Source organism: Roseovarius sp. MBR-154 (assembly GCF_053628595.1).
Genome location: NZ_JBRJGR010000012.1, coordinates 1 through 110,158, shown reverse-complemented (window position 1 = coordinate 110,158; position 110,158 = coordinate 1). Strand labels below are relative to the sequence as shown.

The 110,158-nt window shown below is 65.0% G+C and carries 110 protein-coding genes, 2 tRNA genes and 1 riboswitch; of the genes, 57 read left to right on the top strand and 55 right to left on the bottom strand.

Features of this window, described 5'->3' with window-relative positions:
- Positions 1–251 precede the first annotated feature (251 nt).
- The 7 genes from ACSSV4_RS15105 to ACSSV4_RS15075 all read right to left on the bottom strand — a co-directional run bounded on the left by ACSSV4_RS15105 (position 252) and on the right by ACSSV4_RS15075 (position 6,121).
- Positions 252–1,136 (bottom strand): substrate-binding domain-containing protein, encoded by an 885-nt coding sequence (locus ACSSV4_RS15105; protein WP_454275962.1) that lies wholly within the window; start codon positions 1,134–1,136, stop codon positions 252–254.
- A 49-nt stretch (positions 1,137–1,185) separates the two neighbouring features.
- Positions 1,186–2,070, bottom strand: a complete 885-nt coding sequence (locus tag ACSSV4_RS15100) for an MBL fold metallo-hydrolase (RefSeq protein WP_454275961.1) — start codon at positions 2,068–2,070, stop codon at positions 1,186–1,188.
- Entirely contained in the window at positions 2,067–2,501 is a 435-nt protein-coding gene (locus ACSSV4_RS15095) for a DUF6691 family protein (RefSeq protein WP_454275960.1), read from the bottom strand. The genes ACSSV4_RS15100 and ACSSV4_RS15095 overlap by 4 nt, the downstream gene beginning before the upstream one ends.
- A gap of 3 nt (positions 2,502–2,504) precedes the next feature.
- Entirely contained in the window at positions 2,505–2,945 is a 441-nt protein-coding gene (locus ACSSV4_RS15090) for a YeeE/YedE family protein (RefSeq protein ID WP_454275959.1), read from the bottom strand.
- 138 nt (positions 2,946–3,083) lie between these two features.
- The gene (locus tag ACSSV4_RS15085) at positions 3,084–4,574 is read right to left on the bottom strand and encodes a tripartite tricarboxylate transporter permease (RefSeq protein WP_454275958.1); all 1,491 of its coding nucleotides are present in this window, start codon (positions 4,572–4,574) and stop codon (positions 3,084–3,086) included.
- Positions 4,571–5,062, bottom strand: a complete 492-nt coding sequence (locus tag ACSSV4_RS15080) for a tripartite tricarboxylate transporter TctB family protein (RefSeq protein ID WP_454275957.1) — start codon at positions 5,060–5,062, stop codon at positions 4,571–4,573. The genes ACSSV4_RS15085 and ACSSV4_RS15080 overlap by 4 nt, the downstream gene beginning before the upstream one ends.
- 81 nt (positions 5,063–5,143) lie before the next feature.
- Entirely contained in the window at positions 5,144–6,121 is a 978-nt protein-coding gene (locus ACSSV4_RS15075) for a Bug family tripartite tricarboxylate transporter substrate binding protein (protein WP_454275956.1), read from the bottom strand.
- Positions 6,122–6,271: 150 nt separating this feature from the next.
- Here ACSSV4_RS15075 and ACSSV4_RS15070 point away from each other — a divergent pair, with 150 nt between their 5' ends.
- Both ACSSV4_RS15070 and ACSSV4_RS15065 read left to right on the top strand, forming a co-directional pair.
- The gene (locus ACSSV4_RS15070) at positions 6,272–7,180 is read left to right on the top strand and encodes a LysR family transcriptional regulator (RefSeq protein WP_454275955.1); all 909 of its coding nucleotides are present in this window, start codon (positions 6,272–6,274) and stop codon (positions 7,178–7,180) included.
- The gene (locus tag ACSSV4_RS15065; RefSeq protein WP_454275954.1) at positions 7,177–7,920 is read left to right on the top strand and encodes a sulfite exporter TauE/SafE family protein; all 744 of its coding nucleotides are present in this window, start codon (positions 7,177–7,179) and stop codon (positions 7,918–7,920) included. Before ACSSV4_RS15070 ends, ACSSV4_RS15065 begins: the two co-directional genes overlap by 4 nt.
- Positions 7,921–7,927: 7 nt before the next feature.
- On the opposite strand, the gene ACSSV4_RS15060 is transcribed toward ACSSV4_RS15065, so the two are convergent.
- The 3 genes from ACSSV4_RS15060 to ACSSV4_RS15050 all read right to left on the bottom strand — a co-directional run bounded on the left by ACSSV4_RS15060 (position 7,928) and on the right by ACSSV4_RS15050 (position 13,406).
- On the bottom strand, positions 7,928–9,556 hold the full coding sequence (locus tag ACSSV4_RS15060) for an AMP-binding protein (protein WP_454275953.1): 1,629 nt from the start codon (positions 9,554–9,556) through the stop codon (positions 7,928–7,930).
- A gap of 87 nt (positions 9,557–9,643) precedes the next feature.
- Positions 9,644–11,158 carry an Asp-tRNA(Asn)/Glu-tRNA(Gln) amidotransferase subunit GatB gene (gatB, locus tag ACSSV4_RS15055; protein WP_454275952.1) on the bottom strand — a complete coding sequence of 505 codons (1,515 nt, stop codon included), beginning with the start codon at positions 11,156–11,158 and terminating at the stop codon, positions 9,644–9,646.
- Between the two features lie 76 nt (positions 11,159–11,234).
- Positions 11,235–13,406, bottom strand: a complete 2,172-nt coding sequence (locus ACSSV4_RS15050; protein ID WP_454275951.1) for a hypothetical protein — start codon at positions 13,404–13,406, stop codon at positions 11,235–11,237.
- A 148-nt stretch (positions 13,407–13,554) separates the two neighbouring features.
- Here ACSSV4_RS15050 and ACSSV4_RS15045 point away from each other — a divergent pair, with 148 nt between their 5' ends.
- Together ACSSV4_RS15045 and ACSSV4_RS15040 are read left to right on the top strand one after the other, a co-directional pair.
- Positions 13,555–14,241 carry a thiamine diphosphokinase gene (locus ACSSV4_RS15045; protein WP_454275950.1) on the top strand — a complete coding sequence of 229 codons (687 nt, stop codon included), beginning with the start codon at positions 13,555–13,557 and terminating at the stop codon, positions 14,239–14,241.
- Positions 14,238–15,872 carry a hypothetical protein gene (locus ACSSV4_RS15040; protein WP_454275949.1) on the top strand — a complete coding sequence of 545 codons (1,635 nt, stop codon included), beginning with the start codon at positions 14,238–14,240 and terminating at the stop codon, positions 15,870–15,872. Before ACSSV4_RS15045 ends, ACSSV4_RS15040 begins: the two co-directional genes overlap by 4 nt.
- A gap of 100 nt (positions 15,873–15,972) precedes the next feature.
- Here ACSSV4_RS15040 and ACSSV4_RS15035 read toward each other — a convergent pair whose 3' ends face one another.
- On the bottom strand, positions 15,973–16,590 hold the full coding sequence (locus ACSSV4_RS15035; protein WP_454275948.1) for a TetR/AcrR family transcriptional regulator: 618 nt from the start codon (positions 16,588–16,590) through the stop codon (positions 15,973–15,975).
- Between the two features lie 202 nt (positions 16,591–16,792).
- Between ACSSV4_RS15035 and ACSSV4_RS15030 the strand changes: the two genes are divergently transcribed.
- Positions 16,793–17,908 (top strand): efflux RND transporter periplasmic adaptor subunit, encoded by a 1,116-nt coding sequence (locus tag ACSSV4_RS15030; protein ID WP_454275947.1) that lies wholly within the window; start codon positions 16,793–16,795, stop codon positions 17,906–17,908.
- Positions 17,909–17,928: 20 nt separating this feature from the next.
- Positions 17,929–21,033 (top strand): efflux RND transporter permease subunit, encoded by a 3,105-nt coding sequence (locus tag ACSSV4_RS15025; protein WP_454275946.1) that lies wholly within the window; start codon positions 17,929–17,931, stop codon positions 21,031–21,033.
- A 2-nt stretch (positions 21,034–21,035) separates the two neighbouring features.
- Here the strand turns inward: ACSSV4_RS15025 and panC are convergent, their stop codons facing one another.
- Both panC and panB read right to left on the bottom strand, forming a co-directional pair.
- Positions 21,036–21,881, bottom strand: a complete 846-nt coding sequence (panC, locus tag ACSSV4_RS15020; RefSeq protein WP_454275945.1) for a pantoate--beta-alanine ligase — start codon at positions 21,879–21,881, stop codon at positions 21,036–21,038.
- Positions 21,878–22,705: a 3-methyl-2-oxobutanoate hydroxymethyltransferase gene (gene panB, locus ACSSV4_RS15015; protein ID WP_454275944.1), complete on the bottom strand. Its 828-nt coding sequence runs from the start codon at positions 22,703–22,705 to the stop codon at positions 21,878–21,880. The genes panC and panB overlap by 4 nt, the downstream gene beginning before the upstream one ends.
- Before the next feature lie 194 nt (positions 22,706–22,899).
- Between panB and ACSSV4_RS15010 the strand changes: the two genes are divergently transcribed.
- Positions 22,900–25,407: a GcvT family protein gene (locus tag ACSSV4_RS15010; protein WP_454275943.1), complete on the top strand. Its 2,508-nt coding sequence runs from the start codon at positions 22,900–22,902 to the stop codon at positions 25,405–25,407.
- A gap of 30 nt (positions 25,408–25,437) precedes the next feature.
- Here the strand turns inward: ACSSV4_RS15010 and ACSSV4_RS15005 are convergent, their stop codons facing one another.
- From ACSSV4_RS15005 to ACSSV4_RS14985, 5 genes are all read right to left on the bottom strand, one after another.
- The gene (locus ACSSV4_RS15005; protein WP_454275942.1) at positions 25,438–26,178 is read right to left on the bottom strand and encodes a glycoside hydrolase family 25 protein; all 741 of its coding nucleotides are present in this window, start codon (positions 26,176–26,178) and stop codon (positions 25,438–25,440) included.
- A 77-nt stretch (positions 26,179–26,255) separates the two neighbouring features.
- The gene (locus tag ACSSV4_RS15000) at positions 26,256–26,597 is read right to left on the bottom strand and encodes a carboxymuconolactone decarboxylase family protein (RefSeq protein ID WP_454275941.1); all 342 of its coding nucleotides are present in this window, start codon (positions 26,595–26,597) and stop codon (positions 26,256–26,258) included.
- A 70-nt stretch (positions 26,598–26,667) separates the two neighbouring features.
- Positions 26,668–27,327, bottom strand: a complete 660-nt coding sequence (locus ACSSV4_RS14995) for a DUF938 domain-containing protein (RefSeq protein WP_454275940.1) — start codon at positions 27,325–27,327, stop codon at positions 26,668–26,670.
- Positions 27,324–28,262 carry an aldo/keto reductase gene (locus ACSSV4_RS14990; RefSeq protein ID WP_454275939.1) on the bottom strand — a complete coding sequence of 313 codons (939 nt, stop codon included), beginning with the start codon at positions 28,260–28,262 and terminating at the stop codon, positions 27,324–27,326. The genes ACSSV4_RS14995 and ACSSV4_RS14990 overlap by 4 nt, the downstream gene beginning before the upstream one ends.
- Before the next feature lie 495 nt (positions 28,263–28,757).
- Positions 28,758–28,970, bottom strand: a complete 213-nt coding sequence (locus ACSSV4_RS14985; protein ID WP_454275938.1) for a DUF1858 domain-containing protein — start codon at positions 28,968–28,970, stop codon at positions 28,758–28,760.
- 121 nt (positions 28,971–29,091) lie between these two features.
- On the opposite strand from ACSSV4_RS14985, the gene ACSSV4_RS14980 reads away from it, so the two are divergent.
- From ACSSV4_RS14980 to ACSSV4_RS14955, 6 genes are read left to right on the top strand one after another with little or no spacing between them, the layout of a single operon-like run.
- Positions 29,092–29,544, top strand: coding sequence for a c-type cytochrome (locus ACSSV4_RS14980; RefSeq protein ID WP_454275937.1), 453 nt, complete (start codon positions 29,092–29,094; stop codon positions 29,542–29,544).
- 12 nt (positions 29,545–29,556) lie between these two features.
- Entirely contained in the window at positions 29,557–30,906 is a 1,350-nt protein-coding gene (locus ACSSV4_RS14975) for a cbb3-type cytochrome c oxidase subunit I (protein WP_454275936.1), read from the top strand.
- Between the two features lie 3 nt (positions 30,907–30,909).
- Positions 30,910–31,704 (top strand): AAA family ATPase, encoded by a 795-nt coding sequence (locus ACSSV4_RS14970; protein ID WP_454275935.1) that lies wholly within the window; start codon positions 30,910–30,912, stop codon positions 31,702–31,704.
- 5 nt (positions 31,705–31,709) lie between these two features.
- Positions 31,710–33,596 carry a VWA domain-containing protein gene (locus ACSSV4_RS14965; protein ID WP_454275934.1) on the top strand — a complete coding sequence of 629 codons (1,887 nt, stop codon included), beginning with the start codon at positions 31,710–31,712 and terminating at the stop codon, positions 33,594–33,596.
- A 1-nt stretch (position 33,597) separates the two neighbouring features.
- Positions 33,598–33,774 carry a protein NnrT gene (locus ACSSV4_RS14960; RefSeq protein WP_454275933.1) on the top strand — a complete coding sequence of 59 codons (177 nt, stop codon included), beginning with the start codon at positions 33,598–33,600 and terminating at the stop codon, positions 33,772–33,774.
- Positions 33,771–34,019 carry an NnrT protein gene (locus tag ACSSV4_RS14955; protein ID WP_454275932.1) on the top strand — a complete coding sequence of 83 codons (249 nt, stop codon included), beginning with the start codon at positions 33,771–33,773 and terminating at the stop codon, positions 34,017–34,019. Before ACSSV4_RS14960 ends, ACSSV4_RS14955 begins: the two co-directional genes overlap by 4 nt.
- Before the next feature lie 51 nt (positions 34,020–34,070).
- On the opposite strand, the gene ACSSV4_RS14950 is transcribed toward ACSSV4_RS14955, so the two are convergent.
- From ACSSV4_RS14950 to ACSSV4_RS14940, 3 genes are read right to left on the bottom strand one after another with little or no spacing between them, the layout of a single operon-like run.
- Complete coding sequence (locus ACSSV4_RS14950; protein ID WP_454275931.1) at positions 34,071–34,865, bottom strand: metal ABC transporter permease; 795 nt, start codon at positions 34,863–34,865, stop codon at positions 34,071–34,073.
- Complete coding sequence (locus tag ACSSV4_RS14945) at positions 34,865–35,641, bottom strand: ATP-binding cassette domain-containing protein (RefSeq protein WP_454275930.1); 777 nt, start codon at positions 35,639–35,641, stop codon at positions 34,865–34,867. The genes ACSSV4_RS14950 and ACSSV4_RS14945 overlap by 1 nt, the downstream gene beginning before the upstream one ends.
- Entirely contained in the window at positions 35,638–36,156 is a 519-nt protein-coding gene (locus tag ACSSV4_RS14940) for a transcriptional repressor (protein ID WP_454275929.1), read from the bottom strand. The genes ACSSV4_RS14945 and ACSSV4_RS14940 overlap by 4 nt, the downstream gene beginning before the upstream one ends.
- Positions 36,157–36,212: 56 nt before the next feature.
- Here ACSSV4_RS14940 and ACSSV4_RS14935 point away from each other — a divergent pair, with 56 nt between their 5' ends.
- A complete protein-coding gene (locus ACSSV4_RS14935) occupies positions 36,213–37,247 on the top strand; it encodes a zinc ABC transporter substrate-binding protein (RefSeq protein WP_454275928.1) in 1,035 nt (344 codons plus the stop codon).
- A 130-nt stretch (positions 37,248–37,377) separates the two neighbouring features.
- Here ACSSV4_RS14935 and ACSSV4_RS14930 read toward each other — a convergent pair whose 3' ends face one another.
- Positions 37,378–37,698, bottom strand: a complete 321-nt coding sequence (locus ACSSV4_RS14930; RefSeq protein WP_454275927.1) for a hypothetical protein — start codon at positions 37,696–37,698, stop codon at positions 37,378–37,380.
- A 10-nt stretch (positions 37,699–37,708) separates the two neighbouring features.
- Between ACSSV4_RS14930 and ACSSV4_RS14925 the strand changes: the two genes are divergently transcribed.
- From ACSSV4_RS14925 to ACSSV4_RS14905, 5 genes are read left to right on the top strand one after another with little or no spacing between them, the layout of a single operon-like run.
- The gene (locus ACSSV4_RS14925; protein WP_454275926.1) at positions 37,709–38,743 is read left to right on the top strand and encodes a BMP family protein; all 1,035 of its coding nucleotides are present in this window, start codon (positions 37,709–37,711) and stop codon (positions 38,741–38,743) included.
- A complete protein-coding gene (locus tag ACSSV4_RS14920; protein WP_454275925.1) occupies positions 38,744–40,291 on the top strand; it encodes an ABC transporter ATP-binding protein in 1,548 nt (515 codons plus the stop codon).
- On the top strand, positions 40,281–41,330 hold the full coding sequence (locus tag ACSSV4_RS14915) for an ABC transporter permease (protein ID WP_454275924.1): 1,050 nt from the start codon (positions 40,281–40,283) through the stop codon (positions 41,328–41,330). Before ACSSV4_RS14920 ends, ACSSV4_RS14915 begins: the two co-directional genes overlap by 11 nt.
- A gap of 3 nt (positions 41,331–41,333) precedes the next feature.
- Entirely contained in the window at positions 41,334–42,278 is a 945-nt protein-coding gene (locus ACSSV4_RS14910) for an ABC transporter permease (protein ID WP_454275923.1), read from the top strand.
- Positions 42,278–43,558: an amidohydrolase family protein gene (locus ACSSV4_RS14905; protein WP_454275922.1), complete on the top strand. Its 1,281-nt coding sequence runs from the start codon at positions 42,278–42,280 to the stop codon at positions 43,556–43,558. Before ACSSV4_RS14910 ends, ACSSV4_RS14905 begins: the two co-directional genes overlap by 1 nt.
- A 116-nt stretch (positions 43,559–43,674) precedes the next feature.
- Here ACSSV4_RS14905 and ACSSV4_RS14900 read toward each other — a convergent pair whose 3' ends face one another.
- From ACSSV4_RS14900 to prfA, 6 genes are all read right to left on the bottom strand, one after another.
- A complete protein-coding gene (locus ACSSV4_RS14900; protein ID WP_454275921.1) occupies positions 43,675–45,141 on the bottom strand; it encodes a carboxypeptidase M32 in 1,467 nt (488 codons plus the stop codon).
- A complete protein-coding gene (ctaA, locus tag ACSSV4_RS14895; RefSeq protein WP_454275920.1) occupies positions 45,138–46,286 on the bottom strand; it encodes a heme A synthase in 1,149 nt (382 codons plus the stop codon). Before ctaA ends, ACSSV4_RS14900 begins: the two co-directional genes overlap by 4 nt.
- A gap of 55 nt (positions 46,287–46,341) precedes the next feature.
- The gene (locus ACSSV4_RS14890; RefSeq protein ID WP_454275919.1) at positions 46,342–47,085 is read right to left on the bottom strand and encodes an RNA methyltransferase; all 744 of its coding nucleotides are present in this window, start codon (positions 47,083–47,085) and stop codon (positions 46,342–46,344) included.
- A 166-nt stretch (positions 47,086–47,251) separates the two neighbouring features.
- Positions 47,252–47,869 carry a DUF4167 domain-containing protein gene (locus ACSSV4_RS14885; RefSeq protein ID WP_454275918.1) on the bottom strand — a complete coding sequence of 206 codons (618 nt, stop codon included), beginning with the start codon at positions 47,867–47,869 and terminating at the stop codon, positions 47,252–47,254.
- Positions 47,870–48,099: 230 nt separating this feature from the next.
- On the bottom strand, positions 48,100–48,945 hold the full coding sequence (gene prmC / locus ACSSV4_RS14880; RefSeq protein WP_454275917.1) for a peptide chain release factor N(5)-glutamine methyltransferase: 846 nt from the start codon (positions 48,943–48,945) through the stop codon (positions 48,100–48,102).
- On the bottom strand, positions 48,942–49,988 hold the full coding sequence (prfA, locus tag ACSSV4_RS14875) for a peptide chain release factor 1 (RefSeq protein WP_454275916.1): 1,047 nt from the start codon (positions 49,986–49,988) through the stop codon (positions 48,942–48,944). The genes prmC and prfA overlap by 4 nt, the downstream gene beginning before the upstream one ends.
- A gap of 66 nt (positions 49,989–50,054) precedes the next feature.
- Between prfA and ACSSV4_RS14870 the strand changes: the two genes are divergently transcribed.
- On the top strand, positions 50,055–50,339 hold the full coding sequence (locus ACSSV4_RS14870) for a hypothetical protein (RefSeq protein ID WP_454275915.1): 285 nt from the start codon (positions 50,055–50,057) through the stop codon (positions 50,337–50,339).
- Here ACSSV4_RS14870 and ACSSV4_RS14865 read toward each other — a convergent pair.
- Genes ACSSV4_RS14865 through ACSSV4_RS14855 form a run of 3 tightly spaced genes read right to left on the bottom strand, consistent with a single transcriptional unit; the run spans position 50,274 to position 51,598 of the window.
- A complete protein-coding gene (locus ACSSV4_RS14865; RefSeq protein ID WP_454275914.1) occupies positions 50,274–50,675 on the bottom strand; it encodes a DUF1499 domain-containing protein in 402 nt (133 codons plus the stop codon). The genes ACSSV4_RS14870 and ACSSV4_RS14865 overlap by 66 nt on opposite strands.
- A gap of 30 nt (positions 50,676–50,705) precedes the next feature.
- Positions 50,706–51,101, bottom strand: a complete 396-nt coding sequence (locus ACSSV4_RS14860; protein WP_454275913.1) for a cell division protein ZapA — start codon at positions 51,099–51,101, stop codon at positions 50,706–50,708.
- The gene (locus ACSSV4_RS14855; RefSeq protein WP_454275912.1) at positions 51,101–51,598 is read right to left on the bottom strand and encodes a hypothetical protein; all 498 of its coding nucleotides are present in this window, start codon (positions 51,596–51,598) and stop codon (positions 51,101–51,103) included. The genes ACSSV4_RS14860 and ACSSV4_RS14855 overlap by 1 nt, the downstream gene beginning before the upstream one ends.
- A 214-nt stretch (positions 51,599–51,812) precedes the next feature.
- Between ACSSV4_RS14855 and tkt the strand changes: the two genes are divergently transcribed.
- The 11 genes from tkt (at position 51,813) to ACSSV4_RS14800 (ending at position 62,975) form a co-directional block, all read left to right on the top strand.
- Positions 51,813–53,828, top strand: a complete 2,016-nt coding sequence (tkt, locus tag ACSSV4_RS14850) for a transketolase (protein ID WP_454275911.1) — start codon at positions 51,813–51,815, stop codon at positions 53,826–53,828.
- 325 nt (positions 53,829–54,153) lie between these two features.
- Positions 54,154–54,966, top strand: a complete 813-nt coding sequence (locus ACSSV4_RS14845; RefSeq protein ID WP_454275910.1) for a hypothetical protein — start codon at positions 54,154–54,156, stop codon at positions 54,964–54,966.
- Positions 54,967–55,213: 247 nt separating this feature from the next.
- A riboswitch (cobalamin riboswitch) is annotated at positions 55,214–55,422 on the top strand.
- A 136-nt stretch (positions 55,423–55,558) separates the two neighbouring features.
- Positions 55,559–57,382 carry a TonB-dependent receptor plug domain-containing protein gene (locus tag ACSSV4_RS14840; RefSeq protein WP_454275909.1) on the top strand — a complete coding sequence of 608 codons (1,824 nt, stop codon included), beginning with the start codon at positions 55,559–55,561 and terminating at the stop codon, positions 57,380–57,382.
- Between the two features lie 16 nt (positions 57,383–57,398).
- Positions 57,399–58,223, top strand: coding sequence for an ABC transporter substrate-binding protein (locus tag ACSSV4_RS14835; RefSeq protein ID WP_454275908.1), 825 nt, complete (start codon positions 57,399–57,401; stop codon positions 58,221–58,223).
- Complete coding sequence (locus ACSSV4_RS14830; protein ID WP_454275907.1) at positions 58,220–59,203, top strand: FecCD family ABC transporter permease; 984 nt, start codon at positions 58,220–58,222, stop codon at positions 59,201–59,203. Before ACSSV4_RS14835 ends, ACSSV4_RS14830 begins: the two co-directional genes overlap by 4 nt.
- Positions 59,200–59,958, top strand: coding sequence for an ABC transporter ATP-binding protein (locus ACSSV4_RS14825; protein WP_454275906.1), 759 nt, complete (start codon positions 59,200–59,202; stop codon positions 59,956–59,958). Before ACSSV4_RS14830 ends, ACSSV4_RS14825 begins: the two co-directional genes overlap by 4 nt.
- The gene (locus ACSSV4_RS14820; protein WP_454275905.1) at positions 59,955–60,611 is read left to right on the top strand and encodes an adenosylcobinamide amidohydrolase; all 657 of its coding nucleotides are present in this window, start codon (positions 59,955–59,957) and stop codon (positions 60,609–60,611) included. The genes ACSSV4_RS14825 and ACSSV4_RS14820 overlap by 4 nt, the downstream gene beginning before the upstream one ends.
- Positions 60,604–61,242, top strand: a complete 639-nt coding sequence (locus ACSSV4_RS14815) for a MotA/TolQ/ExbB proton channel family protein (protein ID WP_454275904.1) — start codon at positions 60,604–60,606, stop codon at positions 61,240–61,242. Before ACSSV4_RS14820 ends, ACSSV4_RS14815 begins: the two co-directional genes overlap by 8 nt.
- On the top strand, positions 61,239–61,619 hold the full coding sequence (locus ACSSV4_RS14810) for an ExbD/TolR family protein (RefSeq protein WP_454275903.1): 381 nt from the start codon (positions 61,239–61,241) through the stop codon (positions 61,617–61,619). The genes ACSSV4_RS14815 and ACSSV4_RS14810 overlap by 4 nt, the downstream gene beginning before the upstream one ends.
- 4 nt (positions 61,620–61,623) lie before the next feature.
- A complete protein-coding gene (locus tag ACSSV4_RS14805) occupies positions 61,624–62,007 on the top strand; it encodes an ExbD/TolR family protein (protein ID WP_454275902.1) in 384 nt (127 codons plus the stop codon).
- Positions 62,004–62,975 carry a TonB family protein gene (locus ACSSV4_RS14800; protein ID WP_454275901.1) on the top strand — a complete coding sequence of 324 codons (972 nt, stop codon included), beginning with the start codon at positions 62,004–62,006 and terminating at the stop codon, positions 62,973–62,975. The genes ACSSV4_RS14805 and ACSSV4_RS14800 overlap by 4 nt, the downstream gene beginning before the upstream one ends.
- Positions 62,976–63,017: 42 nt before the next feature.
- Here ACSSV4_RS14800 and ACSSV4_RS14795 read toward each other — a convergent pair.
- From ACSSV4_RS14795 to ACSSV4_RS14785, 3 genes are all read right to left on the bottom strand, one after another.
- Positions 63,018–63,103 (bottom strand) — tRNA-Leu (locus ACSSV4_RS14795).
- A 67-nt stretch (positions 63,104–63,170) separates the two neighbouring features.
- On the bottom strand, positions 63,171–63,719 hold the full coding sequence (locus ACSSV4_RS14790; RefSeq protein WP_454275900.1) for a tetratricopeptide repeat protein: 549 nt from the start codon (positions 63,717–63,719) through the stop codon (positions 63,171–63,173).
- A gap of 31 nt (positions 63,720–63,750) precedes the next feature.
- Positions 63,751–64,230 carry an Lrp/AsnC family transcriptional regulator gene (locus ACSSV4_RS14785; RefSeq protein WP_454275899.1) on the bottom strand — a complete coding sequence of 160 codons (480 nt, stop codon included), beginning with the start codon at positions 64,228–64,230 and terminating at the stop codon, positions 63,751–63,753.
- A gap of 105 nt (positions 64,231–64,335) precedes the next feature.
- Between ACSSV4_RS14785 and putA the strand changes: the two genes are divergently transcribed.
- Positions 64,336–67,767 (top strand): bifunctional proline dehydrogenase/L-glutamate gamma-semialdehyde dehydrogenase PutA, encoded by a 3,432-nt coding sequence (putA, locus tag ACSSV4_RS14780; protein WP_454275898.1) that lies wholly within the window; start codon positions 64,336–64,338, stop codon positions 67,765–67,767.
- 297 nt (positions 67,768–68,064) lie between these two features.
- Here the strand turns inward: putA and ACSSV4_RS14775 are convergent, their stop codons facing one another.
- From ACSSV4_RS14775 to ACSSV4_RS14765, 3 genes are all read right to left on the bottom strand, one after another.
- Complete coding sequence (locus ACSSV4_RS14775; protein WP_454275897.1) at positions 68,065–69,996, bottom strand: cation:proton antiporter domain-containing protein; 1,932 nt, start codon at positions 69,994–69,996, stop codon at positions 68,065–68,067.
- A 39-nt stretch (positions 69,997–70,035) separates the two neighbouring features.
- Positions 70,036–72,507, bottom strand: a complete 2,472-nt coding sequence (locus ACSSV4_RS14770; protein ID WP_454275896.1) for a hypothetical protein — start codon at positions 72,505–72,507, stop codon at positions 70,036–70,038.
- 331 nt (positions 72,508–72,838) lie between these two features.
- Positions 72,839–74,119 (bottom strand): O-acetylhomoserine aminocarboxypropyltransferase/cysteine synthase family protein, encoded by a 1,281-nt coding sequence (locus ACSSV4_RS14765; RefSeq protein ID WP_454275895.1) that lies wholly within the window; start codon positions 74,117–74,119, stop codon positions 72,839–72,841.
- A gap of 84 nt (positions 74,120–74,203) precedes the next feature.
- Between ACSSV4_RS14765 and ACSSV4_RS14760 the strand changes: the two genes are divergently transcribed.
- Positions 74,204–74,617 carry a VOC family protein gene (locus tag ACSSV4_RS14760; protein WP_454275966.1) on the top strand — a complete coding sequence of 138 codons (414 nt, stop codon included), beginning with the start codon at positions 74,204–74,206 and terminating at the stop codon, positions 74,615–74,617.
- A gap of 84 nt (positions 74,618–74,701) precedes the next feature.
- Here the strand turns inward: ACSSV4_RS14760 and ACSSV4_RS14755 are convergent, their stop codons facing one another.
- The 3 genes from ACSSV4_RS14755 to ACSSV4_RS14745 all read right to left on the bottom strand — a co-directional run bounded on the left by ACSSV4_RS14755 (position 74,702) and on the right by ACSSV4_RS14745 (position 76,820).
- On the bottom strand, positions 74,702–75,706 hold the full coding sequence (locus tag ACSSV4_RS14755) for a hypothetical protein (protein ID WP_454275894.1): 1,005 nt from the start codon (positions 75,704–75,706) through the stop codon (positions 74,702–74,704).
- A gap of 15 nt (positions 75,707–75,721) precedes the next feature.
- Positions 75,722–76,603, bottom strand: a complete 882-nt coding sequence (locus ACSSV4_RS14750; RefSeq protein ID WP_454275893.1) for an O-methyltransferase — start codon at positions 76,601–76,603, stop codon at positions 75,722–75,724.
- Between the two features lie 133 nt (positions 76,604–76,736).
- Positions 76,737–76,820, bottom strand: a tRNA-Tyr gene (locus ACSSV4_RS14745).
- A 158-nt stretch (positions 76,821–76,978) separates the two neighbouring features.
- Between ACSSV4_RS14745 and rlmB the strand changes: the two genes are divergently transcribed.
- Positions 76,979–77,755 (top strand): 23S rRNA (guanosine(2251)-2'-O)-methyltransferase RlmB, encoded by a 777-nt coding sequence (rlmB, locus tag ACSSV4_RS14740; protein WP_454275892.1) that lies wholly within the window; start codon positions 76,979–76,981, stop codon positions 77,753–77,755.
- On the opposite strand, the gene ACSSV4_RS14735 is transcribed toward rlmB, so the two are convergent.
- Positions 77,737–78,630 carry a hypothetical protein gene (locus ACSSV4_RS14735; RefSeq protein WP_454275891.1) on the bottom strand — a complete coding sequence of 298 codons (894 nt, stop codon included), beginning with the start codon at positions 78,628–78,630 and terminating at the stop codon, positions 77,737–77,739. The two genes, rlmB and ACSSV4_RS14735, sit on opposite strands and share 19 nt — an antisense overlap.
- Positions 78,631–78,744: 114 nt before the next feature.
- On the opposite strand from ACSSV4_RS14735, the gene ACSSV4_RS14730 reads away from it, so the two are divergent.
- The 3 genes from ACSSV4_RS14730 (at position 78,745) to ACSSV4_RS14720 (ending at position 81,214) form a co-directional block, all read left to right on the top strand.
- Positions 78,745–79,044 carry a hypothetical protein gene (locus ACSSV4_RS14730; protein ID WP_454275890.1) on the top strand — a complete coding sequence of 100 codons (300 nt, stop codon included), beginning with the start codon at positions 78,745–78,747 and terminating at the stop codon, positions 79,042–79,044.
- Positions 79,045–79,246: 202 nt separating this feature from the next.
- Positions 79,247–79,720 (top strand): CoA-binding protein, encoded by a 474-nt coding sequence (locus ACSSV4_RS14725; protein WP_454275889.1) that lies wholly within the window; start codon positions 79,247–79,249, stop codon positions 79,718–79,720.
- An 81-nt stretch (positions 79,721–79,801) separates the two neighbouring features.
- Positions 79,802–81,214 (top strand): FAD-binding oxidoreductase, encoded by a 1,413-nt coding sequence (locus ACSSV4_RS14720; protein WP_454275888.1) that lies wholly within the window; start codon positions 79,802–79,804, stop codon positions 81,212–81,214.
- 15 nt (positions 81,215–81,229) lie between these two features.
- Here the strand turns inward: ACSSV4_RS14720 and hemF are convergent, their stop codons facing one another.
- The 5 genes from hemF to ACSSV4_RS14695 all read right to left on the bottom strand — a co-directional run bounded on the left by hemF (position 81,230) and on the right by ACSSV4_RS14695 (position 85,281).
- Positions 81,230–82,120 (bottom strand): oxygen-dependent coproporphyrinogen oxidase, encoded by an 891-nt coding sequence (gene hemF, locus ACSSV4_RS14715; protein ID WP_454275887.1) that lies wholly within the window; start codon positions 82,118–82,120, stop codon positions 81,230–81,232.
- A gap of 27 nt (positions 82,121–82,147) precedes the next feature.
- Positions 82,148–82,948 carry an SDR family NAD(P)-dependent oxidoreductase gene (locus tag ACSSV4_RS14710; protein ID WP_454275886.1) on the bottom strand — a complete coding sequence of 267 codons (801 nt, stop codon included), beginning with the start codon at positions 82,946–82,948 and terminating at the stop codon, positions 82,148–82,150.
- Between the two features lie 43 nt (positions 82,949–82,991).
- Positions 82,992–83,981, bottom strand: coding sequence for a methyltransferase (locus ACSSV4_RS14705; protein WP_454275885.1), 990 nt, complete (start codon positions 83,979–83,981; stop codon positions 82,992–82,994).
- A 1-nt stretch (position 83,982) separates the two neighbouring features.
- On the bottom strand, positions 83,983–84,309 hold the full coding sequence (clpS, locus tag ACSSV4_RS14700) for an ATP-dependent Clp protease adapter ClpS (RefSeq protein WP_454275965.1): 327 nt from the start codon (positions 84,307–84,309) through the stop codon (positions 83,983–83,985).
- 144 nt (positions 84,310–84,453) lie between these two features.
- The gene (locus ACSSV4_RS14695; protein ID WP_454275884.1) at positions 84,454–85,281 is read right to left on the bottom strand and encodes an IclR family transcriptional regulator; all 828 of its coding nucleotides are present in this window, start codon (positions 85,279–85,281) and stop codon (positions 84,454–84,456) included.
- A 203-nt stretch (positions 85,282–85,484) separates the two neighbouring features.
- Between ACSSV4_RS14695 and bhcA the strand changes: the two genes are divergently transcribed.
- The 8 genes from bhcA to ACSSV4_RS14655 all read left to right on the top strand — a co-directional run bounded on the left by bhcA (position 85,485) and on the right by ACSSV4_RS14655 (position 94,155).
- Positions 85,485–86,678, top strand: coding sequence for an L-aspartate--glyoxylate aminotransferase BhcA (bhcA, locus tag ACSSV4_RS14690; RefSeq protein WP_454275883.1), 1,194 nt, complete (start codon positions 85,485–85,487; stop codon positions 86,676–86,678).
- A gap of 11 nt (positions 86,679–86,689) precedes the next feature.
- Positions 86,690–87,658: a beta-hydroxyaspartate dehydratase BhcB gene (bhcB, locus tag ACSSV4_RS14685; protein ID WP_454275882.1), complete on the top strand. Its 969-nt coding sequence runs from the start codon at positions 86,690–86,692 to the stop codon at positions 87,656–87,658.
- A 46-nt stretch (positions 87,659–87,704) separates the two neighbouring features.
- Positions 87,705–88,868 (top strand): 3-hydroxy-D-aspartate aldolase BhcC, encoded by a 1,164-nt coding sequence (gene bhcC / locus ACSSV4_RS14680; RefSeq protein ID WP_454275881.1) that lies wholly within the window; start codon positions 87,705–87,707, stop codon positions 88,866–88,868.
- Positions 88,869–88,879: 11 nt separating this feature from the next.
- The gene (bhcD, locus tag ACSSV4_RS14675) at positions 88,880–89,872 is read left to right on the top strand and encodes an iminosuccinate reductase BhcD (RefSeq protein WP_454275964.1); all 993 of its coding nucleotides are present in this window, start codon (positions 88,880–88,882) and stop codon (positions 89,870–89,872) included.
- 142 nt (positions 89,873–90,014) lie between these two features.
- Complete coding sequence (gene ugpB, locus ACSSV4_RS14670; RefSeq protein WP_454275880.1) at positions 90,015–91,322, top strand: sn-glycerol-3-phosphate ABC transporter substrate-binding protein UgpB; 1,308 nt, start codon at positions 90,015–90,017, stop codon at positions 91,320–91,322.
- Positions 91,323–91,361: 39 nt separating this feature from the next.
- A complete protein-coding gene (gene ugpA, locus ACSSV4_RS14665) occupies positions 91,362–92,243 on the top strand; it encodes a sn-glycerol-3-phosphate ABC transporter permease UgpA (RefSeq protein ID WP_454275879.1) in 882 nt (293 codons plus the stop codon).
- A gap of 20 nt (positions 92,244–92,263) precedes the next feature.
- Entirely contained in the window at positions 92,264–93,100 is an 837-nt protein-coding gene (ugpE, locus tag ACSSV4_RS14660) for a sn-glycerol-3-phosphate ABC transporter permease UgpE (protein WP_454275963.1), read from the top strand.
- 5 nt (positions 93,101–93,105) lie between these two features.
- Positions 93,106–94,155, top strand: a complete 1,050-nt coding sequence (locus ACSSV4_RS14655) for an ABC transporter ATP-binding protein (protein ID WP_454275878.1) — start codon at positions 93,106–93,108, stop codon at positions 94,153–94,155.
- An 8-nt stretch (positions 94,156–94,163) separates the two neighbouring features.
- Here the strand turns inward: ACSSV4_RS14655 and map are convergent, their stop codons facing one another.
- Both map and sfsA read right to left on the bottom strand, forming a co-directional pair.
- Complete coding sequence (map, locus tag ACSSV4_RS14650) at positions 94,164–94,985, bottom strand: type I methionyl aminopeptidase (RefSeq protein ID WP_454275877.1); 822 nt, start codon at positions 94,983–94,985, stop codon at positions 94,164–94,166.
- A gap of 60 nt (positions 94,986–95,045) precedes the next feature.
- A complete protein-coding gene (gene sfsA, locus ACSSV4_RS14645; RefSeq protein WP_454275876.1) occupies positions 95,046–95,747 on the bottom strand; it encodes a DNA/RNA nuclease SfsA in 702 nt (233 codons plus the stop codon).
- Positions 95,748–95,792: 45 nt separating this feature from the next.
- Here sfsA and ACSSV4_RS14640 point away from each other — a divergent pair, with 45 nt between their 5' ends.
- The 6 genes from ACSSV4_RS14640 to ACSSV4_RS14615 all read left to right on the top strand — a co-directional run bounded on the left by ACSSV4_RS14640 (position 95,793) and on the right by ACSSV4_RS14615 (position 99,965).
- Positions 95,793–96,515, top strand: a complete 723-nt coding sequence (locus tag ACSSV4_RS14640) for a competence/damage-inducible protein A (protein WP_454275875.1) — start codon at positions 95,793–95,795, stop codon at positions 96,513–96,515.
- Positions 96,512–97,231: a GNAT family N-acetyltransferase gene (locus ACSSV4_RS14635; RefSeq protein ID WP_454275874.1), complete on the top strand. Its 720-nt coding sequence runs from the start codon at positions 96,512–96,514 to the stop codon at positions 97,229–97,231. The genes ACSSV4_RS14640 and ACSSV4_RS14635 overlap by 4 nt, the downstream gene beginning before the upstream one ends.
- Before the next feature lie 3 nt (positions 97,232–97,234).
- Entirely contained in the window at positions 97,235–97,807 is a 573-nt protein-coding gene (locus ACSSV4_RS14630; RefSeq protein WP_454275873.1) for a peroxidase-related enzyme, read from the top strand.
- Positions 97,804–98,733, top strand: a complete 930-nt coding sequence (locus ACSSV4_RS14625; RefSeq protein WP_454275872.1) for an OmpA family protein — start codon at positions 97,804–97,806, stop codon at positions 98,731–98,733. Before ACSSV4_RS14630 ends, ACSSV4_RS14625 begins: the two co-directional genes overlap by 4 nt.
- A gap of 117 nt (positions 98,734–98,850) precedes the next feature.
- The gene (locus tag ACSSV4_RS14620; RefSeq protein ID WP_454275871.1) at positions 98,851–99,597 is read left to right on the top strand and encodes a rhomboid family intramembrane serine protease; all 747 of its coding nucleotides are present in this window, start codon (positions 98,851–98,853) and stop codon (positions 99,595–99,597) included.
- A complete protein-coding gene (locus tag ACSSV4_RS14615; protein ID WP_454275870.1) occupies positions 99,594–99,965 on the top strand; it encodes a GFA family protein in 372 nt (123 codons plus the stop codon). The genes ACSSV4_RS14620 and ACSSV4_RS14615 overlap by 4 nt, the downstream gene beginning before the upstream one ends.
- Positions 99,966–99,974: 9 nt before the next feature.
- On the opposite strand, the gene ACSSV4_RS14610 is transcribed toward ACSSV4_RS14615, so the two are convergent.
- The gene (locus ACSSV4_RS14610; RefSeq protein ID WP_454275869.1) at positions 99,975–101,198 is read right to left on the bottom strand and encodes an MFS transporter; all 1,224 of its coding nucleotides are present in this window, start codon (positions 101,196–101,198) and stop codon (positions 99,975–99,977) included.
- 481 nt (positions 101,199–101,679) lie between these two features.
- On the opposite strand from ACSSV4_RS14610, the gene ACSSV4_RS14605 reads away from it, so the two are divergent.
- A complete protein-coding gene (locus ACSSV4_RS14605) occupies positions 101,680–102,789 on the top strand; it encodes a sugar-transfer associated ATP-grasp domain-containing protein (protein ID WP_454275868.1) in 1,110 nt (369 codons plus the stop codon).
- Between the two features lie 418 nt (positions 102,790–103,207).
- Here the strand turns inward: ACSSV4_RS14605 and ACSSV4_RS14600 are convergent, their stop codons facing one another.
- The 4 genes from ACSSV4_RS14600 to ACSSV4_RS14585 form a co-directional block, all read right to left on the bottom strand.
- Positions 103,208–103,765: a YceI family protein gene (locus ACSSV4_RS14600; protein WP_454275867.1), complete on the bottom strand. Its 558-nt coding sequence runs from the start codon at positions 103,763–103,765 to the stop codon at positions 103,208–103,210.
- Positions 103,766–103,801: 36 nt separating this feature from the next.
- Positions 103,802–104,410, bottom strand: coding sequence for an ImuA family protein (locus tag ACSSV4_RS14595; RefSeq protein WP_454275866.1), 609 nt, complete (start codon positions 104,408–104,410; stop codon positions 103,802–103,804).
- 62 nt (positions 104,411–104,472) lie between these two features.
- Positions 104,473–104,874, bottom strand: a complete 402-nt coding sequence (locus tag ACSSV4_RS14590) for a hypothetical protein (protein ID WP_454275865.1) — start codon at positions 104,872–104,874, stop codon at positions 104,473–104,475.
- A gap of 8 nt (positions 104,875–104,882) precedes the next feature.
- Positions 104,883–106,085, bottom strand: a complete 1,203-nt coding sequence (locus ACSSV4_RS14585) for a pyridoxal phosphate-dependent aminotransferase (protein ID WP_454275864.1) — start codon at positions 106,083–106,085, stop codon at positions 104,883–104,885.
- An 85-nt stretch (positions 106,086–106,170) separates the two neighbouring features.
- Between ACSSV4_RS14585 and ACSSV4_RS14580 the strand changes: the two genes are divergently transcribed.
- The 3 genes from ACSSV4_RS14580 to ACSSV4_RS14570 all read left to right on the top strand — a co-directional run bounded on the left by ACSSV4_RS14580 (position 106,171) and on the right by ACSSV4_RS14570 (position 107,423).
- Positions 106,171–106,572 (top strand): helix-turn-helix domain-containing protein, encoded by a 402-nt coding sequence (locus ACSSV4_RS14580; protein ID WP_454275863.1) that lies wholly within the window; start codon positions 106,171–106,173, stop codon positions 106,570–106,572.
- A 34-nt stretch (positions 106,573–106,606) separates the two neighbouring features.
- Positions 106,607–106,831, top strand: a complete 225-nt coding sequence (locus ACSSV4_RS14575; RefSeq protein ID WP_454275862.1) for a succinate dehydrogenase assembly factor 2 — start codon at positions 106,607–106,609, stop codon at positions 106,829–106,831.
- Between the two features lie 91 nt (positions 106,832–106,922).
- Positions 106,923–107,423, top strand: coding sequence for a MarR family winged helix-turn-helix transcriptional regulator (locus tag ACSSV4_RS14570; protein WP_454275861.1), 501 nt, complete (start codon positions 106,923–106,925; stop codon positions 107,421–107,423).
- On the opposite strand, the gene ACSSV4_RS14565 is transcribed toward ACSSV4_RS14570, so the two are convergent.
- Entirely contained in the window at positions 107,417–108,073 is a 657-nt protein-coding gene (locus ACSSV4_RS14565) for a DUF1194 domain-containing protein (protein WP_454275860.1), read from the bottom strand. The two genes, ACSSV4_RS14570 and ACSSV4_RS14565, sit on opposite strands and share 7 nt — an antisense overlap.
- Positions 108,074–108,087: 14 nt before the next feature.
- Entirely contained in the window at positions 108,088–108,516 is a 429-nt protein-coding gene (locus tag ACSSV4_RS14560) for a VOC family protein (RefSeq protein ID WP_454275859.1), read from the bottom strand.
- Between the two features lie 183 nt (positions 108,517–108,699).
- Between ACSSV4_RS14560 and thyX the strand changes: the two genes are divergently transcribed.
- Both thyX and ACSSV4_RS14550 read left to right on the top strand, forming a co-directional pair.
- Positions 108,700–109,608 (top strand): FAD-dependent thymidylate synthase, encoded by a 909-nt coding sequence (gene thyX, locus ACSSV4_RS14555; RefSeq protein WP_454275858.1) that lies wholly within the window; start codon positions 108,700–108,702, stop codon positions 109,606–109,608.
- A 3-nt stretch (positions 109,609–109,611) separates the two neighbouring features.
- Positions 109,612–110,097, top strand: a complete 486-nt coding sequence (locus tag ACSSV4_RS14550) for an AbiJ-NTD4 domain-containing protein (RefSeq protein ID WP_454275857.1) — start codon at positions 109,612–109,614, stop codon at positions 110,095–110,097.
- Positions 110,098–110,158: the final 61 nt, after the last annotated feature.

The following is a 110,158-nucleotide window of genomic DNA, read 5'->3' as shown; positions in this document are numbered from 1 at the left end:
ATTGGCTGAGAAAAGACAAAACCCAACCCGATCAGCAGGTGCAAAGAGTAGCTTAATTTACGCCAGATCCTGTCCAACCGATGGGGAGTAGCTCAGTGTAAGACCACCCGCGCTGAAAAGAAGATTGATTCTCAATAATTTCCATAAATCAATCATTCGACAATACCTTGCATAGAGTCGACCCTGTTGTTGATTGATATTGCATTGGTGCGTTTGATACATAAGGCCGCTTGCAAGGGCCTTCCCCGGCCTCACGGCGACAGCCAGCGCACCTGCCCCATCGGGGCCAGATCATAGCCGCCAAGCGCCGCGGCCTTGGCCACCATCGCGTCGGATCGCATGAAGGCGAGAAGGCGCTGCACCGGGTCGGTGAAATAGATCCGCCGGTCGATCAGCACATCAAAGCGTTCCTGCAACAGCGGCCGAAAGGTGAGGCGGAACTGACGCGCCATGGATTCGATGCCGAGCGTCGCCTCGGCCTCGCCCGCCGCCACCGCCGCCGCCGCGTCGCTTTCGGTATGGGCGGGGCTGGTGGGCGTGAGGATATCGCCGGGGGCAAGCCCCGCCTCCCGCATCAGGCGATCGAAAAGCGCCGTGGTTCCGGCCCCCTCCTGCCGCAGGATCACCCGCCGCCCGCGCAAATCGCCGAAATCGCGCACCATGTCCGCCACTGCCGGGGCCAGTATCAGGCCACGCTCCCGCGCCGCCCAGCCGATCAGCACCGCGTCGCGCAATCCCGCTGCCTCAAGTGTGGCGATGTTCCAGCCGTCGGCGTCAGGGATGTGCAGCCCGGCAAGGCCCGCGCGGCCCTCGGCGAATACCGCCAGACCGTCGCAGCTGCCATTCCACAGGGTCGCGAGCCCGGCCCCACTTTCACGCAGCGCCCAGTCGAGCAGCGGATCGTGCGAGCCGGTCACAAGGTCGGGGCGCGTGGCGGGGTGCAACGCGCCCTCGCCTTCGATCCAGGCGGTGAGTTCGCCTTGCGGAAAGAGCAGCTTGCCAGTGATCTTGCGATGCGGAATCTCGCCTGTCGCCACCATGTCATAAACCTTGCGCTCGCGCACGCGCAGCAGGTCGGCAACTTCCTTGGTGGTCAGATAGGCAGGGTCCATCGGCTCTCCGGATCTCTGGGGCATTGCCTTTTTCCTAGCCCATCCTGATCCGGAAATCAGCAGGAAAGCGCGCTCAGAGCCGGTTGACCGGCAGTTTCAGCATCGGGTTGCCATCGGCGTCGCGCGGCACCTCTCCGGCGCGCATGTTGACCTGAAGCGACGGCAGGATCAGGCGCGGCATGGCCAGTTGCGCATCGCGCTCGGTACGGAACTTGACAAAGTCTTCGCGGGACTTTCCGCCGCCCACATGAATGTTGTTCGCCTTTTCCTCGGCCACCGTGGTCTCCCACGCGATATCGCGGCCACCCGGCCCGTAATCATGGCACATGAAGAGGCGCATGGCATTGGGCAGGCCAAGCACCTTCTGGATGCTGTCGTAAAGCTCACCCGCATCACCGCCCGGGAAATCGGCGCGGGCCGAGCCCCCATCGGGCATGAAAAGCGTATCGCCCACAAACGCCGCGTCGCCCATCACATGCACCATGCAGGCAGGCGTATGGCCCGGCGTGTGCATCGCAAAGCAGGTCATCCCGCCCACCGTGTAGGTATCGCCCTCGGTGAACAGCCGGTCGAACTGGCTGCCATCGCGCTGAAACTCGGTGCCTTCGTTGAAGATCTTGCCGAACACGTCCTGAACGACCATGATCCTTTCGCCGATGCCGACCTTGCCGCCGAGACGCTCCTGGATATAGGGAGCCGCCGACAGATGATCCGCATGCACATGGGTCTCGATGATCCATTCGAGGCTCAGGCCCTCGCGCTCGATATACGAAATCATCGCGTCGGCATGATCATAGGTGATCCGCCCCGCCGCCATATCGATATCCATCACGCTATCGACCACGGCACAGGCATCAGAGCCCGGATCCTTTACCACGTAACTGATCGTATTGGTCCCGTCATCGAAGAATGCCTCGACCTGCGGATGCAGCTTCATGTTCACCGGGTAGTCGCTCATGCCGTGGACCTCCGTTCCGCCTGTTTCGCCTGAATTAGGCGCGCTACCCAAAGCCCAGCGAGAAGCGCCGCGACAAAGCCCGCGACCTCGACCTTGCCAGTGCCGAGCGCGGGCACGGCGGCCCCCGGGCAGAACCCGGCAATGCCCCAGCCGATGCCGAACACTGCCGCGCCGCCGATCAGCCGCGCGTCGATATCGCGCGACGTGGGCAGTTGGAATCTCTCTTCGATCACCGGCTTATCACGCCGCAGCACGAAACGATAGCCGATGAAGGTGGTCACCAGCGCACCGCCCATCACGAAGATCAGGCTCGGATCCCATGTTCCGGCGATGTCGAAGAAGTTGAGCACCTTGGCCGGGTTGATCATGCCGGAAATGGCGATCCCAACGCCAAAGATCAGGCCCACCACGAATGCAGACATGAAACGCATGGCTCAGACCCCCAACACATGGCGAATGACATAGACGGTGATCCCGCAGGCAATCATGAACGTGATGGTCGCGATCATCGACCGGGGCGAGAGCCGCGCATTGCCGCACACCCCGTGCCCCGAGGTGCAACCCGAACCATAGGTCACGCCGATACCCACGATGAACCCGCCGATCAGGATCATCGGCCAGCTCACGGGTACATCGACGGCGGGCATCTGCCCGCTCACCGCCAGCACCAGCAAGGGCCCGGCGATCATCCCCGCGACCATCGCCGCGCGCCAACCCCTGTCGCCCGGCGTCGAGCCAGTCACCAGCCCCGAGAGGATGCCCGTGGCCCCCATCACCCGGCCTTGCAGGAACATCAGCAATACTGCGGACAATCCAATTAGCACGCCCCCCGCCAGTGACATGAGCGGTGTGAACTCCGTCTCGAACCCTGTCATTTTCCGTCGTCCCTCATCCGCCATGAAAGCGCCTGACGGCGCCTCACCACATATTCATGACTGAATATATGAAAGAGGCGTTGTTTTTTACAGTCCTAATCCCGCGTCCACAGAAATGTGACCGGGCCCGCGCGCAACCTAGTCCTTGGATTGTGCCGCGCGCAGGGTGCCACGGGTGATCGCCACGATACTGATCACCGTCAGCGCCCAGAAGAACCAGGTGATCGGCCCGCGCAGCAGGATCTCGGGACTGCCGCCTGACATCAGCATGGATTGGCGGAAATTATCCTCGAGCAGCGGCCCGAGGATGAAGGCGATGAGGAAGGGCGCGGCCGGGATGTGATAGCGTGACATCACGAAGCCGACCCAGCCCATAACGAACATCACGCCCACGTCGAAGATGTTGTTGTTGACCGCGAACACCCCGTAGATGCACAGCACCAGCACCATCGGCATCAGAATTCGCTTGGGAATATCCGCCACCGGACGGAAGCCGCGAATCGCCAGCCCGCCGATGATGAACAAGATGCCCGAGGACAGGATGAGACCGATGAAAAGGCCATAGATGATGTCCACGTTCATCACGAACATCATCGGCCCCGGTTGCAGCCCGTGCACCATGAAGGCCCCGATGATGATCGCGGTGATCACGTCGCCCGGCACGCCAAGCGCCAAGAGCGGGATGAGCGTCGCGCCGGCCACGCCGTTGTTGCCCGCCTCCGACGCCGCGACACCCTCGATCTCGCCCTTGCCGAAATTCGCCTTGTTGGGCGATTTGCGCCGCGCCTCGGAATAGCTCAGGAACGCCGCCGGGGCCGCGCCGATACCGGGGATGGAGCCGAGAAAGACCCCGATGAAACTGCCCCGGATGATCGAGCGGAAACAGCGTTTGTACTCCGCGAAGGTAACCCATTTGCTGCCCAGATTCTGCACCTTGCCCATGTGACCGGTGGGGTGCCAGACCATGTTGATCACCTCGGGGATGGCAAAGAGGCCGATCAGCACGGCGATGAAATTGAGGCCCCCCATCAGGTTCGGATCGCCGAAGGTGAAGCGGTTGGTGCCATAGACCAGATCGAGCCCGATAGTGGCGAGCAAAAGCCCCAGCAGCGCCGACAGCGCCCCGCGCAGCAGGCTCTCGCCCGAGACGCCTGCGATGATCGTCAGGGAAAAGAGGATGAGTGCGAAGAATTCCGGCGGGCCGAAGCTCAGGGCAAAAGACGCAAGGAACCCCGCAAAGAAGATCAGCGCAAGGTTCGAGACGAAATCCGCCGTGCAGGACGCCCAGAGCGCCATGCCGAGTGCGCGCCCCGCCTCACCGCGTGCCGCCATTGGATGCCCGTCGAGGATCGTGGCAGAAGAGGCAGGCGTGCCCGGCGTCTTGATCAGGATCGCCGGGATCGAGCCTCCGAAAATGCCGCCCTTGTAGACGCCCAGCAGCAGCAGGATGCCATTGATCGGCGCCATCGGAAAGGTAAAGGGCAGCGCCAATGCCACCGCCATCGTCGCCGAAATACCGGGGATCGCGCCACCGACCACGCCGATCACGATGCCGATGACCAGCGACAGGAATGCCTCCCAATTGCCGACGAGGGCCAGCCCCGCCATCACACTGTCAATGAGGCTCATGGCAGTCTTACCAGTTCACCCTGCGGAATTGCGACGCTCGCCACATGCGCGAAGAAGGCGTAGAGCACGAGGGGCACCACGATTGCGCAAATGAAGGCCGTCGCCGGGTGGCGCGTCTTGACGAGAAAGGCAAGGGCCACGAAGGCCAGCATCGAGCTCCAGACCATGCCGAGCGCGGGCATCACCCAGAAGGTCGCCACCATCAGCACCGCCATAGCCGCCAGGCGCAGCATGCCCTTTCGGGGATCATCGATCGGGTCATTGACCGGGTCGCCGCCGCCCATCCCTTGCCGCCCCGTCAGCACCAGCGCGAGCCCCACCAGCCCGGTCAGCCCGCCGAGAATGTAAGGCCAGAACAGCGGTGACAGCACGATGTTGCGCACATTGCTGGGCGACGATACCCAGTTCGGAATGGCGTAGAGAATGAGAAAGAGGGCTGCGAAAATAGCCCCGATGCCTAGCTGCATCTGCATTGCCCGATGGCTCAAACCTGACCCTCCCCCATCAGATGACGGCTGATATTGCCCGGGCGCATGTCAGCCGCGCCCGGGACGTTTGTCAATCGGGCCTCAGCCTTCGATCCGCATGCCCAGCTTGTCGACCAGCGCACGGAAGGTGTTGTATTGAGTCTCGATGAACTCATTCGCCTCTTCCGGGCTCATCACCTCAATGACCGACCCGCGCGAGGTCATCTGCTCGACGAATTTCTCGTTTCCGGCGGCGACGCTCATCCACTCGCCCCATTTGTCGGCCACCTCGTCGGGCAGGTCATCGGGCCCGGCAATGCCGGTCCAACCCACCAACTGGCGCAGTTCAGGTTTGCCAAGGCTGTTGGCGGACGGCGCATCAAAGCCCGGTACCGGCTCGTCCGTGGTCACCATCAGCGGCTTGAGCTGTCCGTTGGCAACGAAGCTCGCCAGCGCCGAAGTATTGGTGCACAAAAACGTCGCCGTGCCGTTGAGCACCGCCGTTGCCGCAGCACCGCCGCCCTTTTGCGGGATATGCGTGGCCTTTTCCAGCGGGTCCTTGACGCCGAATTCATCGAGCACGAACACCGCCGCCAGATGCAGCATCGAGCCCACACCCGACGAGCTATAACTGGTGCCCTCGCTCTCGGTCAGGCTGACCAGATCCTCCATGCTCTCGATACCGGAATCGGGCCGCACGGCACAGGCCACCGGGTTGATCTCGTAGACCGTGACAAAGCGGAAATCGTCGAGCGTATAGGGCAGCGTCGCCTTCATCGCCGGGTTGACGGTATGCGACCCGACGCGCGCGAACAGCATCGTATAGCCATCGGGCTTGGCGTTCTGCACCGCGACCGAGCCGGTTGCCCCGCCCGCGCCGGTGATGTTCGACATGACCAGCGTGCCGCCCACGGCCTTGCCCAATGGCTCGGCAATGGTGCGCGCAGAGATGTCCGTCGCGCCCCCGGCACCATAGGGAATGACCATGTTGATCGGGCGTTCGGGATATTCGGCCAGCGCGGGTGCCGCTGCAACCCCCAGACCCATGGCGCACAGCGCGCCCAGATGTCTCAGTTTCATTTTGTCCTCCTCCTCTGTCGTGGCGTGGCGACGCGGGTCGTGATCGCGCATTGCACCGCCTGCCGGTTCAGGTGTAACTTTAAGGCAACCTTAATATAAGCAATATTCCGTTACAGCTTGCGTTAGACAAGCTTACGGTAAAGGCAGATCATGTCAATCCGACGCCTCCGCACCCTGATCGCCGTGGACGAGCACAAGACCTTCAGCGCCGCCGCTGACGCGGTATTCGTGACCCATGCCGCCGTCAGCCAGCAGATGCGCAGCCTCGAGGAGGAATGGGGCGTCGCGCTCTTCGACCGGTCGCGTCGCACCCCCGAACTCACCCCGGCCGGGCGGGCCTTTGTCGCCCACGCCCGCGACATCGTGCGCGCCTATGACGGGATTGTGCCGTCGGTTCTGGGCGATGAGGGGTTTCAGGGCGAGATCTCGCTCGGCGCGGTGCCGATGACCCTCACGGGCCTCACGCCGCTCTCGGTCAGGCTGCTGAAGCAGAGCTTTCCCGACCTGCATGTGCGCATCGTGCCCGGCATGACGACCGGGCTGATCGCCGAGGTCGAGCGTGGCGCGATCGACTGCGCGGTGCTGTCGCGGCAAGGCCCGCTGCCGCCTGAGATAGACCATGCCGACATCGCCCGCGAACCGATGGAGTTGCTGGCCCCCGAGGACACCACCGGCGACGACGTGCGCGCCCTTCTGGCGCAACATCCCTTCATCCGCTTCAGCCGGGATGCGGTGGTGGGCGGGCTGATCGACGGCTGGCTGCGCGAGCAGTCCATCGCCGTCAACGTGACGATGGAATTGCAGGGTCTGGAGGCGATTTCCAGCATGGTTCTGGCGGGGCTTGGCGTGTCGATCGTGCCCGCGCGCTGCGTGCGCGGGGCAAGCCCCCTGCCCCTGCGTCGCCTGCCCCTGCCCGAAGGAGCACCGGTGCGGCAACTGACGCTTGCGCATCGCCGCGACAATCCCCGCATCCGGGTCATTCAGGAGATCCACACCGCCCTGCTGGGCGCGGTCGGGATCGGGGCCTTCAAGCCGGCTGTGGCAGGCACCCCCGCATGACGCCCGAGACCGCGCTTTACGTCGCCGCAGGCGCGCTTGCGGGCGGGCTGATCAACGGGATGGCAGGCTTTGGCACCGCGCTTTTCGCGCTCGGGTTTTTCCTCAATGTCATGCCCCCGGTGCAGGCGGTGGCGGTGGTCGTCGTGCTTTCGGTCTTCACGGGCGTGCAGGGGCTATGGGTCGTCCGCCATGCCATCGGCGCAAACAAGCGGCGGCTGGCAAGGTTCCTCCTGCCGGGCATCGCAGGCATCCCCCTCGGTGTGCTGATCCTGTCGGTGCTCGACGCGCGTAGCCTGAAACTGGTGATCGCCGGGCTTCTCATCCTCTATGGCGGTTATTTCAGCCTGCGCGCCCAACTTCCCCGCTTTGAACGCCCGACCCCGATCTGGGACATGATCGTGGGCTTCTCGGGCGGGGTGCTAGGCGGGGCGGCCTCGCTCTCGGGCGCGCTGCCGATGATGTGGTGCGCCCTGCGCCCCTGGGCCAAATCCGAGACGCGCGCGGTGCTGCAACCGTTCAACGTCACGGTTCTCACCCTCACGGCAGCCGCGCTCGCGCTCAAGGGAGCCTATACCCGCGAGACGCTGATCTACCTCGCGCTTGCCCTGCCGCTCTCGGGTGTGGCCGCGCAGATCGGCATCGCGATTTTCAAGCGCCTGCACGACGCCGCCTTCCGGCGGTTGCTGATCGCGATAACGCTTGTTTCGGGCTTGGTCCTGCTGCTGCGCGAGTTGGCGTGACGCGGCCTCACAGACCTCGCGCGATCTGGCGCAACTCGAACTTCTGGATCTTGCCGGTCGCGGTCTTGGGCAATTCCTGAAACACCACCGATTTCGGCGTCTTGAATCCGGCCAGACGCTCGCGGGCAAAGGCGATGAGGTCAGCCTCTTCCGCCGTCGCGCCATCCTTCAACTCGACGAACGCGCAGGGCACCTCGCCCCATTTCTCGTCCGGCCGCGCCACCACGGCACAGAGCAGCACCGCCGAGTGCCGCATCAGCACCCCCTCCACCTCGACCGAGGAAATATTCTCGCCGCCCGAGATGATGATGTCCTTGGCCCGGTCGGCGATCTGCAGATAGCCGTCGGGATGCTGCACGGCGATGTCGCCGGAATGGAAATAGCCCCCCTCGAATGCCTCCTGCGTGGCCTTGGGGTTCTTGAGATACCCCTTCATCACCGAATTGCCCCGGATCATGATCTCGCCCTGCGCATTCCCGTCCATTGGGGTCTGCTGCATGGTCTCGGGGTCCATCGCGGTGATGTCCTCCATCATCGGCATCAGGACACCGGTGCGCGCCTTGATCGCATAGCGGTCGTCGTCATCCAGATCGTTCCAGCCCTCCTGCCACAGGCATTCGGTGACATGGCCATAGGTCTCGGTCAGCCCGTAAACCTGCGTTACCTGAAAGCCCAGGGGCTCGATCGCCGCCAGTGTTGCGGCGGGGGGCGGGGCCCCGGCGGTAAAGACATCGACGATATGCTCGAACGCCCGCCGGTCCTCGCCCTTGGCGTTGACGATGGTGTTGAGCACGATGGGCGCGGCCCCGAAATGGGTGACGCCCTCATCGGCGATGGCGTCATAGATCGCCTTGGCGGTGATGTCGCGACAGCACACGGTGGTGCCGCCCAGCACAGGCATCATCCAGACGTGGTTCCAGTTGTTGCAATGAAAGAGCGGCACGATGGTCAGATACCGCGGATAGCGCCGCATGTCCCAACTCACGACGGTGCCCATGGTCATGAGGTACGCGCCGCGATGGTGATAGACCACGCCCTTGGGCCGCCCCGTGGTGCCCGAGGTATAGTTGAGCGCGAGGCTCTCCCATTCGTCCTGCGGCATGATCCACTCGAACTCCGGGTCGCCGGTGGCCAGCAATTCCTCGTATTCCATGTAATGCCCGTGGCCATGCACGCCCGCCTGATCGTCGGCCACCTCGATGATGCCGGGGGCGGGGCGTTCCATCAGTTCGGTGGCCTGCATGAGCGTAGGCAGGAACTGCGGATCGCAGAGCACCAGCCGCGCCTCGCCGTGATCGAGGATATAGGCGATGGTGTCCGCCTCGAGCCGGGTGTTGATCGCGTTGAGCACCGCCCCCGCCGCCGGCACGCCGAAATGCGCCTCGCAATGGGCGGGGATGTTGGGCAGCAGCGTGGCCACCACGTCGCCCGGCTCGATCCCGAGACCCACCAGCGCCGAGGCCAGACGTGAGACCCGCGCGTGATATTCGGAATAGGTCTTGCGGAACCCGTGATAGACCAGCGCCTCGCGATCCGGAAAGAGATGCGCCGCGCGCCGCAGATGCGACAACGGCGTCAGCGCCACGAAATTCGCGGCGCAACGCTCCAGCCCGGTCTCGTCCTTCATCCAGCCCATCGAACCCTCCCTGATTCTCCCTCGCGGGTCCGGGGAGATTAGGCAAGTTCAGGGCGCTTTCAAATGGGGAAGATCGGGCGGGGGCCGTTACAGCCCCAGCTTGGCCGTCACGATCTCGTTCACCGCCTTGGGGTTGGCCTTGCCGCCGGTGGCCTTCATCACCTGCCCCACGAACCAGCCCGCCAGCTTGGGATTTCCTCTCGCCTTTTCCACCTGCGCGGGGTTGGCGGCGATGATCTCGTCGACGGCCTGCTCAATCGCGCCCGTGTCTGTCACCTGCTTCATACCGCGTTCCTCGACGATGGTCTCGGGGTCGCCGCCTTCGGTATAGACGATCTCGAAAAGGTCCTTGGCGATCTTGCCGGAAATGGCGTCGGACTTGATCAGCCGCACGATGGCGGCCAGTTGCGCCGGGCTGACCGGGCTGTCCTCGATGGAATGGTCTTCTTTCTTCAACCGTCCAAACAGTTCGTTGATCACCCAGTTCGCCACCAGCTTGCCGTCGCCCGCGCCCGCCGCGACCTGCTCGAAATAGCCGGCATTGGCGAGGTCGGCGGTCAGCACGCTCGCGTCATATTCCGACAGGCCGAATTCCAGAACAAAACGGGCCTTCTTGGCATCGGGCAGTTCGGGCAGGTTGGCCGCGATATCGTCGACCCAGGCCTGCTCAATTTCCAGCGGCAGCAGGTCGGGGTCGGGGAAATAGCGGTAATCATGCGCCTCTTCCTTGGACCGCATGGAGCGGGTTTCGTTCTTGTCCGGGTCATAGAGGCGGGTTTCCTGCACCACCTCGCCGCCGGATTCGAGGATCGCAATTTGACGGCGTGCCTCGTAATCAATCGCCATCTGGATGAAGCGCATGGAGTTCATGTTCTTTATCTCGCAGCGTGTGCCGAGATGCGCGAAATCCTGTGTCTCCTGGTACTTCTCATACTGCCCCGGACGGCAGACCGACACGTTGACGTCGGCGCGCAGGTTGCCGTTCTGCATGTTGCCGTCGCAGGTGCCCAAGTAACGCAGGATCTGGCGCAGCTTGGTGACATAGGCGGCGGCCTCTTCAGGGCCGCGAATGTCGGGGCGGCTGACGATCTCCATCAGGCAGACGCCGGTGCGGTTCAGGTCCACGAAGGACATCGCCGGGTCCATGTCGTGGATGCTCTTGCCCGCGTCCTGTTCCATGTGGATGCGCTCGATCCGCACCAGTCGTGCGATGCCCGGTTCCATGTCGACGAGGATCTCGCCCTCGCCAACCAGCGGATGATAAAGCTGGCTGATCTGGTAGCCCTGCGGCAGGTCGGGATAGAAATAGTTCTTGCGGTCAAACGCCGACCAGAGGTTGATCTGCGCCTTCAGCCCCAGCCCCGTGCGCACCGCCTGCTCGACGCAAAACTCGTTGATGACGGGCAGCATGCCGGGCATGGCGGCGTCGACAAAGGCGACGTTGGAATTGGGTTCCGCCCCGAATTGGGTGGAGGCCCCGGAGAACAGCTTGGCCTTGGAGGCCACCTGCGCGTGCACCTCCATCCCGATGACGAGTTCCCAGTCGTGTTTCGCCCCGGCGATGACCTTGGGTTTCGGGGTCTCGTAGGTGAGATCCAGCATCGCGCCGCTCCATGCTCTGACTTCGCCCACGTTCTACGCGGCGCCGGTCACGGGGGCAAGGGGATAGGCGCGGATCTCAGCCCGCCTGCCGGTTGTTCCGGGCGCGGAACTCGGTTTCCTCGGTGATGGCGAACCGCCCGCCTGACAGCTTTTGCAGCTTGCCGTCGCGCAACAGCTTGCCAAAGGAGCGCAGCCCGTCCTCGCGCGAGAAGCGGTCCTGCTCGATCTCCTTGAGCTTGCCCATCAGCATCGGGCGCGAGAATTGCGGCCGCCCCTCGACATCGGCGAGATAGGCGGCAGCGGCTTCAAGCAGGTCGGGCAGCGCGCTCGCTCCCACTTTCTCGGCAAAGGCCGTGAACCCGCCCTCGCGCGCGGTCTCGGCCCCGGTCTGGATATCGGCGGCGGAGACCCGGCGCGGCCGGATTGGCCCCCGATCGGTATCCACCCGCTGCTCGGCCACCAGCTTGAGCGGCGCGGGACGGGCCTCGACCGGGCGCGCGCTGCGCGCCTCCGAAGGCGGCAGCACCTGCGGCCGACGCGGGCGTACCACATCGGCGAGGTCGGCGCGATACGGTGTCTCGTCGACATCGGGCTTGAGCTCGGATCCGGCGGCCTTTTCGGCGCGAGTCGCCTCGAGCGCGGCACGCAGGTGCTGGATCGTGTTGCGTCGCTGGCTGGAGGCGGGGGCCTCGAGTTGACTGTCGGTTTCGTCGAAGATGCGCGACAGATCGCCCTCGGCCTCGGCACGGGCAAGCTTGCGGCGGCCTGCGGGCGTATGATCGGCGGGCTCTGCCACCCGCAAGCCGGGCTCCTCGCTCTGGGGCAGAGACACCTCTGCCGTCTCCGGCTCACCCTCCTCCGGCTCGTCCTCGAGCGCGGCCTCCGGGTCGAATTCTGCCTCGAGCTCGGCGAGTTCGCGCTGCAACTCGGCCTCTTCCTCGGGGCTGAGTGCGGACTCGTCGTCGAACATGTTCTCGCTGAGGTCGCGTTCGGCCTCACCCGTGTCGGTATCGTCTTCGAAGAGCCCCTGTTCGAGCATCTCGTCAAGCGCCTCGCGCTTGACCTTGAGCACGCGTGCACTCGGGAGCTCGGGCGTCTCGTCCTCATAGAGGCTCTCGGGCGCGTCGTTTTCAGAGCCCGCGTCGCGCAGCGTCGCACCACCCGTCAGCGGCTCGTCCTCGATCACCGCATCTTGTCCCGGTGCGGTTTCATCCGTGGTGACAATGTCATCGGCTTCTGCAACCGCGTCGCCCTCGGCCGCTTCGGCTTCGGCAACTTCGGGTCCGTCGGCGTCGGCAACCGTGTCATCCTCGACCTCGTCCACGCCGATTGCGTCGTGATCCCTGGCAGCCGCTCCGTCCTCGGCGCCCATCACGGGCGGGCTCTCGGGCGCCTCATCTTGCATCGCGTCGTCTTTGTCGGTTTCCTGCGGCGCGGGCTCCACTGGGGATTCTGGCTCCGCCCTGTCATCGGCCAGAAGTGCGGCCAGCGTATCCTCGAACGCATCCTGCTGCGCGGCCTCGGGTTCCGAATGCGCGGCAAGATCGGCGGGTGTGGCGATCTCTTCTTCGGTGACCTCGTCCTCATACACGTCCGGCCAGAACGCGGTCTCGTCGGAGTCCGAGTGCACGAAGTCCTGCGCATGCTCGTCTTCGCTGTACTGGTCCGTAACAGAGGGCGCATCGCCGCTCACGACCGAGCGGATCAAATGCAGCTTGGCCGCGAAACTGTCAGGATCGGCGGCCAGCGGCGCCCGGCGCTCAGGCTGCGGAACCTCCTGCCACTCGGGCTCGGCGGCCTTGGCGGGCTCCGCGACCGGTTCGGGCGCATAATTCGTCGCGGCCATGGCCACTTCCGATGCGGTATCGGCAAGATCGGCATCTGGCGCGTCCTGCGTCGTGGTCTCGGGCTGCGGTGCGGCAAGCGCCGTGGGCGCAGCCTTTTCCTGAGGCGGCGCGGCATCTTCGGTCGCGGCCTCGCCGCTGCGCGGCGCGTTGTCAGCCCGCAGGACGATGCGGCCCTGCTGTTCGCTGGCCTCGACCCGGCGCGAAATCTCGCGTTCGGCGATGCGGGCCAGCATCTCTGCATCCGGCGTTGGCGGCTCTGCCCCGAAATAGCGGTCGTCTGCGGCCAGATCGCGGAAATATTCCGCGATCGCTTTCATCGTATCGAATGAATCATCAAAGCCTTCCAGCGTACACGAAAAGGTGCCGTAGGAGACCGTCAGAATTTTGCTTGAACCAACCATATTTAAAGCTCGCTTTGCTTGCCTGCAAAGACAGTGTTTACCATGACCGCCAAGACCAAAGCGGCGCGATTCTTCGATCTTTACTGTATCATTTCATGGTCACAATGTGTCATCGCAAGGGTTAAGGCAACGATAAGGACGGCGAGAAATGATTGTGCACGAAAACGATCCAATCACGCTGATCGGCGGGGCCGGGGTGTCGGACCGGTTGCTCGACCGTGCCCTCGGGCTGGCGGACCGGGTCGTCGCGGCCGATAGCGGGGCTGACCGGGCGCTGGCCCATGGCGTCACGCCGCGCGCGGTGATCGGCGATTTCGACAGCATCTCGGACCACGCGCGCGCCGCCCTGCCCGAGGCCATCCTGCACCACATGCCGGATCAGCACAGTACCGATTTCGACAAATGCCTGCGCAGCATCGCGGCACCGCTCATTCTCGGCGTCGGCTTTTGCGGCGACCGGCTCGATCATCAACTGGCGGCCTGCAACGCGCTGGTGCGCTACCCGGCGCAGCGCTGCGTCCTGCTGGGCGAGGTCGATCTGATGTTCCTCTGCCCGCCCGCGATCCACTTGCCGCTCGATCCGGGCTGTCGCGTCTCTCTCTTTCCGATGGGCGCGGTCGAGGGCGCGTCCGACGGGCTGCAATGGCCGATTCGCGGGCTGAATTTCGCCCCTGACGGGCAGAGCGGCACATCGAACGCGGCCACCGGGCCGGTGCATCTGACCGTCACCGCGCCCAAGATGCTGGTGATGCTGCGGGTGGACAGGCTCGACATCGTGGTGACCGCCCTTGCCGAGAGTGCGGCGCGGTGGCCTGACGGGGCAAACCCGAGATGAGTGCGACAGGCCGGATCGGAAGCTGGATCGACGCGGTCGTCTGCGATCTCGGGCGGCAGATGCGCTGGACCTTCCTGCCGCCGCTGATGGTCTATTTCGCCGCCGGCTTCTCGGGGCTGACGATGATCGTGGGCACCTTCTTCGTGAAGGAATATCTCGACCTCTCGGCGGCTTATCTTGCGGGGCTCGCCTTCTGGGCGGGTCTGCCCTGGGCGCTGAAGATGCCGTTGGGCCATCTGGTCGATATCATCTGGCGCTGGAAATGGCTGCTGGTCTATCTCGGTGCCGGGCTGATCGGGCTGTCAGTCTTCATCATGCACCTGCTGCTGACGCAGACCGAGATGATGACCGCGATCATGCCGATGGCTGCGTGGTACATCACGTCCTACCTGCTGGCCCCCTGTGGTCTGGTGATCCAGGATGCGGTGGCCGATGCCATGTCGGTCGAAGCGGTGCCGCAGATAGATGCGCAAGGCCGCGAGATCGGGCTCGAGCAATCGCGCGCCATGCACACGACGATGCAGACGCTGGGCCGGTTCGCGCTGATCCTGGGGACGGTGGCCGTGGCGACGCTCAATATCTCGATGTTTTCGGGCATCGAGGCGATGGACGACGACGCCAAGCGTCAGATTTACGCCAATATCTACCTGACCGCACTGCTCATTCCTGTGGTGTCGGTCTCGGGCGTGGTGCTGGCAGGGGTCCAGAAGATCCGCGCGCGGCGGGGGTTGATCCGCAACGGCCTCGGCCCCGCAGAGGCCGATGCGCTCTTCGAGCGGCCCGACGAGGACACCAAGCCGAACCCGTGGTATTTCATTGGCGGCGCGGGCTTCGTGGCGATCTCGCTCACTGTCGGGCTGAGCGACATCGCCTATGGGCAGGAGATCATCTTTGTCGGCTCCATGACAATCGTGCTGCTCCTGATGCGCCAGTTGATCGCGGTGCTGACACCAGCCCAGGCGCGGGCGCTGATCGGCACGGCGCTGGTCATCTTCATCTTTCGCGCGGTGCCCCGCCCGGGTGACGGCTATACGTGGTTTTCCATCGACGTTCTGGGCTTTGACCAACAGTTCCTGTCGATCCTGTCGCTGATTACCTCGGTGCTTACATTGGTGGGCATGGTGATCCTGCGCCCGCTGATGGCCAGCAAACCCATCGTCTATATTGTGGTGCTGCTGACGCTGGCGGGGGGCATTCTGTCACTGCCCAATATCGGGCTCTATTACGGAATTCAGGACATCACCGCACCGCTCACCGGTGGGGTCGTCGATGCGCGCTTCATCGCGATTCTCGATACGGCCATCGAATCGCCGCTCGGGCAGATCGCGATGATCCCGATGCTGGCCTGGATCGCGCGCAATGCTCCGAATGACCTCAAGGCGACGTTCTTTGCCGTCATGGCCTCCTTCACCAACCTTGCGCTGTCGGCGAGTTCGTTGCTGACGAAATACCTCAACGAGGTCTTCGTCATCACCCGCGAGGTCACCGACCCCGAAACCGGGCAAGTCACCACCCCTGCGGACTATTCCGATCTCGGCATCCTGCTGATCGTGGTGAGCGTGGTGACAGTGGGCCTGCCACTACTGGCGGTGGCCATGGTGCAGAATTCGCGCCTGCGCACGCAGGACTGAAGCAATTTCAGAAAAAGTTGATAGACTTTTTCGGTTCGAAATTGCGAAAAATCAATAGGCCAGAGCATTCTTCAGTGTTTCAACAAAAGGCCGAAAAGCTCTAGGGCGCGCCATCCCCACGCCGGACGGCGACGCCTGCAAGAAACACCTCGATGGCAAGGCAACGGCGCGCCGCGAACGCCTTGGGCGAGGCCAGCCGCGCCGGATCGAGCAGCGATTCGATCGGCCAGGGCCGCACCATGTCGAGCAGAAGCGCGGCCGCCGCCTCGGTATCGTCGAGTCGAATTTCCTCGCGCGCAACGCCGCGCTGCAATTCCTGCGTGAGAATACGGAGATCGCGCTGCATCAGCCGATCAACCAGATCGCGCCCGATCTCGGGGCAGGCAGGCACCTGCGCCATGAAGGTGCGCAGGATCTCCAGCGGCAGGCCATAGCCCTGATGGCGGGCATTGCTGGTCAGGATGCGGTTCAGACGCTCGGCAATCGGCAGATCCGTTTCCGAGACGGGCAAGGGCTGGATGAACTGCTCCGCAACCCTGTCCATATAGGCGCGCAAGAGCGTGGTCCGGCTGGGAAACACATCATAGAGCGTGCGCTTGGACATCCCCGCCCGGCGCGCGATGATCTGCATCGTCGCGCCGTCGAGCCCGGCCTCGGCATGCACCTCTTCGAGCGCGGCAAAGATCGCCTCGCGCCGCGCCTCTGGCGAGAGCGTCACCGGACGCCCGCGTCGTCCCGGATCACATTGCCCGATTGACGGGCGCTTTGCCGGTATCGACCCCATTCATCCTCGCACAGTCACTGTGTGCCCCCAATTGCGCGCTTGCCATTTCCAAACGGGTCATATTTATAAAACCCAATGGTTTTATAATACGACGGGTGCATGCGCGCCACTCCTTTATCCGTGAAAGGGCTCCGTGATGGCTTATCTTTCTCGCCTCATACTCGCAGTTGCAGCCTGTGCCGCTCTGATGCCCGGCGCCCTGACCGCGCAGCAGGGGCAAGGCCCGGCACCGGTGACCGTGGTCACGGTCGCGCCTCAGGACGTGACATTGACCTCGCTGTTGCCCGGGCGCGTTGCCGCCTCTGCCGAGGCCGAGGTGCGCCCGCAGGTCAACGGCATCATCACCGAGCGTCTGTTCGACGAGGGTGCCGACGTGTCTGCGGGCGACCCGCTTTATCAGATCGACGTGGCGACCTACGAGGCCTCAGTCCGTCAATCGCGCGCCACTGTGGCGCAAGCCGAGGCCGTGTTGCGTGCCGCCGAACGCGAGGCGAACCGGTTGGTGGAACTGCAATCGCGCAACGTGGCCAGCGAGCAGGCGCTCGATGAGGCGGTATCGGCGCGTGACAGCGCCGAGGCCGGGCTGGAACTGGCGCGCGCGCAACTCAACTCTGCCGAGATCGAGCTGTCGCGCACCACGATCCGCGCGCGCCTCTCGGGCCGGATCGGCCTGTCGCAGACCTCGCAGGGCGCGCTCGTGACCGCAAGCCAGGCGCAGCCGCTGGCGGTGATCCGCAATATCAACCCGGTCTATGTGGACGTCACCCAATCCGCCGCCGACCTGCTCCGCTGGCGGCGCGGCGAGACCGAAGAGGAATTGCGCGGCGCGGATGCCACGGTGCGGCTGATCCTCGCGGATGGCTCGGACTATTCAGAGACCGGCCAGCTCAAGGCCGCAGAGCCGAATGTCGATCCGCAGACCGGCGTGGTGACGCTGCGCATGCAGTTCGACAACCCCGATCTCCTGCTCCTGCCCGGCATGTACGTGCAGGTCGACATGCCGGTCGAGGTTGCCGAATCCGTCTATCTTGTTCCGCAGGAAGGCGTCGTACGCGACCGGCGCGGGCGGCCCAACGCCTGGGTGGTGAACGAAGACAACGTGATCGAGGAGCGCACGATCAGCATCGTGCAGGACCGTGGCAATCAATGGGTCGTCAACGAGGGGCTGAACCCCGGAGATCGCATCGTCGTCTCGGGCTTTCAGAAAACTTCTCCGGGGGCCACGGTCGCCCCCGAAGAACGCGCAAAATAACCGGGCAAAGGACGTAAAGCATGGCAGGTTTCTTCATCGACCGCCCGGTCTTTGCCTGGGTCATCTCGATCCTGATCATGGGCATCGGGGTTCTGGCAATCCGGCTATTGCCGGTTGCGCAATATCCCGAAATCGCGCCGCCCTCGGTCACGGTGGCCGCCAACTATCCCGGCGCCTCCGCCGACACGGTCGCCAATACCGTGACGCAGGTGATCGAACAACAGATGACCGGGCTCGATGGGCTGCGCTATTTCTCGTCGCGCTCCACCTCGCAGGGCAATGCCGAGATCACGCTGACCTTCGAGACCGGCACCGACGCCGATATCGCGCAGGTGCAGGTGCAAAACAAGCTGGGACAGGCCACGCCGCTCCTGCCCGAGATCGTGCAGCGTCAGGGCATCACGGTCGAGAAATCCTCGGCCGGGTTCCTGATGGTCGTGGGCATGATCTCGACCGATGGCGCGCTCGAACAGGTGGATCTGTCGGATTACATGTCCACCAACCTCGTGGACGAGCTGAGCCGCGTCGAGGGCGTCGGTTCAGTGCAGGTGTTCGGCTCGGAATACGCGATGCGGATCTGGCTCGACCCGTCCAAGCTGGCGGCCTTCGGGATGTCGCCATCAGAGGTCGTGGCCGCCGTCTCGGCGCAGAACGCGCAAATCTCGGCGGGGGCATTCGGCGCACGGCCCGCGGTCGACGGCCAGCAACTCAACGCCACGATCACTGCGCAGTCGCTCCTGAGCACGCCCGAGGATTTCCGCCAGATCGTGCTGCGCGCCGAGACCGATGGCGGCCTCGTGCTGCTCGATGACGTCGCCCGGGTTGAGATCGGGGCACAAAACTATGCCACGACCGCGCGCTTCAACACCGACCCGGCGGCAGGCATGGCGATCACGCTCGCACCCGGCGCCAACGCGCTCGACACCGCGCGCGCGATCAAGGAACGGATGGCGGAATTCGCCCGCTTCTTCCCCGAGGGCGTCGATTACGTGATCCCCTATGACACCACGCCGTTTGTCGAGATTTCGATCAAGGAGGTGATCAAGACCCTGTTCGAGGCCATCGGGCTGGTGTTCCTCGTGATGCTGCTCTTCCTGCAAAACCTGCGCGCCACGCTTATTCCGACGCTTGCCGTGCCGGTGGTCCTTCTGGGCACTTTCGGGGTGCTCGCCGCCGCCGGTTTCTCGATCAATACCCTGACCATGCTGGCGATGGTGCTGGCCATCGGTCTTCTGGTCGATGACGCCATCGTGGTGGTGGAAAACGTCGAGCGGATCATGGAGGAAGAGGGCCTGCCCCCGCGCGAGGCCACGCATAAATCCATGGGCCAGATCACCGGTGCACTCGTGGGTATCGCGATGGTGCTCTCGGCGGTGTTCGTGCCGATGGCGTTCTTTCCCGGCTCCACAGGCGTGATCTACCAGCAATTCGCGATCACCATTGTCTCGGCGATGGCGCTCTCGGTCGTGGTGGCGATTACGCTGACCCCCGCGCTCTGCGCCTCATTGCTGAAACCCAAGGGGCACGCGCCGAAACGCGGCCCCTTCGCGTGGTTCAACACCGGCTTCACCAAGCTGACCTTGGGCTATACCAGCACCGTCCGCTGGTCCGTGCGCCGCCCGGTGCGGGTCTTCGTGGTCTATCTGGCGCTCGCCCTCGGCATGGCGCTGATGTTCCTGCGCACGCCCACCGGGTTCCTGCCCGAAGAGGATCAGGGCATCCTCTTCACCCTCATACAGACCCCCACAGGCTCGACCGCCGAGCGCACGCTCGACGTGGTGAAACAGGTGGAGAATTACTACCTCGAACAGGAATCCGAAGTAGTCGAGTCGATGTTCGGCGTCGTCGGCTTCAGCTTTTCCGGCAACGGCCAGAACATGGGGCTCGCCTTCGTGCAGCTCAAGGACTGGGACGAGCGCCCGCGACCCGATCAAAGCGTGCAGGCCCTCGCCGGTCGCGCCTTTGGGGCATTCAGCCAGATCCGCGACGCGCAGGTCTTTCCGGTCGTGCCGCCCTCGGTGATCGAGTTGGGCAACGTCTCGGGCTTCGATTTCTACCTGCAGGCGCGCGGCGGGCAGAGCCATGGCGACCTGATGGCCGCGCGCAATCAGCTTCTGGGGATGGCCGCGCAAAGCGATCTCATCGCCTCCGCCAGACCCAACGGGCTGGAGGACGCGGCGCAGTTCAACCTCGATATCGACTGGCGCAAGGCGGGGGCGATGGGGCTGACCCCGACCGATGTGGGCGAATTGCTGCAAATCGCCTGGGCGGGGACTTACGTGAACGATTTCCTCGATCAAGGCCGAATCAAACGCGTCTATGTGCAGGGCGAGGCCGAGGCCCGCGCCACCCCGACCGATATCGAGAAATGGCGCGTGCGCAATACCAGCGGCGGGCTGGTGCCGTTCTCGAATTTCGCCGAAGGCAACTGGGATTACGGCGCGCAAGGGCTTTACCGCTACAACGGCATCCCCTCGGTGCAATTGCAGGGCTCTCCCGCGCCCGGCGTCTCGACCGGCGAGGCGATGGCCGAGATGGAGCGGCTTGCGGCCGAACTTGGCACCGAGTTCGAACTGGCCTGGACGGGGCTCTCGCTGGAAGAACGCGAATCGGGCAATCAGGCGCCGCTCCTTTATGCGCTCTCGCTGGCCGCCGTGTTCCTGTCACTGGCCGCTCTTTATGAAAGCTGGTCGATTCCCTTCGCCGTCATGCTCGCCATGCCCATTGGTATCGTCGGCGCGCTCACCGGTGCGTGGCTCGGCGGGTTCGAGAACGGGGTGTTCTTCCAGGTCGGTCTGCTCACGGTGATCGGCCTCACTGGCAAGAACGCAATCCTGATCGTGGAGTTTGCCCGCGAACGCCACGAGGCGGGCGAGCGCGTGATAGAGGCGGTGGCGACGGCGGCGCGGCAACGCTTCCGCCCGATCATCATGACCTCGATGGCCTTCTCGCTTGGCGTTCTGCCACTGGTGCTTAGTTCCGGTGCAGGCTCGGGCGGGCGCAACGCCATCGGCTCGGGCGTGCTCAGCGGCACGGTCTCGGGCACGGTGCTGGGCGTGGTCTTCGTGCCGCTCTTCTTCGTGATCGTGACGCGCCTGTTCCGGCGCGCCTCGACCAGGGAATAGCGTCAGTCCACGGCGATATTGTCGATCAGCCGCACCCCCGCGAGCCACGCCGCCGCAAACAGCCGCGCCGGCCGCGTGGGGGCGGTGAGCGCCGAAAGATCGTCCTGCGCCCGCAGATCGAGGTAATCGACCCCGGTGAACCCGGCCCGCTCCAGCCGCGCCGCGGCCTGCGCCTGCAAATCGGCAAAACCGCGCCCGGCGCGCAACCCGTCTGTGATCTTCTCCATCTCTTCGAAGAGCACAGGCGCCGTCGTGCGCGCCCGGTCCGACAAGAGCAGGTTGCGCGACGACAGCGCCAGCCCGTCGATATCCCGGATCGTCGGACAGCCATGCACGGTGATCGGAATATCCAGATCCCGCGCCATGCGCCGCACCACCATGAATTGCTGGTAGTCCTTCTCGCCGAAAAACGCATCGGTCGCGGCGGTCTGGGTAAAAAGCTTGGTCACCACCGTGGCCACCCCGTCGAAATGACCCGGGCGATAGGCCCCCTCCATCACATCGGTCAGACCGGAGACAGAGACCGTCGTCGCGAAATGCTCAGGATACATCTGGTCACCATCCGGCACCCAGAGCGCATCGACGTCGAAACGCTCCAGCTTGCGCGCGTCCTCAACCTCGGTCCTTGGATAATTCTTCAGATCCTCGGGATTGTTGAACTGCTTGGGATTGACGAAAATCGTCACGATCACCCGGTCGCACCGCGCCTTGGCCGCCGCCACCAGCGACAGATGCCCGTCATGCAGCGCGCCCATGGTGGGCACGACGCCGATGGTTTCGCCCGCGCGGATGAAGGGACGGGTGAACTCGCGCAGATCCTCAAGCGCGCGCAGGATGGGGGCGGTCATGCCTCGGGGGCCTTGTCGGAAAACACGTGCTCGGGTGCCGGGAAGCGGCGGTTGCGCACCTCCTCGGCATAGGCCGCTATCGCCGCCTCGCCGTCCTCGCCCAAATTGCCATACCGCTTGACGAATTTCGGCTTGAACGCGGTGAAGAGTCCCAGCATGTCATCGACCACGAGGATCTGCCCGTCGCACCCCACCGAGGCCCCGATGCCGATGGTCGGAATGCTGATCCCGGCGGTGATCTCGTCGGCCAGCGTCGCGGGCACCTTTTCCAGCACAACCGAAAACGCGCCCGCCTCATCGACCGCGCGCGCATCCGCCAAGAGCGCCTCTGCCGCCGCCCCCCTGCCCTGCACCTTGTAGCCACCAAGCGTGTTGATGGATTGCGGCGTCAACCCGATATGCGCCATCACCGGCACGCCCCGCGCCACCAGAAACGCGATGGTCTCGGCCATATGCCGCCCGCCTTCGAGCTTGACCGCCGCCGCGCCCGTCTCCGTCATCAGCGTTGCTGCATTGCGAAACGCCTGCGCCGGGCTCTCCTCGTAAGACCCGAAGGGCATGTCGATCACCAGCATCGCGCGGCTTAGCCCCCGCGCCACCGCCTGCCCGTGCAGTATCATCATCTCCATCGTCACGCCAAGCGTCGAGGGCAGACCATGCAGCACCATGCCCACGCTGTCGCCGACCAGAACGAAATCGCAATGTTCGTCCATCATCTGCGCCATTGGCGTGGTGTAGGCGGTCAGGCTGACAATCGGCGTGCCGCCCTTCATCGCCCTTATGTCATCGGGCAGCAGGGCGGATTTCTGGCTCGTTGCGCTCATGGCGGTCTTTCGGTTGTCTCTGCATCGCGGCGCAAGCTAGCAAGGGTGGCAGGGGAAATCCACCGCTCAGTTTTACACCCGCGAAAGCCGGGAAGGTCGCTTTTGGGCGGCTTTGTGTCGGCTGAATTTCGCGCCGATTGGCAGGACTGATAAAGATCGCCCAAACACCGCATACCCCAAGGGAGTCGCATGCCATGAAAACCCAAGTCAAAGCCCTCGTCGTCGGCGGCGGTGCCGTCGGCACATCCATCGCCTATCATCTGGCCAAGGCGGGCTGGGACGATGTCATGCTGCTGGAGCGCGACGAGCTGACCTCGGGCTCCACATGGCACGCGGCGGGGCTCTTGCCGCTCTTCAACATGTCCTACGCCACCACCCATATCCACAAGTATTCCGTCAATTTCTACAAGACGCTGGAGGAAGAGACCGGGCTCAATGCGGGCTTTGCCGTGGTGGGCAACCTGCGCATGGCGCAGACCGACGCGCGCATGGATGAATACATGCTCTACGCCTCCACCGCCGAGACCTGCGGCGTGGCCTATGAATGGCTGACCCCGGAGCAGATCAAGGAGCGCTGGCCGCTGATCGAGACCTCCGACCTGAAAGGCGCGATCTATCACACCGAGGATGGCTACATTAACCCCGCCGACGTGACGCAGGCGATGGCCAAGGGCGCGCGCCAGCGTGGCGTGATGATCGAGCGCAAGTGGCAGGCCGATGCGTTCCACTGGAACGGCACGGCGTGGGAAGTCACCTGCACCAGGATGGTCGAAAAGGGTGGCAACCTCGTGCCCTCGGACGAGCAGATCATGATCACCGCCGAGCATGTCGTGACAGCCTCGGGCAACCACGCGCAGACCACCGCGAAAAAGCTGGGGATCAAGATCCCCGCGATCCCGGTCGAGCATCAGTTCATCGTGATGGACAAGGACCCGGCATTGGTCGACTACCGCGCCAATGGCGGGCGGGAACACCCGGTGGTGCGCGATGCCGACGCGCAAAGCTATGTGCGCGAGGAACGCGGCGGCTGGATTCTCGGCGTCTATGAGAAGAACGCCCCCGCCTGCTTTGAATATGGCGTGCCCGACAGTTTCCGCGCCGATCTCTTCCCGCTCGATCTGGAGCGCATCGAAGAGCAGTATATGGCGATGATCCACCGCATTCCGTCCTGCGAGGAAAGCGGTCTCAAGGACGATTTCAACGGCCCGATCTGCTACACGCCCGATGGCAACCCGCTGGTTGGTCCTGCACCGGGGCTGCGCAACATGTGGCTGGCCGAGGGCTTCAGCTTTGGCATCACCGCTGCTGGCGGCACTGGCTATTACCTCGCGCAGCTGATGGTCGATGGCGAGGCCGAGATCGACATGGCATCGCTCGACCCCAAGCGCTACTCGTCCAATTGGATGACCACCGAGTTTGCCGCGCGCAAGAACGAGGAGGCCTATGACCACGTCTATATCCTCCATCACCCTGACGAGGAGCGCCCCGCCGCCCGCCCGCTGCGCACCGCCCCGGCCTATGACCGGCAGAAGGCGCGCGGCGCGCAATTCGGTTTCGTCAACGGCTGGGAACGGCCCAACTACTACGGGCCGCTCGATGCGCCTGAAACCTTCGACCACGACGCCCGCAGCTTCCGCCGTGGCGGCTGGTGGCAATATGCCGTGGACGAGGCGAAAGCCATCCGCGAGGGCGTGGGCCTGATCGACGCCACCGCCTTTTCCAAGCATGTGATCAAGGGGCCGGGCGCGACCGCTTTCCTTGACTGGTTTACCTGCAACAAGCTGCCGAAAGTGGGCCGGATCAACCTGACCTATGCGCTGACCGATCACGGCACGACGCGCACCGAATACACCATCGTGCGGCTGAAGGAGCATGAATATTACCTCGTCTCTGCCGGGGCATGGACGGAATACGACGCCGATTATCTGCGCAAGGCCGCCGAGGACATGGCACCCGAGTTCGGCTATATCGAGATTCAGGACGTCACCACGCAATGGGGTGTCTTTGCCATCGCAGGGCCGAAATCGCGCGACGTGCTCAACGAGGTCATCAAGGATGCCGATCCGGCAACGGCGCTCAGCAACAAGCGGTTCCCGTGGCTCTCGGCGCGGCGGATCGAGCTGGGCATGTGCCCGGTCAACGCCATCCGCGTGGCCTATACCGGTGAATTGGGCTGGGAATTGCATCACCCGATCGAGATGCAGACCTACCTCTTCGACCTGCTGGAAAAGGCCGGCGAGAAGTATGGGATGAAGCTGGTCGGTGCGCGCGCGCAAAACTGGTTGCGGCAGGAAAAGAGCTATCGCGCCTTCGGCAACGAGCTTGGCCGCGATGCAACGCCTCTGGAGGCCGACCTGCCCCGCTTCGTCGACCTCGACAAGGAGTTCCGCGGCAAGGCCAAGCTGGTCGAGACCGGCGTGCGCGTGAAATGCTGCACGCTGCTGATCGACGGGCCAGAGGATGCCGACCCGTGGGGCCGCGAGGTGCTCTATACTGAGGGTGGCGAGCGGGTGGGGCGCCTGACCTCGGGCGGCTATTCGGTGGCGTTCGGGAAATCCATCGGCATGGGCTATGTCCGGCCCGAACTGGCGGTCGAGGGCACCACGCTCAAGGTCAAGATGCTCGACCGGCTCTGGGACGCGACCGTCACCTGCGACAGCCCTTATGACCCCAAGAACGAGACCATCCGCAAGGATGGGTGAGCCAAGCAGGGGGGTGCCTTCGCTGCCCCCTCATTTTTCGTGCTGGCGCAACCACCTGCGCCACGCGCCCTCCGACCCGCGAAACACGTTGATATCGACGCCCCCCTCGACCCCCGGCACGATCCCGGTGCCGGTATACTGCCAGAACACCCAGGGGTGACCGGGATAGACCTGATCGGGCGTTTTCGCGACCGAGCGCAGCCAGAACTCCGCCCGCACCCGCCCGATGCCGGTCTGCGCGTAGAATTCCGGGGTGGTGTAGATGATCGGGCGCTGGCCATAGTGACGCTCGACGATATCGAGGAAGATCTCGGCCTGCCGCCGCACCTCCGCCCCCGGCGGGCGCACCACGCAGGTGGGCGAAAACGGGTTCCACTCCATATCTAGCACGGGCGGCAACGCCTTGCCCCGGCGCGGCACGTTCTGAATAAACCATTGCGCCTGCACCTCGGGCGGGGTGCAGAAATAGTAGAAATGATAGGCCCCGCGCGGCACGCCATTGCGCGCCGCCAACTGCCAGTTGCGGTCGAATTGCGCGTCCTTCAGATCGCCACCCTCGGTCGCCTTGATATAGGCAAACTCCACGCCCGAAAGCGCCACGCGCCGCCAGTCAACCTCGTTCTGGAACCGCGCCACGTCGATGCCGTGCACCGGATAGCTGCCCGGTCCGCGTGGCCCGAAATCCACCCGGTCGTAATCGCCGAACCGGTCCGTCGCAAGGCCCGGCGCGGCCAATATCAACCCGAAACAGAACAGAACCACGCGCAGCATCAATGCCTCCCCGGATCGGATACCTGCCCCGACCCTAGACCGGATGTATCCCCGCCGTCAGCCGATTCCGCGTCCGCCTAGCCCTTTTCCGCCAACTCGTCATAGCAGGCGATCGCCTTGGCGGCATACATCATCGCCGGGCCGCCGCCCATCTGGATCGACATGGCGAGCACGTCGCCGACCTCTTCGCGGGTCGCCCCGACGCGAATCAGCGCCTCCATGTGCAGCGCGATGCAGGGTTCGCATTTCGTCGCCACGGCGATCCCGAGCGCCACGAATTCCTTGGTCTTGAAATCGAGCGTTCCGCCTTCCTTGACGGCCTTGCCAAGCCCGCCAAAGGCGCGGGCGGTATCGGGGATGAGCGCATTGAGCGTGCGCAAATCCTGGCGGGTGGTGTCGATGGTCTTGGACCAGCTCATGTCGGGGCCTTTCGGTGGCTTCGGTTGCCCGTGCAAAACCACCCTTGGCGCGGCTTGGCCTTGATCCAGATCAGCCGGGACGCTCGGCCACCAGAAAGAGATTGTTGGCGGGCATTTGGCGAACCGGGTGCAGGGTCAGACCCGCCTCGCGCAGCCATCCCTCCACCTCGGCCAGATCCTTGTAGCCGATGGCCGAATCCTGCGCGGTCAGGCTCGCATGAAACCGCGCGTCGCCCTCAGAGGTCGCCTGCCCGTCGCGCAGGAACGGCCCGTAGATCGCAAAGCGCCCGCCGGGGGCAAGCGCCTGCGCCGCCTCCGCGATGATCCGGCGCGCCTCGGGCGTGCTGATGAGATGCACAAGGTTGACCAGCACGATCAGCCCCTGCCCCGCCTGTTCGCGGCCCCAGCCCGCCTCGGTCGCATCAAGCACCATGGCGGCGCGCAGATTGGGCAGGCCCGCCTCGGCGGCATAAGCGTCGATGCTGGCACGGCGCGCGGCGTCGATCTCGGTCGGCTGCCAGACCAGGTCCGGCATCGCAGCGGCGAAGGCCACCACATGCTGCCCGGTGCCGGAGGCGATCTCCAGCGCCCGACCCGTTTCCGGCGCGATTTCGCGGAGCGCGTCGCTGATCGCCGCCGCATTGCGCTCCGCCGACGGCGCGTGCAGCTTGGCCCCCTCGCCCGCATGCGCGACCGAGGCCGAAGGCGGCAGCGTCCGGGGCGGGCTCATCCGCCCTCCTCCGTGCGATCCGTTGCCGGGGGCGGCGCGGGGGTGAGGGCGGCAAGACGCTGATAAAGCGCGTCATCCATGTCGAACTCAATCGCAGCCAGTGACGGCGCGATCTGCGTCGCCGACCGACCCGAGATGAGCGGCACCGGCCCGGCGGGATGGTTTGCGGCCCATGCTACGGCGAGCGTCGCCGGATCGGTGCCAAGCTCTGCCGCGATTTCGACCAAAGCGACAGCTGCCTCGCGCATCCAGTCCTGACCGTAGCGGACCGCATAGCGTTCGTTGCCGGTAAGCCGTCCGGTCTCGCCGCGCGCGTATTTGCCGGTCAGCAGGCCGCCCGCCAGCGGCGAATAGCCCGCCACCACCATCCCCTCGGACGCGGCCATCGGCAGGATTTCCACCTCGGCCTGCCGCTTCACGAGGCTGTACATCGGTTGCAGGATCGAAACGGACATATCGACCCGCGCGCCGATACAGCCCGCCTTCATCACCTGCCAGGCGGCGAAATTCGACAGACCGACATGGCTGATCTGGCCGCGCGATTTCAGATCGGCGAAACACTCCAGCGTGTCCTCAAGCGGGGTGTCGGGATCAAAGCGGTGCAGATAGAGAATATCGACGTGATCCATCCCCAGCCGCTTTCGCGAGAGATCGAACTGCGCGCGAATATTGACCGCCCCCGCGCCACCCGAATAGCCCGCCTTTGTGGCGATCACCAACCGGTCGCGATGCGGTGCCGCGAACCGGCCGAGCAGAGTTTCCGACGCGCCATCGGTATAGAGATGCGCGGTGTCGAAATGGGTGATGCCCGCCGCGAGGCAGTCCTCGAACATGGCGCGCGAGGCGCTCTCATCTGCCGTACCGCCGAATTGCATCGTGCCAAAGGCAAACCGACTGGCCGGGGTTCCGTCGGGGGAGGTGATGTCCGTGCTCATGGCGCGCAGAGTGCCATGAGGAGGCGACGAAGGAAACAGGCGATCAGGCGTGAACCAGTTCGTGCACGGGTCTGTGCACCGATTTGCGCACCATTTCGTGCATTAACGGGGCACCAGCGACGGAATCTGCGACTCCACGTCGGGATTTTTCTTCCCATCTCAGCCGCCGCCGTGCTTCCCGTGTTCGCCGCCGGAGCGACACAACTCCCCCTGAAGGATCTGTTCCAGATCCTGCGCAAACTGCTGCTCAGAGGTGGTTCCGGAAATCTGAACAGCCGGGATAAGTGGATTTTCTGCGCGACAGCGGCATGATGCTGCAAGCGAGGAGAAGAGGTGGTCCTGCTTTTTCGACCAGCTTGCAGCCCGGTTAAGGTGGATCAGGGTTTCCTATCAGGCTGCCATTCTCCTGGGTTCGGTTTTGCTGGCATGGACCTCATTTGGGGTCAAGATGCCGTGGGCGTATTGGCAACACGCGATGCCTTCAACCGTCCGCTCCTACCCCGGGTCCGCCGCCTGCATCAGTTCGGCGAGGAACGCCTCCTCGTCCAGGTGATACTCGGCGCAGGCGTCCATCACCGTGTGGAACGGGCTGACGAGGCATCCGACGCAGAGCATCCGGTGCCGGACGAAGACCGGGACGGTCTGGGGCCATCGTGTCATCAGATCCGCCAGGGGCAGATCGGGGTCATCGGGTCGGGGGTGCCGCATCGCGTGCTCCTTTCTCCGACCACCTTAGTCGCGCAATCGCGCCAAACGTTGCGCTGGCACAAACTCCCTTGCCAGACGCCCGCCTAGAACAGGTCATCCCGAATTCCAAGGAGGCCTGAACATGGCTGAAATCTTAACGAAATCACGGGCGCGCAACATCTTCTACGGGGGCTCGATCTTCTTTGTCGTGATCTTCGTGGCGATGACCGTCCATAGCCACAAATACGTGGTCGAAACCTCGACGGCAGGCATGGCGCTCAGCGATGAGGTGATCAACGGCAAGCATGTCTGGGAAAAGAATTCCTGCATCAACTGCCACACCCTGCATGGCGAGGGCGCGTATTTCGCCCCCGAGGTGGGCAACGTGATGACCCGCTGGGGCGTGCAGGACAGCGCCGAGGACTCCTTCGACATGCTCAAGGGCTGGATGGAAAGCCAGCCGAGCGGCATCGAGGGCCGCCGCCAGATGCCGAATTTCAACCTCAGTGACGAAGATATCCGCGGCCTCGCGGAATTCCTGCGTTGGGCCGATCAGACCGACACGCAGGGCTGGCCGCCCAATGATGCCGGGTAAGGAGTGAACCCCATGAAATACCAATCACAAAAAGTCGCCCTCTACTATTTCGTCGCGGCGATGGCCCTCTTCGGCATTCAGGTGCTGGGTGGGCTGCTGGCGGGCTGGGTCTATGTCTCGCCCAACTTCCTGGCCGAGATCCTGCCATTCAACATCATCCGGATGATCCACACCAACGCCCTGATCGTCTGGCTGCTACTGGGCTTTTTCGGCGCCGCCTATTTCCTGATCCCCGAGGAATCGGAGCGCGAGATCTGGTCGCCCAAGCTGGCCTATCTGCAGCTGATCATTCTGGTCGTGGGCACCCTGGGGGCCGTCGGCTCCTACCTCATGGGTATCCATGGCGGGCGCGAGTTTCTCGAGCAGCCGCTCTGGGTCAAGTTCGGCATTCTGGTGGCGGCGCTGATCTTTCTGCTCAACATCTCGATGACGGTGCTGGCGGGCAAGAAGACGGCGATCACCAATGTGCTGCTGCTTGGGTTGTGGCTGCTGTCGCTGCTTTGGGTCTTTGCCTTCATCAACCCCGACAACCTCAGCCTCGACAAGATGTACTGGTGGTTCGTCGTCCATCTCTGGGTCGAGGCGACCTGGGAACTGGTGATGGCGGCAATCCTTGCCTTCCTGCTCCTGAAGCTGACCGGCGTGGACCGCGAGGTGGTCGAGAAATGGCTCTATGTCATCGTCGCCACGGCGCTCTTCTCGGGCATTCTCGGGACCGGGCACCACTTCTACTGGATCGGCCTGCCGGGCTATTGGCAATGGATCGGCTCGATCTTCTCGACCTTCGAGGTGATCCCGTTCTTCCTGATGATGTCCTTTGCCTTCGTCATGGTCTGGAAAGGCCGCAAGAACCACCCCAACAAGGCCGCCCTGCTGTGGTCGCTGGGCTCCTCTACGGTGGCCTTCTTCGGCGCCGGGGTATGGGGTTTCCTGCACACGCTGCACGGGGTGAACTTCTACAGCCACGGCACGCAGATCACCGCAGCCCACGGTCACCTTGCCTTCTACGGGGCCTATGTGGCGCTCAACCTCGCGATCTTCACCTATGCGATGCCGATGCTGCGGGGCCGCGCGCCCTATAACCAGGTGCTGAACATGGCGTCCTTCTGGCTGATGACCGGCGGTATGGCCTTCATGACCTTCGTGCTGACCTTTGCGGGCACCATCCAGACCCACATGCAGCGCGTGATCGGCGACTACTACATGGTGGTTCAGGACAGCCTGTCGGTGTTCTACCTGATGCGGTTCGGTGCCGGTGCGGCGGTGGTGATCGGGGCCTTGCTGTTCATCTATTCCATGCTGGTCGTGCGCAAAACCGAGGTCATCGCGCCCGGTCCTGCCAACCCTGTTCCGGGAGAATGAGCCATGAACATGGTCTATAAACCAACCCTGCCATTCTATCAGCCGACGGGCCGCGAATGCGATCTCTTCGAGACGGCCCATGACAACGGTTTGCCCCTGCTTCTGAAGGGGCCGACCGGCTGCGGCAAGACCCGCTTTGTCGAGCATATGGCCGCCCGGCTGGGCAAGCCGCTCTATACCGTGGCCTGCCATGACGATCTGTCGGCCTCGGATCTGATCGGGCGCTACCTGCTCAAGGGCGGCGAGACGGTCTGGGTCGACGGGCCGTTGACCCGCGCGGTGCGCGAGGGTGGGATCTGCTATCTCGACGAGGTGGTCGAGGCACGCAAGGACGTGACCGTCGTGCTGCACCCGCTGACCGACACGCGCCGCACGCTGATGATCGACCGCACCGGCGAGGAACTGGTGGCGCCTCCTGGCTTCATGCTGGTGGCCAGCTACAACCCCGGCTATCAGAACGTGCTCAAGCGGCTGAAACCGTCGACGCGGCAACGCTTCCTGTCGATCTCGTTCGACTTTCCGGCGGCCGAAACCGAGATTGCCGTCGTGTCGAGCGAAAGCCGGTTGGAGCCGGGGCGCGTCGCACCGCTGGTGCGGCTGGCCGGTCATATCCGCAACCTCTCGGGCATGGACCTTGAGGAAGGCGTCTCGACCCGGTTGCTGATCTATGCCGCCACGCTGATGGCCGGTGGCATGGGCGTCGATCAGGCGCTCGAGGCGGCGGTGATCGAGCCGCTGAGTGACGAGCCCGACGTGCAGCAGGCGCTGCGCGATCTGGTCACGACGATCTACGGGTGAGGATCATGCATCTTCTCGACCTGATGGAACCCGAAGAGACGGTGGGCAATCTCTGGCATGACATGGCCAGCGGCATCGGGGCGGATGTCACCTATCCCGAGGCAGGCGTCACGCTCGCCTCGGTCCGGCCCAGCCTTGCGGTGCTGTTTCGCGGTCTGGGCGGCGCGCCCGGCGTGGAACTCAGCGAGGCGGCAGCGACGCTGATGCGCCATCGCCGCCCGCTGCGCCGCAAGCTGGGGGCGGAGCGCGACCGCGAATGGGTCGCAGGCTTTGACGGCGAGCGGCTGACGCTGCCGCCGGTCATCGCCGCTTTTCCCGATCCCGCGCTGAACCGGGCCGCGTATTTCTGGCTGACCGCGCTGGCGGCAACCGGGGCTGTCGCCGACCTGGACCTGACCGCGACCGGCCCGTCACAGGATTGCGCCCAGATCCACGCCAACGCCCGGGCCACCGATGCCGCCTACGCGGCCTGCCCCGGTCTGCGTCGGGCCTATCACGCGATGGCGCGTCATTGCATCGTCACGCGTCCCGACGTGATGCGGCCCGCTCAGGAAGCGGCCCTCGAAATCGCGATCCGCGATCAGCTGCGCGGCAACATGCCGGGCCTGGCATCGTCCATTGCCCCCCGCGGCTACATGCCGATGACACCCGTTCCGATATGGCTGCGCTTCGCCGTGCCGGCGACCGGCAGTTCGGCAGACGAAATCTCGCCCGATCCGGCAGCACCGCCGCCTCCGAACGCGGCCCATTCCAACCGCAAACTCGGCGAGCGCAAGGATCAGGATCAGCAAAACCGCAAGGACAGCTTCATCATCCACCGCTTCGAATCGATCCTGTCCTGGGTCGAATCGATGAACATCAACCGCAGCGTCGATGATGACGATGACGAGAACGCCCAGAAGGCGGCGGATGATCAGGATCGGATCACCCTGTCGAAGCAGGCCCGCAAGGTCGCCACGCGCCTGCGCCTGCATCTCGATCTGTCGCCCGCCGATGCCGATCACGAGGCGCTGGCAGGCACGCATACATACCCTGAATGGAACCATCGGTCGCGCAGCTACATGGCCAACCATTGCCGGGTGCTGGATGCACCGGTGGCCGCGTCCGACACCCCCTTCGCGCCGAACGCCCGCCGCATGCGCGAGGTGCGCCGCCAGTTCGAGGCGCTGCGCCCGCGCCGCATCCTGCAACCGCGTCAGGTAGAGGGCAGCGAACTCGATCTCGACGCGCTGCTGACATCGCGCGCCGATCTCATGGCGACAGGGCGCGGCTCGGACCGGATCTGGCAATCGGCACGCCAGACCGAGCGTGACCTGTCAGTGGCCTTCCTGATCGACACGTCGCGCTCGACCGAAGCCGCGATCGGCGATACCTCGGTGATCGAGGTGGCGCGCGAGGCGATGGCGGCGCTGGCGGCGGGCATAGACGCGGCGGGCGATCGGCTGGGCATCTGGGGGTTTTCCTCGCTGCGCCGCGACCGGGTGTTCCTCAGCCGCTGCAAGGGCTTCGAGGCCGACATGTCGCCCGAGATCACCGCCAATATCGGCGCGCTGACCCCTGGGCATTACACCCGCCTCGGGGCCGCGATCCGCCATGTCAGCGCGCAACTGGCTGAAGAGCCGAGCGCGCGCAAGCTGCTCATTGTGCTGACCGATGGCAAGCCCAACGATCTCGACCATTACGAAGGCCAGCACGGCATCGAGGACAGTCACATGGCCGTCCGCGAGGTCCGCATGGCGGGCCACAGCCTGCATGGCATCATCATCGACGAGGACGGGCAGGACTGGTTCGCGCGCATTTTCGGGCGTGGCGGCTTCACCCTTCTGCCCGACCCCGCGCGCCTGACCCGCGCGCTCCCCGACATCTACCGCACGCTCACACAGGAGAATTGACATGCGTTGCCTGACAGTCCTTTTCGCGGTGCTCATCGCATCGCCGGCCCTTGCCAACAGCTTCGAGCGGCCAATCCCGCAGGCGCAATCCGCCACCGCCGAATTCTGGTACGCGCTGGCCTGCATAGCGCTCATCATGTCCATGATCGCCGTGCAGCGGCTGGTCTCCCGCAGATGACACGCCAAGGCTGGTCCACCCGCCGGATCGCCCTCGCCCTCTATCCCTTTGGCGCCGGGGCGGCGGCGGTCAACGTGTTCTTCGCCTCGCTGATCTTAAGCTGGATCGGCGGGCCCGTGGCCTCGACCGCGTGGTCAATCGCCCTCGGGTGCGTGATCGGGGCCCCCGCGACGTGGTACTTCGCCCGGCATATCCGGGGGCTGATGGATATTGCCGATGCGGCGGCAGAGCAAGCAGCCTCCTGATCCCGCACGACCGGCCAGCGCAACGGCTGCCCCTGCCCGGCCAAGCTGCGTTCAGCCGCCGGGCCGCAGGCCGCGCAGAACGCTCGTGCCAAGAAAGACGAGCGCCGCGACGCAGACGATGGACGGACCGGCGGGTGTATCGAGCAGATAAGCCGATTGCAGGCCGATCACCGCCGCCGCCCCGCCGATCACCGCCGCCATCATCGCCATCTGCTCGGGCGTGCGCGACAGGGGGCGGGCGGCGGCGGCGGGGATGATCAGCATGGCGGCGATCAGCAGGACGCCCACCACCTTGATCGCCACCGCCACGGTGATCGCCAGTGCCAGTGTCAGGATAAGTTGCTCGCGCCTCGGGTCGATGCCGCCGGCATGGGCAAGCTCTTCGCTGATGGTCGAGGTCAGCAATGCCGACCAGCGCCAGCCGATCAGCCCCACAACGAGCGCCGCACCGCCCCAGATCACCGCCAGATCACCACGCGACACCGCAAGGATGTCGCCGAAAAGATAGGCCATCAGGTCGATGCGGATGCCCGACAGGAACGACACCGCGACCAGCCCGAACGCCAGCGCGGAATGCGCCAGAACGCCCAGCAGCGTATCCATCGCATAGCCGCGCCCGGTGAGCAGCGTCACGCTCAGCGCCATGGCAAGCGCCACCGCCACCGCGCCGGCAAAGATGGAGATCTGGAGCGCCAGCGACAGCGCCACGCCCAGAATCGCGGCATGTGCGGTCGCATCGCCGAAATAAGCCATCCGCCGCCAGACCACGAAACTGCCCAGCGGGGCCGCCGCAAGGGCGACGCCAACACCTGCCAGCGCAGCGCGGGTCATGAAATCGTCCAGCATCATTCGGCGGCCTCGGTCGTCTTGTCGGATGGCATGTGCCTGTGCCCTTCGTCATGGGCGCAGGACTCGTCATGGGCGTGGTCATGCTCGTGCCGGTAAAGCGCCAGCGCGCCACCGGTTCCGGTGCCAAAAAGCGCGCGGTATTCCGGCGCGGCAGAGACAATCTCGGGCGTGCCTTCGCAACAGACATGCCCGTTGAGACAGATCACCCGATCCGAGGCCGCCATCACCACATGCAATTCATGGCTGATCATCAGCACCGCGCAGCCGGTTTTCCGGCGGACCTCTTCGATCTGGAGATAGAAGGCGGCGGAGCCGGGCTGGTCCAGCCCCTGCGTGGCCTCGTCGAGCAAGAGCAGGTCCGGCTCGTTGATCAGCGCGCGCGCCAGCAGGACGCGTTGAAACTGTCCGCCCGACAGCGCCGACATCTGCCGTTGCGCAAGGCCCGGCACGCCGGCCCGGTCAAGCGCCTGCGCGCAGGCCGCGCGCGCGACGCCCCCGGCCAGGCGCAGGAACCGGTCCACCGTGATCGGCAGCGTCGGGTCGATATGCAGTTTCTGGGGCACATAGCCGATACGCAGGCCGGGTTTGCGCGTGATGCGCCCCGATGCCAGCGGCACCGCACCGATGAGCACGCGCAGCAGCGTGGTCTTGCCAGACCCGTTGGGCCCGACGATGGTGACGATCTCGCCCGGCTCCACGGCGAGGGACACGTCATGCAACACCCGGTTCGCGCCGTAATTGGCCGCGATGTTCTCAATCGAAACCAGGCTCATGCGTCGGCCTTGTCCGCGCAGGCAGGGCAAAGGCCCTCGGCCTCGACCACCGTCTGTTCGATCCTGAACCCGGCGGCCCGCGCCGCGTCGCCAAGCGCCCCGCGCGCAGGCGTCGATTGCGCCTCGGCCACCGACTGGCACAGCCGACAGATCATGAAGGCCGGCGAATGGCTGGCCCCGGGATGGGCGCAGGCGATAAACGCGTTCAGCCGTTCGATCTTGTGCGCGAAACCGTTGGCGACAAGGAATTCGAGCGCCCGGTAGGCCACCGGCGGTTGCGAGCCGAACCCGGCCTCGCGCAGCCGGTCGAGCATCTCGTAGGCACCAAGCGCGCGATGTTCCTGCAGGAGGATTTCCAGCGCCTTGCGCCGAACCGGCGTGAAGCGCAGGCCCTCGCTCTGGCAATGTGCCTCGGCCGCCACGATGGCGGCGCGGATGCAACTGGCATGGTCATGTGCCTCAAACCCGATCGGATCGGTCGCTACGTCCTTTCCCGGTCGAGCGGTACTTGTCATGTTATCTCATTTCCTGTATCCGGAGCGTGACGTTATATAATCACATGGAGTCGGATATGTCCAGAATGCTCGTGCCGCTGTCTGTTGCAACCTCGCTGCTCGGCGGGACGGCACTGGCGGATGTGCCACGCGTGGCCGCCGATATCGCGCCGGTGCATTCACTCGTGGCACGCGTGATGCAGGGGGTGGGCACGCCCGCGCTGATCGTGGCATCCGGGGCAAGCCCGCATGAGTATAGCCTGCGGCCGTCCGAGGCCGCCGCGTTGCAGGAGGCGGATCTGGTATTCTGGGTCAGTCCGGATCTGACGCCCTGGCTCGGCGATGCCATCGCGACACTTGCCGCCCGGGCGACCGTCACGGAACTGCTCGAGGTCGAGGGCACGCTGGACTTGCCGTTCCGCCAGGGTGCGCTGTTCGAGACGCATGCGCATCGGGATGACGATCACCAGGGCCACAGCGATCACGAGGGTCACAGCGATCACGCGGACGGCGACAGCCACGACGCACATGACCATGAGGACCACGCCGAGGCCGCAGAGCATGATCACGACGATCACGGGCACGAAGGTCACGATCACGGCGAACACGATCCCCACGCCTGGCTCTCCCCCGGGAATGGCGCGGTCTGGCTGAACGCCATCGCCGCACACCTGTCTGCCGCCGATCCGGACAACGCAGGCACCTACTTTGCCAACGCGGCCGCAGGACGCGAAGATCTGGCCGCCCTGAGTGCCGAGATCAATGGCATTCTCGATCCGCTCCGGGGCCGCAACTTCATCGTTTTCCATGACGCCTATCAATACTTCGAGCAGGCCTTCGACTTCCCCGCATCGGGCGCCATATCGCTGTCCGATGCGTCCGATCCCAGCCCCTCGCGCATCGCCGAGATCCAGGCGCGCGTGACGGAGCACGACGTGACCTGCGTGCTGTCCGAGCCGCAATTCGATCCCGGTATCGTGGCCGCGGTCATGGACGGCACCGACACGCGCACCGGCGTTCTCGACCCGCTCGGTTCGGATCTGGAGCCCGGCCCGGATCTCTACCGCGATCTTCTGCGCAACCTGGCAACGGCCATGGCAGACTGCCTTTGACGCATCACGTGATCGGATCAGGGCGAAATCAGCGACCTTGAACCCATTCCGGCAGGGGCCTTGCAATGTCCTGATGCGACGCGCAAAGTTGTCGAGGTGGGTCAGGCGATCGAGAGGCGCGGTGGTATCATCACCGCAGGTCGAAGGTCAGTTCACCCGACTGGAACCCCTCAAACGCGCCATGTACGGGAGATTGGGACCGGAACCGCTCAGAGCTCGAATGCTGCCTCGCCGCCACATATAAACCTGCCACAGTCTGCACGCGCCATGCATGTCCGGCGCGAAATGGAAACGGATCATGTCGCCACCATGCAAGTGCCAGCAGGCGCGTGCTGAGACGCTGCTTATTTTGCAGGCGGGGCTTGCGGTTTGTCATGGCGCAGCGCACAAATTTGCTGACATGCCGCAGAAATAATTTTATCAACCGGTAAAACAAAAAGCTGCCCAACAAGGAGACCGTTATGACCACCCCCAAAGCACGGACCAATCTGCCCCTGTCACGCCGCCAGTTCATGACCACAACCACCGCTGCGGCGCTTGTTGCCGGGGCCTCGACGCTGGCCACGCCCCTGCGCGCCGCCGAGCCGATCAAGACCGCCGGGATTTATACCGTACCGGTCGAACAGCAATGGGTCAGCCGCATTCACAAGGCCGCCGTGACCGCGCAGGAACGCGGCGATGTGGACTATGTCTATTCGGAAAATGTCAGCAATACCGACTATGCCCGCGTGATGCGCGAATATGCCGAACAAGGCTACAAGCTCATCATCGGCGAGGTCTTCGCCGTGGAACAGGAAGCGCGCGAAGTTGCCGCCGATTACCCGGACATCGCCTTTCTGATGGGTTCCAGCTTCAAACAGGATGCGGCGCTGCCGAATTTCGCGGTGTTCGACAACTATATTCAGGACGCCTCCTACCTCTCGGGCATCATCGCAGGCGCGATGACCGAATCCGCCAATATCGGCATGGTCGGCGGCTTTCCGATCCCTGAGGTCAACCGCCTGATGCATGCCTTCATGGCCGGTGCCCGCGAGATGAACCTGGATATCAAGTTTCAGGTCAGCTTCATCGGCTCGTGGTTCGATCCGCCCAAGGCCAAGGAAACCGCCTTTGCGATGATCGAGAACGGCGCAGACATCTTGTACGCCGAACGCTTTGGCGTGTCGGATGCTGCGGCGGAAAAGGGCATCCTCGCGATTGGCAACGTGATCGACACGCAGGCCGATTATCCCGATACGGTTGTCGCCTCGGCGATCTGGCATTTCGAGCCGACGCTGGACAAGGCGATTGCCGAAGTGAACGCCGGCACCTTCAAGGCCGCCGATTACGGGGTCTATTCGTTCATGAGCGAGGGCGGCTCGTCGCTGGCGCCGCTTGGCACGTTCGAGGGCAAGGTGCCCGAGGCCGCCATGGCGCTTGTCAAAGAGCGCAGCGCGGCGATCAAGGCGGGCACCTTCACGGTTGAGATCAACGACGAAGAACCGAAGTCGTCCTGAATGACGGGCGCAGAGGCGGCGCAGGTCGTTCTGCGCCTTGATCGCATTACCAAGACCTTTGGCAAGCTGGTCGCGAATGACGCGGTCAGCTTCTCCTTGCATCGCGGTGAGGTGATCGCACTTCTGGGCGAGAACGGCGCGGGCAAGACCACGCTGATGAACATCCTCTTTGGCCAGTACACCGCCGATAGCGGCGCGGTCGAGGTGTTCGGGCGTGCCCTGCCGCCGGGCAATCCGCGCGCCGCATTGGATGCGGGCGTTGGCATGGTGCATCAGCATTTCACGCTGGCCGACAACATGACCGTGCTGGAAAACGTGGCCCTTGGCACGGTGCCGCTCTGGCAGCCCCGGCTTGATCGCGGGGCGGTGCGGGCCAGGATCCGCAAGCTGGCCGATGATTTCCGGCTTGCGGTCGATCCCGATGCCCGCGTCGGCACCCTCACCGTGGGCGAGCGGCAGCGGGTCGAGATCCTCAAGGCGCTCTACCGCGAGGCCAGGATCCTTATTCTGGACGAGCCGACGGCGGTGCTGACCCCGCAGGAAACCGACGATCTGTTTGCCACCCTGCGCAAGGCGGTGGCGCTTGGCCTGTCGATCGTGTTCATCAGTCACAAGTTGCACGAGGTGATGGATATTTCGGATCGCGTGGTGATCCTGCGCCATGGGCGGCTTGTGGCCGAGATGGCCACCCGCGACACCGACCGCCACGCCCTTGCCGCCGCCATGGTCGGCGCCGAGGTGAGTGCCCCCAGGGTCGCCCCCGCCACCCCCGGCGCGGCGCTGTTGCGGCTTGGCGATGTCACCACGCCCGATCAGGGCAGTGCGCCGGGGCTTAAATCGGTCTCGCTCGCCCTGCGCGCCGGTCAGATCACCGGGCTGGCAGGTGTGTCGGGCAACGGACAGGCGGCACTTGCCGATCTGATCGGCGGGCTGTGTGCGCCGCAAAGCGGTCAGCTTGATCTCGATGGCGCCAACGTCGCGCAGTGGTCGCCACGCCGCGCCGTGCAAAGCGGCATCGCGCGCATCCCCGAAGACCGGCACAAAACCGGCACGATTGCCGATTTCAACCTGACCGAAAACGCCATTCTCGAAAGCTATCACACCGCGCCGATGAGCAGGCACGGCTGGATGAACTGGGCCCGTGCCGGAACCGCGACGCAAGAGATCATCGCGCGCTATGACGTGCGCTGTCCGGGGCCCGAGACGCGGATCAGGCTGTTGTCGGGGGGCAACATGCAAAAGCTGATCCTTGGCCGGGTGCTTGAGGCCACGCCGCGCATCATCCTCGCCAATCAGCCGGTGCGCGGGCTTGATATCGGTGCGGTCAACTATGTTCATGCGCAGCTTTTGGCGGCGCGCGCGCGCGGCGCGGCGGTGTTGTTGATTTCCGAGGATCTCGACGAGATCATGGCGCTGTCGGACGTGATCCATGTGATTTCCGAGGGTCGGCTGTCGCCCGAATTTGCCCGCGGCAGCATGGCTCCCGCGGATCTTGGCGTGTGGATGGCCGGGCATGGGTTTGACGAGGGGATGGCGCATGCGCCTTGAACCGATCGACAACCCAAGCCTTGCGCGCACGACCCTGCCGCCCATGATCGCGATCGCGACAACGGTCGTGGTGGCCTCCCTGCTGGCGATGCTGGCCGGGGCCAATCCGTTTGCTGTGCTGGGCCTGATCCTGAAGGGCGCGTTCGGCTCGAAATTCGCGCTGTTGGAGACCCTGAACCGCGCCACGCCGCTTGTCTTTACCGGCCTCTCGGTCGCGGTGTCGTTTCGCGCACGGCTCTGGAATATCGGGGCCGAGGCACAGTTGTACGCAGGGGCGCTGATCACCGTGGTGCTGGGCACCGGGGCGCTGCCCTGGGGGGCGGCGGCGCTCTTGCCCACGCTTGCGCTTGCCGCGATGCTGGCCGGCGCGCTTGTGCTGTTGGTACCGGCGCTGTTGAAGGTGCGCTTTGGCGTTGACGAGGTGGTCACGACGCTCTTGTTCAACTTTATCTTTCTGCTCTTTATCTCGATGCTCCTGGAGGGGCCGCTCAAGGACCCGATGGGCATGGGCTGGCCGAAATCCGAACGCCTGATCGCCGAGGCGCGGATGCCGCGACTGGCAGAGGGGCTGCGCCTGCACTGGGGGTTTGGCCTTGCGATCATTGCGGCGGCCCTTGTCTGGGTCATTCAGCGGCGCACGACGCTTGGCTATGAGATGCGCGCCGTCGGACTTAACCGCGATGCGGCGCGTTTTGCGGGCATTCCGGTCAATGGCGTACTGATCAAGACCGCGCTTTTGTCGGGCGGATTGGCGGCGCTGGCGGGGTTTTCCGAGGTGGCCGGCGTAAAGGGCAGCCTGACGCTCGATCTGTCGCCCGGCTTTGGCTATACCGGCATCATCGTGGCGATGCTGGCTTTGCTCAACCCGCTGGCGGTGGTCGGCGCCGCGCTTTTCGTGGCGGGGATTTTCGTCGGCGCAGACAGCATGAGCCGTGCGGTTGGCGTGCCCACCTATCTTGCCGATATCATGCTCGCAACGGCGCTCTTGCTGATGGTGCTGGCGATATTGCTCACCCGGTTCCGGGTGGTGAGGGAATAGCGCATGGACATCCTTGATATTCTCCTCTCCGCCAGCTTCTGGGCCGCCGCGATCCGCATCGCGAGCCCGCTTGTCTTTGCCACCCTGGGCGAGTTGATCTGTGAACGCGCCGGCGTGCTGAACCTCGGGATCGAGGGGATCATGGTTGCGGGGGCCTTTGCCGGCTGGATGGCCGTCTATTCCGGCACCGGTCTCTGGACCGGGGTGATGGTGGCGATGGTGGTCGGCATGGCGTTCGGACTGGTCCATAGCCTGCTGACCGTGCCCTTTGGTCTGTCGCAGCATGTGGTCGGTCTGGGCGTGACCCTGCTGGCGACCTCAAGCACCTATTACGCCTATCGCCTTGCCTTGCCCGAGGTGACAAGCCCGCCCAAGATCACCGCGTTTCAGCCGTTCGAGATCCCGCTCCTGTCGGATATCCCGCTGATCGGTCCGGCGCTGTTTGCACAGACGCCGATGACCTATCTGGCCTTTGTTCTGGTCCCGGTGGTGTCACTGGTACTTTATCGCACACCGTTCGGTCTGGCGCTGCGCGCGGCGGGGGAAAACCCTGCGGCGGTGGCGGCGCAGGGGCTTTCGGTGATGGGTATCCGCATGGGCGCGGTGATTATCGGCAGCGGTTTCATGGCCATGGGCGGCGCGTTCCTCACCATGTCGGCGTTTGATTCCTTCTTCTTCGAGATGGTCAACGGGCGCGGCTGGATCTGTATCGCGCTGGTGGTGTTCGGCGCGTGGAAGCCGGGCAAGGCCCTGTTGGGCGCGGTGCTTTTCGCGGCGTTCGATGCGCTGCAAATCCGGGTGCAGCAGACGCCGCTCGGTGCCGACATCCCCTATCAGATATTCCTGATGACGCCCTATGTTCTGTCGATCCTGGCGCTTATCGTGATGTCGCGCCGCGCCGAGGTGCCGGGCGCCCTCATGGTGCCGTTCAACAAAGGAGAACGCTGATGTTCGATCTGGTCGTCAGGGGCGGCACATTGCCGGATGGCCGACTGGCCGATATCGGCATCACCGGGCCCGAGATCACGGCGATTGGTGATCTTGGCGCGACCGAGGCCGGCGAGGTGATCAACGCCACTGGCGATCTTGTCAGCCCGCCGTTCGTCGATCCGCATTTTCACCTGGATGCGACGCTGAGCTATGGCATCCCGCGCGTGAACGCCAGCGGCACCCTGCTTGAGGGGATCGGTCTTTGGGGCGAATTGAAACAGATCGTGACCCAGGAAGAGATGGTCGCCCGCGCGCTGGAGTATTGCGATTGGGCCGCGAGCATGGGCCTTCTGGCGATCCGCAGCCATGTCGATACCTGCGACGACCGCCTGCTTGGGGTGGCGGCGATGCTCGAGGTCCGCGACAAGGTCAAGGGCTACATCGACCTGCAACTGGTGGCCTTTCCGCAAGACGGATTTTACCGCGACAACGCCGCGCGCGACAACACCATTCGCGCGCTTGACATGGGGGTGGATGTGGTCGGCGGCATTCCGCATTTCGAACGCACCATGGCCGATGGCGCGGCGTCTGTGCGGGAACTCTGCGAGTTGGCGGCGGCGCGTGGCCTGCGCGTCGATATGCATTGCGACGAGACCGACGACCCCCAGAGCCGCCATATCGAAACCCTCGCCTTTGAGGCGCAGCGCCTCGGCTTGCAGGGCCGCGTTGCGGGCAGTCATCTGACCTCGATGCACTCGATGGACAACTATTATGTCTCGAAACTCCTGCCGCTGATGGCCGAGGCCGGGGTCGCGGCGATCCCCAATCCGGCGATCAACATCATGTTGCAGGGGCGGCACGACACCTTTCCCAAACGCCGTGGCTTGACGCGGGTCAAGGAGATGCAGGCGCAGGGCATCACCGTCGGCTGGGGTCAGGATTGCGTGCTTGATCCGTGGTATTCGCTCGGCACGGCGGACATGCTTGATGTGGCCTTCATGGGGCTGCATGTGGCGCAGATGTCGCATCCCGACGAGATGCGGCGTTGCTTTGACATGGTCACCACCCAGAACGCCCGCATCATGGGGCTTGAGGGCTATGGCTTGCAGGTCGGCGCACAGGCGTCACTGGTAGTGCTCGATGCCGGTGATCCGATCGAGGCGCTGCGCCTGCGCCCGGCGCGGCTTGCGGTGGTCTCCAAAGGCCGGGTCATTGCCAGGACCCCGCGTCAGGACGCGACCCTTTCCTTGCCCGGGCGTCCCGACACGATCCGACGGCGGCACCGGCAGGACCGTTGATATTCGGATTTACAATGACATTTCATCGGGAACGTTCGATCGGTTGCTATGAGCGTCACCCCACATGCACCCGTGCTCCGGCTTGAACCCGCCAGCCAGGCCAGACCCGCCCCCGCTCAAAGCTCTCCGAATTTCTCCTCCAGATAATCCAGCAACGGACCTGCCGTGGGCTGCGCGCCGCCACAGGCGCGCGCGATCACCTCGGCGGGGGCGAACCGCCCGCCATGCACCTGCACCTGCGCGCGCAGCCACGTTGTCACCCCGCCCAGATCGCCGCGCGACAGATGTACCTCCAGATCCGGCACCGCCCCGCGCATCGCCTGGTAAAGACAGCCGGCATAGACATTGCCCAGGCTGTAGGTCGGGAAATAGCCGAAGAGGCCGACCGACCAATGCACATCCTGCAACACGCCGTTGGCCGCCCGATCCACCGCATAGCCGAAATCCGACCTGAACCGGTCATTCCACGCGGCCTCCAGATCATCCGTCGACAGATCGCCCGCGATCAGCGCCGTTTCCAGATCGAACCGCAGATTGATATGCAGGTTATATTGCACCTCATCCGCCTCGGTGCGGATGAACCCGCGATGCACCCGGTTGACCGCGCGGTAGAAGGTGTCGGCGTCATCCACCCCGAAATCGCCGAACGCCTCGCGCATCCGGCCAAAGAGCCAGCCGGTGAACGCCCGGCTGCGCCCCAGCTGGTTCTCGTAGATGCGGCTCTGGCTTTCATGCACGCCCATCGACACGCCCTGCCCCAGCGGCGTGAGGCGATAATCCGGGTCGATGCCCTGCTCGTAACAGGCGTGGCCGACCTCGTGGATCGTCGAATAGAGGCAGTTGAATGGATCCTGCTCGCTCACCCGCGTGGTGATCCGCACATCGTCGCCGCTGCCCGAACTGAACGGATGCACCGCCATGTCGAGCCGCCCGCGCGCGAAATCATAGCCGAACCGGCGCGCCAATTCGCGCGACAGGCGCAGTTGCGCCTGCTCGTCGAAATGCGCGTCCAGCGCGGGCCAGTCGCGCTCCAGCGCCCGGGCGCGCAGATCGACCAGCCGGGGCCGCATCTCCGAAAACATCGCGTCGAGCCGCGCCGCCGTCATCTCAGGCTCGAAATCATCAATCAGCGCATCATAGAGGTCGCGCCCGCGCGCCACGGCGGCGGCCTCTTCGCGTTTCAATCGGATCACCTCGGCCAGCACCGGCGCAAAGGCCGCGTAATCATCCGCCGCCCGCGCCTCGGCCCATTGCCCCTGCGCTCGGCTGGTCAGGCGCGCGAGCGCCACCGCCAGATCGCCGGGCACCAGCGTGGCGCGGTCATAGTCGCGGCGGATATGGCGCAGCTGCGCGCGGGCCACCTCGTCCGTCGCCTCCGCCTCCGCTTCGGCCAGCAGATCGCCGCGGCGGGGATCACAGCGCCGCGCGTGCAACACCGCCTGCATCGTGCCTGTCTCCTCGGCGCGTTGCTCGGCGGCGCCGCGCGGCATCATGGTTTCCTGATCCCATGCCAGCCGCCCGGCCACCTGTGCCAGCGCCTGCGTATCGCGCTCCAGCGCCATCAGATCATCATAGGCCGTCATGCCGTCCTCCCCCGGATCGATGTGGCGCGCGGATACTGGCTCAGGAACCGCGCCCGCAGGATCAGCACCCAGAGCACCACCGCCACGAATTGATGCGCGATGGCCAGATGCCACGGCGCGACATAAAGCACCGTCATGATCCCGAGGCTCATCTGCAACAGCAGCACCGCGAACATCGCGGTGAACGCGCCGCGCGTCACCTGATGCGCAGAGCGCCGCCCGCGCAGCCAGACCACCACGGCAAAGGCCAGCAGCAGATAGCCGCTGACCCGGTGGATGAACTGCACCGTGCCGGGGTTCTCGAAGAAATTGCGCCACCACGGCGCAAGGTCCATCATGTCGGGCGGCAGAAGGCCCCCGGCCATCAGCGGCCAGTCGGTATAGCTGCGGCCTGCGTCGATGCCCGCCACCAGCGCGCCCAGAAGGATTTGCAGAAAGGCAAAATGCATGAGCCCGGTGGAAAGGCCGAACAGCCTGCCCTCCCGCGCCCGCCGCGCCTGCATCAATTCCCGCTCCTCACGGCCAAGCGCAAAGACATACCAGGCAATCAGCCCGAGAATGACAAAGGCCAGCCCCAGATGCGTGGCCAGCCGATAGGACGCCACCGCGATCATTCCGTCGCCCAGCCCCGAGGACACCATCCACCAGCCGATTGCGCCCTGAGCCCCGCCCAGCGCGCCAAGGCCAAGAAGACGCCCGATCCAGCCCTTGGGAATCTGCCGCGCCAGCAGAAAGCCGAAAAAGCCCAGCGCCCAGACCAGCCCGATGACCCGGCCCAATTGGCGATGGCCCCATTCCCACCAATAGATCACCTTGAACTCGGCCAAACTCATGCCCTTGTTCATGATCTCGTATTGTGGGATGGCGCGATACTTGTCGAATTCCTCTTGCCAGACCGCCTCCGACATCGGCGGCAGCGCCCCGGTCACCGGCTTCCACTCGGTGATCGACAGCCCGCTATCCGTGAGCCGGGTGAGCCCGCCCACAGCGATCATCACCACCACCAGCGCAAAGAGGATCATCAGCCACAGCCGAATGCCGCGCCGCGCGCCGCGCCTTCGCGCGTCGATCATGCCGCCCTTGGGGGCCTGCTTGGGCGTCTCGGTGCCGCCCACCTCTTCGAAAATACTGCGTTTCCCGCTCATGTCCCGCCTTTCCGGTTCCGACCGCCCGACAGCTTAGGTCGCGGACCCCGCCGCTTCAACCGCGCTCCTTCCAGCGGACCATCTGCCGCAACACGCCGTGCAGCATCTGCACATCGGCGCGGGTCAGCGGCATCCGGCTCCAGAGGTTGCGCAGGTTGACCTTCATGCTTTCGGCCTTGTGCGCGGGGAAAAAGAACCCCGCCTCGCCCAGCCGCTCCTCGTAATGCTCCGCCAGCTTGTCGATCTCGATCTGTTCCGCCCAGTCGGATTTGGCCATGTCCATGCGCTCATGCACCACCTCGCCCGCGGCGCGCTGCCATTCATAAGCGGTCAGAAGCACGCATTGCGCAAGGTTGAGACTGGCAAATTCGGGGTTCACCGGCACGTTGATGATCGCATTGGCCCGCGCGATATCGTCATTCTCCAGCCCGGCACGTTCGGGGCCGAAAAGCACGGCCACCTTCTGCCCCTCGGCGATCTTTTCGGCGGCCAGCGCCATCGCGCGTTCGGGGCTGAAGACCGGCTTGGTCAGCCCCCGCGCCCGCGCCGTGGTGGCAAAGACATAGGCGCAATCGGCCACGCCCTCTGCCGTCGTCTCGACCAGCAGCGCCTCGTCCAGCAGCCGCCCGGCCCCGCTCGCCATCGCCACGGCCCTGGGGTTGGGCCAGCCATCGCGCGGCGCCACGATGCGCATCCGGTCAAGGCCGAAATTCCACATCGCCCGCGCCGCAGCCCCGATGTTCTCGCCCATCTGCGGGCGCACGAGCACGAAGGCAGGCTGCGGTCGGTCAGTCGGCATCGGTTCTCTCTTTTATCGGATCGGCGGCGCGCCGGGTTTAGGACAGGGCCGCGGAACTGAAAAGCCCCTGGCGTTCACCGTTCTGAAAATACTCATGCGCACCCCAAGCAAAAGGGCGCGCGCCCCGTTCGGTCGCACGCCCTTTGCCATTCGATCACATTGCGGCTTATTCCGCCGCTTCCGCCGGGCCGCCGGACGTGGCATCCTTGGCCTCGCCGCCCTGCGCCTGATCCTCGCCACCCTCGGGTTTGGCGGGTTTCTTGGCGCGCGGCTTGCGTGGGCGTTTCTGCGGCGCGGGCTTGTCCTGGCTCTCCGGCGTCTCGACCAGACCGCTCTCGCTGTCGCTGTCGATCACGTCAGGCTGCACGCTGCGGGCCGGATCAGCAGGCTGCCTGTGCGTGTCATGGCCGCCAGTGTCGCCGTCGTCGCGGGTCTGGCCATCGTCACGCCCGCCCTGCGGACGCTCGCCACGGTCACGGTCGCGATCACCCTGTCGGTCGCGGTTCTGCCGTTCCTGCTCCTCGCGGCGCGCATCCTGTTCCTTCTGCGCCTCGCCCAGCATGCGCAGATAGTGCTCGGCATGCTGCTGGAAATTCTCGGTGGCGACCCGGTCGCCCGACACTTGCGCGTCGCGGGCGAGCTGATTGTATTTCTCGATGATTTGCTGCGGCGTGCCGCGCACCTTGCCCTCGGGCCCGGAGCTGTCGAAGACCCGGTTGACGATATTCCCGACCGAGCGGTTGCGGCTCGGCTTGTTCCGCGAACGTGACTTGGATGATCTCATGTTTTTGCAGTCCAGCCTTGTGGTCAATGCGTCGCTTGATCCGAACTGGCGCGTCCTTGCGCCGAAATCTGCCGGATCGGACATGTATTGGCTTGGCACCAAGCGGGACCGCCCTTACCGGGCATCCGCCGTCTTGATACCCTCCACTAAACACGCCGGACCGCGCCGCACAAGAGGAAAGCGCGATTTTTATTCACTTTGCGCGGATTTTGGTGGCCAGATCGCGCAAATCACCCCGAAATCCCCGGCCACCTGCCCAGAACGACGCGCTCGCGCCCATCGAGATCGGGCAGCACGCCCACCTCGGCAAAGCCCGCCGCGCAAAGGATATCGCGCACCTGCGCACCCTGCTGCCAGCCGATTTCCATCGCGATACGGCCACCGGGGCGCAGATGCGCTCCGGCCCCCGCTGCGATCCTCCGGTAGGCCGAAAGCCCGTCCGCGCCATCGGTGAGCGCGGCTTGGGGGTCATGACCGCGCACCTCGGGGCTGAGATCCGCCATCTCCGCCGCCGCGATATAGGGCGGGTTCGACACGATCAGGTCAAACCCACCAGTGACCTGCGCGAACCAGTCAGAGCGGCAAAGATCGAGCCGCGCACCCACCCCGTGCCGCGCCGCGTTGCGCCCCGCCACCTCAAGCGCCGCCGCGCTGATATCGGTGGCCACGCCCTGCGCTACGGGCCATTCCGCCAGCAGCGTCACCGCGATGATCCCGCTGCCGGTGCCGAGATCGAGCAGCCGCGCCGGTACCGGGCCGCGCAGCGCCTCGGCGATCAGGCATTCGGTTTCCGGGCGCGGGTCGAGCACATCTGCCGTCACCTCAAAGCTGCGCCCCCAGAACGCGCGCCGCCCGATGATCTTCGCCACCGGCTCGCGCGCCATACGCCGTGCGATCATCGCGTCGAACCGTGCCGCTGCCACCGCATCGAGATCATCGCCCAGATGCAAGGTCAGCCGGTCGCGCGGCACCTGCATCGCCGCGGCCAGCAATACGCGCGCATCACCGGGCGCGCCCTCGATCCTCGCCGCCTGCAAGGCCCGCGTGGCCGCGACAAGGGCCGCCTGTGCGCTCACGTCATCTCGGCCAGCAGCGTGGCCTGCGCATCCGCCGTCAGCGCGTCGATCACCTCGTCGAGATCGCCCTGCATCACCTGATCGAGCTTGTAGAGCGTCAGGTTGATGCGGTGGTCGGTCATCCGGCCTTGCGGGAAATTATACGTGCGGATGCGCTCCGAGCGGTCGCCGCTGCCCACCTGCGCGGCACGGCTGGCCGAGCGTTCGCCGTCGACCCGGCTGCGCTCCATGTCAAAGAGCCGCGATTTCAGCACGTCCATCGCAATCTCGCGGTTGCGGTGCTGCGATTTCTGGCTGCTGGTGACCACCAGCCCGGTGGGAATATGGGTGATCCTCACCGCCGAATCGGTGGTGTTCACATGCTGCCCGCCCGCACCGGAGGAGCGCATCGTGTCGATGCGCAGATCGTTCGGGTCGATCTGGATATCGACATCCTCGGCCTCGGGCAGAACCGCGACGGTGGCAGCCGAGGTGTGGATGCGCCCGCCGCTCTCGGTCTCGGGCACGCGCTGCACACGGTGGACGCCGGATTCGAACTTGAGCCGGGCAAAGACACCCTCGCCGCCCACCCGCGCCACAAGTTCGCGCAGCCCCCCCAACTCGCTCCACTGCTCCTCGATCACCTCGAAGGACCAGCCCTGCGCCTCGGCATAGCGGTGATACATGCGCATCAGGTCGGCGGCGAAAAGCGCGGCTTCCTCACCCCCGGTGCCGGGGCGGATTTCCAGGATCGCGGCGCGGCTGTCGGCCTTGTCGCGCGGCAAAAGCGCCAGTTGCAGCGCCGCCTCCATCTCCGGCAGACGCGCCTCCAGCTCCGCGATCTCGGCCTGCGCCAGATCGCACAGGTCCGGATCATCCAGCAATCCCCGCGCCGCCTCGATATCCCACAGGGCCTGCCGATAGGCGCGGATTTCCTCGACCACCGGGCGCAACTCGGCATATTCGCGGCCCAGCTGCGCGATATCGCCGCCGCCCTGCGTCATCCGCGCCTCGATATATTCGAAACGCTGCACGATCTCGTTCAGTCTGTCCAATGGCACCATGGGGTTGATCCTCTGTCCCATCCTTGTGACTTGGTCAAGGGCGCAAAGCTGTGGTAAACAGGTGGCATGAGACTGCTCTTGCCCCTCCTGTTCGCGGCCACGCCCGCGCTTTCGGATGCCACCATCGGCGGCAAGACGGTGGAATGCTACTGCACCGACACCCAGGGCGCGCGCGTCGAGATGGGCGAGATGATCTGCCTGCGGGTCGATGGCCGGATGTTCATGGCCAAATGCGCGATGTCGCTCAACGTGCCGATCTGGCGCAAGGTCAGCGATGGCTGCCTGTCATCCAGCCTGAGCGAGCCGTTCGAGCCAGCGCTCGATACGGGCGGCATTCACGCCCAGATCTGACTTGCCAAAGCGCAGACGCCCGTAGATGTCCAGCATGTCGTCACTCTGCCGCACCGTGGTGTAATCGGGAAAGCCGAAGACGCGGCTGCGGGTCACGTAGGTGATCATGCCCTGATCCAGACTGCCCGCCAGAACGCGCGTGCGCGGCGTGTCGCGGATGATCGCATCCAGCGCGGCCAGATCGCCCTCGACCCGCCGCATCGCGCCGCCCTCCAGATCGCGATCGGTCACGCTCTCGGGCATCTGGTGCCAGCGCGCCGGGTCCGACGGCGCGAGCCGGATGAAGCCCAGCGCAGCCACGATCAGTACCAGCACAAGTCCGATGGCGAGCTTCATCCGGTCCCCCGATCCCGGCCCGCGTCCGGCTCAGCCCGCACGCTGCCCGTCCACCGTTTCGGCCAGCGCCTCGGCACGCGCGGCGATCTCGGCCAGGGTTTCGGTCACGTCCTGCGGCACCACCGGCACTTCCACACGTTCGGCCTCGGGGGCGGGAGCATTGCGCAACTGGTCCAGCTCCGCCTCGCGCTCGGCCAGCCTGTCCTCGGCCTCGCGCAGCTTGTCCTGCAAACCGGCGGTCTTGTCGGCCAGCATCAGCCCCGCCATCAGCAACATCCGCGCCTCGGGAATGCGCCCGATCTGCGCGGCAAGCACTCCGGCTTCCTCGTCCAGCATCCGCGCGGCGGAGTGCAGGTAATGCTCTTCGCCCTCCTGACAGGCGACATCAAAGCTGCGCCCGCCGATCTCGATCTTCACCTCGGGCATCAGGCGTCCTCCGTCTCGGTTGCGGTGTCGTCCCCGGCCTCGGCGATGACCTGGCCCAGCTCGGCCAGCACCGCCTCGACCTCGTCACGGTCGGCGGCGCGCACGGCGCGCAAGCCCTCCAACTCGGCCAGCATCGACTTGTTGATCAGATGCGGCTCGACCGCGCCTGCCTGATGCGCCTCGCGCAGGGCCTGGTTGTTGTCGCGCAACTGCTGGTTCGCCTTGCGCAGCGATTGCAGATCGGCATCGAGCCTGCGCAGATTGTCGGCCTGCGCGCCGCGCGCCGCCTCCAGCTCCGCGTCGCGGGCCGCAAGCCGCTCGTGCAACGAGCACACCCGCTCTTCCAGCTGGGCGTTGGCAAGCTTCTCGTCCTCGAGATCCTGACGCAGCTTGACCACCTCGGCCGGGTCGCCCGCCGCCTCGCGCCCCTCGAGACCCTTGGTGATCCGGTCCAGCGCGGCGGTGATCCGCGCCTGCAACTCGTCTATCTGGCTCATCTCCTCGACCCCTCACGTCTCTTGGCCCGTTTGCCACACGAATCGCATACCGGACCGGTTTTGTTCAAGTCTAGCCAAAACTGCGGGGAAATGCGCGCCCTTTGGCGCAAGACCCCCCGTCAGACGCCCGTGAACAGGCGGCGCGCGCTTGAACTTCTGCGCCGGGCTGATATGCAGCGACCATCTGTTGCCACTTCCAAAGGATGCTCGCCCCGTGGATATCGCCGCCCTGCGCTCTGCCAACCCCGATCACTGGATGAAGGCCACCGCCATCCGCGCGCTGACCCTCGACGCCGTCGCCGCCGCCAATTCCGGCCATTCCGGCATGCCCATGGGCATGGCCGATGTCGCCACCGTGCTCTTTGAAAAGCATCTCAAGTTCGACCCCGCCAACCCCGACTGGCCGGACCGTGACCGCTTCATCCTGTCGGCGGGCCACGGCTCGATGCTGCTCTATTCGCTGCTCTACCTCACCGGCTACGAGGACATGACGCTCGATCAGATCCGCAATTTCCGGCAATGGGGATCGAAAACCGCAGGCCACCCGGAATACGGCCATGCCAAGGGGATCGAGACCACCACCGGCCCGCTCGGGCAGGGGCTCGCCAATTCGGTCGGCTTCGCCATCGCCGAAGAGGCCCTGCGCGCGCGCTTCGGCAAGCAACTGATGGATCACCACACCTATGTGATCGCCGGTGACGGCTGCCTGATGGAGGGCGTGAGCCAGGAGGCGATCAGCCTGGCCGGGCGTCAGGGTCTGGGCAAGCTCGTGGTGCTGTGGGACAACAACAGCATCACCATCGACGGCGCCGTCGATCTGGCCGACCGCACCGATCAGGTGAAACGCTTCCGCGCCAGCGGCTGGCACGTGCAGGAAATCGACGGCCACGACCCGGCGGCGATCGACGCCGCATTGACCGAGGCCAAGCGCACGCGCAAGCCCTCGATGATCGCCTGCAAGACGCATATCGCATTGGGCCACGCCGCGCAGGACACCTCCAAGGGGCACGGCGCGCTGACCGATGCGGATCAGCTCAAGGCGGCGAAAGAGGCCTATGGCTGGCAACACGGCGCCTTCGACATCCCGGCAGATGTGAAATCCGCATGGGAGGTCATCGGCAAGCGCGGTGCGGAGGCGCATGCCGACTGGCAGGCGCGGCTCGGCGAGGCATCGGCGCAGCGTCAGGCCGAGATCGAGCGGATCTTTTCCCGCGACGTGCCGTCGAAACTCTCGGCCCGGATCAAGGCGCTGAAAAAGCAGATCAGCGAAGAAGCCCCCAAGGTCGCCACCCGCAAGTCGAGCGAGATGGTGCTCGAGGTGGTCAACCCGATCATGCCCGAGACCATCGGCGGCTCGGCGGATCTGTCGGGCTCCAACAACACCCGCTCGGGCGACATGACCGTCTTTGACGAGGGCAACCGCAAGGGCCGCTACCTCCATTACGGCATCCGCGAACATGGCATGGCGGCGGCGATGAACGGCATGGTGCTGCATGGCGGCATCCGCCCCTATGGCGGCACCTTCATGTGCTTCACCGATTACGCCCGCCCCTCGATGCGCCTCGCCGCGCTGATGAAGATCCCCACCGTGTTCGTCATGACCCATGACAGCATCGGCCTGGGCGAGGATGGCCCGACCCACCAGCCAATCGAGCATCTGGCGATTTCGCGCGCCACCCCCAACACCTGGGTGTTCCGCCCCTGCGATACGGTCGAGACTGCCGAGGCGTGGGAACTGGCGCTGAATTCCAGGGAAACACCCTCGGTCCTGTCGCTGACCCGTCAGGGCCTGCCGACCCTGCGCCGCGAGCACAAGGCCAAGAATCTCACGGCCCAAGGCGCCTATGTTCTGGCCGAGGCGGAAGGAAAACGTCAGGCGATCCTGCTGGCCACCGGCTCGGAGGTCGCCATCGCCATGGCCGCCCGCGACATCCTGCAAGAGGCCGGGATCGGCACGCGCGTCGTCTCCATGCCCTGCTGGGAACTCTTCGAGGAACAGGACGAGAGCTATCGCCGCCGTGTCCTGCCCGCAGGCCCGGTGCGCGTCGCGGTCGAGGCGGCGATCCGCTTCGGCTGGGATCGCTGGCTCTACGGCGAGCGTGGCAAACGTGAAAAAGGCGAATTCGTCGGCATGCACGATTTCGGCGCCTCCGCCCCCGCCGAGGTGCTTTACGAGCAGTTCGGCATCACGGCGCAGGCCGTGGCCGACAAGGTCAAGGCGCTGCTCTGACCCGCAGGCCGGGCCATGGCTCCCACGCTGCATGCTCCACGACAAAGGCCCCCGCGAGGGGGCCTTTGTCAGTAAATGATGCACACTTGAGTTGAGCGAAACCCCTTGCCCGTGCAAGGCGATGTCGAGCTAAGGCTCCCGAAGACATTTTCGGGAGCCTTTGCAGGTTGATGTCGGCTATGTGGGACTGAGCGGACGTTCGGTCCGCTCTGAACGAATATCCGGCGTTCGCATGTTTGAAAGGCATTTTGCATTGTAAAACAATGACGTTAAATACGATAATCATTCAACCTGCCCACTGGTTCAATTTGTGGATCGAAAAATTATGTCCGATAGAGTAACAAAGTTTTCTGAAGAGCTTGAGGGGTTAATCACCGAGGGTGAACTCCTCTGCCTGTCATTAGAATATGTCTATTACCCGCAGGAGGTTCATGACGTTTACCTTAAGCAATTTGATGGAGATGAGCAGCAGGTTACAAAACTTCTTGAGTCTCTCCCGTCGTTTCTGTCTTCCTATCAAAGTTGGTACTCAAAGGCCCAAGCGGTTATAAAACAAGTCCTCCCTGACAGACTCGCCGACTTTAACTCGCACTTTGAGTACCCGCGCGCTCGCAAGACAATCAGTTACGAAAATTATATGATCAAGGATTGCCTTCAGGACCTGCGTGTGACCAAGCCGACGGGCGCAATAGTTAATGGAGCAGCGGCAATTCCAGAATTCCGACAGCAGTTGTACATGGCAAAAGCAGCAAGAGACGCATTGACTTCGAAGCTGCTGGACCTAACGGCAGTATTACAGGCAGACTTGTTTGATACAGAGATCGAGGCGGCGGCCAGCTTGGGCAAGGCCGGGCATCTACGCGCAGCTGGTGCGATCTGCGGTGTAGTTATCGAGAAGCATCTTCATCATGCATGTGACATGCACAGCATCGTAATACGCAAGAAAAACCCTGGGATCTCAGACATCAACGAACTCCTGAAAGGCGCCGGGATCATCACAGTGCCGCAATGGCGGTTTATTCAGCACCTTGGCGACATTCGGAACATCTGCGACCATGCCAAAGGCCGAGAACCTACCAAAGAAGAGATCGAAGACTTAGTTGCCGGAACTGCGAAGGTTCTGAAAACGATATACTGATTTCCACGTTTGGATTAGGGCGAGGTCTTCTGGATGTTTGTGGACATAAGCCTAGGAGCATGAACTTTCGCTGTCACGGATCAGGTGACCCTCCGCTGTGGCCTCGAACCAGACATCGAACCCCGCCCCCCCGTATCGCCCACCTGCACCATTTACTGCCAAGGGCTGCCCCCGAGAGGCGGCCGTTTCGCGTCCTGGATCACCGGACGCGCAATCTTTATCCTTGCACGAATCCCGTGTCAGGATTATCCGCAAAGATGCTTCGGTCCGGAAATGCAGATTTCCGGTGAAAAGGGAATACGGTGCGATCCTCGCCTTGGATCAATTCCGTAACTGCCCCCGCAACTGTAAGCGGCGAGCGATACCGGCATATGCCACTGTCACCCCATGTGACGGGAAGGCCCGGTAGAGCAACGACCCGCGAGTCAGGAGACCTGCCGAGGTGATCACCCTATCCGGGCGCGGGGCGCGCCGTGGATAACGGTCTATTCCGTAGTGGTGGCGCTTCACCGTCTGCGGAGGGGCCATGTCCTTTCCAATGACTTCGCAGCTTGGAACACCGATGCCGGAGACCGGTATTGAGGGACAGTAAATGACATATCTCAGAACCACCGCCCTTTGCGCGCTCTGCGCGCTCTGCACCGCCCCCGCCCTTGCGCAGGACGCCTTCGATCTCGACACGATCACCGTGTCGGGCAGCCTCACCCCCCAGGAACTCGCCCGCACCGGCGCCTCGGTCGAGGTCATCGACGGGCGCGAGGCCGAGACCTCCGACACCGCGCTCACCAACCGGCTCGACCGGCTGCCGGGCGTCAATTCGACCAGCAACGGCCCGCTCGGGAGCTCGTCCTCGATCCAGCTGCGCGGGCTGCCCGCGCGCTATGTCGGGGTGCGGATCAACGGCATCGACATGTCCGATCCGTCGGGCACGCAGAACCAGTTCAATTTCGGCGGCCTCACCGGCGCGAGCCTTGGGCGGATCGAGGTGCTCAAGGGCTCGCAATCGGCGCTCTACGGCTCCGAGGCGATCGGCGGGGTGGTCGATATCACCACTTGGCGACCCGACCGCGACGGCCTGTCGGGCGAGGTGCGCGCCGAGGCGGGCGCCTTCGACACCAAGACCGGCGCGCTCAGCCTCGGCTATCGCGGCGCACGCGGCGAGGTGGCGCTGAGCTACAACCGTGTCGACAGCGACGGATTCTCGGCCCGCGCGGGCGACCCCGAGGATGACGGGTTTACGCAGGACATGCTCACGCTCTCGGGCGAATTCGACGCGACCGACGCGCTCACAGTCGGCGGCACCGTGATCTACCGCGACGGCGAGGCCGATTTCGATCCCAGCCTGACCGCGACGGCAGGCCAGATCCAGACCGAGGAACTGGGCCTGCGCGGCTTTGCCCGGCTGCGCACCGGCCCGGTCAGCCACGAGCTGTCCTATGCCTATTTCGACATCGACCGGCGCGACACCTCGCCCGGCGCCTTCACCCCGCGTTTTACCGGCGAGCGCGACGAGATCAGCTATCTCGGCACCCTCGAAGTGGGCCGCGCGGGCAGCCTGACCGGCGGGCTGGAATATACCGAGGAACGCTTTACCGCGCAGCCGACGCGCGGCACCAACGACAATCTCGCCGTGACGGCGGAATGGCTTTTGCCCGCAACCGATACGCTCGATATCTCGCTGGCGCTGCGCCATGACGAGGACGGCGATTTCGGCGGCAAGCTCACGGGGCGCGCCGCCGCCGTCTGGCGGCCCGCCGAGGGCTGGGCGCTGCGCGCCGTCGCAGGCACCGGCTTTCGCGCGCCCTCGCTCTTCGAGCGGTTCAGCGCCTTCGGCGATCCGACGCTCAAGCCCGAGGACAGCGAAAGCTTCGAGATCGGTGTCGAGCGCAGCTTCGCCAATGCCCGGATCGAGGCCACGCTGTTTCACATCACCGTCGACGATCTGATCGACTTCGACCCGGGCGCGACCGCCTGCGGCTCGGGTTTCGGCTGTTTCGGGCAGGTGCCGGGCGAGACCACCTCCAAGGGGCTCGAACTCGCGGGCGAGGCCGATATCAACGCCTTTCTCACCGTCTTCGGCAACTATACCTATACCCGCGCGCGCAATGGCGGTCAGCAACTCACCCGCACGCCCAAGCATGACGCCGTCATCGGGCTCGATGCCGACCTGACCGACCGCCTGTCGGGCGGCTTCGATGTCCGTCACGTGGCCGGTGTGACCCCGAGCGCCTTTGCGCCCGCGAACAACAAGGTGGGCGACTATACCCTTGTGGGCGCCGGGCTGAGCCACGCGATCACCGACAGCGCCACCGCCTATATCCGCATCGAGAACCTCTTTGACGAGGATTACGAGACGGCGGGCGGGTTCAACACCGCCGGGCGTTCGGCCTTCGTGGGGCTGCGTGCGTCTTTCTAGGCTCATATCGCTTGGCGTGGCCCTCGCCTTTGCGGGGGCCGTGACCGCAACCGAGGCCGGGGCTGACCCGGCCCCGCGCCGGGTCGTGTCGATCAACCTGTGCACCGATCAGCTGGCGATGCTGCTGGCCGCCCCCGGTCAGCTTGTCTCGGTTTCCGATCTGGCCGCCGATCCGCACAGTTCCGCCATGGCCGGTGCCGCGCGCGGCTATCCGGTCAATGAGGGCCGCGCCGAAGAGGTCTATCTGCTGGCCCCCGACCTGGTTGTCGCCGGGGCCTACACCGATCCCGCGACGGTGCAGATGCTGCGCCGCGTCGGGCTTCGGGTGGAACAGTTCGACACCGCCAAGTCGCTGACCGACACCCGCGACCGCATCGCGCAGATGGCCCGCGCTCTGGGGCGCGAGGAGGAGGGCGCGGCGCTGATCGCCCGCTTTGACGCACGTCTGGCCGCGCTTGAGGCCGAGGCTGGCCCCCGCCCGCGCGCCGCGCTCTACCATCCCAATGGCTACACGCTCGGCGGCGGTACGCTGGCCGATGACATCCTGCGCGCCGCAGGCTTTCGCAATCTCGCCGCAGAGCTTGGCCATCGCGGCGGCGGCACGCTGCCGCTGGAACAGCTGGTCATGGCAGCCCCCGATCTGTTGATCAGTGCCGCCCCCCTGCCCGGTGCCTCGCGCTCCGAGGCGGTGCTGGGCCATCCCGCGCTCGAGGCGCTGCGCAAGGGGCGCGCCGGGCTGCGCATCACCTCGCCCGACTGGATCTGCGGCACGCCGCATGTGCTGAACGCGGTCGAGCGCCTGACCGACGCGCGCCGCGCAATGCCGGAGGGCGGGCAATGAGCCGCCTTGCCCTCGCCCTCTCGGCCCTCGTCGCGGTGCTCTTCGCGGCCTCGCTCACCACCGGGCCGTCGGAGACCTCCGCCCTCTCGGACCTCTCGGCGCTGATTCTCGGCGGTGACGGCCCCCTGCCGCTGGTGATGCGCGAAATCCGCCTGCCGCGTGCGCTTCTGGGCCTGATGATCGGCGCAAGCCTCGGCCTCGCCGGGGCCGCGATGCAGGGCTACCTGCGCAACCCGCTGGCCGAGCCGGGCCTCATCGGCGTGTCGGGCTCCGCCGCGCTCGGCGCGGTGATCGCCATCCATACCGGGCTTGCCGCCGCCTTCACCCTCGGCCTGCCGCTGGCGGCGCTTGCGGGCGCGGGCACCGGCGTCTTGCTGGTGCTGATGCTGGCCGGGCCGCGCGGCGCGTCGATCACGCTCATTCTCGCGGGCATCGCCATTTCGGCGCTCGCCGCCGCGCTCACCTCGCTGGTGCTCAACCTGTCGCCCAATCCCTATGCGGCCTCGGAAATCGTGTTCTGGATGATGGGCTCGCTCGCCGACCGCTCGATGACGCATGTCTGGCTGGCGCTGCCGCTGATGGCGCTCGGCTGGGTCGGGCTTGCGACCCTCGGGCGCGGGCTCGATGCGCTGACATTGGGCGAGGACGCGGCAGAGGCCATGGGCATCCGCCTCACCCGCCTGCGCCTGACGCTGGTGGTCGGCACCGCCTGCGTGGTGGGCGCGGCGACCGCCGTGGCGGGCGCCATCGGCTTTGTCGGCCTCGTGGTGCCGCATCTGCTGCGCCCGCTGGTGGGCGCACGGCCCTCGCGGCTGCTCTGGGCCTCGGCGCTTGGCGGGGCGGCGATGGTGCTCGCCGCCGATCTCGCCGTGCGGCTGGTCCTGCCCGAGCGCGACCTGAAATTGGGCGTGCTCACAGCCCTCGTCGGCGCACCGCTCTTCCTGCACCTGATCTACAAGACACGGGCGGAGATGGCATGACCCTGCTCAGCGTCGATAGCCTCTCGGTGCGGCTGCGCGCGCGTCCGGTCCTGAGCGATGTCAGCTTCCGCGTCGGGCCACGCGAATGCGTCGGCCTCATTGGCCCCAACGGTGCGGGCAAGACGACGCTCTTGCGCGCGATCCTCGGGCTTGTGCCACATAGCGGGCAGAGCAGCCTTGCCACCCTCACGCCCCGCGACCGTGGCCGCGCCGCCGCCTGGATGCCGCAGGCACGCGATATCGCCTGGCCGGTCAGCGTCGAGACGCTGGTCGCCTTGGGCCGCACCCCGCACCTGTCCGGGCTGCAGGGCATCAGCGCGGCCGACCGCGCCCATGTCGATGCGGCCCTCACCACGATGGGGCTCGACGCCCTGCGCCACCGCACCGCCACCCGTCTTTCGGGCGGCGAACAGGCGATGATGCTGATCGCGCGGGCGCTGGCACAGGACACCCCGCTCCTGATGGCCGACGAGCCGATCGCGGGGCTTGATCCGGCCAATCAAATCTCCACGATGGAGGTCTTTGCCGGGCTGGCAGAGGCAGGCCGCGCCGTCATCGTCTCGATCCACGATCTGGGGCTGGCCGCGCGCCATTGCACCCGGCTCATTCTGCTGGGCGAGGGCGGCATTGCCGCCGACGGCCCCCCCGATGCCGTTTTGACACCCGACAACCTTGCGCGCATCTTCCATGTCTCGGCGCATTACGCGCACACGCCGCAGGGCCCCGTCTTTCAACCGCTCGAGGTGACCCGATGAGCCGCCTGCACCTGGATCGCCCGTGGCTGTCGCTCGATCTGGGCCGCGACATGCCGGTGCTCAGCTGGGCGGTGAACCGCCCCGGTCGGGTGCGGACGCGGCGCATCCTGTGGCGCGAGGTGCGCAATGCCGACCTGCCCGAGGATCTCGATGTCGAGGCTTGGCTCGACCGTGACCTTGCCGCGCGGCAGGCCCGCGATGCGGTCTGCTTCCTCACCTCCTGCGATATCGGCACCTATTGCGAGGCGCGCGCCACGGCGGGTGCCGTCACCGCCCGCGCCGTGGCCACCGTCGGCCTGTCGAATGCCGAGCGCGTGGGCCGCCGCCTGCCCCCTGCCGCGCATGGCTGGGGCACGATCAACATCGCGGTGACGCTGGAGACCGGCCTGACCGACGCCGCCCGGCTCGAGGCGATGAGCATCGCCACGCAGGCCCGCACCGTCGCCATCGCCGAGACCGGGCTGCGCCTTGCCACCGGCATCGCCACCGGCACCGGCACCGATTGCATCGCCATCGCCGCACCCGAAGGCCCGACGCGCTACGCAGGCCTGCACACCGAGGCGGGCGAGGCGGTGGGCCGCGCCGTGCTTGACGCGGTGCGCCAGGGCGCGCAGGCATGGACCCGACCGGCACAGGAGGCGCAGCATGGATAGCACCGCGCTCATCGGATTTCTGGATCGCGGCGGCCCGGCGCTCTGGGTGATCGCGGCGCTCTCGGTGCTGACCTTGGCGCTGATCCTGTGGAAGATCTGGCGGCTCTTGCTGACCGGCGCGTGGTCCGGGGCGGTGACCGACCGCGCGGTGGCCCTCTGGCAGCACGGGCAGGGCGCCGAGGCCACGGCCCTCCTGCGTCCGCGCCGCAGCTTGCGCGCGCGCCTGGCCCTCGCCGCGATGGAGGCGGCCACGGCCCCGCATTGGGGCGAGCGCGAAGCGCGTGAGGACACCACCCGCATCGCCAAATCGCTGCTGAACGAGGCACGCTCCGGCCTGCGCGCGCTCGAACTCATCGCCACCATCGCGCCGCTCGTGGGCCTCCTGGGCACGGTCTTGGGCATGATTGCCGCCTTTCAGGCGTTGCAGGACAGCGGCAACAGCGCCGATCCCTCGATCCTCGCCGGCGGCATATGGGAGGCGCTGCTGACCACGGCCGCAGGCATGGCGGTGGCGATCCCCGCCTCGATGGCGCTGACATGGTTCGAAAGCGTCGCCGACCACGTGCAGGCCGATATGGAAGACGCGGCCACCCGCATCTTCACCACCCCGCGCAATGGGGGCCAGCCATGATGAGCTTCGGCCAGCCCCGCGCGCCCCGCCGCCCCAGCCTCACGCCGATGATCGACGTGGTGTTCCTGCTGTTGGTGTTCTTCATGCTGGCCGCACGTTTCGGCCACGACATGACGCTGCCCTTGTCCACCGGCGGCAGCGGCAACGCCACCTATGACGGCCCGCCCCGCCTGATCGGCATCGCGGCGGAGGGGCTCACGCTCAACGGAACCCCCGTGACGCTCGACACCCTGCCCGCCACCCTCGTCCCGCTGATGGACGACACCGGAGACGCCGTTGTGCTGCGCCCCGAAGCAGGCGCCGACCTGCAATCGCTGATCGCCGTGACCGACGCCTTGCGCGCCGCCGGGCTCACGCGACTGATCGTGGTGGAGTAGGCCCATGGACTTCGCCACCCCCAGACGCCGCCGCCCCTCCGAGGCCATCGTGCCAATGATCAACGTGGTCTTTCTGCTGCTGATCTTCTTCCTGATGAGCGCGCAGATCACCCCGCCCGCGCCTTTCGACGTGACCCTGCCCGAAAGTGCCAGCGACAACGCGGCCCGGCCCGCCGACACGCTCTATATGGATGCGCAGGGGCGGCTCGCCTTCAACGCCGCACGCGGCGAGGCGGTCTATGACGCGATTGCGGCCCGCGCCGTGCCTGACACCCCCCTTCAAATCCGCGCCGATGCGCGGCTCGAGGCGCAGGCGCTTACGCGGCTGCTGCCGGAACTCGCGGCACGCGGCATCGCCGAGATCGAACTCCTGACGGGGGCGCCATGATCCGCGGTCTGGAATTCACCGGCTTCCTCGCGCTTGCCGCCGCCGTGCATGCCGGGGTCTGGACCGCCGCCCCCGGAGGCCACAGCGGCGCGGGCGGCGCGCAAGGCAGCGAAAGCGTCACGCTCGAGGCATCAAGCGCGCAGATGGCCGCGCTGGTCGAGGCCTGGCAGCGCCCGGTCGAGATGATGCAGCAGGCGGTACAGCCCGCGCCGCCGATGCGCCCCGACGCAACCCCGGCCGCGCAGCACCCCGACCCCGCACCCCGGACGGCGGCCACGCCCACGGCGCCGCAAATGGCCGCCCCCGCCCCGGACCTGCCACAGGTCGAGGCCGCCCCCCCGCCGCTGCCCAGGCCAGAGCTCAGCGACCGCGCGCCCCGCAGACAAGCGCCCGAAACGCAGGCAGATGCACCGCGCCCGGCGCGCACCGATGACCGCGCACCCACGCGCCCCGAGGTGACAGCCCGGCTCACCCCCCCCACGTCGACCGACGCCCCGCCCGTCGCCGACACCAGCCCCGCCCTGCCCCGCGTCCGCCCTGTGGCGCGGCCCGAGCGCGCGAACCCGAGCCGGCAGCCCGCGCAATCGAGCGCCGCCCGCCCCAGGGAAGTGGCGCGCGGCACGGGCGGGCAAACGGCGGGCGGCACGGCCAACTCTGCGCCCTCCGCGACCCTTGATCACGCCACCCGCACCAGCCTCATGGCCCAGTGGGGCGGCGGCATCCGAGCCCGCATCGAGCGGCAGAAACGCTATCCGCGCGGCACCCGCGCAAGCGGCACGGTACATCTGACGCTCACTGTCTCGGGCGCGGGGCAACTCCTTGCGGCGAAGGTGCGGCAATCCTCGGGCGACCGCGCGCTCGACGCGGCGGCGCTTCAGGCGGTGCAGCGCGCCCGCCTGCCCTCGAAACCCACGCAATTGCCCGGCGAGAGCCACGCCTTCAACCTGCCGGTGGCGTTCCGCAGATAAGGCAGACCGAGCGACCGGCGCATCCCCGCGCCCGTGGCCCCCTGGTGCCCGCGGCCGGACTCGAACCGGCACGGCCTTTCGGCCTGGAGATTTTAAGTCTCCTGTGTCTACCATTCCACCACGCGGGCAAGGGGCGGCGTCGGACGCGCGCGGACCATATCCGCTTTGTCCGGGGTGTAAAGCCAAAGCGGCGCGTCAGATATCGTCTTCCAGCGCCTCAAGCCCCGGCAGCAGATGCCGCTCGACCAGCCACGGGTTGAGGTCGAGTGCACGGCGCAGGATCAGCGCCGCCTCGCCCGGGCGCTGCAACGCCACAAGTGTCAGCGCCTGCCCGGTCATCGCCGCGATATGGCGCGGTGACAATTCCAGCGCTCGTTCCAGATCCGGCAGCGCCGCCGCATAATCCTGACGGATGAAATTGACGAAGGCGCGCTGATTGTAGCCCTCGGCATAGTCCGGGCAGTAGGCAATGAGCGCATCGAACGCATCCACGGCACCGGCGAAATCATAGGCCTCGCGCCGCGTCATGCCCTCGTCGAGCAGGTCCTGCGCACGCGCGTCCGGGGCATCGGCCCAATATTTCCACATCTCGTTTGAAATACGCCGCGCGCTGCGCTCGTCCTCGGCTTCCTGCACCTGCTCAATCAAACCAGCGATGGCCGCGCGGTGATCGGGCGGCGCGGGGCAACTCTCGGCAAGGGCCGGTCCAGCCATCAGAGCAAAGGCGGTCAGGGCAAATCTCATCCGTCCTATAATGACGCAGACGGCGCGCAGGTCAAATCACGTCCGACAGCGCGTTTTCCTTCACCGCCTGCATCGCCACATAGGTCGAGGTATTGGCCAGATGCGGCAGGCCCGAAATATGCTCGGCCAGAACCCGGCGGTAATCGGCCATGCTCTGCGTGCGGATCTTCAGCAGATAGTCGAAATTCCCGGCGATGAGATGCACCTGCTCGATCTCGGGCACCTTGCAGACGGCGGCGTTGAACTCGGCCAAGGCTGCCTCGCGCGTGTCATGCAGCCGCACCTCGACGAAACTGACGTGATCCAGCCCCAGCCGGATCGGATCGAAAAGCGCGCGGTAGCCGGTGATCACCCCGTCCCGCTCCAGCCGCCGCAGCCGCGCCTGCGTAGGCGATTTCGACAGGCCGATCGCCTTGGCCAGATCGGTGACACTGATCCGCCCGTCCCCCGCCAGAGCCCGCAGAATCGCCCGGTCGAACCGGTCAAGATCAAGCTGTTCACTTTGATCCACTTCTCTCTCCAATTCGATGCGACTGGCCTCTGTTTGAACTCTAATCGGGAAAAGTCACTTACACAATGATGGTAGCATCACCCAACCACTCATGGGGGAGCAACCATGCCATATGATACCGATATCCGCCGCGCCATCGACCTTGGCACCTATGCCGACGAAGCCGAGACGCTGGCCCGCCTGACCGAGATCGCCGCCCTCTCGCCCGAGGACCGCGCGCGCATCTGCACCCGTGCCGCGCAATTGGTGCGCGACATTCGCCGCCGCTCCGATACCGGGCTGATGGAGGTGTTTCTGGCCGAATACGGCCTCTCGACCGACGAGGGTATCGCGCTGATGTGCCTGGCCGAGGCGCTCTTGCGGGTGCCCGATGCCGACACGATCGACGCGCTGATCGAGGACAAGATCGCGCCCTCGGACTGGGGCAAGCATATGGGCCATTCGACCTCGCCGCTGGTCAACGCCTCGACCTGGGCCTTGATGCTGACCGGCAAGGTGCTCAAGGACGAACACCCCGGCCCGGTCGGCCATCTGCGCGGCGCCATAAAACGTTTGGGCGAGCCGGTGATCCGCACCGCCGTGGGCCGCGCGATGAAGGAAATGGGCCGTCAGTTCGTGCTGGGTGAGACCATTCAGGCCGCGATGGACCGCGCGGCGGGGATGGAGAAGAAGGGCTACTCCTATTCCTACGACATGCTGGGCGAGGCCGCGCGCACCGATGCCGACGCCACCCGCTATCACCTCAGCTATTCCCGCGCGATCAGCGCCATCGCCAATGCCTGCACCAACAAGGACATCCGCGACAATCCCGGCATTTCCGTGAAACTCTCGGCGCTGCATCCGCGCTACGAGGTGGCACAGCGCGACGAGGTGATGAACATCCTCGTGCCGCGCCTGCGCTCACTCGCCCTGCTTGCGAAATCCGCCAAGATGGGCCTCAACATCGACGCCGAGGAGGCCGACCGCCTCGCGCTCTCGCTCGACGTGATCGAGAGCGTGCTCTCGGAGCCTGCGCTGGCCGGTTGGGACGGGTTCGGCGTGGTGGTGCAGGCCTACGGGCAACGCGCCGCCCATGTGCTCGACCACCTGCACGATCTGGCCACAAAACTCGACCGCCGGATCATGGTGCGGCTCGTGAAGGGCGCCTATTGGGACACCGAGATCAAGCGCGCGCAGGTCGAAGGCGTCGACGGCTTCCCGGTCTTCACCTCCAAACCCGCGACCGATATCAGCTACATCGCCAACGCGCGCAAGCTCTTGGCGATGACCGACCGCATCTATCCGCAATTCGCCACCCACAACGCCCACACGGCGGCGGCGATCCTCGACATGGCGACGGATAAATCCACCTTCGAGTTCCAGCGCCTGCACGGCATGGGCGAGGCGCTGCATGACATCATCCTGAAATCCGAGGGCACGCGCTGCCGCATCTACGCCCCCGTCGGCGCGCATCGCGATCTGCTGGCCTATCTGGTGCGCCGCCTGCTCGAGAACGGGGCCAATTCCAGCTTCGTCAACCAGATCGTGGATGAGGATGTGGCCCCCGAAACCGTCGCGCGCGACCCGTTCGAGGCGGTGAATGATCCCACCCCGCACCTGCCGACCGGGCCGGACCTGTTCCAGCCCGAACGGCCCAATTCGCGCGGGTTCGATCTGACCCATCAGCCGACGCTCGACGCCATCGAGGCGGCGCGCGCGCCCTATGCCTCGCACCAATGGGAGGCCGCGCCGCTGCTCGCGGGCAAGGCGCAGCCCGAGACGCCCGAGCGCGTCGAGAACCCCGCCGATCCCGCCGACAGCCCCGGCACCGTCGCCTGGGCCTCGGCGGCGGATATCGAAACGGCGCTCGCAGCGGCCAAGCCGTGGCAGGCCACGGCAACCGAGCGCGCCAAGATCCTCAACAAAGTGGCCGATCTCTACGAGGAAAACTACGGCGAGGTTTTCGCGATCCTGCACCGCGAGGCCGGGAAATCCATCCCCGACGCTGTGGCGGAACTGCGCGAGGCGGTGGATTTCCTGCGCTACTACGCAGCCAATGCGCCAGAGGGCGCACCCATCGGCACCTTCACCTGCATCAGCCCCTGGAACTTCCCGCTCGCCATCTTCACCGGCCAGATCGCGGCGGCTTTGGCCGCAGGCAACGCGGTCCTGTCGAAACCCGCCGAGCAGACCCCGCTCATCGCGCATCTGGCCGTGCGCCTGATGCACCGCGCGGGCGTGCCCGAGACGGCGTGCCAACTCCTGCCCGGCGCGGGACAGGTCGGTGCGGCGCTCACCTCTGACGCGCGCGTCGGCGGCGTGGCCTTTACCGGCTCGACCGACACCGCCCTGAAAATCCGTAGCGCAATGGTCAAGCACCTCACCCCCGGCGCGCCGCTCATCGCCGAGACAGGCGGGATGAACGCGATGATCGTCGACAGCACCGCCCTGCCCGAACAGGCGGTGCAGGCGATCGTCGAGAGCGCCTTCCAATCCGCCGGGCAACGCTGCTCGGCGCTGCGCTGTCTTTACGTGCAGGAGGACATCGCCGAGGGCTTTACCGAGATGCTCACCGGCGCGATGGACGCGCTGCATGTCGGCCACCCCTGGCACCTCTCGACCGATTGCGGCCCGGTGATCGACGAAGAGGCCCGCGCCGGGATTGCCGAACATATCCAGCAGGCCCGCGCCGACGGGCGGCTGTTGCACGTGCTCAAGACCCCGAATGCCGGGACATTCATCGCGCCCACGCTGATCAAGGTCGGCGGAATCGAGGATATCGAGCGTGAGATCTTCGGCCCGGTCCTGCATCTCGCCACCTTCAAGGCGCGCAACCTCGACAAGGTGATCGGTGCGATCAACGCCACCGGCTATGGCCTCACCTTCGGTCTGATGACCCGGATCGACGACCGCGTTCAACACGTGACCGAGGCAGTGCATGCGGGCAATATCTATGTCAACCGCAACCAGATCGGGGCCATCGTGGGCAGCCAGCCGTTTGGCGGCGAGGGCATGTCGGGCACCGGCCCCAAGGCGGGCGGGCCGCATTACCTGACACGGTTCTGCGCGCATCCCGCGCCTGTCGCGGGTGAGAAATGGGACGCGGCGATGCCCGTCGCCGCCGTGCAAAAGGCGCTCGACGCCGCCAACGCGGCACCGCGAAGCCCGCGGCAGGATCTCCTCCTGCCGGGCCCCACCGGGGAATCGAACCGGCTGACGACGCATCTGCGCCCCGCACTGCTCTGCCTCGGGCCGGGCAAGGAGGCGGCAGCGGCACAGGCGCGTGCCGTGCGCGATCTCGGCGGTGTCGCGGTCGAGGCATCGGGCCGCGTCGATCCGCACGCCCTCAAGACCATGGGCGGGCTCTCGGGGGCGCTCTGGTGGGGCGACGAGCGCGACGCCCGCGCCTATGCGCAGGCCCTCGCCGACCGCTCCGGACCGATCCTGCCGCTGATCACCGGGACGCCCGACACCGGCCACGCCCTGCTTGAACGCCACGTCTGCGTCGACACCACGGCGGCGGGCGGCAATGCGGCGCTGCTGGGGGGCATGTCCTGAAGGTGAGCGGACGCGGTTCGACACGAACAGGGCGGTGGCGCGGCAAATGGCCTGGAGCTGCCGTTTAACCTTGGTGCCAATGCGCGGAATCAAGGCGCGGCACGCGCCGCCGCGCAGCGTCCGACGGCCCCCGGTCGGGCGCTATTGCCACGTATCAAGTAATTGAAAACGCGGAAGTATTGGGCTGATATAAAGTGCCTTCCGGAAAGGGTGCCGCGCCCACCCGCGGTCGGGCACCGCACGGCTTAGCTCTATAACCGCCAAGGTCCACTCCAGGCCCTCCTCGCGCCCGACTTGCTAACTCTCCCGCTTTGGCTCCCCCGCCTCGCGCGCGACCTCCCCATTTGCTTCCAGTTGCGACAGAAGCATCGTCTGCAACTCTTCCTCCAGTTCCCGCGCGCGCTCCATATAGGCCGCGTTCTCCAGGGTCGGCGTATCGGGATCCCAGAGCGCGGCCAGTTCGCGCACCGATTGCCGGTCATGCTGATAAAAGGTCTTTTCGACCTCCGCCGCCTCGAAATCGGTCAGCCCCATGTTCTCCAGCACATAGCGCCCCGCCCGCAGCGAACTGTCGAAAAGCTCGCGCACGATGTCATTCGCGCCCGCCTGATAGAGCCGGAACACATGCGTCCGGTCGCGGGCGCGGGCGATGATATGCAGGTCGGGCCGCTCCCGGCGCGCGAACGATACCAGCCGAACGGCAGCATCCGGATTGTCGAGCGCCACCACAAGGATGCGCGCCTCCGCCAGCCCCGCCGCGTGCAAGAGATCCGGTCGTGTCGGATCACCAAAGAACCCCTTGACCCCAAAGCGCCGCATACTCTGGATCGCGGTCAGATCGTGGTCCAGCACCACCGTCTCGAACCCGCTCGAGCGCACCAGCCGGTTGACCACCTGCCCGAACCGCCCGATCCCCGCGATGATCACCGGCCCGGTGCTGTCGATCTCGTCGGCCTCGGGCATCTCGGCGCTGTCGGTCATGCGCTTGGACAGCCAGTCATAGAGGATGAACAGGAGCGGCGTGATCAGCATGGTGAGCGCGATCACCAGCAGCAGGATCTCGCCCATGCCGCGCGGCAACACATCCTGCTGATTGGAAAACGACACCAGCACGAAGCCGAATTCCCCCGCCTGCGCCAGCGACAGCGTGAATAGCCACAGATCGCGCCCGCGCAACGCAAAGATGCGCCCCAGCCCGTAGAGGATGACCCCCTTGACGACGATCAGCGCCACCGCCATGCCGACGATCATGACCGGCGCACCGAACAGCACCTCGAAATTGATCCCCGCCCCCACGGTGATGAAGAACAGCCCCAGGAGCAGCCCCTTGAACGGCGCAAGATCGCTCTCCAGCTCGTGCCGGAATTCGCTGTTGGCCAGCACCACACCCGCAAGGAACGCGCCCAGCGCAGGCGACAGCCCGACCAGCATCATCAGGAACGAGATGCCCACCACGATCAGCAACGCCAGCGCGGTATACATCTCGCGCAGCCGCGCGGCGTGAATGAACCGGAACACCGGCCGGGTGAGATAGACCCCCGTCAGAATGATCGCCGCCACCGCCGCGATGGTGACCAGCGTCGCGCCCCAGCCCGGCAGGCTGGCGATGAAACTTTGCGCGGCCTCATGCGGCGCGGCTGGGGTCTCGCCATGCGCCGCAGCGCTTTCGGTCCCGCGCATCAGCACACCGCCCAGCACCGCATCGGCGCCCTTGGGCAGCGCCAGCAGCGGCAGAAAGGCCAGCATCGGAATGACCGCGATATCCTGCGTCAGCAATACCGAGAAGGACGACCGCCCGCCGCCCATCTGCATCAGCCCCTTTTCCGACAGGGTCTGCAATACGATCGCGGTGGACGACAGCGCAAAGATCATCCCGATGGCGAGCGCCACGCTCCAGCCCTGCCCGAAATACATTGCCCCGCCCATCACCGCCAGCGTGGTCAGCGTGATCTGCAGGCCGCCCAGCCCCAGCAGCCGGTGGCGCATGTCCCACAGTGCGCGCGGCTCCAGCTCCAGCCCGATGAGAAACAACATCATCACCACGCCGAATTCCGCCACATGCTGCAACTCGGTGGTCTGATGCCCGCCGAACAGCCCGGCAATCGGCCCGATGACGATCCCGGCGGCGAGATATCCCAGAACCGAGCCAAACCCCAGACGCGAGGCGATCGGCACGGCGATCACCATCGCGGCAAGCAGGATCGTGGCTTGGAACAGGAAACCTTCCATCGGGGCCTACCGGGTCAGAGGGTGCAAGGTGATCGCAGCCTAGCCCTTCGGCATCCGCAACACCACATCCCGCCCGCGTTTATTGTAGCGCAATTCGCTGTCGCCGATGGCCGAGACCTGCCCGCCGTCCATTCTGTCGCCAACCTGCACCTTTTGATAGCGCCCGTTTGCCAGCCGCACCAGCGCGCGGCGATTGGACGGGCTGCCATAGACGCCGATCAGATTGACCTGACGCATGTTGATCGCGTTCTGATTGGTGGCGCTGCGCGCAACCGAGGCAGAGCTTGGAATGCGCGGGGCGACGGTCGCGGCGGCGGCAGTCTGCTGCGGAGCCTCGCGCACAATCCTCTGGAAACCTTCCGGGCGCGGCTGCGGCTTGAGCGAGGCGGCGACAGCCTGCGGCGTGGCACCCGGTTCGGGCGCGGCGTCCTCCACCGCCTCGGCAAGGGCGGCGGTCACGGCATCGGGTGCCACGGTCGCCGCAGCAGCCTGCGCGATCGCCTCGGGACGAGGCCGGGGGCGCAGACCTGCCAGTTCGATCCGGCTGCGCCCGCCCAGCGCGCCGCGTTCCTGCTGTTCGATCAGGTCGGTGGGCCGGGTCCGGGGGCGGATATCGTTTAGCCGTTCCAGTTCCTCCGCCGCCTCGGCGGTCAGCGCAAGACCCGGCACCGGCACGGCGCGGGTCGGCATGTCAGGCGGGATCAGCGGCGGCGGACCAGCCCGCACCAGCACGTTTTCCGGGGTCAGCGCCCCTTCCGGCGTCGCCACCACCAGCCCGCGCGCGTCAATCGTGAATTCGGTGCCGGGCGGCGCGGGCACGGCGGGTGTCGCGGGTCTTGCATCGGCCTGCAAATCTGGCGCGGCGGGCAGGGCCACGGCGTCGCTCGCGGGCACATCCTCGTCGATGGAGGTGAGGTAGAAATCATCGAGATGCCCGGCCTCGGGCTCGAGCGGCGGCTCTGGCGGGAGCTGCCAGATGCCGGTCACGACATAGCGGGCGCGGGCCTCTTCGGGGGTCGGGGGCCCGGACGGCGCGGCCTCCTGCCCGGGCGTCTCAGGCGCGGGCTCGACGACCGGCTCGGGCGCGGCCATCTGCTGCGGCTGCGGATCGGTTTCCGGCTCAACCTCCGGTTCCAGCACAAGCGCGACCTCGGGCTCGACCAGAGTATCGGGCGAAGACGGGTCGGTCGCAGGCTCCTGGGCCGGGGTCTGGGGCGCGGGTGACGTCTCTGCGGGCGCGGCAAGCTCCGGAATATCCGGGGTGAGGGCGATTTCCACCTCACTCCCGCGGATGAGACGCGCCAGCCCCGACTCGGGAAAGATCGCCGCCCAGGCCGCAACCCCGGCCAGCAGAATCAACAGCACAACCGTCAGAATCAGCCCCAGAAATCGCGGCTTGCCGCGCCCGGCGCGCTGCGTGTCGCGCGCGCCGAAGATGGTCATGCGTTCGGCTTCGTCCTCGGGGGTGCCAAAACCGGGGCCGGTAGGAGCGGCGGCGATGGCGGTGGGGCCCGATGTGGCGCGCGTCCCGGCGGCGACTGGTTCAGGCGCATGGCCGGTGGGCGCCGCCCGATCCGCGCGCCGCGAGAAAAAGCTGATCGCGCCCGAGTGTTCGGCGCGCCCGGGCCGGTCGCTGTCCTCGGGCAGAGGCGCAAGGCTCGCAACCGCAGGACCGGGACCGGGCGTGGCCTCGGTTTCACGCGCCGCGGGCGATGGCGTCTTCGCCGGAACATCCGGGGCACCACGCGCCGCACCGGTCAGTTTCGGCGCGCCGGACCGGTCGGCCCCGCGCTCCGCCCGGATCGAGGCAAAGGCAGGCACGCCGCTCGCGGCGGGCTTGTCGTTCTCGGCCCCCGGCGCACCCTCTGCCTCGGACGTGCCCGCGTCTGACACCTGCGTCTCGGTTGCGTCCTGCGCCTCAGGCGGTTGCGAGGCGTCCGTCTTGTCCGCGTCCAGTGCTTTCGGTTCGGGAAGATGCGCGGCACCGAGGATCTCGATCCGCTCCACATCGCGCTCCACCGGCTCCGTGGCGTGGCTGGTCTCGCCAAAGAACGGCTCGGTGCCGAAACCATCGCTTTCCGGCCGCGCCACAAAACTGACGGGATTGAACCCGTGCTCGGTGGCGAAGGCTTCGGCCTCCTCCAGCGTCTCGCGCGCCACCGCCGCCACGTAGAGCCGCGCGCCCTCGACATTCCAGTCAAAGGCCAGATCGTCCAGCGCATAGGGCGTCGCTCCGTCGAGCGCCTCCGCCGCTGCCGCGTCGTAATCGCCATAGGGCGCGCTGCTCGCGGGCAGGTCGAGATAGCGGATCTGCGCGTCGGGAATGACCAGCTTGGTCGAGAGGCCCGAAGGGTCGAGCGCTGCGGCCTTCTCACGCAGGGCCGCGAGTTCCGCGCTCAGATCTTCACAATCCAGCGCCACCTCGCCCACCAGATGCCAGCCCGACGGGCCTGCGCGGTGCAGCAGGCTGATACCGTCGAAGGACAGGGACAGGGCAAAATTCGGTCTCATGCGCAACGCTGTAACACCGCTCGGGATCATACGGGAGTCTCCCGCTGTTGAAGCGCGATCCTACAGCACCAAATCGCCGAGGCAAAGGGTTGAGCAGGGTGAATACCGGCTGCCCTCCAAACAACCTCGCCGAATTGCCGTGTCATCCTGCGGGCGCTCTCTTAACCCGCCGCCTCGCCGCATCGGCACCGTCGCGATACCGACAGGATACCGACGCGATGCAGACCGCCGAAAAATCGCGGATCACCCTTGTTAATCAGGCGAATCCTGCCCCGATTCGCGCGTCGCGCACGCCCCGGGTCAGGTTTCGTTAACCAACGCGCAGCGCGGCTCAGCCCGCCGCTTTCGCCAGCGCCTGCTCCAGATCGGCGATGATGTCATCGGCATCCTCGATCCCGATGGAAATCCGCACCACATTGGGTGCCGCCCCCGCCGCGACCTGCTGCTCCTCGGTCAGTTGCCGGTGCGTGGTCGAGGCCGAATGGATGATCAGGCTGCGGGTGTCCCCGAGATTGGCCACATGGCTGAAGAGCTCAAGGCTGTCGACCAGCTTGACACAGGCCTCATAGCCGCCCTTGAGCGCCACGGTGAACAGGCCCCCCGCACCCTTGGGGCAGATCCGCGCGACCCGGTCATGCCACGGCGAGGACGGCAGACCGGCATAGGTAACCCCCTCCACAGCTTCATGTTTTTCCAGCCAGCCCGCAACACGCTCGGCATTTTCGCAATGCCGCTGCATCCGCAAGCTGAGCGTCTCGATCCCCATCAGCGTGTAATGCGCCGCCTGCGGGTTGAGCGTCATGCCCAGATCGCGCAGCCCCACGGCGATGCCGTGGAAAGTAAAGGCGAGGGGCCCGAAGGTCTCGTGGAACTTGAGCCCGTGATAGGCCGCTTCCGGCTCGCTGAGCGACGGGAATTTGCCCGAGGCCGACCAGTCGAACTGTCCCGAATCCACCACGCAGCCCCCCGTCACGGTGCCGTTGCCGGTGAGGAACTTGGTCATCGAATGCACCACCAGCGTCGCGCCATGCTCGATCGGGCGGCACAGATAGGGCGTGGCCGAGGTGTTGTCGACGATCAGCGGCAGCCCCGCCTTGTCCGCGATGGCAGAAATCGCATCAAGATCAGTGATATAGCCGCCAGGGTTCGCGATGGATTCACAGAACACCGCCCGGGTATCCTCGTCGATGGCCGCCGCGACGGCGTCGAGATCATCGAAATCGACAAAGCGCGCCGACCAGCCGAACCGCTTGATCGTCTGGCTGAATTGCGTGATCGACCCGCCATAGAGCCGGGTGGAGACCACCACATTCAGCCCCGGCCCCATCAGCGGAAAGAGCGCCATGATCTGCGCCGCATGCCCCGAGGAACAACAGACCGCACCGGCCCCCCCTTCCAGCGTCGCAACGCGTTCCTGCAACGCGGCCACCGTCGGGTTGGTCAGGCGCGAATAGATATAGCCCACCTCCTGCAGGTTGAAGAGCGCCGCCGCGTGCTCGGCATCGCGGAACACATAGGCGGTCGTCTGATAAATCGGCACCTGCCGCGCGCCCGTCGCCGGATCGGGCCGCGCGCCCGCATGAATTTGCAACGTGTCGAAACCATAAGCCATCGAAAGGATCCTCCCTTGGGAAATACTTGCAAACCGGGTTAAGCCATTGAAAGGTGCCCCGCAACAGGCATGAGGAGTTTCGACATGGCGCATCCGTTTCACTTGGCAATCAACGTGACCGATCTCGACGCGGCGCGCCGCTTTTATGGCGGGCTTCTGGGCGCGGTCGAGGGGCGCTCGACCGAGACCTGGGTAGATTTCGATTTCTTCGGACATCAGCTATCGTTGCATCTGGGCACGCCCCTTGCCACCGAGGCCACGGGCAAGGTCGGCGATCACATGGTGCCGATGCCGCATTTCGGCGTGGTGCTGCCCCTGTCCCAGTGGCAGCGCGTGGCCGGGCGGCTGAGCGCGTCGGAGGTCGATTTCGTGATCCCGCCCTCGGTGCGGTTCGAGGACGAGCCGGGCGAGCAATGGACCATGTTCTTTCGCGACCCCTCGGGCAACCCGGTGGAACTCAAGGGTTTTGCCGACATGGAGGCGGTTTTTGCGGGGTGAAGGGCCTGAAGCTGCCGTTGCCGCATTCCGCGCGAAACGCACCGAAGGTGCCGCGTGATCGCCGGGCCAAAACACCCACACCCCCTACCGCATCCAGAAGCCGTTGCGCTTGATCGTGTTGCGGATCGCCTGTTCGCGGCGCGGCAGGTCGTCCTGATCGAAGAGTGCGCGCACCTTCGCCCCGCGCCCCTGGTAGATCATCCGCTTGATGGCGTCGTATTCCTTGAGCGCCTTCTTGATCTTGTGCGGGCTTGCCACTTCTTCCAGCACCGCGATCACCCGGTCGCTCTCGCGGGCATAAAGTAGCGGCAGGGTACGGTAGTGACAGCTCACCTCGCCATCGAGCAGACCCTCGGGCAGCGTGTCGCGCCCGCCGCCAAGCGCGTGGATGACCAGCGGCAAGGCCACCTGATCGAGCCACGGATCGAGCGACTGACACACCAGTTCCGGCGGGGCATCGTCGCGGATCGCAAGCGCATAGTCGAGAAACCGCTGCCCGAAAACATGCGGGCAGCGATAGAAGAAAAAGCCCGCGTTGAAATAGAGATAACGCTTCCAGTATTCATCGGGCTGGCTCAGATCGAGCGAGCTTTGAAAATCCAGCCCGAACTTGTCATAGAGCGCGCGCCAGATGCCCGTATAGCCGGGGCCGTAAAGCTCGGGCTCGGGCCAGGTGCCGCTGCGCCGCAACGACGCGGTGGGGCGGTCGAAATCGAAGGGCACCGCCGCAAGGTCTCCGGTGATCAGCGTGTCGGTGTCGAAGAACACGAAAGGTTCGCCTTCGGGCAGCGCGAAAAGCGCCTCGATCTTGTTGCCATAGGGGTAGGCGTGGCCGAAATGGCGGCTCTCGAAGGGCAGGGTCTCGGCCCCCAGAGCGTCGAGCCGGGCGCGCACCTCGGCGCTTTTCATGCGGGGATCGTTGCGCCAGAGCGGGCTCGGCTGCGGCTCGGCCACGAAGAGACGGCCTTCAAACCCCGGCGACATCGCGCGCAACGAGGCTGCAAAGAGCAGCGCCTCGTATTCCAGCCGCCCGCCCTGCCCGACTATCATGATGTTGAAGGACGCCTTTGCGAGGTCGGCCCGCGCCATGTCACTGCCCCCGCGTCAGCCCGCTCGGGCCATCAGGGCGAGGCTGGTCACATGGCTGCCCAGCTTGGTGGGCCAGGGCAGCGTGCCGCCGGGCAGCACCTCGACCGGCACGCCTTCGGCGCGCAGCCGTTCCACGGCAAGACAGGGTCCCGGGATCACGACCTTGTTGTCCCACAGCCAGCGATGATCCGGATAATAGTCATGCAGCAGGATCACGCCTCCGGGGGCCAGCGCCTGAAGGGCGAGCGGAATCTCGCGATAGACCACCTCCGCCGCGTGGCTGCCATCGAGAAAGATCAGATCGTATCCCGCCGCCCTGCCCGTCTCGGCCTCGAGAAAATCCAGCGAGTTGCGCTTCACGAAATCCACGCGGTCGCCAAAACCCGCCGCCGCGAGCAGGTCGCGCGGCAGATAGGGCAGCAGGCCGCTATCGGCCCAGGGCTGCTCTGAGGGATCGTTAACGTCGATGATATCGACCGTCGTAATCCGGCACTTGGCGGGCATCGCCGCCGCGATATGCAGCGTCGAGAAGCCGACATTGGTGCCGATCTCCAGCACGCGTGCCGGTTGCAGGTGCCGCACGAGGTGAAAGATCGCCCGTCTGTCCCCGGGATTGACGCCGCGATTGCCATCGGTGCGCGCCGCCGGAGGGGCCATCCTGGCATGGTCCTCCAGCCGGGGCGCGATCTCGGCCCATGCCTCGGCGGTCTCAGCATCCTGCCAGATGGCGGTCAGATCGATCTGGGATGTGGGCCGGAGTGCGGAAGGATCACAACTGACCTTCGGCAGGCGGTCGAGCGCCGCCCGTGCCTTGCGGACCTTGATGTCGCGCCGCAGCCCGGCCGGTACGACGGTCTTGACGGTTCTTTTTAGGCGTTTGCCCGCGCTCTTGAGCATGTGATCTGTCCCCCGCTTCGTTGTCGGATGCCGCGCCCGACCATGTTGCTGCCGGACCATGACGGATTTACCGCGCGCGCTCAAGCGGCAAGCGTGGCGGCTTGCCCGGATCGTGCGATCAGATAGGGGAAAGTGGTGGGCGACCCAGGAATCGAACCTGGCGTGCGTCTCCGCGAGGGAGTTACAGTCCCCTGCCACACCTTGCGGCCTGTCGCCCACTTGTCCGGCGCTGCGCACCCGACGTTGCCCGGTGCTGAGCACCAGACGTGGAGGGCTGATTACTAGCGGCCCGCGCAGGCGTCAACCGGAAAATCGCTTGCACATGCGCGCGCGCCGGTGCAGGGTCACGCGCCTGAAAAGAGGGGCGTGAAGCGCATGAAAAAACCCCGTTGGGTGATCGAGAAGGAACAGGGGCGGCGGGCGGCGGCGGCCGAGACGCTGTGGCTCTTCGGCCTGCACGCGGTGCGCGACGCGCTGGAGAATCCTCGCCGTGAAAAGCTGCGGTTGATCGTGACTCGCAATGCCGCCGACAAGCTCTCAGAGGCCATTGCGGCAAGCGGGCTGGAGCCGGAAATGGCCGATCCGCGCAAGTTTCCCGCGCCGCTCGATCCCGGCTCGGTGCACCAGGGTGCGGCGCTGGAAGTGAAGCCGCTCGACTGGGGGCCGCTCTCGGAGGTCTGTCTGGGTGACGGCGCGCAGGCGCCGCGCGTGGTGCTGCTTGACCGGGTGACCGATCCGCATAACGTGGGTGCGATCCTGCGCTCGGCGGAGGTGTTCGGCGCGCGGGCGGTGATCGCGCCGCGCCACCATGCCGCCCCCGAGACCGGGGCGCTGGCCAAGACCGCGAGCGGCGCGCTGGAACGCCAGCCCTATCTGCGGGTGCGCAACCTCGCCGATGCGATCACCGAGTTGCAGGGAATGGGCTATGTCGTGCTCGGCCTGGCCGGTGAGGCCGAGGCGAGCATCGAGAGCGCGCTCGAGGGCCGCCGCGACCGGCCCGTGGCGCTGGTGCTGGGGGCCGAGGGGCCGGGGCTGCGCCCGCGCACGCGCGAAACTGTCGATGCGCTGGTGCGCATCGAATTCGCCAGCGATTTCGGCTCGCTCAACGTGTCGAACGCCGCTGCCGTCGCGCTTTATGCCGCGCGCGGCTGAGCGCGGGCGGCGGCATCCTCGAACACCAGCAGGAAGCGGCCCTTGATCATCCAGGCGAGGCCGAAGGCGATGAGGCCTGTTGCCTCGAACACGAAGGTCAGGCGATAGCTGTCCCAGAACCGGGCAAAACCGCTCTCCTCTCCGATCACCACGAGTTTGAAGGCGAGAATGGCGACCGTGGCGAGAATCACCCGGCCCAAAACGCGGTAACAGCCATTGCGCAGCGCTTTGCGGTTGCCACCCTGAACGGCGGCCTGGGAATTCACCCGCGTGAACACCGACAACACCACATAGGCCAGAATGAGAAACATCGCCGCCGCCGACCCGTAATGAACGAGATCGAGCGGAAACCCCGGCGAGGTGGCGCGATTCAGCAGGCTGGACCAGAAATCGAAGGATAACTGACCCTCGACGCTGCCTCCCGGTAGCGGGAAATCCTGCGCCCCGGTGGCATCGCGCAGCAGCACCCGCGCATTGTGCACGCCATCAAAGCGGCAACCAGATCCGGTCGTCGGTACGAAGGCAACGCCGAGAGCGGCAAATCCCGCCAGACGGAGCAGCACGATGTCATACCAGTGCCAGGCGCGCGTGCCGACGCAGCCCGGCGCGTCGAAAGAGTAGAGACAGATCAGCAAAAGCCCGATGAAACTCAGCGCGCCCACGAGGATATCGCCACCGACCGGGGTGAAATAGAAATGGCTGATCGACCCATGAAAGCAGATGCCCGGCGAGAATGAGAGCGCCAGAAGCGACAGCGGCAGTCCGAAGGCGATCCAGCCCACCGCAAGATGGACGCGGCGCAGGTCGATCATGAAGGGCAGATCCTCTCGCTGGCGTGCGGCGGATGTCGAAATCGGCTCTGGCTGGTCGGTCATCGGGGAAAATCCTTGCGCGGAAATACCACAACCCTAGCATGCCTGGCGCGTCCGGGCGACGGTTTCGCGGAGTCGGCCCTTGGAAATTCCGCGCGATTGACCGATATGAGGCGCATGGGTCACAAGATCGCCACTTGCAATTACTGCGGCACGCGCGCCGCGCTGGTGCTGGACCGGGACCGGCATGAGCTGGCCTGCTCCAGCTGTGGTGCGCCGCTGCATGACATGAAGGCGATCCCCAAGTCCAAGGTGCAGCGCGCCCGCACCGCAGCGCGTCCGATGCCGCTGCCACGGCAGGAGTATCGCGATGACGTGCCGTCCATGCGTCCACAGCGTCCGCGCAAGCGGCGCAAGGGGCTCGGGCGCCGCATGCTCGAGGAAATCTGGGATGTGGTCGAAGATATTTTCGACTGATCAAGGCCGCTGGCCGCCAGATCACCGCCAGTCACAGCTATATTACATACCCTTTATATCCTGAGAATCGGACCTACATGTCTATTAGAGGCGTCGATACGGAACCTCGGCGTCTTCTATCACTGTCCCTCGTTCCGCGACTGGCGCCCAAGCTTCGACTTGGGCGCTTTTTTCTTGGACCGGTTCGTGATTAATGGCGGCCATGAGTGAGAGGTATAGTGATTCCCATCTGCGCGAGATCCTGACCCGCACGCGGCGCGTGGCGGTGGTAGGCGTGTCGATGAACCCGGTGCGCCCGTCCTATTATGTGGCGCGCTACCTGAGCCTCAAGAAATTCGAGGTGGTGCCGGTCAATCCGGGCCATGCCGGGCAGATGCTGTTCGGGCAAAAGGTGGTGGCATCGCTGTCCGACATCGACGGCGGGGTCGACATGGTTGACCTGTTCCGCCGCTCGGAACATGTGCCGCCATTGGTCGACGAGGCGCTGGAGGTGTTTCCCGGGTTGCAGACGATCTGGATGCAGATCGGGGTGGAACACCCTGAGTCTGCCGCTCGCGCGCGGGCGCGCGACGTCGATGTCGTGATGAACCGCTGCCCGAAGATCGAGTATCAGCGGCTCTTCGGCGAGTTGCGAATGGGCGGCTTCAATACCGGGGTCATCTCTTCGAAGCTGTAACCGAATTTTTTTGAGTATTTTTGGAACAGTGAAGCAGCGGAACGTGCTGGCCTCGGGCCGGGCCTATGATAGCTAGGAGCCATGACGCTCAATTCCGCCACACCCAATTTCATCGACAGCCTGCGCGCGGGCCTGTCAGATGCGGCCTTTCGCGAGGCCGCGCCGCGATACTTCGAGGAGCCGCGGGGTCGCTGGCAGGGGAAGGGCCAAGTGGTGGCGCCCGACACGGCGGAGGGCGTGGCGCATCTGGTCCGCGCCTGCGGCGCGGCGCATGTGCCGGTGGTGCCCTATGGCGGCGGCACCGGCCTTGTCGGCGGGCAGATCGCCTCCGAGGGCCCGATGCCGGTGATCCTGAGCCTCGAGCGGATGCGCGCGGTGCGCGGGCTCTGGCCGGAAGAGAACGTGATGATCGTCGAGGCGGGTGCGATCCTGCAGGATATTCACGACGCGGCGCAGGCAGCGAACCGGCTCTTTCCGCTGTCGATTGCCGCCAAGGGCTCGGCGCGTTTGGGCGGCCTTCTGGGGACCAATGCGGGCGGGGTCAATGTGCTGCGCTATGGCAATGCGCGGGATCTGTGCCTGGGGCTGGAGGCGGTGCTGCCCGACGGACGGATCTGGCACGGGCTCCGGCGGCTGCGCAAGGACAATACCGGCTACGATCTGCGCAACCTGCTGGTGGGGTCCGAGGGCACGCTGGGGGTGATCACGGCGGCCGCGCTCAAGCTCTATCCGCGCCCGCATGGCGAGGGCACGGCGCTGATGTCTGTCGCGGGGCCGCGCGCGGCGCTCGACCTGCTGGCACTGGCGCGCGATCATCTGGGCGAGGGCGTGAGCGCCTTCGAGATTATGCACCGGCAGGGGCTGGAATTTCTGGCCGAAACGCTGCCAGACATCCGTCAGCCGTTCGACGAGATGCCCGAGTGGTTCGTGCTGATCGATGTGGGTTTGGCGCGGGGGCTTGATCCGGCGGCGGCCCTTGAGGCGCTTTTCTCTGAGGCGTTCAAGGCGGGGCTGGTGAGCGATGGCATGATCGCGCAATCCGAGGCGCAGCGGCATGCGTTCTGGGAGGTGCGCGAGCAGATCCCCGAGGCAAACCGGCGGATCGGGTCGGTCAGTTCGCATGACATATCATTGCCGATGTCGGAGATCCCCGAGTTCATCGCGCGCGGGGCCGGGGTCATCGGCAAGATCGGCGGTTTCAGGATCAACTGTTTCGGACATCTGGGCGACGGCAACCTGCACTACAACGTCTTTCCCGCGCCCGGGCGCACCCGCGCCGATCACATGGCAGAGTGCGACGCGATCAAACGGGCGGTGCACGATCTGGTGCACGAATTGGGCGGGTCGGTCAGTGCCGAACACGGGATCGGGCGGCTCAAGGTCGAGGATCTGGAGCGCTACAGCGATCCGGTAAAGCTGGCGGCGATGCGAGCGATCAAGGCGACGCTCGACCCCAAGGGCATCATGAACCCCGGCGCGGTCCTGCGTGGCTGAGCGCGCGGCGCGTGCCTAGTGCCACTTGGCCAGAGGCGGCAGGCTCATCAGCACTGCGTTGGCGTCATGCCCGGTGGCCAGCCCGAACTTGGTGCCGCGATCATAGACGAGGTTGTATTCCGCATATAGCCCGCGATGCACGAGCTGGGTGTCCTTGTCGGCTTCGGTGAAATACTGAACCCGCCGCCGTTCGGTCAAGGGCACGAACGCAGGAAGGAACGCCCGCCCTATATCCTGCGTCAGCGCGAAATCGGCCTCCCAGTCGCCGGTATTGCGGTCATCCATGAAGATGCCGCCTACACCTCGCGCCCGGTGGCGGTGCGGGATGTAGAAATACTCGTCCGCCCAGTCCTTGAGCCTTGCATAGAGATCTGCGCCATGCGGCGCGAGATGCGCCTTTTGCTGATCGTGGAAATGCGCGGTGTCCTCGGGATATTCGATGCAGGGGTTGAGATCCGATCCACCCCCGAACCACCACGCGCCGGGTGTCCAGAACATCCGGGTGTTCATGTGTACCGCCGGGCAATGCGGGTTCTGCATATGGGCGACAAGGCTGATGCCGGAGGCCCAGAAGCGCGGGTCGTCTTCCATCCCCGGCACGCCGCGCGCGGCCATCGCCCGTTGCGCGGCCTCGCCCAATGTGCCGTAGACCTCGGAGACGTTGACGCCGACCTTCTCGAACACACGTCCCCCGCGCATCACGCTCATCAGCCCCCCGCCCGCGTCCGAGCCGTCGTCGCTTGCGCGGCTGGTCTCGGATACCTCGAACCGGCCCGGTGCGGCCCCCGCGAACGGACCCTTTTCATGGCTGTCTTCCAGCCCCTCAAAGGCGGCTACGATCTGATCGCGCAAATGCCGGAACCACGCCGCGGCGCGGGCTTTCTTCTCGGTGAAATCGTCACTCATCGGGTCATCCTCGGGCTCTTTGCCCCATTAATGCGCCGGGGCGGCGACGGGATCAAGCAGGGTGCGCCCGCCGTCCATGGTCATGATCTGCCCGGTCATGAAGCTGGAGCCGTCGCAAGCAAGGTACTGCACCGCCTCGGCGAGTTCGGTCGCCGAGGCAATCCGTCCAAGCGGGGTGTGACACTCGATATCGTCGCGGTAGTCGCTGTGCTCGCGCAGCGTGTCCTTCAGCGAGGCGCTCATCACAGAGCCGAACGCCACCGCGTTGACGCGGATGCGATACGGCGCGAGCGCCACGGCAAGGCTGCGCGTCATCTGGTCGAGCGCCGCCGAGGAGATCGAATAGGCCATGAGATCGGGATGGGTGCGGCGCGCGGCGATGGAGGAGAGGTTCACAATGGTGCCCGCGACGCCCTCGGTCTGGCCTTCGGCCTGCTTGATCATGCGCTTCGCGACCTGCTGGCTCATCCGCAGCGAGGTCATCAGGTTCTGCTGCAACAGCATCTCGACCGCGTCATCCTCGGGGTTGAGCGCATCCGAGGGCACCACCTGACGGCAGGCATTGACGAGGATGTCTATCTGGTCAAACGCGTCGATGGTGGCCGAGAGCAGATTGGCCTGCGCCAGTTTCTGCCGCAGATCGCCCGCGAAATAGCGCACGTTGTCGGCCTCGGCCGCTTTCCCCAGTTCGTTCTTGAACTGCTCCTCGTCCTTGTCGGCAAACATGACATTGGCGCCCTTGTCCACGAAATGCCGCCCTATGGCGAGGCCTATCCCGTTGGCGCCGCCGGTCACGATGGCGGTCTTGCCCGCGATGGAGAATGACATGAAAGCCCCTTTCGAGCTGAGGTTTGGCGGAGATTAGGCGATTCTACAGCGTCTGACGAGACGGGTGACGCGCCTGAAGGATCTTGAAGCGAGTGTCGCCTGCGATCTCTTCGACATGTTTGAAGCGTTGCGCCAGCGTTGCCTCATAGGGCAGATGCCGATTGGCCACCAGCCAGAGCATGCCAGATGGCTTGAGCGCGCGCGCCGCCGCGGCGATGAACGCGCGGCCCAGATCGGGATCGGCGCTGCGCCCGGTGTGAAAGGGCGGGTTCATGATGACGCTGTCGGCGCGGCTGTCGGGCTGCCAATGGGTGGCGTCGGCCCAATGGAACGCAGCGCGCGGATCGAGCACGTTGCGCTGCGCACACATGAGAGCGGCGTGATCGGCCTCCACCAGATCGAGCCGGGTTATGCTCTCGCGGCCCAGCACCTGCGCCGCCAGATATCCCCAGCCTGCGCCAAGGTCGATCACATGCGCGCCCAGCTTGTCGGGCAGCGCGCGGGCCAGCCAGTCCGAGCCCGGATCGATCCCGTCGGCGGAAAAGACGCCCGGTGCGGTGACATAGCCGCCCGCGATTTCGCTCTCGGTGCCGCGCCAATCGGCAAATTCGGCGTCTGCTGGCAGAGTGAAGATCTTGCCATGCGCCTTGGAGAGCGGCGCGCCGGTCTCAACCCGCCTGCGGCAGTCCTTGAGGATCGATTCGACCCCGTCGGACTTGTCGCCGTCAATGATCACCGGACCGTCGGTCACATCTGCCGCCTGCGCGATCATCGCGCGCGCCAGCGGCTTGGCGCGGGGCAGACAGACGAGCGCCGCCGCGTAGCGCCCCTCGGGGGCCACCGCGCAATCATAGCCGCGCGCCGCATACGCGTCGAAATCGGGTTTCATCGTGGTGATGACCTGCACCCGTTCGGCGGGCAGCGCCGTGATGTCCGCCGCGGCGCGCAGTGCAAACACGGCGATACGACCCGCCTCGGGCAGAATCACGGTGCCAGATTCGATGGCAAGCGACAGGCGTGAGGGCGTGCTCACGCTATTCCTTTTCCATGGTGCATTGCAGCGGATGCTGATGGCGGCGGGCGAAATCCATCACCTGTGCGACCTTGGTCTCGGCAATCTCGTGGCTGAACACGCCGACAACCGCGACGCCCTTTTTATGCACCGTCAGCATGATCTCGAAGGCCTGCGCGTGCGACATGCCGAAGAACCGCTCCAGCACCGCGACGACGAATTCCATCGGGGTGTAATCATCATTCAGCAGCAGCACCTTGTAAAGCGGCGGGCGCTGCGTCTTGGGCCGCGTCTTGATCGCGACGGAGGCGTCATCATCGCCATCCTCGTCCTTGCCCGGACCGGCCATTTGGGGAAACTGCACTGTCATCGCTTTGCTGTCACACCCTTGTTGCGCAAAAGGTCCATCCGTTCGGCCCCTCTATATAACCTATGCCCCTCCCGAGAAAAGGGGCAGACCGGGATTCGGGAGGTCAAATTTTCCGGCATGGGGCTATCCGGCGTGGTCGCGCCCCTGCCCCGCGATCAGATGGGTGATCTGCGCCGCCGCCTGCGCCACGGCGCGGCCGAATTCGGGCAGGCGGGCGTCGGAGAAGCGCGAGGACGGACCCGAGATCGACACGCCTGCACAGGGCTCTCCCCGGTCGTTGAAGATCGCAGCCCCGATACAGGACATTCCCTCGTAACGCTCGTTGCGGTCAAAGGACCAGCCGCGCGTCGCTGTCTGTTCAAGGTCTTCGAAGAGCGCGCGCGGCGTGACATGGGTGTTCTCTGTAAAGCCCTGAAGCCCGGCCCCTTTCAGAAGCGCAAGGCGACGCTCCTCCGACAGCGTCGCGAGTATGGCCTTGCCCGTGCCCGAGGCATGCATCGGCGTGCGCGAGCCGGGCGGAAAGAAGGCCCGTATCGGGTTGCTGGTCTCGACCTGTCCGATGAACACCACCTCGGCCCCGTCCGGCACCGCGAGATTGGCCGTCTCGCCGGTCTGTTCCATCAGGCGGCGCATCACCGGGCGGCCCGCATCCGACAGGTTGGTGCGCTTGAGATAGGCGACGCCCGTGCGATAGGCCTCGATCCCGATGGTCCAGTCCTGCCGCTCCTCGTCGAAACGGACGAAGTCGCGCTTTTGCAGGGTGGTGAGAATGCGGTGCGTGGTGGCCGTGGGAATGCCGAGCGACAACGACAGGTCGCTGAGATTGACCCCCTCCTGCCGTGCCACGGCGGTGAGAACGCCGAGCGCGCGGTCAAGCGATTGCATCGTGCCGGCGCTGCTCTCGGAGAATTGGGATTTCGGGCGGCCCCGGGGGCGTTTGGTCTGGGTCATGTCGCATGAGTCCCTGTTTGCATCACGGTATATAAAGTAAAAATATTTTTCACAAATCCAATATAGACGATTATGAAAAAATGAATAGTAAATATTTTCAGTGAGTTGAGTATTTTGTTTTAATAATGGAAAAATCTTTCAAGAAAATTGCAAAATGGGTCTGTTTGCGCCATAGTCGAGCATCACCCAAGGAGGATGGTGTCATGTCAGATCAAAACCCGGTTTTCATTCCCGGCCCGACCAATATTCCCGACCGGCTGCGCCGCGCGATGCAGGTGCAGACGCAAGACCACCGCTCGCCCGCCTTCGTCAACACGCTGAAACCGGTGCTGGAGGGCTGCAAGACAGTCTTCGGCACAAAGGACGCCAAGATCATCACATTCCCCGCCTCGGGCACCGGCGGCTGGGAAGCGGCGATCAGCAACACACTCAGCCCCGGCGACACCGTTCTGGTCGCGCGCTATGGCATGTTCAGCCATCGCTGGATCGACATGTGCGAGCGGCATGGGCTGAACGTTCACATCATCGAATGCCCCTGGGGCAGCGGCGCGCCCGCCGACAAGTTCGAAGAGACGCTGCGCGCCGATACCGCACATGAGATCAAGGCGGTGCTGGTCACTCATAACGAAACCGCGACCGGCGTGCGCTCCGACATCGGCGCGGTACGCGGGGCGATGGATGCCGCCGCGCATCCTGCGTTGCTGATGGTCGATTGCGTCAGTTCCCTCGCATCGATGCCGTTCGAGATGGACGCCTGGGGTGTCGATATCGCCGTTGCAGGCTCACAAAAGGGCTTCATGCTGAACACCGGCATGGCGATCCTTGCGGTCAGCGGCAAGGCGCTCGCGGCGATGGAGAGCGCAAAACTGCCGCGCACCTTCTTCGATTTTCGTGATATGCTGGGAGCAAATGCCAAGGGCGGTTATCCCTACACCCCGCCGCTGCAGCTGATCTACGGCATGGCCGAGAGCCTGAACATGCTGTTCGAGGAAGGGCTGGAAAATGTCTATGCCCGCCACACGCGCCTTGCCGAAGGCGTACGGCGCGCGGTCAAGGCGTGGGGTCTGAGCCTTGTCGCGCAATCGCCCGCGCTTTACTCGGACACGGTCAGTGCCATATATGTGCCGGAAGGATTCGACAGCAACATCCTGACCGAGCACGCTTTCGCCACCTATGGCATGAGTTTCGGCGTGGGCCTCGGAGAGATGAACGGTCGCGCCTTCCGGATCGGCCATCTGGGCAGCCTGACGGATGCGATGATGCTGTCCGGCTTGGCCACCATCGAAATGGCGATGGCCGATCTGAACTACCCGGTCAAACTGGGCTCTGGCGTGATCGCGGCGCAGGATTACTACCGCAAGACCGCCAAGCCCGTTCTGACCGAACAAGCCGCATGAAAGGAGAGAGCATGCTGGACCAAGGCAACCCGGGCGATCTGACGATTGAAGACGTGCGCACGGCACATGAGCGGATCAAGCCCTATATCCACCGCACGCCCGTACTCACCTCGTCCTTCCTGAACGAGCTGACCGGCGCAGAGCTGTTCTTCAAATGCGAGAATTTCCAGAAGGCGGGTGCGTTCAAGGTGCGCGGCGCGTCGAACGCGGTCTTTGGCCTGACCGATGAGGTGGCACGGCTGGGTGTGGCGACGCACAGCTCGGGCAACCACGCGCTCAGCCTCAGCTATGCAGCCGGACGGCGCGGCATTCCGTGTCACGTGGTCATGCCCCGCACCGCGCCGCAGGCCAAGAAGGACGCGGTGCGCGGCTATGGCGGCATCATCACCGAATGCGAGCCCTCGACCACCAGCCGCGAGGAGGTGTTTGCCAAGGTACAGGCCGAGACCGGCGCGGAATTCGTGCATCCCTACAATGACCTGCGCGTCATCACCGGGCAGGCTACCTGTTCGTTGGAGATGATGGAGCAGACCGAGGGGCTTGACGCCGTGATCGCCCCCATCGGTGGCGGCGGGATGATCTCAGGCACGTGCCTGACGCTCTCGAACATCGCGCCCGATGTGCAGATCTATGCCGCCGAGCCAGAGCAGGCCGACGATGCCTATCGCAGCTTCAAGGCCGGGCATATCATCGCCGATGACGCGCCAGAGACGGTGGCCGACGGGCTCAAGGTGCCGCTCAAGGACAACACCTGGCATTTCGTCAGCCACAACGTGACCGACATCCTGACCGCCAGCGAAGAGGAAATCATCGTCGCGATGAAGCTGACCTGGGCGCGGATGAAGATCGTGATCGAGGCCAGCTGTGCCGTGCCGCTGGCGACGATCCTGAAAAACCGCGAAGTGTTCGCGGGTCGCCGCGTAGGCGTCATCATCACCGGCGGCAATGTCGATCTCGACAAACTGCCCTGGATCAAATGAGAACAGGCCGGGCCACGCCCGGCCAGAGGAAAAACCGGAGGATACCATGAAAGACGTGATCAATCTCGAAGACTACGAAGTGGGCTTTGACATCCCTGCCCTGCCGGGCATGGACGAAGCCGAGATCCAGACGCCCTGCCTCGTGCTCGATCTCGACGCGCTGGAGCGCAACATCAAGAAGATGGGCGATTGGGCCCGCGAGCACGGCATGCGCCACCGGGTGCATGGCAAGATGCACAAGTCGGTGGATGTGGCGAAGCTGCAGGAAAGCCTTGGTGGCGCCTGCGGTGTCTGCTGTCAGAAAGTGAGCGAGGCCGAGGTCTTTGCCCGTGGCGGAATCAAGGACGTGCTGGTGTCCAATCAGGTGCGCGACCCCGCCAAGATCGACCGTCTGGCGCGGATGCCCAAGCTGGGCGCGCGCACGATCTGCTGTGTCGATGATCTGGCCAATGTGGCGGACCTGTCGGCAGCGGCGCAAAAGCATGGCACCCAGATCGAATGTCTGGTCGAGATCGACTGTGGCGCGGGGCGCTGCGGCGTGACGACGACGCCAGAGGTTGTCGAGATCGCCAAGGCGATTGACGGCGCGCCGGGCCTCAAGTTCGCGGGCATTCAGGCCTATCAGGGCGCGATGCAGCACATGGACAAATACGAGGACCGCAAGGCCAAGATCGATCTGGCCGTGGCGCAGGTGCGCGATGCCGTCGAGGGTCTGAAGGCCGAGGGGCTGGAGTGCGACATCGTCGGCGGCGGCGGTACCGGCAGCTATTATTTCGAGGGCAATTCGGGTGTCTATAACGAGCTTCAGTGCGGCTCTTACGCCTTCATGGATGCCGATTACGGTCGCATTCTGGACAAGGACGGCAACCGGATCGATCAGGGCGAGTGGGAAAACGCGCTGTTCATCCTGACCTCTGTCATGAGCCATGCCAAGGCCGACAAGGCCATCGTCGATGCGGGCCTCAAGGCGCAGTCGGTGGATAGTGGCCTGCCCTTCATCTTTGGCCGCAAGGACGTGGAATACGTCAAATGCTCGGACGAGCACGGCGTGGTCGCGGATCCCGATGGCGTGCTCAAGGTGAACGAGAAACTGCGCCTCGTGCCGGGGCATTGCGACCCCACCTGCAACGTGCATGACTGGTATGTCGGTGTCCGCAACGGCAAGGTCGAAACCGTCTGGCCGGTCTCGGCCCGTGGCCGGGCCTATTGAGGGCGGACATGATGGATCAGAAAGTAGAGGCCCAGGGTATCGTCATCGTCGGTGAGGCGATCTGCCAAGAGGTGATCAGCCGCGCCGACGCGTTTTCGGCCGTCGAGGCCGTTTTCGGCGCGATGGCAAAGGGCGATGCCTATAATTTCCCCGTGGTACGCGAGGCCATCGGCCATGCCGATGCGCTCTATGGCTTCAAGGGCGGGTTTGACAAATCCGGCCTGACCCTCGGGCTCAAGGCGGGCGGCTATTGGCCGGGCAACATGGACAAGGGGCTGACCAATCACCAATCCACGGTTTGCCTGTTCGATCCCGATACCGGGCAGTTGTCGGCGCTGGTGGGGGGCAATTACCTCACCGCGCTGCGCACGGCGGCCTCGTCCTCTGTCTCGATCGCGCATCTGGCGCGCAAGGATGCCAAGGTGCTGGGCATGGTCGGTGCGGGCCATCAATCCGCCTTCCAACTGCGCGCCGCCGCCGAGCAGCGCGATTTCGAGAAGGTCGTGGCCTGGAACCCGCATCCCGACATGCTGCCGCGTCTGCAAGCGGTGGCCGAGGAGTTGGGGCTGGAGTTCGAAGGCGTGAGCCAGGAGGAATTGGGCGCGCAGGCGGATGTGATCATCACGATCACCTCGGCCTTCGAGCCGTTGCTGATGGCCGATTGGATCAAGCCCGGCACGCATATCGCCTGCATGGGCACCGACACCAAGGGCAAGCAGGAGGTCGATCCAGCACTGTTCCAGCGGGCCACCGTCTTTGCCGATGAGATCGCGCAGTCGATCAGCATCGGCGAGGCGCAGCATGCGGTCGCGCAGGGACTGATCGCCGAGGGCGACATCACCCCCGTCGGCGCGGTGATCAACGGCACCCATGCCGGGCGCAGCAGCGCCGAAGAGATCACGCTTTTCGATGGCACCGGCGTGGGTTTGCAGGATCTCGCCGTCGCTTCGGTCGCGGCAAGGATCGCGCGGGAACGGGGGCTGGTGAGACCTGTCAGCCTCTGAGCCGGGGCCGTGTGAAACTTCGATGATTTTTTGGGCAGGCAGCCGCGCATGTGGTTGCCTGTTCTCGTTTTCCGTGTAGCCTGTCGTGGTCTGCCGTCGCCCTGGGATGGGCGATGTGTCATTACTTCAGGGAGAGATCACCATGCGCAGCCTTGCACTTGGCGCGACACTCGTCGCCACCACGACGCTCACACCGCTGGCCGCACTGGCCGAAACCGAAATCCAGTTCTGGCACGCCTTTACCGGGCGCTTGGGCGAATTGGTGGCCGAGCAGGTCGAAACGTTCAACGAAAGCCAGTCCGACTATACCGTTACTGCCACCCACAAGGGCAATTATTCCGAGACGCTCAATGCCGGGATTGCCGCGTTTCGCGCGGGCGAGCAGCCGCATATCCTGATGGTGTTCGAAGTGGGCACCGCGACCATGATGGGTGCCAAGGGCGCGTTCAGGCCGGTCCACGAGGTGATGGCAGGGGACGAGTTCGATCCCGACGCCTATATCGGCGCGGTGAAGGGGTATTACACCACCACCGACGGACAGATGCTGTCGCTGCCGTTCAACTCCTCCACCCCGGTGCTGTGGGTCAACCGCGACGCGCTGGAAGGTGCGGGCATCGACCCCGATACCGATCTGAGCACCTGGCAGAATGTCGATGCGGTTCTGGATCAACTGGCCGAGGCAGGCCACGACTGCCCGCTCACGACCGCCTGGCAAAGCTGGATTCACCTCGAGAACCTCTCGGCCTATCACGACGTACCATTTGCCACGAAAGACAACGGCTTTGCCGGGCTCGATACCGAACTGGCCTTCAACGGGCCAGTGCAGGTGAAGCATATCGCGCAGATGGGCGAATGGGCCGATGAGGGCAAGTTCATCTATGCCGGGCGCCGCAACGAGGGCGGGGCCAATTTCCGCGCCGGGGAATGCGCGCTCTTCACCGAAAGCTCGGCCGGTTACGCGGGCATCAAGGCCGAGGCGCAGTTCGATTTCGACGTGCGCCCGCTGCCCTATTGGGATGGCGTCGAGGGTGCGCCGCAGAACACCATCATCGGCGGCGCGTCGCTCTGGGTGATGGAGGGGCATGAGCCTGCCGAATACGAGGCGGCTGGAGCTTTCCTCAATTTCCTGTCGTCGCCCGAGATTCAGGCCAAATGGCATCAGGAAACCGGCTATCTGCCGATCACCAAAGCGGCCGGCGAATTGACCCGTGAGCAGGGCTTCTATGAGGAGAACCCCGGGACCGAGGTGGCTGTAGAACAGATGACCGCCAACGCGCCCACTGCCAATTCCAAGGGCCTTCGGCTCGGCTCTTTCGACCAGATCCGCAGCATCATCGACGAAGAGCTTGAGGCGGTCTGGTCCGGGGACAAGGACGCGCAGGCGGCGCTCGACTCGGCGGTAGAGCGCGGCAATCAACTGCTGCGCCGCTTCGAGCGTGCCAGCAATTAAAGGCAGAAAAGGGGGCGGGTGACCGCTCCCTCAGCCCGCATGGAAAAGCGCGTTACCTTCAAGGGCTGGCTTCTGCCGCTCTGCCTGATCGCGCCGCAGGTGTTCATCTCTGCGGTGTTCTTCTTCTATCCCGCCGGTCAGGCGGTGTGGCAGTCGCTGTTCATCCCCGACCCGTTCGGCCTGTCGTCGCAATTCGTCGGGCTGGAAAATTTCGAATATCTGCTGAGCGATCCCTATTACCGCTCCTCTTTCATCACCACCGCGATCTTTTCCACGCTCGTCACGCTCGCCGCGATGATCCCGGCGCTGTTTCTCGCGGTGATGGCCGACCGGCTGGTGAAATCGGCGGGCGTCTACCGGACGCTGCTCATTTGGCCCTATGCGGTGGCCCCGGCGGTGGCAGGTGTGCTGTGGCTCTTCATGTTCAACACGCGGGTGGGCGTGGTGGCGTGGTATCTGGGGCAGTTGGGCTATGACTGGAACCATGTCCTCAATGAGGGAGAGGCGATGGGATTGGTCGTCGTCGCCTCCGCCTGGGGGCGGATCAGCTACAACTTCCTGTTTTTCTTCGCGGCATTGCAGGCCGTCCCCCGCTCGATCATCGAGGCCGCCGCCATCGACGGTGCGCGGTTCTGGCGGCGCTTCTTTACCATCGTGCTTCCCCTCCTGTCGCCCACCACCTTCTTCCTGCTGGTCGTGAACATCGTCTATGCCTTCTTCGAGACCTTCGGCGTCATCCACACCATCACCTCCGGCGGGCCGCAACAGGCCACGACGATCCTTGTCTACAAGGTGTTCTCCGACGGGTTCGTGGGGCAGGATCTGGGATCATCAGCGGCGCAATCGGTGATCCTGCTGATCGTCGTGGGACTGCTGACGGTGCTGCAATTCAAGTATATCGAAAAGCGGGTGCATTACTGATGGCAACCGAGATCACAGGCATGGTCGAAAAGCGCGGGTTCGGCCTGTGGCTAACCCATCTGGCGATGATCGCAGGCGTTCTGGTGATCTTCTTCCCGATCTGGCTGGCCTTCGTCGCCTCGACCGTTTCACAGCCCGAAATCGTGCAGCCGCCGATGCCGGTCTGGCCCGGCGACAGGTTCATCGAGAACTACACCGCCGCCCTCGTCTCGGGCGTCAACGTGCCGGTGGCGGTGATGCTGGGGAACTCATTGATCATGGCGGTGGGGATCGCGGTGGGCAAGATCATCATCTCGCTCCTGTCGGCCTTTGCCATCGTCTATTTCCGCTTTCCGGCGCGCAACATCTTCTTCTGGCTGATCTTTCTGACGTTGATGCTGCCCGTGGAGGTGCGGATCGTGCCCACCTATGAGGTGATCGCGGGGTTTGGCATGCTCAACAGCTATTCGGGGCTGATCTTTCCGCTGATCGCCTCGGCCACCGCGACCTTCCTTTTCCGGCAATTCTTTCTCACCGTGCCGGACGAATTGGCCGAGGCGGCTCGGGTGGACGGCGCGCGCCCGATGCGTTTTTTCTGGGATATCCTCCTGCCGATGAGCCGCACCAATATTGCGGCGCTCTTCGTGATCCTGTTCATCTATGGCTGGAATCAATACCTCTGGCCGCTGCTGATCACCACGGACCCCTCGATGAACACCATCGTGATGGGCATCAAGCAGATGTTCCCGTCGGGCGATGACGTGGCGGACTGGCCAGTGATCATGGCCACCTCGATCCTTGCGATGATCCCGCCGGTGGTGGTGGTCATCTCGATGCAGAAACTCTTTATCCGCGGCCTCGTGGACAGCGAGAAATAGGCGACATGGCAACCGTAGAACTGGACGATATCAAGAAGCGCTTTGGCCCCACCGAGGTGATCAAGGGCGTGAGCGTCGATGTGGCGGATGGCGAATTCATCGTCATCGTCGGCCCCTCGGGCTGTGGCAAGTCCACGCTCCTGCGCATGGTCGCAGGGCTGGAGACGATCACCGAGGGCGAATTGCGCATCGGCGGCACCCGCGCCAATGACCTTGAGCCTATGGACCGCGACATTGCCATGGTGTTCCAGAACTACGCGCTCTACCCGCATATGAGCGTGGCGCAGAATATGGGCTATGGCCTGCGGATCGCGGGGCTGCCCAAGGCGGAGATCGCCGCCAAGGTGCAGGGCGCGGCAGAGTTGTTGCAACTGACCGAGTTGCTGGATCGCAAGCCCCGGCAGCTCTCGGGCGGCCAGCGGCAGCGCGTCGCCATGGGCCGCGCCATCGTGCGCGCGCCGAAGGTGTTTCTTTTCGACGAGCCGCTGTCCAATCTCGACGCCAAGCTGCGGGTGCAGATGCGGCTGGAAATCCGCGAGTTGCAGGCCAAGCTGGGGATCACCGCGCTCTACGTGACGCACGATCAGGTCGAGGCGATGACCATGGCCGACCGGATGATCGTGATGAACGAAGGCCGCGCCGAGCAGATCGGCACGCCGCTCGATGTCTATGAACGGCCCGCGAGCCTATTCGCCGCGCAGTTCATCGGCAGCCCGTCGATGAACGTGGTCGAGGCCGAGGGCCGCGACGACGCGTTGCATGTCGGTGACTTGCGTTTGCCCAATCCGACTGCCGCACAGGGCCCCGTCATGCTCGGGCTGCGCCCCGAGCATCTGGTGCCCGATCCTGAGGGCCCGATCACCATGCAGGTGCAACTGGCCGAGCCCTTGGGCGCCAACACGCTCTTGCATGGCAAACTGCCGGACGGGTCGGCGTTCACCGCCAGCCTCTCGGGAGTGCACAGCGTGGGCCATGGCGGCGAGGCGCTGCGCCTGTCGGTGACGCCCGCGCATATGCATTTCTTTGATAGGGCCACGGGCCAGCGATTGAGCTGAGACGCGCCCTATCCCCAGGTGGGGTGAAACCGGCCCGCAGGCGACAGCGTGAAAATCTCCGCCCCGTCTGCCGTCACCCCGACCGAATGCTCGAACTGCGCCGAGAGCGACTTGTCTCGGGTGACGGCGGTCCAGTCATCGGCTAGCACCTTAGTCTCGGCACGCCCGAGGTTGACCATCGGCTCGATGGTGAAGAACATGCCCTCCTCCAGCAGCGCGCCCGCACCCGCGCGCCCGTAATGCAGCACGTTGGGCGGCGCATGGAACACCCGGCCCAGCCCGTGGCCGCAGAAATCGCGCACCACCGACATGCGCCGCGCCTCGACATAGGCCTGAATCGCATGGCCGATATCGCCGAAGGTATTGCCCGGGCGCACCGCCTCGATCCCTTTCATCAGCGCGTCATGCGTCACCTGAATCAGCCGCTCGGCCTTGCGCCCCAGCTTGCCCGCCACATACATCCGGCTGGTATCGCCGAACCAGCCATCGACGATCACGGTCACGTCCACATTCAGGATATCGCCATCCTTGAGCACCTTGTCACCGGGAATGCCGTGGCAGACCACGTGATTGACGCTGATGCAACTGGCATGCTGATAGCCCTTGTAACCGATGGTGGCCGATTTGGCCCCGGCGGCGTTCACCTTCTCCTCGATCAGCGCATCAATCGCCCCGGTGGTCTGGCCCACGAACACATGGTCGGCGATCTCGTCAAGGATCATCGCCGCCAGCCGCCCTGCTTCATGCATGCCCGCGAAATCCGCCGCCTCGTGGATGCGGATGCCATCGCGTGTGGTGCGTCCCCGGTGTTTGTTCACATCTGGCCTCATGGTGTGGTCCGTTTCGTCTTTAATTAGGCCCATTTGCCCCAAAGGACCAGAGGCGCGTGCCTAGTCGTGATGCAAGCTGTGACCGAGCGTGATCTCAGCGGGGCTGATATCGGCGCGGTATGACAGCACCGTGACCCCCGCCGCGCGCGCCGCCTCCAGCGCGCGTGCATAGCCGGGGTCGATATCGCCCGCGACCCGCACCGTTTGCGCATCGGTGCGCTGCACAAGGTAGAACAGCACCGCCCGGTGCCCCGCCTGCGCGACCCTCGCCAATTCGCCCAGATGCTTTGCGCCACGCACGGTGACGCTGTCGGGAAACTCGGCCACGCCCGGCGCGCGCGAGAGGGTCACCGATTTCACCTCGACATAGGCGTCGGGCAGGCCCGCGCCCGACAGCATAAAGTCGATCCGGCTGTTTTCGCCGTATTTCTGTTCCGGGCGCACGGTCGCATAGCCCGCCAGTTCCGCGACCTCGCCCGCCTCCAATGCGGCTCGCAGCGCACGGTTGGGCAGGCCGGTATCGACGCCGGTGAAATGCCCGTTCTCGTGATCGACCAGCCGCCAGCCGTATTTCAACTTCTTCTTGGGGTCGTCATTCGGCTCCACCCAGATCCGCATGCCCGGCTCCGCCAGGCCCATCATCGAGCCGGGATTGGCGCAATGCGCAACCGCCTCATGGCCATCCTCCAGCCGGATATCGGCCAGGAACCGCTTGTAGCGGCGGATCAGCCGCGCGGGCACGAGAGGGGTTTGAAAGCGCATGCGCTGCGCCTATACCGAAGGCATCCGCAGATCAAGGAGGCCCCCATGCCCAACCCGAGTGCCGCCATGCTTGTCATCGGGGATGAAATCCTCTCCGGCCGGACGCGCGATGCCAACATGCATTACCTCGCCGGTGAACTGACCCGCGCAGGCATCGACCTGCGCGAGGTGCGGGTGGTCAGCGACGACCCCGACGCCATCGTTGCCGGCGTTCGGGCGCTGAGTGCGGCGTATGACGTGGTCTTCACCTCGGGCGGCATCGGCCCCACCCATGACGACATCACCGCCGAGAACGTCGCCCGCGCCTTTGATCGCCCCATTTCCGTGCGCGACGATGCCCGCGCCATTCTAAGCGCACATTACGCCGCCCGCGAGCAGAAGTTGAACGAGGCCCGACTGCGCATGGCCCGCATTCCCGACGGGGCCACCCTGATCGACAATCCGATCAGCGCCGCCCCCGGCTTCACCATCGAGAACGTGCATGTCATGGCCGGCGTGCCCTCGATCTTTCAGGCGATGCTGGCCTCGGTCCTGCCGACGATCACCGGCGGCGCGCCGCTTCTGTCGCAGACGCTCGAGGTGCGGCGCGGCGAGGGCGATATCGCCGGGCCGCTCACCGATCTGGCGGCGCGCTATCCGGACCTTTCCTTCGGCTCCTACCCGTTCATGCGCGACGGCTGTCACGGGGCCAATGTCGTGGTGCGCGGGCAGGATGGCGCACAGGTCGATGCGGCCATGGCCGAACTGTCAGGGATGTTCGCCGGATGACGCCCGACGCGCAGACGCTCTATGCCGTAACCGAGGCGACATGGCCCCCGGCGCGGATTGAGACGCACGGCCCGGTCACCATCCGCGACGGCGCGGGCGGCGGCAAGCGGGTCTCGGCGGCGACGGCGACGCGGGAGCTGACGGCTGAGGAACTGACTGACGCCGAGGCCGCGATGCGTGGGCTGGGGCAGGACGCATTGTTCCAGATCCGCGCAGGCGACGACGCACTCGACGCCATGCTGGCCGATCAGGGCTACCGCGTGGTCGATCCGGTCAACCTCTACGTCGCCCCGGTCGCCGCGCTGACCGGCACGCGCGCACCCCGCGTCACCACTTTCTCGGTCTGGGAGCCGCTCGAGATCATGCGCGAGATCTGGGCCGAGGGCGGCATCGGACCTGCCCGCATCGCGGTGATGGAACGCGCGACCTGCCCTAAAACCGGCCTGTTCGGGCGGCATGACAACCGCCCTGCCGCCGTGGGCTATGCCGGTCTGCATCAGGGCATCGCCATGGTCCACGCGCTCGAGGTGCGCGCAGCGCACCGGCGGGCCGGCATGGGCCGCTGGATGATGATCGAGGCCGCGCATTGGGCGGCACGCAACGGGGCCGCGCATATCGCCGTGCTCTGCACCCGGGCCAATACGGGGGCCAACGGCCTCTACGCTTCCATGGGCTTTGCCCCTGTGGGAGAGTATCACTACCGCCAGAAGGACTGAGCCATGACCAAGACCGATATGACCACAGCCCTCGACCTGCCGATGGTCGACCCGCTGCCCGACGAGACCCGCAAATATTTCGACATCTGCGAGGACAAGCTCGGGATGATCCCCAATGTGCTCAAGGCCTACGCCTTTGATATCGACAAGCTCAATGCCTTCACCGCGCTTTACAATGACCTGATGCTCGCCCCCTCGGGCCTGAGCAAGCTGGAGCGCGAGATGATCGCGGTGGTGGTCAGTTCGATTAACCGCTGCTGGTATTGCCAGGTCGCCCATGGCGCGGCGGTGCGGCAATTGTCCGGCGATCCGGCCTTGGGCGAGGCGATGGTGATGAACTGGCGCGCGGCCACGCTCGATGCCCGCCAGACCGCGATGCTGGGCTTTGCGGAAAAGATCACCAAGGCGTCCTCCGAGATCACCGAGGCGGATCGTGCCGCCCTGCGCGAGGCGGGCTTTGCCGATCGCGATATCTGGGACATCGCCAATGTCGCTGGGTTCTTCAACATGACCAACCGCGTCGCCTCGGCCACCGCCATGCAGCCCAATCCCGACTACCACGCACAGGCCCGGTGAGCGGGTTGCGCGCCGTACTCGCCTCTCTTCTGATCGGGCTTGGCCTGCCTGCCCAAGCGCTCGACCTGCCCCTGCCCGACGCCGCCGAGCAGACCGCCGACATCCTGCGCGAGGCCGATACGATCCGTCTCCCCTCGGGCCCCTATGAGGATGGTGCCCTGCCCCGGCTGCGGCTGGAGGGCGATATCCAAAGCCGCGCCTGGCGGCTGCCCAACCGCGGCCTTAACACCTTGCAGATGCTCAGCCCCTTACGCGACGCACTGGAAAAGGCCGGGTGGGAAGTGGTGTTCGACTGCGCCGCCGAGGAATGCGGCGGGTTCGACTTCCGTTTCAACACACCGGTGCTGCCCGCGCCCGCGATGTTCGTGGACCTGTTTGATTACCGCTACCTGCTGGCCGAGCGCGGCATTGGGGCCGCGGCCGAACACGCCATGCTGATGGTCAGTGCGGCAGGCGGGCGCGGCTATGTGCAGGCGACCCATGTGCGCCCCGCAGACCTTGCCACGGCCCCGCCAAATGAGCCGTCCGACACCGGGGCGGCATCCCCGACGCCTTTGGCCGACACCCTGCGCGCGCAGGGCCATGCAGTCCTCTCGGGGCTGGATTTCGGATCGGGCGCAGCCACGCTCGGACCCGGACCGCATGACAGCCTCGACGCCCTGGCCGAGGTACTGCTCGCAGCCCCCGAAATGCGGATCGCGCTGGTCGGACATACCGATGCGGTGGGCACGCTCGACAGCAATATTGCGCTCTCGCAGGCCCGCTCCGAGGCAGTGCGCGCGCGGCTGATCGAGGATCACGGCGTTGCCCCCGAGCGTATCGAGGCGCATGGCATCGGCTTTCTCTCGCCGCTTGCCACCAACCGGAGCGAGGCCGGCCGTGACAGAAACCGCCGGGTCGAGGCGGTGGTGATCGCGGGTTTCTAGCCCGCCATCGGGCGCGTTTCCAAGAGGGCGCGCGCATCAGCCGGACCGGTCCACATTCTCCGCCTCCCTCGCAAAACCGCCTTTCCGGCGCGCGCCAACCGCGCTAGCTTGCCGCCCATGTTCCCGATCCGCGATCATAACCCCTCTGGCCGGACGCCCTATGTCACCTATGCGCTCATCGCGTTCAATATCCTGATTTTCTTCAGCTATTGGTCGCTTTTCTCGGATGAGCGCGCCTTGACGCTGTTCTTCTACGACTGGGCCATGATCCCGGCCAAGGTCACGCAGGCAGGCGATTACACGGGGCTCTTCACCTCGATGTTCCTGCATGGCGGGCTGATGCATCTTGCGGGCAACATGCTGTTTTTGTGGATCTTCGGCGACAATATGGAGGACCGGATGGGCCACCTGCCCTATCTCGGATTCTATCTCGCCTCGGGCGTCATCGCGAGTCTCGCGCATATTCTGGGCGGCCCCGGTTCGATGGTGCCGACGGTCGGCGCGTCGGGGGCAATCGCCGGGGTGATGGGCGGATACCTTCTGCTCTTTCCCCGCGCGCGGGTCGATATCCTGTTGATCTTCATCATCTTCTTCCGGGTGATCACGATTCCGGCGGCGCTGATGCTGGCGCTCTGGTTCGCCTTTCAGGTTCTGGCCGGGCTTGGCAGCAGCGCACAGACCGGCGGTGTCGCCTATTGGGCGCATGCCGGTGGCTTCGTTGCGGGCGTGGTGCTGACGCTGCCGGTGTTCTGGCGGCTCGGCGGGCGGAGGTTCTGGGCCAGCCATAACGGCAAACCGCCCTATCCCGAAACCAGCTACCGCTTTCGCCGCACCCCCATCCCCCGTGTCCGGAGACGCCGATGAGCCAGCCCCTGACAGCCACCTGCCATTGCGGCACGGTCAAATTGCGGCTGCGCCCGCGCGACCCCGCGCTCGGCGATGTGCATCGCTGCGACTGCTCGTTCTGCCGCAGGCGCGGCCCCGCCACGGTCAGCGTCGCGCTCGCGGATCTGGAGGTCGTGCAGGGGGCCGAGGCGCTGACGCTCTACCAATGGGGCACCGGCACGGCGAAGCATTATTTCTGCCGGATTTGCGGGATTTACACCCATCATCAGCGCCGCTCCAATCCCGGCGAATACGGCGTCAATCTGGGGGCTATCGAGGGCGTGAACCCGCGCGATTTCGACCCGATCCCATGGGAGGATGGCGTCAATCATCCCTCGGATGCGTGACGCCACGCCTCACTCCGGGTCGCGGCTGCGCCCGGTCAGTCGACCGATCAGGAAGGACGTGCGCGGCGACCAGATATAGGCGGTGCGGGTCTCGGCGCCGGGGCGCATGCGCATGCGGACAAGGCCGAAAATAACCAATACAGCATGGCCCGCGGCGATCATCACGAACATCGCGGCAGGGCCGTAGACCTCGATCAGGGTGGAGGCCAAGAGGGGGGCGGCGATGGCGCCGACGGCGAAGAAGAACATCAGCGCCGCCGACAGTTCCACCCGCTCTGACGCATCGGCGAAATCATGGGCGTGGGCGGCGCAGACCGAGTAGATCGGAAAGGTGGTCATGCCGAAGAAGAACGCCGTCATCAGGATACCGAAGGTTTCGAGGTTGTGGGTCATCGCGGTGGTCAGGCTCGACAGGATCGCGGCGAGCGACAGGCCGATCAGAACCCACCGGCGATCATAGCGGTCGGCGAGCCAGCCGACGGGGTATTGCGCGACCGCCCCGCCCAGCACGAAGACCGCCAGAAACCCCGCGATCTGGTCGACAGCGAGGCCGACCTGACCGCCGTAGAGCGGCCCCACCATGCGGAACGAGGCCGAGGAGAGGGCGGCCACCAGAACGCCCGCTGCGGCGAGGGGCGAGCAGGCGATCAGGAGCATCGGGCGCAGGCGCGGGGCGGCGGGGGTTTCGGGCTCTCTGAGCCGTGACAGGGTGAGCGGCAGAAGCGCCGCGCAGCACAGCAGGGCCAGCAGGTTGTAGGAGACGTAAGAGGCTGGTGCCAATACGGAAATCAGCATTTGCGCGGCCAGGGATGCGCCCATGTCCACCACCCGGTAGACCCCCATGGTACGGCCCCGGGTTTCATTGGTGACCTTGGCCTGCAACCACGCCTCGATCACCGTGTAACAGCCCGCGACGCAGAGGCCCGAGGCGACCCGCATCAGCGACCAGGCATAGGGGTCGATCACCAGCATATGGGCCAGAAGACCGATCGCGCCCATGGCGGTGAAGGCGGCAAATGCGCGGCTGTGACCGATGGTGCCCATGAGGCGCGGGGCGACCCAGCAGCCGATGAAAAACCCCACGAAATGGGCCGATCCGAGCAGGCCGATCTGGGCTGTGGAGAAGTCGAGGGCAAGGCCCGAGAGGGCATCGAGCGGGCCCACCCCGCCGGTGGAAAGCTGGAGCAGAATGACCGACAGGAAGAGGGCCGCGAAGGAAATCATCAGGCGCATGGTGGGGCCAGAATGGCAGGATGCGGGGGGCGGGACCACATGTTTTCGACATGGCGGTGTCGGTTTCGGTCCAGAGGCCGCGAATCACGGTTAACGCCCGGAAATCACGGGGTTTTGCCGGGCTGTATCGCGTCGGTATCGCGTCGGTATTCCGTCGGTGCGGATTTCGGGGTGTGGTGGGGTTAATGGGGGGTGCGGTGGGGGAGTGGATATGGGCGCCTCGGAAGGCCGGGTGGCTGGTCTTTTGTTGAGGTCTATGCGAATGACCACAAGGCGCAGTAATTCGACTTTGCAAAATTTGGGCAGTTTCCCGACAGCGACCATTCGTGCTGTGTCCGGCGGAACCAAGTCCGAAGGAGAGAACGCTTGCCAATACAAGAACTCTAGAACGCCCAAATTACGCCAAACTCGTCACCTAATTTCCTCGAGTAGTTCGTTCAGTATTATTCATATCAATAGAAAGTCGAGGGACGGGGCAAAAATGACGGCGCATGCACAAGACATTGGCTTGATCGGCAGCAAGCAGCAGATTGAGGTCGCCCCAGCTCTCGTTCGAGCAGCCCGAAGCAGTGGCAAAAATCCTCTATCTATCTGGCTTGACTACAGGAAACTGAAGCGCGGGCGAGGCAAGATTCGGTTCTACGAATACATGCTCTATGAACTCTACGACAAAAAACGCTGGAGCGATGAGGATCGCTCTCGGTTTGTTTCAGCCCACATCCATTGGCCTATCTCCAACGCATGCAATGACACAAGTTGGTGGGCAGTTACTGAAGACAAATGGTTGTCCTCAAGCTTTTTGAGCCGGCACGGTCTGCCCGTTCCTGTAATCGCCGCTGTTTTCGACCAAGGGCCGCGAAGCTTTCCCGATGTTCCGAAGTTGGGAACGGCGGAAGACCTCAGGTCATTCTTTGCCGCAGGACCGGCTTTTCCTCTTTTCGCCAAGCCGGTGAGGGGCATGTGGAGCGCAGGCGCATTCCGCATCAACGGCTGTACCGATTCTCATATTCTGATCGAAGGTCAGGACCCGGTCACATTTGAGGAGTTGGCGGAAAAGATCTTTGGAGACCAGAGCTACCTGATCCAAGAATGCCTAACCCCGCACAGTTTTTTTGATGGCCTCACAGGTGCGATAGGGACTGTGCGATCGCTAAACCTGATCGGTAAGAACGGACTGAACGTTCCCTTCACGGCGCTGAAGCTTCCAATGCAGAGTAACGTGGCCGATAACTTTTGGCGGCCAGGCAATCTGCTGAGTCAGCTGGACCCTGAGACCGGAACGGTCTTGACGATTGTAGACGCACAGGACGGGACCCGTGTTGCATACGACAGCCTGCCAGGTTCTGCGCGCAAGCTAATTGGTGAGCAACTGCCCATGTGGTCGGAATTGAGGGCGATGAACGAAAAAGTTGCGCTTCTGCATGGGGCGAACAGGTATGGCTCAACCGATATTGCGTTGACCGAGGATGGACCAGTCGTCGTTGAGGTAAACTCGGGTTGTGCCTTTGAATTAATGCAGATGGCCACAGGGAAAGGACTGTTGAGCGACGAGATGCTTGCCTTCTTCCGAGAGTCCGGCGCAAAAATATAGAACGAGTGCCCCCTGACGAAAAACCATGCCGGTTCAGAGAAGTGCTTCTGCGTCAAATCACGCAGACAATCTTCTCGGGAGAGCTTTGACGTCTGAGGCGTTTCCATTTCGTAAGCGACTCGATTGGAAACAGACCAAATTCACCGTTGACAGAGTATGAAAGGGTTGCAGTTTCACCAGTTCGCAACCGGCGAGGTGAAGGTCAGCGAAAGCAGACCCTAAGCAATACCAGTGGCTACCCTTCGGATTGAGACGGGTCTTTGAAGGCAAATCTATTGAGGATAACTTTTCCGCATCTCGACCTTTCCATCAGCGTGGCGCTGGCGTCCGCTTTTGCTACCTCGTGCGTCCCGCACCATGCCCGCTTCGGGGCTGAGAGCGGTCACTCTTCGAAAAGAACGTATGCTCTTGTCCTCCCCTACCTCTCAATCCGCGCCACAATCCTCAGGTCGATCAGCGGCCCGACGAGATCCGCGAAGCCAGTGGCACCGAAATCGTGCCGGTCGATCTGGCCTGTCAGCAGCACGGTGAGGTGGTCGAGGTCGCGGGCCTCGGTGCCGCGCTGGCGGTAGAGGCCTGCGGTCAGCGTCACCGGGCGGGTCACGCCGCGCAGGGTGAGGTGGCCCTCGACCGTCGCGGCCTGCAGGGTGCCGGTGATGCGGGTGGAGCGGAAGGTGATCACAGGGTGGCGCGCGGTGTCGAGCACCTGGGGCCCGCGCATCGCCTCGGTGGCGAAGAACACGCCCGCGCGGGCCGCGCGCGCGTCGAGCGTGACGGTGACGCGGCTGGTGGTGAGGTTGGCGAGGTCGACCGATATCTCGGCCGCGCGCACCGGCATGGTGCCCGCCGTCTCGGCCTGCCCGAGCCGGTAGGTGAAGCCCACCGAGGAGCGGGTGGTGTCGAGCCGGTAGGCCTCGGGCGCGGCGGTGGTCTGCGTGGCACTGAGGCAGAGGGCGAGGGCGAGCGTTCGGATCATGCCCTTGGGTATACGCGCGGGGGCGGGGGGCGGATGTCACGTTTGCTTGAGCGCCCATGCGCCGGGCTGTCCGCTCAGGTGCCATGCGGCGGGCGCGGCGTCGCGGGCGCGGCGGCGCTCAAGCTGCCAGCGGTCGGTGTCGAGGTCATGCGCGGGGGCCATGTGCCAGCGGCTCTCGACCCCCGGCGCGCCGCCCTCGCCCGGTGTCAGGATCAGGCCGAGGGGGCGGTGGTGGCCGCGCGTGGCACCTTCCTCGGCGGCGAGATGCAGGCGGCGCACGGGGGTGAGGCCCGGCGGGCCGGGCAGGTCGGCGATGACAAGCGGCGTGGCGCCGCTGCGCAGCGCCTCTTCCATGCACCAGAGCAGCTCCTCGCGCCGCTGGGGCGTGACGAAGAGCAGGCGCTCAGGGCCGTTGTCGGGGCCGGTGAGGGGGCAGGCGCCTTCGGGGTTGAGGCGGTCGGTGGCCCATGCGGGCGCGATCCAGAGCACCGGGCCGCGCGTGGCCCCGATGAGCAGGGCGGCGAGGCTGTGGCGGGCGGGGCCGCAGCCCTCATGCAGGCGGGCCTGGGTGAAGGGCAGCGCGCCCAGCAGGCGCAGGGCCGGGCGCGGGCGGTGGTTCTGGCGGGTGAGGAGCGCGGTATCCATGGGGGCGAGCATAGTATGTTCGCGTATTGTTCTCAAGTGGGCTGGCGCGCGAGGATGTCGCGCTAGTCCTTCAGCAACCGGTCGGCCTTTTTGCGCACCAGCACCGTGCGCAGATCATGCATCGCCAGCAGGAGCGCATCCGTCACCTGCTCCAGCTGCGCATCGGTGGCGCGCGACTGCGCCCAATGGGTGGTGGTGTTGAGGTAATCCACGGCCCGCAGGATATCGTCGATATCGCGGTGCTCGAGGAGCGCCTGCCGCTCGGTCATCCACTCGGTGATCGCGGCGATATCGGCCTCGCTCAGCTCGCGGTCGCCATGCGGCTTGATCTCGGACTTGCGGATATTGACGACGGCGATCTGGTCCATGTCGATCCGGCGCTGCCGGTTCTCGGTATCGACGCGGAACACGAAGGCCCCGTTCTCGCGGACCCGGAAGTAGTAATCGGGGAGATCGCCCGCCATGCCCGTCCCTATCTCAGCCCTTCGCAGAACGCCTGTATCCGCCCGCAGGCCTCTTTCAGCGCGTCGTCCGACGTAGCGTAGCTGACCCGGAAGTTCGGCGAAAGTCCGAAGGCCGCGCCGAAGACCACGGCGACGCCGGTCTCTTCCAGAAGGGCGGTGGCGAAGGCCTCGTCATCCTCGATCAGCGCGCCGCCGGCGCTGGTCTTACCGATCAGCCCGGCAATCGACGGGTAGACGTAGAAGGCCCCGTTGGGCACCGGGCATTCGATCCCGTCGATCTCGTTCAGCATCGACACCACCAGATCGCGGCGGCGCGTGAAAACGGCGTTGTTCTCAGCGATGAAATCATGGCTGCCATTCAGCGCCTCGACCGCCGCCCATTGGCTGATCGTGCAGGGGTTGGAGGTGCTCTGCGACTGGATCTTGCGCATCGCCGCGATCAGCCGTTCCGGCCCCGCCGCATAGCCGATCCGCCAGCCAGTCATGCAATAGGCCTTGGAGACGCCGTTGCAGGTCAGCGTGCGGTCATAAAGGCCGGGCTCCACCTGGACGGGGGTGCAGAACTGAAAATCGTCATAGGCGAGGTGTTCATACATGTCGTCGGTCATCACCCAGACATGGGGGTGCCGCAAGAGCACGTCGGTCAGGCCCTTCAACTCGTCCCATGTATAGCCCGCCCCGGTGGGATTCGACGGCGAGTTAAAGATGAACCAGCGGGTTTTCGGCGTGATTGCGGCTTTGAGCGCCTCTGGCGTCAGCTTGAACCCGGTCTCGATGCCCGCAGGCACCACCACCGGCTCGCCCCCCGCCAAGAGCACCATGTCGGGATAGCTCACCCAATAGGGCGCGGGGATGACCACCTCGTCACCGGGATTGAGCGTCGCCATCAGCGCGTTGTAGAGGATCTGCTTGCCGCCCGAGGCAACACTGACCTGTGCGGGCATATAATCCAGCCCGTTATCGCGCTTGAACTTGGCGCAGATCGCCGCCTTCAATTCAGGGATGCCATCGACGGCGGTGTATTTCGTCTTGCCCTCTTCGATGGCGCGGATGCCCGCCGCCTTGATATGGTCGGGCGTGTCGAAATCCGGCTCTCCGGCGCCGAGGCCAATCACGTCGCGCCCCGCCGCTTTCAGCTCCTGCGCCTTTGTCGTCACCGCGATGGTGGGCGAGGGTTTCACGCGCGATAATGTCGCTGACAGATCGGACATGGCCGCCTCCGGTTTGAATTCACCTGACAGGTGTCATAGGGTGCGCCCAAAGGTTGATCAAGAACGATCGCCGGAAAGGGATGAGATGACAACAGACACCAATGACAGCTGGTTCGACCCCGATGCCACCACCTTCGGCGACCGCGTGGCGGGCGCGCGCGAGCGCGCGGGCATGACCCAAGGCGATCTTGCCAAGCGCCTCGGCGTGAAGCTCAAGACACTCAAGGCCTGGGAGGACGACCAGTCCGAGCCGCGCGCCAACAAGCTGTCGATGATGGCGGGGCTCTTGAATGTCTCGCTGCTCTGGCTGCTCTCGGGCGAGGGCGACGGGCCGGACACTCCTGCGGTTGGCGAGTTGTCCCCCGATATCAGCCAGATGCTGACCGAGATCCGCGATATCCGCGCGCAACTGACCTTTTCCACCGACCGTCTGGGCCGGATCGAGAAGACCCTGCGCGCCAAGCTGCGGCAAGAAGCCGGTGAGTGACGAACCGCGCCAGCACCGTCTCAGGCGCCTCTCGATGCGCTCCATGCGGCGCGGCATCAAGGAGATGGACATCATCCTGAGCCGCTATGCCGAGGCCCGGCTGGCGGCGATGGACGAAGACACCCTTGCGCTTTACGACTCGTTCCTGTCGGAGAACGATCAGGATCTCTACCAGTGGGTGACCGGCCAGGTCGCTACCCCGGCGCGCTTTGCCGATCTGGTCAGCGACATCTCGGGCGTGGCCTGTTCGGGAAAATAGATCGGATTTTAGCCGTTCTTGTCGCGGTTTAACAGATTATTGGGCTTTTTGGCCCAGTTTCCGATGCGAGCAGACACGCACGGAGACGGATATGAGTTTTCAAAAACCCCTGAGCCCTCCGACCGGGCATACCGCGTTCATCACGGCCTATCTCGACGCGCTGTCACTGGTGGAGCGGCTGCACCGGCTGTTGCTCGACGTCATCAAGGACGAGTTCGAGCGCCTCGGCATCCTCGATATCAACGCGGTGCAGGGGCTCTTGCTGTTCAACATCGGCGATCACGAGGTCACCGCGGGCGAGCTCAAGACGCGCGGTTACTACCAAGGCAGCAATGTCAGCTACAACCTCAAGAAACTGGTGGAGATGGGTTATATGCACCACCAGCGCTGCGAGGTGGATCGCCGCTCGGTCCGGGTGCGCCTGACGGAAAAGGGGCGTGGCATCCGCGATGTGGTGGCGGGGCTTTTCGCCCGTCATGCGGTGGGGCTGGAGGGGCGCGGCGTGCTCGGCCCCGACGGGATCGACCAGATCACCTCGTCGCTGCGCCGGGTGGAGCGGTACTGGACCGACCAGATCCGCTATATCTACTGAGCGGGCAGCGCGCCCAGCACGATATCGCTGATCTCGCGGAAGAGCTTGCGGCCCATGGCACGCTCGAAATCCTCGAAGCCCTGCGCCAGTTCCAGAAACGCGCCGGGGCCGCGCAGCACCTCGTCGCGATACTGCCGCAGAACCTCGGCGTCATGGCCGAGGATCACCAGCCCGTTCACCGTGATCCCCTGAAACGGGAAATGCTTGTAGGCCAGCGCCGGGGGAAAGCCCTGGTTGTTGACCCCGTCGCCCGACACGTCGATCACCCGCCGGGCACAGTCCGGCGCGCGGGTCATCACCTGCGCGCCATAGCCCAGAGCCGAGCCGAGCGCGGTGGGATACTCCGAGGTCGAGCGTTCCATCCCCGCCAGACCCGCCGCCGCGCGGGTGATGTCGGCGTGGCTGCGCAGATAGGTCCAGTCGAGATGCAGCTTTTCCTGAAACCGCCCGCTCCATTCATAGACGGCGAGCGCGACATCGCCCTCGCCGGTCAGAATGGCGTGCCGGATATCGGGCGCATCGAGGGCCGCCGCGAGCCCCATGCGCTGCAGATCATATTCCCGCGCATCGACCGAGGACGACACGTCGAGCGCCAGCAGCAGCGCGAGGCGGCAGGCCGCCTCTGCCGGGGCCGCGAACAGCCCCGACAAGAGAACCGCCCATCTTACCAATGGCCGGTGTTTTCCATGCTCGCCCAGGGCTCGGCGGGCTCCAGCGCGTCGCCCTCCTGCAACAACTCGACCGAGATGTTGTCGGGGCTGCGCACAAACGCCATGCGCCCGTCGCGCGGCGGGCGGTTGATCACCACGCCATTGTCCTGCAGATGCTGGCACATCTCGTAGATATTGCCGACCGAATAGGCCAGATGGCCGAAATGCCGGCTGTCCGAGGGCAGCCCCTCGTCGCCATCCCAGTTGTAAGTCAGCTCCACCGGGCACTCTTCCTGCCCTTCGGGCGCCATGAAGATCAGCGTGAAGCGGCCCCCTTCATTGTCCCAGCGGCGGGTTTCCTTGAGACCCAGCAGGCCAAAGAACCGCATCGTCGCGTCCAGATCCTTGACCCGGACCATGGTGTGCAGATACCTGATTTTCATCCTATGCCTCCGTGTTTGCGTCTGCGCAGAGGATAGTGGCCCGCGCCCCGATGTCGAGGGGGCAAAGCCGCCGCCAGAAACACCCGATATCGGCTTGGCGCAACCGCCCCCCGCAAGATATAGTGGGCAGCGACTCATCTCAGCCCATGACCAGACAATCACCAGCCCATGAAAGGCCCCGCCATGCCCCTCAGCCCAGATCAGCAGGCCGAAATCGACGCGCAGCGCCGCGAGACGCAGCAGACCCTGCGCGCCACCGCCCCGGGAATGGAAAAGCATCTCTATACCGCGCATCCGGTGCTTGATCACGGCTTCGTGCGGGTGATCGACTATATGGGCGACGATGCCGCGATCTGTCAGGCGGCGCGGGTGTCCTACGGGCGCGGCACCAAATCCGTGAGCAATGACGAGGGACTCATCCGCTACCTGATGCGGCACTGGCATTCGACCCCGTTCGAGATGTGCGAGATCAAGCTGCATGTCAAACTGCCGGTTTTCGTGGCGCGGCAGTGGATCCGGCACCGCACCGCCAACGTCAACGAATATTCCGCGCGCTACTCGATCCTCGACCGGGAGTTCTACATCCCCGCGCCCGACGCGCTCGCCGCGCAATCGACCACCAACAATCAGGGGCGTGGAGCGGCGCTCGAGGGTGAGGAGGCCGACCGCGTGCTGCGCCTGCTGACCGAGGACGCGATGCGCTGCTATGACCATTACGAGGCGATGATCTCGGACGAGGGGCAGCAGGGGCTGGCGCGCGAACTGGCCCGCATGAACCTGCCCGCCAATATCTATACGCAATGGTACTGGAAGGTCGATCTGCACAACCTGCTGCATTTCCTGCGGCTGCGGGCGGATGCCCACGCGCAATACGAAATCCGGGTCTATGCCGAGGCGATCTGCGACATCGTCGCGGATTGGGTGCCCGCCGCCTACAAGGCCTTCGCCGACTACCGCATGGGCGGTGCGACGCTCTCGGCCACGGCGCTTGAGTGCGTGCGGCGGATGTTGAAGGGGGAAGAGGTGACGCAGGAGAATTCCGGCATGAGCAAGGGGGAATGGCGGGAGTTTGAGGGGGTGATTGGGGGGTGATTTATGAGACGTTTCTCTGAACGCCATGGGATAATTGAACCAAGAATTGTAGTCCAAAGAGAAGGAATGGATCAGCGACTTTGGAGTCGTCTATGGTCTGCCATGGGCCGGTGTTTTTGGAACCATTTTGAACGGTTTGTTGATTCCCACGACGATTTTACGAATTTTGTATTGTACAAAATTCAAGATGAGTTCCTAGGAAAGCCGACAGATGAAATTGATGACTCTGTTCGTAGATTCATAGCGCAATTAAAAGGCCAATTCACGCCGCGAAATTGGAATGAATTTTATGACTTAGCTCAGTTCTTAGCTGATCTTTCGAAACTATCAAATACCGGTCCGCCCTTCTCTCAAGTTCGTCAGCACGCGGAGTTTTTCATTATTGAAGCAAACGAGGTTCTTGAGGCTGAAAAATCGGCGTATCGCTTTGTGGGAGGAGAGTTAGTTGAAATAATTGAGCTGCCCCCCGAAATTCGGACACTGACATAAGCTACGATTTGCAGTCTGCTGATCTTCGACGAGAAGGAGATCAGAGATGTCGAAACGCAAA

Coding starts and splice junctions, on each gene's coding strand:
- ACSSV4_RS14980 (WP_454275937.1), top strand. CDS start 29,092: ATGGCTGAAATCTTAACGAAATCACGGGCGCGCAACATCTTCTACGGG.
- ACSSV4_RS14975 (WP_454275936.1), top strand. CDS start 29,557: ATGAAATACCAATCACAAAAAGTCGCCCTCTACTATTTCGTCGCGGCG.
- ACSSV4_RS15095 (WP_454275960.1), bottom strand. CDS start 2,501: ATGCGTTTCATGTCTGCATTCGTGGTGGGCCTGATCTTTGGCGTTGGG.
- ACSSV4_RS14730 (WP_454275890.1), top strand. CDS start 78,745: ATGGGTCACAAGATCGCCACTTGCAATTACTGCGGCACGCGCGCCGCG.
- ACSSV4_RS15045 (WP_454275950.1), top strand. CDS start 13,555: ATGATTGTGCACGAAAACGATCCAATCACGCTGATCGGCGGGGCCGGG.
- ACSSV4_RS14985 (WP_454275938.1), bottom strand. CDS start 28,970: ATGCGGCACCCCCGACCCGATGACCCCGATCTGCCCCTGGCGGATCTG.
- ACSSV4_RS15040 (WP_454275949.1), top strand. CDS start 14,238: ATGAGTGCGACAGGCCGGATCGGAAGCTGGATCGACGCGGTCGTCTGC.
- ACSSV4_RS14750 (WP_454275893.1), bottom strand. CDS start 76,603: ATGCTCAAGAGCGCGGGCAAACGCCTAAAAAGAACCGTCAAGACCGTC.
- ACSSV4_RS15025 (WP_454275946.1), top strand. CDS start 17,929: ATGGCAGGTTTCTTCATCGACCGCCCGGTCTTTGCCTGGGTCATCTCG.
- panC (WP_454275945.1), bottom strand. CDS start 21,881: ATGACCGCCCCCATCCTGCGCGCGCTTGAGGATCTGCGCGAGTTCACC.
- ACSSV4_RS14810 (WP_454275903.1), top strand. CDS start 61,239: ATGATGAGCTTCGGCCAGCCCCGCGCGCCCCGCCGCCCCAGCCTCACG.
- ACSSV4_RS14900 (WP_454275921.1), bottom strand. CDS start 45,141: ATGACGGCCTATGATGATCTGATGGCGCTGGAGCGCGATACGCAGGCG.
- bhcC (WP_454275881.1), top strand. CDS start 87,705: ATGAAAGACGTGATCAATCTCGAAGACTACGAAGTGGGCTTTGACATC.
- ACSSV4_RS14735 (WP_454275891.1), bottom strand. CDS start 78,630: ATGACCGACCAGCCAGAGCCGATTTCGACATCCGCCGCACGCCAGCGA.
- ugpB (WP_454275880.1), top strand. CDS start 90,015: ATGCGCAGCCTTGCACTTGGCGCGACACTCGTCGCCACCACGACGCTC.
- ACSSV4_RS15085 (WP_454275958.1), bottom strand. CDS start 4,574: ATGAGCCTCATTGACAGTGTGATGGCGGGGCTGGCCCTCGTCGGCAAT.
- ACSSV4_RS14725 (WP_454275889.1), top strand. CDS start 79,247: ATGAGTGAGAGGTATAGTGATTCCCATCTGCGCGAGATCCTGACCCGC.
- ACSSV4_RS14635 (WP_454275874.1), top strand. CDS start 96,512: ATGACGCCCGACGCGCAGACGCTCTATGCCGTAACCGAGGCGACATGG.
- bhcA (WP_454275883.1), top strand. CDS start 85,485: ATGTCAGATCAAAACCCGGTTTTCATTCCCGGCCCGACCAATATTCCC.
- rlmB (WP_454275892.1), top strand. CDS start 76,979: ATGAAAAAACCCCGTTGGGTGATCGAGAAGGAACAGGGGCGGCGGGCG.
- ACSSV4_RS14885 (WP_454275918.1), bottom strand. CDS start 47,869: ATGAGATCATCCAAGTCACGTTCGCGGAACAAGCCGAGCCGCAACCGC.
- ACSSV4_RS14570 (WP_454275861.1), top strand. CDS start 106,923: ATGAGTTTTCAAAAACCCCTGAGCCCTCCGACCGGGCATACCGCGTTC.
- ACSSV4_RS14585 (WP_454275864.1), bottom strand. CDS start 106,085: ATGTCCGATCTGTCAGCGACATTATCGCGCGTGAAACCCTCGCCCACC.
- ACSSV4_RS14870 (WP_454275915.1), top strand. CDS start 50,055: ATGAGACTGCTCTTGCCCCTCCTGTTCGCGGCCACGCCCGCGCTTTCG.
- ACSSV4_RS14765 (WP_454275895.1), bottom strand. CDS start 74,119: ATGGCTTATGGTTTCGACACGTTGCAAATTCATGCGGGCGCGCGGCCC.
- ACSSV4_RS14720 (WP_454275888.1), top strand. CDS start 79,802: ATGACGCTCAATTCCGCCACACCCAATTTCATCGACAGCCTGCGCGCG.
- ACSSV4_RS15090 (WP_454275959.1), bottom strand. CDS start 2,945: ATGACAGGGTTCGAGACGGAGTTCACACCGCTCATGTCACTGGCGGGG.
- gatB (WP_454275952.1), bottom strand. CDS start 11,158: ATGCTGGATCTCACCTACGAGACCCCGAAACCCAAGGTCATCGCCGGG.
- ACSSV4_RS14990 (WP_454275939.1), bottom strand. CDS start 28,262: ATGAGCACGGACATCACCTCCCCCGACGGAACCCCGGCCAGTCGGTTT.
- bhcD (WP_454275964.1), top strand. CDS start 88,880: ATGGATCAGAAAGTAGAGGCCCAGGGTATCGTCATCGTCGGTGAGGCG.
- ACSSV4_RS14970 (WP_454275935.1), top strand. CDS start 30,910: ATGAACATGGTCTATAAACCAACCCTGCCATTCTATCAGCCGACGGGC.
- ACSSV4_RS14945 (WP_454275930.1), bottom strand. CDS start 35,641: ATGAGCCTGGTTTCGATTGAGAACATCGCGGCCAATTACGGCGCGAAC.
- ACSSV4_RS14995 (WP_454275940.1), bottom strand. CDS start 27,327: ATGAGCCCGCCCCGGACGCTGCCGCCTTCGGCCTCGGTCGCGCATGCG.
- ACSSV4_RS14815 (WP_454275904.1), top strand. CDS start 60,604: ATGGATAGCACCGCGCTCATCGGATTTCTGGATCGCGGCGGCCCGGCG.
- ACSSV4_RS14860 (WP_454275913.1), bottom strand. CDS start 51,101: ATGCCCGAGGTGAAGATCGAGATCGGCGGGCGCAGCTTTGATGTCGCC.
- ACSSV4_RS15010 (WP_454275943.1), top strand. CDS start 22,900: ATGAAAACCCAAGTCAAAGCCCTCGTCGTCGGCGGCGGTGCCGTCGGC.
- ugpE (WP_454275963.1), top strand. CDS start 92,264: ATGGTCGAAAAGCGCGGGTTCGGCCTGTGGCTAACCCATCTGGCGATG.
- ctaA (WP_454275920.1), bottom strand. CDS start 46,286: ATGAGCGGGAAACGCAGTATTTTCGAAGAGGTGGGCGGCACCGAGACG.
- ACSSV4_RS15105 (WP_454275962.1), bottom strand. CDS start 1,136: ATGCCCCAGAGATCCGGAGAGCCGATGGACCCTGCCTATCTGACCACC.
- ACSSV4_RS14760 (WP_454275966.1), top strand. CDS start 74,204: ATGGCGCATCCGTTTCACTTGGCAATCAACGTGACCGATCTCGACGCG.
- ACSSV4_RS14960 (WP_454275933.1), top strand. CDS start 33,598: ATGCGTTGCCTGACAGTCCTTTTCGCGGTGCTCATCGCATCGCCGGCC.
- ugpA (WP_454275879.1), top strand. CDS start 91,362: ATGGAAAAGCGCGTTACCTTCAAGGGCTGGCTTCTGCCGCTCTGCCTG.
- ACSSV4_RS14755 (WP_454275894.1), bottom strand. CDS start 75,706: ATGGCGCGGGCCGACCTCGCAAAGGCGTCCTTCAACATCATGATAGTC.
- ACSSV4_RS14840 (WP_454275909.1), top strand. CDS start 55,559: ATGACATATCTCAGAACCACCGCCCTTTGCGCGCTCTGCGCGCTCTGC.
- hemF (WP_454275887.1), bottom strand. CDS start 82,120: ATGAGTGACGATTTCACCGAGAAGAAAGCCCGCGCCGCGGCGTGGTTC.
- ACSSV4_RS14825 (WP_454275906.1), top strand. CDS start 59,200: ATGACCCTGCTCAGCGTCGATAGCCTCTCGGTGCGGCTGCGCGCGCGT.
- ACSSV4_RS14620 (WP_454275871.1), top strand. CDS start 98,851: ATGTTCCCGATCCGCGATCATAACCCCTCTGGCCGGACGCCCTATGTC.
- ACSSV4_RS14925 (WP_454275926.1), top strand. CDS start 37,709: ATGACCACCCCCAAAGCACGGACCAATCTGCCCCTGTCACGCCGCCAG.
- ACSSV4_RS14915 (WP_454275924.1), top strand. CDS start 40,281: ATGCGCCTTGAACCGATCGACAACCCAAGCCTTGCGCGCACGACCCTG.
- map (WP_454275877.1), bottom strand. CDS start 94,985: ATGAGGCCAGATGTGAACAAACACCGGGGACGCACCACACGCGATGGC.
- ACSSV4_RS15005 (WP_454275942.1), bottom strand. CDS start 26,178: ATGCTGCGCGTGGTTCTGTTCTGTTTCGGGTTGATATTGGCCGCGCCG.
- ACSSV4_RS15050 (WP_454275951.1), bottom strand. CDS start 13,406: ATGGTTGGTTCAAGCAAAATTCTGACGGTCTCCTACGGCACCTTTTCG.
- ACSSV4_RS14695 (WP_454275884.1), bottom strand. CDS start 85,281: ATGACCCAGACCAAACGCCCCCGGGGCCGCCCGAAATCCCAATTCTCC.
- ACSSV4_RS14580 (WP_454275863.1), top strand. CDS start 106,171: ATGACAACAGACACCAATGACAGCTGGTTCGACCCCGATGCCACCACC.
- ACSSV4_RS15030 (WP_454275947.1), top strand. CDS start 16,793: ATGGCTTATCTTTCTCGCCTCATACTCGCAGTTGCAGCCTGTGCCGCT.
- ACSSV4_RS14910 (WP_454275923.1), top strand. CDS start 41,334: ATGGACATCCTTGATATTCTCCTCTCCGCCAGCTTCTGGGCCGCCGCG.
- ACSSV4_RS14590 (WP_454275865.1), bottom strand. CDS start 104,874: ATGGCGGGCGATCTCCCCGATTACTACTTCCGGGTCCGCGAGAACGGG.
- ACSSV4_RS15000 (WP_454275941.1), bottom strand. CDS start 26,597: ATGAGCTGGTCCAAGACCATCGACACCACCCGCCAGGATTTGCGCACG.
- ACSSV4_RS14845 (WP_454275910.1), top strand. CDS start 54,154: ATGTCCGATAGAGTAACAAAGTTTTCTGAAGAGCTTGAGGGGTTAATC.
- ACSSV4_RS14940 (WP_454275929.1), bottom strand. CDS start 36,156: ATGACAAGTACCGCTCGACCGGGAAAGGACGTAGCGACCGATCCGATC.
- ACSSV4_RS14830 (WP_454275907.1), top strand. CDS start 58,220: ATGAGCCGCCTTGCCCTCGCCCTCTCGGCCCTCGTCGCGGTGCTCTTC.
- putA (WP_454275898.1), top strand. CDS start 64,336: ATGCCATATGATACCGATATCCGCCGCGCCATCGACCTTGGCACCTAT.
- ACSSV4_RS14800 (WP_454275901.1), top strand. CDS start 62,004: ATGATCCGCGGTCTGGAATTCACCGGCTTCCTCGCGCTTGCCGCCGCC.
- ACSSV4_RS14550 (WP_454275857.1), top strand. CDS start 109,612: ATGAGACGTTTCTCTGAACGCCATGGGATAATTGAACCAAGAATTGTA.
- ACSSV4_RS14595 (WP_454275866.1), bottom strand. CDS start 104,410: ATGGATACCGCGCTCCTCACCCGCCAGAACCACCGCCCGCGCCCGGCC.
- ACSSV4_RS14905 (WP_454275922.1), top strand. CDS start 42,278: ATGTTCGATCTGGTCGTCAGGGGCGGCACATTGCCGGATGGCCGACTG.
- panB (WP_454275944.1), bottom strand. CDS start 22,705: ATGAGCGCAACGAGCCAGAAATCCGCCCTGCTGCCCGATGACATAAGG.
- ACSSV4_RS14775 (WP_454275897.1), bottom strand. CDS start 69,996: ATGGAAGGTTTCCTGTTCCAAGCCACGATCCTGCTTGCCGCGATGGTG.
- ACSSV4_RS14865 (WP_454275914.1), bottom strand. CDS start 50,675: ATGAAGCTCGCCATCGGACTTGTGCTGGTACTGATCGTGGCTGCGCTG.
- ACSSV4_RS15075 (WP_454275956.1), bottom strand. CDS start 6,121: ATGAAACTGAGACATCTGGGCGCGCTGTGCGCCATGGGTCTGGGGGTT.
- ACSSV4_RS14770 (WP_454275896.1), bottom strand. CDS start 72,507: ATGAGACCGAATTTTGCCCTGTCCCTGTCCTTCGACGGTATCAGCCTG.
- ACSSV4_RS14950 (WP_454275931.1), bottom strand. CDS start 34,865: ATGCTGGACGATTTCATGACCCGCGCTGCGCTGGCAGGTGTTGGCGTC.
- ACSSV4_RS14640 (WP_454275875.1), top strand. CDS start 95,793: ATGCCCAACCCGAGTGCCGCCATGCTTGTCATCGGGGATGAAATCCTC.
- bhcB (WP_454275882.1), top strand. CDS start 86,690: ATGCTGGACCAAGGCAACCCGGGCGATCTGACGATTGAAGACGTGCGC.
- ACSSV4_RS15060 (WP_454275953.1), bottom strand. CDS start 9,556: ATGGGCTGGATGAAGGACGAGACCGGGCTGGAGCGTTGCGCCGCGAAT.
- prfA (WP_454275916.1), bottom strand. CDS start 49,988: ATGGTGCCATTGGACAGACTGAACGAGATCGTGCAGCGTTTCGAATAT.
- ACSSV4_RS14955 (WP_454275932.1), top strand. CDS start 33,771: ATGACACGCCAAGGCTGGTCCACCCGCCGGATCGCCCTCGCCCTCTAT.
- ACSSV4_RS14610 (WP_454275869.1), bottom strand. CDS start 101,198: ATGCGCCTGATGATTTCCTTCGCGGCCCTCTTCCTGTCGGTCATTCTG.
- ACSSV4_RS14920 (WP_454275925.1), top strand. CDS start 38,744: ATGACGGGCGCAGAGGCGGCGCAGGTCGTTCTGCGCCTTGATCGCATT.
- ACSSV4_RS15065 (WP_454275954.1), top strand. CDS start 7,177: ATGACGCCCGAGACCGCGCTTTACGTCGCCGCAGGCGCGCTTGCGGGC.
- ACSSV4_RS14890 (WP_454275919.1), bottom strand. CDS start 47,085: ATGCCGACTGACCGACCGCAGCCTGCCTTCGTGCTCGTGCGCCCGCAG.
- ACSSV4_RS14615 (WP_454275870.1), top strand. CDS start 99,594: ATGAGCCAGCCCCTGACAGCCACCTGCCATTGCGGCACGGTCAAATTG.
- clpS (WP_454275965.1), bottom strand. CDS start 84,309: ATGGCCGGTCCGGGCAAGGACGAGGATGGCGATGATGACGCCTCCGTC.
- sfsA (WP_454275876.1), bottom strand. CDS start 95,747: ATGCGCTTTCAAACCCCTCTCGTGCCCGCGCGGCTGATCCGCCGCTAC.
- ACSSV4_RS14790 (WP_454275900.1), bottom strand. CDS start 63,719: ATGAGATTTGCCCTGACCGCCTTTGCTCTGATGGCTGGACCGGCCCTT.
- ACSSV4_RS14965 (WP_454275934.1), top strand. CDS start 31,710: ATGCATCTTCTCGACCTGATGGAACCCGAAGAGACGGTGGGCAATCTC.
- ACSSV4_RS14655 (WP_454275878.1), top strand. CDS start 93,106: ATGGCAACCGTAGAACTGGACGATATCAAGAAGCGCTTTGGCCCCACC.
- ACSSV4_RS14935 (WP_454275928.1), top strand. CDS start 36,213: ATGTCCAGAATGCTCGTGCCGCTGTCTGTTGCAACCTCGCTGCTCGGC.
- ACSSV4_RS14605 (WP_454275868.1), top strand. CDS start 101,680: ATGACGGCGCATGCACAAGACATTGGCTTGATCGGCAGCAAGCAGCAG.
- thyX (WP_454275858.1), top strand. CDS start 108,700: ATGCCCCTCAGCCCAGATCAGCAGGCCGAAATCGACGCGCAGCGCCGC.
- ACSSV4_RS15100 (WP_454275961.1), bottom strand. CDS start 2,070: ATGAGCGACTACCCGGTGAACATGAAGCTGCATCCGCAGGTCGAGGCA.
- ACSSV4_RS14820 (WP_454275905.1), top strand. CDS start 59,955: ATGAGCCGCCTGCACCTGGATCGCCCGTGGCTGTCGCTCGATCTGGGC.
- ACSSV4_RS14630 (WP_454275873.1), top strand. CDS start 97,235: ATGACCAAGACCGATATGACCACAGCCCTCGACCTGCCGATGGTCGAC.
- ACSSV4_RS14855 (WP_454275912.1), bottom strand. CDS start 51,598: ATGAGCCAGATAGACGAGTTGCAGGCGCGGATCACCGCCGCGCTGGAC.
- ACSSV4_RS14710 (WP_454275886.1), bottom strand. CDS start 82,948: ATGTCATTCTCCATCGCGGGCAAGACCGCCATCGTGACCGGCGGCGCC.
- ACSSV4_RS14600 (WP_454275867.1), bottom strand. CDS start 103,765: ATGATCCGAACGCTCGCCCTCGCCCTCTGCCTCAGTGCCACGCAGACC.
- ACSSV4_RS14805 (WP_454275902.1), top strand. CDS start 61,624: ATGGACTTCGCCACCCCCAGACGCCGCCGCCCCTCCGAGGCCATCGTG.
- ACSSV4_RS15070 (WP_454275955.1), top strand. CDS start 6,272: ATGTCAATCCGACGCCTCCGCACCCTGATCGCCGTGGACGAGCACAAG.
- ACSSV4_RS14560 (WP_454275859.1), bottom strand. CDS start 108,516: ATGAAAATCAGGTATCTGCACACCATGGTCCGGGTCAAGGATCTGGAC.
- ACSSV4_RS14575 (WP_454275862.1), top strand. CDS start 106,607: ATGCGCTCCATGCGGCGCGGCATCAAGGAGATGGACATCATCCTGAGC.